Below are 99,780 nucleotides of genomic sequence, written 5' to 3' on the forward strand. Positions count from 1 at the left end.
GACGGCGCCGGTGTCGGGGGTGGGGTTGGTGGTGGGGGTGAGGGTGGGGGTGTGGCGGGTTTGTCCGCGGAGGGCGCTGTGGGGGTGGTGGGTGGTGAGGGCGTGGTGGGGGGTGGTGTGGGGGTCGGTGTCGGTGATGGTGCAGTGGAGTTCGGGGTGTTCGGCGTTGATGGTGCGGACGAGTCCCCAGAGGGCGGTGTGGGCGGGGTCGGGGTGGTCGTGGGGGGTGAGGGGGTGGGCGTGTCGGGTGATGACGTGGAGGTGGGCCCGGGTGCCGGTGGTGGTGAGGTGGTGGACGAGGGCGAGGAGTTCGGTGGTGAGGTGGTGGGTGTGTTCGGCGGTGGTGCGGGTGGTGTGGTCGGTGGGGTCGGGGAGGTAGAGGTGGTGGTCGGCGTCGGTGGGGTCGGTGACGGTGGTGGCGTGGGGGCCGAGGTCGACGTCGGTGGTGGTGCCGGTGACGTGCCAGTGTCCGGTGGGGGCGGGCGGGTTGTCCTCGGTGGTCTCCTCCCACCGGACACCCACCAGCCAGTCGTCGTCCGCCGGCAGCGGCCGCGCACCGGGCGCGGTCTCCTCGGTGAACCAGTGGCGTTCCCGCTGGAAGGGGTAGGTCGGCAGGGCGACCCGGCGCGGCCGCGGCCGGCCGTCGACGGCGGCCCAGTCGACCGGAACCCCGCGCACGTGCAGCGCGGCCGCACTGCCGAGCAGCTCGGTCAGGTCGCGGTCCGGGCGCAGGCTGGGCAGCAGGACGGCGTCGTCGGCGTCCGGCAGGCAGGCGCGGACGAGCCCCAGGAGCACCGGCTTGGGCCCGATCTCCACGAAGGCGCGGGCGCCGCCGGCGTGGGCGGCCCGGATCCCGTCGGCGAACCGCACCGGGGCGAGCGCGTGCCGGGCCCAGTACTCCGGGTCGCACAGCCGGTCCGCGCCGACCGCCTCACCGGTGACGTTGGAGATCACCCGGATCCGCGGCGCCGAGTACCTGACGGTCCTGGCGAGCGCCGTCAGCGGCGCGGTGACCGGCTCCATCAGGGGGGAGTGGAAGGCGTGCGAGACCCGCAGCGCGCGCCCGGTGACGCCCTGGCGGGCGAGTTCGGCGACGACCTGCTCGACCTGCCCGGCGTCGCCCGCGACCACCACCTCCTCGGGCCCGTTGACGGCGGCGACCGAGACCAGCGGGTGGCCGGCGACGGCGGCCTCGACCACCTCGGGGCGGCCGCGCAGCGACACCATCACCCCGCCGGCCGGCAGCTCCTGCATCAGCCGGCCGCGCTCGGCGACCAGGCGCAGCGCGTCCGACAGCGAGAACACCCCGGCGACGCAGGCGGCCACGTACTCGCCGACGCTGTGGCCGAGCACCACCTGCGGCTCGACGCCCCAGGAGCGCCAGAGCCGGGCCAGCGCGTACTCCACGGCGAACAGCGCCGGCTGGGTGTACCCGGTGCGGTCGAGCTCGTCGCCGGCCGGCTGTGCACCGTCCGGGTACAGCAGCCCGGTCAGTGACCGGCCGAGCAGCGGGTCGAGGACCGCGGCGCACTCGTCCACGGCCTGCCGGAAGGCCGGCTGCGACTCGTACAGCTCCCGTCCCATGCCCGGGTACTGGGAGCCCTGGCCGGTGAAGAGGAAGGCCACCTCCGGGACGCTGCGACGCCCCTGGACGTGCCCGTCGAAGCTGCCCGGGCCGCCCTCGGTGAGCCGCTGCACCAGCTCGCCCGCGGTGGCGGCGACGACGGCCCGGCGGTGGTCCAGGTGGCTGCGGCCGGAGTTGGCGGTGGCGCAGACGTCGGCGAGGTCGGCGCCGCCCGCGCCGTCGGCCAGGAAGGCGGCCATCCGGGTGGTCGCCTCGTCCAGCGCGGCCGCGGTCGCACCGGAGACGGTCAGCACGTGCAGCGGGCGGGCCGGCGCCCCGGCGGCCGGTTCCTCCTGCGGCGCGGACTCCAGCACCAGGTGGCAGTTGGTGCCGCTGAAGCCGAAGGAGCTGACCCCGGCGACCCGGCGCTCCTCGGTCCACGGCTCCAGCGCGGTCGGGACGCGCAGCGGCAGGGCGTCCCAGTCGATGAGCGGGTTGGGCGTGTCGAAGTGCAGGGTCGGGGGGATTGCGGCCTCGCGCACGGCGAGGACCGCCTTGATGACGCCCGCGATGCCGGCCGCCGACTCCAGGTGCCCGAAGTTGGACTTCACCGAGCCGACCGCCAGCGGGCGGGGCCGGCCGTCGAACACCGCGCCCAGCGCGGCGGCCTCGATCGGGTCCCCGAGGGCGGTGCCGGTGCCGTGCGCCTCGACGTACCCGACCTGGTGCGGCTCGACCCGCGAGTCCTCCAGGGCCCGGCGGACGACGTCCTGCTGGGAGGGGCCGTGCGGCACGGTCAGGCCGCTGCGGTGGCCGTCCTGGTTGGTGGCGCCGCCGCGGACGACGGCGAGCACGCGGTCCCCGTCGCGGCGGGCGTCGGAGAGCCGCTTCAGCACGACCATGCCGCAGCCCTCGGCCCGCACGTACCCGTTGGCCGCGGCGTCGAAGGGCTTGCAGCGCCCGTCGGGGGACATCATCCGGCCCTTGGACAGGCTGATCGTCTCGTGCGGGGTGACGATCTGGTTCACGCCGCCGGCCAGCGCCATGTCGCAGGCGCCGCTGCGCAGGTTCATCACGGCCAGGTGGACCGAGACCAGCGAGGAGGAGCAGGCGGTGTCCACCGAGAGCGCGGGCCCGGTGAGGCCGAGGAAGTAGGAGAGCCGGCCGCTGGCGGTGCTGGTGGTGCTGCCGGAGCTGAAGTACCCGTCGAGGTGCTCGGCGCCGTGCGAGACCATCGCCTCGCGGTAGTCCACGTTGCTGATGCCGACGAAGACGCCGGTGCGCGCGGGCAGGCTCCGCACCGGCATGCCGGCGTCCTCGAAGGCCGCCCAGGAGACCTCCAGCAGCAGCCGCTGCTGGGGGTCGATGCTGGCCGCCTCGCGGGCGGAGACGCCGAACAGCGCGGCGTCGAACTCGGCGACGCCGTCCAGGAACCCGCCGTACCGGGTGGACATCTTGCCGGGGGCGTCCGGGTCCGGGTCGTAGTAGGCGTCGACGTCCCACCGGTCGGCGGGCACCTCGACGACGGCGTCGCGGCCCTCGGTCAGCAGCCGCCAGTACGCGTCGGGTCCGTCGGCGCCGGGGAAGCGGCAGCCCATGCCGACGACGGCGATCGGCTCCGGGTCGGCGGCCCGGCCGCGGGCCTGCTCGACCTCGGCCTCCAGTGCCTCGATCCGGGCCAGCGCCCCCTTCAGGAGGGCCTCGTAGGCGTCGTTCGTCTCACGCATGGTCGAAGTTCCCGATCCCCAGCTTCTTGGCCAGCAGTAGAGCCGCCTCGTCCGCCCCGGAGCGGCTCTGCGGGCCGTCCTGGCGGGTCGCGTCGGCCGGCTGGTCGCCGGCGCCGTCGCCCGAGTCGTCGGTGATGCCGACCACGTCCCAGAGGTGGTCGGTGAGGGTGTCGAACGTGGGGTAGTCGAAGACCACGGTCTGTCCGAGGCGGCAGCCGAGCGCCGTCTGGAGCCGGTTGCGCAGCTCGATGGAGCCCAGCGAGTCCAGGCCGAGCGAGAAGAAGCCCACGTCGGGCTCCAGCCCGCGGTCCGAGCCGAGGCTGCGCACCACCTGGTCCCAGACCTGGTCGGCCAGCAGCTTGCGGCGCTGGTGCGGTTCGGCCGCTGCCAGCCGCTCCCGGAAGGACTGCGCCGGGGCGGCCGCCGGGCCGGCCGGTCCGCGGGTGCGGAACCGGGACAGCAGCGGCACCGCTCCGACCTGGTGCTCCAGGAAGCGGGGCCAGTCGATCGGCAGCACCGCGACGGCACCGCCGTCGGCGTTCGTGCGGAGCAGCGCGCCGAGCGCCTCGACGCCCTGGGCCTTGGGGATGACGCCCTCGCCCATCCGCTCCAGCTTGCCGTCGAGACCCAGCCGGGCGCTCATCCCGGCCTCGGCCCAGGAGCCCCACTGCACCGCGAGGGCGGGCAGGCCGAGGCCGCGGCGGTACGAGGCCAGCCCGTCCAGGTAGGCGTTGGCGGAGGCGTAGTTGGCCTGTCCCGGGGAGCCGAGCGCGGAGGACACCGAGGAGAACAGGACGAAGAAGTCCAGCGGCAGCCCCTCGGTCAGCCGGTGCAGCAGCCAGGCGCCGCGGGCCTTCGCGGCGAACACCCGCTCGAAGCGCTCGGCGGACTGCTGGCCGAGGACCCCGTCGTCCAGCACGCCGGCCAGGTGCAGCACCCCGCGCAGCGGCGGCAGGCCGGGGGTGTCGGCGAGCTCGCGCAGGCACCCGGCCAGGGCGGTCCCGTCGGCGACGTCGACGGCGACGGTCACCACCCGGGTGCCCGCGGCGCGCAGTTCGGCCAGCACCTCCTCGGCGGCCGGGCCCGGCGCGCCGCGCCCGGCGAGCACCAGGTGGCGGGCGCCCTGCTCGTGCAGCAGGCGGGCGGTCTCCAGTCCGAGCCCGCCGAGGCCGCCGGTGACCAGGTAGCTGCCGTCCGCGCGGACGGCCGGCCCGTCGGTCCCGACCGTCGCCCGGGTGAGCCGGGCCAGGTGCCGGACCCCGCCGCGGTAGGCGATCTGGTTCTCGTCCGAGCCGGCGAGCGCGTGCAGTTCGGCGGCGAGTTCGGCGGCCTGACCGGCGGCGGGCCGGGTCGGGTCCAGGTCGATCTGGGTGTGCCGCAGGTCCGGCTGCTCCAGGACGACGACCCGGCCGAAGCCCCACAGGGCGGCCTGCGCCGGCTCGGTCGCCTCGCGGTCGGCGAGGGCCTGGGCGCCCCGGGTCACCACGGCGAGCCGCGGTGCCCGCTCGCCGCGCGCGGTCAGGGCCTGGACCAGGTGCAGCAGGCGCACCCCGTGGTCGAGCGCGGCCTCGGACGAGCCTCCGTCGGACGGTCCGCCGTCGGACGGGCCGTCGGCGGCGGCCTCGACCGGCCAGGCCGCGACGACGAGGTCGCGGTCGCCCGCCTCGTCCAGCAGCCGGGTGAAGCCGTCGGGGCCGTCCGCGCCCGCCGGGTCCGCGGTGCGGCAGTCGACGCCGCGGGCACGGGCGGCGTCCGCCAGGGCCCGGCCGGCCGGGCCGTCGGCGAGGACGAGCCAGCGCTCCCGGCCGGGGGCGGCCGCCGGGTCGAGCGGCTCGGGCGTCCAGGACAGCCGGTAGAGCCAGTCGCGCCAGGCGGCGTCCGGGCGGCCGACCATGGTCTGCCGGTCGGCGCGCTTGAGCAGCACGCCCTCCATGGTGAGCAGGAGCAGGCCGTCGGCGTCGTAGAGGTCGACGTCGCCGTGCAGGGTCTCGGGGTCGTCGCTGTCGGCGGGACGCAGGCGCGCGTGGCACCAGGCGTGGGTGCCGACCCGCTCGTGGAACCGCATCCGCTCCACGCCGACCGGCACGTAGGTGCGCCGCCCGTACTTCTCCGGGTACGTCACCGTCAGGGCCAGGAAGCAGGCCTCCAGCAGCACCGGGTGGATCCGGTGCTGCGGGGCCTCGTGCCGCAGCGCCTCGGGCAGGGCGATCCGGGACAGGCAGCGGGTGTCCTCGCGCCACAGCCTCTCGGTGGCCCAGAACAGCGGGCCCAGGTCGATCTCGCGTTCGCGCTCGCCCTGGTAGATCTCCTCGACGGGGATCTCGGTGGTGAAGCGGGCGCGCAGCCCGGCCAGCGGCTCGGCCGCCCGGTCGGCGGGCTCCTGGCGGGCGGCCGGGGCGAGGCGCCCCGAGATGTGCTGCGTCCAGGGGCCCCGGCCCTGGTCGGCGAGGCGGGAGAAGATCCCGAGCCCGTGCTCGTCCTGGCCCTCCGGCTTCAGCACGATCTGGACGTCGCGGTCGGCCCGTTCGTCGGGGAAGGTCATGGCGCGGTGGATGAAGAAGTCGCGCAGTTCGACGGCCTCGCTGCCGAAGGCCTCCTGACCGGCGGCGAAGGCGGTCGCCATGTAGGCCACGCCGGGCATCACGATGGTCTGGAAGACCCGGTGGTTCTCCAGCCACGACAGGTGGCGCGCGCCCACGACGGCTCCGAAGCGGATGTCGTCGGTGTCGGCCAGGTCCAGGCGGGTGCCGATGAGCGGCAGGCCCTCCGGGGCGGCGGGCCGCCGGGCCGGGCCGGCCGGGGCGTCGATCCAGTGCCGCTGCCGCTGCCAGGGGTAGCCGGGCAGCGGGACCCTGCGGTGCGTCCCGGGCCGGTACAGCCGCGCCGGCTCGACCGGGACGCCGGCCTGCCACAGCGCGCCGACCGCCTCCAGCAGCTGGCTCCGCTCGCGGTCGGCCCGCAGGCTCGCCACCACCAGCGGCTCGGCGTGCGCGAGCTGCTCCCCGACGAACTGCAGCAGGGTGGGCCGGGGCGAGACCTCGACGAAGACGTCGGCGCCGAGGCGCTCCATCGCCGCCACCCCGTCGGAGAACCGGACCGGGCGCATGACGTGGTCGACCCAGTACTCGGCCCGCGCCATCTCCGCGCCGATGACCTCGCCGGTGACGTTGGAGACGACCGGGGTGTGCGGGGCGCGGTACTCGACGGCCCCGGCGACCTCGGCGAACCGGGCCAGCACGGGCTCCATCAGCGGCGAGTGGAAGGCGTGCGAGACCGTCAGCTCGCGGTGGCGCACGCCGCGTTCGACGAGCTGCGCGACGATCGCCGCGACGGCCTCCCCCGCGCCGGACACCACGGTCGAGCGGGCCCCGTTCACGGCCGCGATCGAGACCTCGGCCGGGTACGGGGCGATCAGCTCGGCGACGTCCCGCTCGGGTGCGGCCACCGAGACCATCCGGCCGCCCGCGGGCAGCTCCTGCATCAGCCGGCCGCGCTCGGCGACCAGCGTCAGGGCGTCCTCCAGCGAGAAGACCCCGGCCCGGCAGGCCGCGACGTACTCGCCGAGGCTGTGGCCGATCATCACGTCCGGCCGCACACCCCAGGCCTCCCACAGCTCGGCCAGGGCGAACTCGACCGCGAACAGGGCGGGCTGGGCGTACTCGGTGAGGTCGACGAGCGGCTCCGCGCCCTCGGCGGGGAAGAGCACGTCGAGGAGCGGGCGGGCCAGCCTGCCGTCCAGGAGGGCCGCACAGCGGTCGAGGGCGGCCCGGAAGACGGGCTCGGTCCCGTACAGCTCCCGGCTCATGCCCGGGTACTGCGAGCCCTGGCCGCTGAAGACGAAGGCGGTGCGCCCGGTGCGGCGCGGGGCCGCGGGCCCGGCGGGGTGGGCCGCGAGTGCGGCGGCGGCCTCCTCCGCCGTGCGGGCCACCACGGCCAGGCGGTGCTCGAAGGCCCGGCGGCCGACGGCGGCGGTGAAGCAGGCGTCGGGGAAGGGCAGTTCGGGGTGGTCGGTGAGCCAGCGGGTGTAGCGCCCGGCCAGCTCGTGCAGGGCCCCGGGGGTGCGCGCGCTGAGGGTGAGCAGCTGCGGCCGCTCCTCCCCGGCGTTCTCGGCGGCCCCGGTCCCGGGGGCCTCCTCCAGGACGACGTGGCAGTTGGTGCCGCCCATGCCGAAGGAGCTGACCCCGGCGCGGCGCGGTGCGGCGCCCGGCGCCCAGTCGGTGGTGGCGGTGTTGACGAAGAACGGCCCGGCGGCGAAGTCGATGCGCGGGTTCGGCTCGGTGAAGTGCAGGCTGGGCGGCAGGGTGCGGTGCCGCAGGGCCAGCGCCGTCTTGATCAGCCCGGCGATGCCGGCGGCCTCGTCCAGGTGGCCGATGTTGGTCTTCACCGATCCGATGGCGCAGGAGCCGGCCGGCGCGGGCTCCGCGGCGGCGTCCCGGAAGGCCTCGGTGAGCGCGGCGATCTCGATCGGGTCGCCCATCGCGGTGCCGGTGCCGTGGGCCTCGACGTAACCGACGGTCGAGGCGTCGACGCCCGCGGCGTCCAGCGCCTCCCGGACCACGTCGGCCTGCCGCTCGACGCTCGGCGCGGTGAAGCCCACCTTGTCCGAGCCGTCGTTGTTGATCGCGGAGCCCTTGACGACGGCGATGACGTGGTCGCCGTCGGCGAGCGCCTCGTCGAGCCGCTTGAGCAGCACCACGCCGCAGCCGTTGCCGAACAGCGTGCCCTCCGCCTCGGCGTCGAAGGCCCGGCAGTGCCCGTCGCGGGAGCGGATCATGCCCTCCTCGTGGAGGTAGCCGCCCTTCTGCGGCACCACGATCGACACGCCGCCGGCCAGCGCCATGGCGCTCTCGCCGGCCTGCAGGCTGCGGCAGGCGAGGTGCAGGGCGACCAGCGAGGTCGAGCACGCGGTCTGCACGTTGACGCTGGGGCCGCGCAGGTCGAGCTTGTACGAGACCCTGGTGGGCAGGTAGTTGCGGTCGTTGCCGAGCTTCAGCTGGAACTGCAGCATGTCCGCCTCGATCAGCGGGCCGCTGTCGGGGATGCCGAAGTGCGGGTTGAGGTTGTTGACCAGGTAGGTGGACATGCCGGAGCCGGCGAAGACGCCGACCGGGCCGTGCGCGTCGCCCGGCACGTAGCCGGCGTGCTCGAACGCCTCCCAGGCGCACTCCAGGAACACCCGCTGCTGCGGGTCGATGGTGGCGGCGTCCTTGGCGGTGATGTCGAAGAAGCCCGCGTCGAAGCCCTCGATGTCCGGCAGCACGGCGCCGGCCCGCACGTAGTCGGGGTGGTCGCGCAGGCGCGGGTCCACCTGGTCGAGCTCCTCGGGCGAGAGCGGGGTGACGGACTCCACGCCGTCCCGCAGGTTCCGCCAGAAGGCCTCCAGGTCGTCGGCGCCGGGGAAGCGGCCGGCCATGCCGATGACCGCGATGTCGGCGCCGAACGCGGGGGCGCGGCGGGCGGGGGCGGCGGGCGCCCCGCCGTCGGGCCCGGTGCCGGCCCCGTCGAGGTGCGCGGCGAGCGCGCGGACGGTGGGGTGGCGGAACAGGTCGACGACGGAGAAGGGGCGGCCCAGTTCGGTGATCCGGCGCTGGACGGCCACCAGGTGCAGCGAGGTGCCGCCGATGTCGAAGAAGTTGTCCTGGACCCCGATCGAGTCGAGCTGCAGGACCTCCTGCAGCACCTCGACCAGGAAGCGCTCGGTGTCGGTGCCGGCGCGGACCGCGGCGGCGTCCGAGAGCCGCTCGAGGACGGCGGGCGGGGTGAGCCGGCGGCGGTCGGTCTTGCCGCTGGAGGTCAGCGGCAGCGCGTCGAGCAGGTCGTAGGCCTCGGGCACCATGTGGCGGGGGAGCCGGTCGCCGAGGTGGGCGTGCAGCCGCCGCGCCGCGCCGTCGCGGGCGGCTCCGGGCCGCAGCACCACGTGGGCGACCAGCCGCTTCCGGTCCTGTTCCCCGTGTGCGAGCACGACGGCCTCGCGCACGTCGGGGTGGGCGGTGAGGGCCGCCTCGATCTCGCCGGGCTCGATCCGCACGCCGCGGATCTTGACCTGGTCGTCCATCCGCCCGAGGTGCTCGACGGTGCCGTCGGCCGCGGCGCGGGCGAGGTCGCCGGTGCGGTAGAGGCGGCCGGGGCCGAAGGGGTTGGCGACGAAGCGCTCGGCACTGAGGTCGGGGCGTCCGAGGTAGCCGTCGGCGACGCCGGCGCCCGCGATGCAGAGTTCGCCCTCGGTGCCGGCCGGCACCTGCTGCAGCCGGGCGTCGAGCACGTACACCTGGACGTTGTCGATCGGCAGGCCGATCGGCACCGTCCGGGGCCAGTCGGCCGGGTCGCCGTCGAGGGTGCAGGTGGTGGCGTCCTGGAACTCGGTGGCCCCGTAGTGGTTGTGCAGGCGCGCGCCGGTGCGGCGGAACAGGTCGAGGGTGGCCGGGGTGAGCTGGAGCAGCTCGCCGGTGGTGACCACCTCGGTGAGCGCCGCGGGGGCCGCCCGGCCGGTGACGGCCTCGGCGAGCTGCCCGAGCGAGGTGACCGGGACGAAGAGCCGCTCGACGCGCTGTTCGGTGAGGAAGTCGGCGAGCGCGAAGGAGTTGCGCCGTACCTCGTCGTCGGCGAGCACCAGGGTGCCGCCGAAGCAGAGGGTCGAGAAGATCTCGTGGAAGGAGAAGTCGAAGCTCACCGTGCAGACCTGCGCGGTGCGCGCGCGGCAGCTGCCGGGGCGGGTGCGGTCGTGCCACAGCAGCATGTTGACGAGGGACCGGTGGGCCATGGCGACGCCCTTGGGGCGGCCGGTCGACCCGGAGGTGTAGATCACGTAGGCGGGGGCGTCCGGATCGGCGGTCTCGCCGGTCTCGCCGGTTTCGCCGTCGGGACGGGTCGCGCCGTCCCCGGCGGCCGCGGCCCACCGCTCGTCCAGGACGAGGACCCGGGCGGGGACGTCCGGGAGCGGGCGGGAGCCGTCCGTCACGATGACGCCGACACCGGCCTGTTCGGCGATGTGGCGCACCCGCTCGTCGGGGTCCGCGGTGTCCAGGGGGAGGTAGGCGGTGCCGGCCTTGAGGACGCCCAGCATCGCCGCGAACAGCTCGGGGGTCCGCTCCATGCACAGGGCGACCGGGACGCCGGGACGGGCCCCGGCGGCGCGCAGCCGGTCGGCGACGTCCTCGGCGAGCCGGTCGAGCTGACCGTAGGTCAACTCCCTGTCGCCCCGCACGATCGCGATCCCGTCCGGGGCCGCCTCGACCGCCTGCCGGAAGAGTCCGTGGACCGTGACGGAGGGGACGTCGACGGCGGTGCCGTACCACGCGCTCGACTCCGGGGCGCCGCCCTGACCCTGCGTACCGACCGCGCTATTCATGGTGCAGTTCCCCCAGAGTCTGACTTGCGAGCATGCGGAAGCGGCTGGATTACCCGTAAGGCCCGTGACGGCCGGTCCCCCCGGCGGCCCGGGCGAATGAACCCGTGATCTACCTGTCCCCGTTGAACCAGCGATCTACCTGTCCCCGTTGATCAGTGTTGATCGGTCGTCAGATCGTCGACCGTTGCGCCAATGTGATCTGCCGTCGGGCCCCAGGGTAAGCAGCTGGGTGACCCGGTGCGCAAGAGTGGCTGACGAACTTTCGACCCCCGGAGTTCCCCGCTTCCCGGACGAGATCCTCAGTCGAACCTTCTGGGCAGTCCAGCGTTAACCCTTGTTATCTTGATCACATGGTGGGATGCTGCTCAGCAGGTAGGCTGCGGGTCGGTCAGCTCGGTCCGGCGTTGAGAGATCATCGTTCCCGCATGTCACCGGCTTCCTCGGTGCTTCGTGGCCGAAGGCGTCGGTTGCCGCGCCTTTGCCGACTCGTGATCCGGGGGCGGAGCATCTGTTTGTTCTATTGATCGGCGTGAGTGGTATTCCGTCCGCCCTTTTCATGAACACCAATTAGGGGACCGGTGTCCTTATTTCGAGGACCGTCGGGGTTACCGGCCAGTACGGGGAGACAGGGGAAATAGCCATGGGGAACGTTCGCACCGTCGGGGTCATCGGTGCCGGGGTCATGGGGCGGGGTGTCACCACGGCGTTGCGGCAGGCCGGATTCCGGGTCGTCCTGGTCGACCGCGACGAGGAGATCCTGGAGCGCACCCGGGCCCGGCTGCGCGATGACGTCCGGCTGTACGCGATGCTCGCTCCGGGATCGGCCATCACCGCCGACGAGCTCTTTGCCGAGACCGTGTTCACGACAAATCTCGAGGACCTCGCGGACGTCGACCTGGTCGTCGAGAACGCCACCGAGCTCTGGACGGTCAAGCGCCCGATCTATGAGCGGCTCGGCGGGATCTGCCGGCCGGACGTCATCATCGCTGTGAACACGTCAGCCATCTCGATTACCCGGCTCGGCGCTCTAACCGGTCGGCCCGAGAACGTGATCGGCATGCACTTCATGAACCCGGTGCCGTTGAAGCCTACGGTCGAGGTCATTCGCGCCCACCACACCTCGGAATCGACGGTGGACGCGGCCCGCGAGTTCCTCACCGCCCTGGGTAAGAAGAGCATCGTGGTGAACGACTCCCCCGGGTTCGTCACCAACCGCGTCATGATGCTGACCGTCAACGAGGCGGCCTTCCTGGTGCACGAGGGCGTCGCGTCCGCGGCCGACACCGACCGGCTGTTCGTGGAGTGCTTCGGCCACACGATGGGCCCGCTGGAGACCGCCGACCTCATCGGCCTGGACACCGTGCTGCTCTCGATCGAGGTGCTGTACGACGAGTTCAAGGACAGCAAGTACCGCCCGTGCCCCCTGCTGACCAAGCTGGTGGACGCCGGCCTGCACGGCCGCAAGAGCGGGCAGGGATTCTTCAACTACGAGTCCGCCAAGCGCGGCTGAAAAGGGAGGGCGACAGACATGGCCGACAACAGGGCCGTCATTCGCGAGTTCATTCTGGAAAGCATCACCGAGTCCACCGTCGGGGACGACGAGGACATCTTCGAGCGCGGTCTGGTGCGCTCGATGTTCGTGATGCAGCTGGTGCTCTTCGTGGAACAGGAGTTCGGCATCTCCGTCACCGGTGACGATCTCCAGTTCGACAACTTCCGCACGGTCGAGCGGATCGACGAACTGGTCACCCGCAAACTGGCCGCTGCCTGACGGAATCGGAGGGCGAGAGGGTTTTCGGATGCCGACTGTACATGTCCGACTTTCTCAGCGGGTGCCGGAAACCCTGGCCCCCGAACTGATGAAGCGACTTTTCTTCGCGGCCAGCTCGATCGAAGAGTTCCAGCTATTCACGGAGGACGGCTCCGTGGTCGGCGTCGAATTGACGCTGAATTCCGCGGATTCCGCCGGAGTGGCCGAGAAGATCGACCGCGTGGTGGCCGAGCAGGTGCTGACCCAGCGTCCGCTGGCGCCCCGTTCGGTCTGGGAGTCCCCGGTGGTCCGGAGCGAGTTCACGGACGCCTTCCCCGAACTCCTGGCCCAGGACACCGTGGTGGTGTCCGGTGAGGGCCAAGTCGGATTCGCGGAGCCGCTGATATCGCTGTTCGGCTACCTCGACCGGAGGCTGCGCGCCATCGCGCTGAGCCTCGAGGGGGCCCGCGAGTACCAGTACCCGACCCTGCTGCCGACCAGCGTCCTGGACCGGTTCGGGTACTTCGGCTCGTTCCCGCAGTTCCCGATGTTCGTGACGCGGCTGCACAACGACATCGACGTCTACGCGGACTTCGTGGAGCGGTACCGGGAGGAGCAGCGGGTCCCGGACGACCTCTTCGCGCACTGCTCCAACACCGACTACTGCCTGCCGCCGACGATGTGCTACCACAGCTTCCACCAGTACCAGGGGCGGGAGTTGGCGGGGGACTCGGTGATCACGGCACGCGGCAAGTCGTTCCGCTACGAGTCCCGGTACCACACCAGCCTCGAGCGGCTGTGGGACTTCACCATCCGCGAGATCGTCTTCATGGGCACCCCGGAGTTCGCCGCCGAGTGCCGCAACTCCGTGATGCGCCAGACCTTCGCGCTGATGGAGGAGCTGGAGCTGGCCGGCGGGTGCGAGGTGGCCAACGACCACTTCTTCGCCAACGCGGACACCGCGGGCAAGATCCTCTCCCAGCGGATGATGGAGCTCAAGTTCGAGCTCCTGCTGCCGGTCGCGGCCGACCGGTCGATCGCCGTGGGCTCCTTCAACCTGCACGGGCACTTCTTCGGCGAGTCCTTCGACATCAAGGGCCCGGACGGCGGCCCGATCGCGAGCGGCTGCGTCGGGTTCGGCCTGGAACGGCTGGTCCACGCCTTCTTGAGTCAGCACGGCAGTGATCCCGCACGATGGCCGACCGCGGTCGCACAGGAGATTGGGTAGACGCATGCAGTACGCACTGACCGCGGAGCAGCGGGAGGACCAGTCCGCGTTCGCGGCCTTCGCCGACGAGCACCTCCTCCCCCGGGCGAACCAGTGGGACCGGGAGCAGCGCCTCTCCGACGAGATCGTCGAACTGCTCGGCAAGGAGCGCCTGCTGGTGCCCACGCTGCCCGTCGAGGCGGGCGGCCGGGCGATGGATGTGATGACCTACGGCCTGCTGAGCGAGGAGCTGGGGCGGGGCTGCGGCAACATCCGCAACCTGGTCGCCGTCCAGGGCATGGTCGCGCACGCCATCCTCAAGTGGGGCAGCAAGGAGCAGGCGGACCGCTGGGTGCCGCGCATCGGCACCGGCGAGACCGTCGGCGCGTTCGGGCTCACCGAGCCCGAGGCCGGCAGCGACGCCCGCAGCGGTACGACGAGCGCGGAGCGGGTCGGCGAGGACTTCGTCCTCAACGGCCGGAAGAAGTGGATCAGTTTCGGCCAGCGGGCCGGGATCTTCCTGGTCTTCGCCAAGCTGGACGGCGAGTCGGCCGCCTTCGTGGTCGAGCGCGGCACGCCGGGCTTCAGCACGACGCCGATCACGGACATGCTGGGCCTGCGCGCCTCCGAGCTCGCCGAGCTGACCTTCGAGAACTGCGTGGTGCCCAAGGCCAACCTGATCAGCCACGGTCGGCTCACCTTCGACCTGCTGGCCACCGGGTCCCTCGACTACGGCCGCTACAGCACCGCCTACGGCGCGGTCGGGCTCGCCCAGGGCTGCCTGACCGCGAGCCTGGACTACGCGCGGGAGCGGACCCAGTTCGGCGTCCCGCTCAAGGAGCACCAGCTGGTGCGCGGCATCCTCACCGACATGATCTCCGGTGTGGAGGCGGCCCGGCTGCTCTGCCGGCAGGCCGGCGCGCTGCGGGCCACGGCCCACCGCGACGCGATCCGCCAGACGCTGATCGCCAAGTACGTGGCCTCGCAGACCGGCTTCCGGGTCGCCAACGACGCGGTGCAGCTGCACGGCGCCAACGGCGTCGGCCCGGACTTCCCGGTCCAGCGCCACCTGCGCGACGCCAAGATCCAGGAGATCATCGAGGGCACCAGCCAGATCCAGCAGGTGCAGATCGCCGATCTGACCCTCTAGCCCGCGGCGCCACGGGCCCGGCCGGGGACACCGGCCGGGCCCGACGCGTGCCGCGACCGGGGTCCGGTGGCCCGCCTCAGGACCGCTCGGCCGGCAGGTCGGCGCGGACCTCGAAGCCGCCGTCCTGGGTCGGGCCGGCGGTGAGCGTGCCGCCGAGCAGCTGGGCGCGCTCGCGCAGGCCGACCAGGCCGTGGCCGCCGCCGGGCAGCACCTCGGCCGGCCGCCCGGGCGGCGCGTCGTTGCGCACCTCGACCCGCAGCCGGCGCCCCTTCGCCCGGACCTTCACGTGCACCCCCGCCTCGGGGGCGTACTTGGTGATGTTGGTGAGCGCCTCCTGGACGGTGCGGTAGGCGGCGCGCTCGACCGCCTCCGGCCACGGGCGGTCGCCGGGGCTCAGCTCGGTGTCGGCGGCCAGCCCGCTCTCCTCGATCAGCCGGGGCAGGTCGGCCAGCCGGGGCTGCGGGGCGAGCGGGGCGTCCGCGCGCTGGCCCGGGGTGCTGCGCAGCACCCCGACCATCTGGCGCAGCTCGTCCAGGGTGCGGACGGCCAGCTCGCGGATGGTGCGGGCGGAGGCGACGGCGGCCGGGTCGGCGGTGCTGACCTGGAGGGCGCCGGCCTGGATGCTGATCAGGCTGACCTGGTGCGACACCACGTCGTGCATCTCCCGGGCGAGCCGGCCGCGTTCGCTGATCAGCACCCGCTCGGCCAGCAGCCGGCTCTCCCGCTCCTGCCCGCGGGTGAGCTCGTCGAGGCGGGCGGCCAGCTCCCGGCGGGTCCGGGAGAGCAGACCGGTGGCGGCCGGGCCGGCGGCCAGCATCACCGACTGGATGGCGTAGAGCGCGGTGTCCCGGCTGAGCTCGACGATCTGCTCGGACAGCGGCCAGTGGAAGTACTCGACCAGCGCGAACAGGGTCGCGCAGGGGATGACGACGCGGGGGCGCGGGCGCTCGGCGGCCACCGTGTAGACGGCGGTGATCGGGGCGAGCCAGATGTCGTCGAGGTAGCTGCCGGGCATGGTGAGCAGCAGCACCGTCACCGGGAAGCGGCGGCGCCAGAGCAGCGCGACGGCGGCCACCACGGACAGCGTGACCTGCCACCAGGGGGCGTCCCGGGCGACCAGGGCGGCGTCGAGCAGGGAGTAGAGGGCGGGCAGCAGCAGCATCAGCCAGGGCGCGGTGCACCAGGCCGGGAGCCGGCGGGACGGCAGCTGTTCGGCGGTCGTCATGCCCCGTCGCCGGGCTTCGGGCGGACCAGCCCGGCGCGGTGGGCGAGCACGGCCGCCTGGACGCGGTTGGCGGCGCCGAGCTTGCCGAGGATGGCGCTGATGTGGTCCTTGACGGTGCCGGTGCCGAGGAACAGGCGGTCGGCGATCTCGGCGTTGGACAGGCCCTCGCCGAGCAGGGCCAGCACGTCGAGCTCCCGGCCGGTGAGGGTGCGGGTGAGCGCGCTGGCCTCGGCGTCGGGGCCGCCGCCGTCCACGTAGCCGCCGATCACGGTGCGGGTGACGGTCGGGGAGAGGATGTTGCCGCCGGCCGCGAGCACCCGGACGGCGTGCACCAGCTGTTCGGGGGCGGTGTCCTTGAGCAGGAAGCCGACGGCGCCGGCCCGCAGCGCCGTGCCGATGTACTCGTCGGTGTCGAAGGTGGTCAGCATGGCCACGGCCGGCGGGTCCGGCAGGGCGCGCAGGCGGCGCAGCACGGAGATGCCGTCGAGGTCGGGCATCCGGATGTCGAGCAGCACCACGTGCGGGCGCAGCCGTTGGACGTGTTCCTCGGCCTGCCCGCCGGAACAGTCGCCGACCACCTCCAGGTCGGGGGCGGAGCCGACGATGAGGCCGAGGCCGGAGCGGACCAGGATCTCGTCGTCCACGATCAGCACGCGGGTGGTGGAGATGGTGCCTCCTCGGTTCGGGCGGCCGGGTGGGGGCGGTCCGCGTGGGTCGTATCGAGGGTAGGGGCAGAGGGGGCGGCGTGCCGAACTCATGGCGGGTCTGCACCCCCGCCGTTCGGCGGGGGTCGGAATCCGCTACCCGGTTCACGCGATTCTCAGGTGGAGTGGGGAACCATTGAGTTGGCTGCCCTTTTGCCGACCCGCTCCCCACCAGGGGCGATCGGCCGAGGCGAGGGCCGCCGGTCAGTCCGTCGGGCCCGTGCGGGCGCCCGGCGCCGGGCCGTGTGCGGATGCGCCCCACCATCTGATCGTTTGGAATTGAGCTGTGTCGTCCACTGTGAAGTCGGAGCCGTCCGCCACGTCCACCGGGCCCCGGCCCGTCGGCGTGCTCGACCGCTGGCGCCCCCGGGCCGCCGCGGCCTCCGTCTGGTACCTGCGGCTGATCGCGCTGCTGAACATCGCGACCGTGCTGCTGGTGCCCTTCCGCGACCAGGTCAGCGAGCACAACGAGGGTGAGTACTTCACCCCGTACCTGATGACCTCCGGCCTGGCCAGCGCCGTCCTGTCGGTCTTCCTGGCGATCGCGATGCGCCGGCGCAAGCGGGCCGCCTGGATCTTCAACATCGCGCTGTCGAGCGTGTTCGCCCTGCTCTACCTGGCCGCCATGGTGCTGCCCGACGAGCGCTTCAACCGGCACCCGCTGAACTACGTCTCCACCGTGCTGACCTGCCTGTTCGTGCTGGCGCTGCTGGTCGGGCGGAAGGAGTTCACGTCCAAGGGGGACCGCTCCAACCCGAAGACGGCGGCGGCCACCTTCGTCGGCGGGCTGCTGTTCGGCGGCACGGTGGGCGCGCTGCTGGTCTGGATGACCAACGGGCTGAGCGGTGCGGGCTTCTGGGACCTCTTCCGGTACTCGGTCGGCCGCATGATCACGATCACCCCGTCCGAGCACCTGCGGTCGGTGATCTCCGCGCCCACCTGGGTGAACGCGGCGATCAATGCGATGGGCGGGGCGCTCTTCCTGCTCGTCCTCTACGTGGCGTTCCGCAGCCCGCGCGGCAAGGAGCTGCTGACCCCCGAGGACGAGGCCAGGCTGCGGGGGCTGCTCGACAAGCAGGGCGAGCGGGACTCCCTCGGCTACTTCGCGCTGCGCCGCGACAAGGCGGTGATCTTCTCCCCCAGCGGCAAGGCGGCGGTGACCTACCGGGTCGTCGGCGGCGTCTCGCTGGCCTCGGGCGACCCGATCGGCGACCCGGAGGCCTGGCCCGGCGCGATCGACGCCTGGCTGGCCGAGGCCCGCGAGCACGCCTGGGCGCCGGCCGTGATGGGCGCCTCCGAGGAGGCCGGGGTGATCTACGCCCGGCACGGGCTGGACGCGCTGGAGCTGGGCGACGAGGCGATCGTCGAGCTGGACGAGTTCTCGCTGGACGGCCGGGCGATGCGGGTCGTCCGCCAGGCGTACAACCGGGTCAAGCGGGCCGGCTACACGGTGCGGATCCGGCGGCACGAGGACATCCCCGAGTGCGAGATGGCCGAGCTGGTGGCCAAGGCCGACCAGTGGCGCGACGGGGCGACCGAGCGGGGCTTCTCGATGGCCCTCGGCCGGCTCGGGGACCCGGGCGACGGCCGCTGCGTGATGCTCGAGTGCCACGACGGCGACGACGAGCTCAAGGCCCTGCTGAGCTTCGTGCCGTGGGGCCCGGACGGCCTCTCGCTGGACCTGATGCGCCGCGCCCGGGACACCGAGAACGGCCTGATGGAGTTCATGGTGATCGAACTGCTGCAGCGGGCCGAGGAGGTCGGGCTGAAGCGGGTCTCGCTGAACTTCGCGATGTTCCGTTCCGTTTTCGAGCGCGGTTCGCGGCTCGGCGCCGGCCCGGTGCTGCGGCTGTGGCGTTCCGTCCTCGGTTTCTTCTCGCGCTGGTGGCAGATCGAGTCGCTGTACCGCGCGAACGCGAAGTACCGGCCGATCTGGGAGCCCCGCTACCTGCTCTTCGGGAAGAGCAGCGAGATTCCGCGGATCGGCCTGGCGAGCGCGCGGGCCGAGGGCTTCATCGTCGCGCCGAGCCTGCCCGCCCTGTTCCGCCGCCGGCACGCCGGGTCCGCCGTGGTGGCGCCCCGGGAGCCCGTCGCGGCCCGGGACGGGAAGGGGTAGCCCTCCGCCGGGGGGCGGAGGGGGGCCGGTCGGCCGAGTGCCGGGGCGGCCGTATGGGGGTGCGCTCAGGGATCTCCCTCCCCCCTGAGGATGACCGGGATCCCCATCCATGCCGATGTGGATTTGTTAACCGGCTTCTAATGTTGGAGTAGCTGAGAAGTTCGGGGATTCGGGAGTAACGGTTGTGATTCACAGGACCCACGCGGGGGGCGTGCGAAAGGGGCCGCTGGCAGTCGCCGGTTCGGCCGCTGTCGCCGAGTGGGGAACGTTGTACGTGACGGTCCGGGACACGGTGGCGCGCAAGAAGCTCGCGGCCGTACCGATGGCCACGGCGGCGACGTTTCTGATCCTGCTGTTCAGCATCACCCAGCACCTGCCGGGGGGCGAGCGCTTCGTCAACCACATCGGGGTGGTCAAGGCGGCGCTGCCGCTGGAGGTCTCGCTGCTGCGGACCCCGCTCTCGTTGTACGTGCCGGCCCTGGACCTGCCGGTCTGGGGCGCGCTGGCCCAGGTGTTCGTGGTCTTCGGCCTCGCCGAGATCGTGCTGGGCCGGCGGATGACCCTGGTGGTCGCCTACACCTGCACCGTGGCGGGCACGCTGTTCGCCCGGGTCGGCGTGGCGATCGGCCCGGACCACCTGTTCGGCTTCCCGAAGTGGGTCGCCTACGTGCGGGACACCGGGCCGTCGGCCGCGGTGGTGGCGCTGGCGATCGTCATCGCGTTCCGTTGCCGGGCCTGGTTCACCGCCGGCCTGGTCGTGGCGCTGATGGTCGGCGAGGCCGTCGTGCTGCCGAACCTGGCCGGTCTGGAGCACGTGGTGGCGGTGATCGGCGCGCTGCTGATCGCCGTCTCGGTCGAGGTGTTCGGGGACTTCTGGCCGCGGGTGCTGGCCGGGGTCGGAGCCGCCACCTCGGTGGCCGCGGCCGCCTCGCGGGAGGTCGCGGTGGAGGCCCGGCGCCGCCGGTCGGCGGGTGCGGTCATCCCCTGAGGCGCCCGGAGCCGGGGTGCGCGCCGGGCCGCGGGCCGGGCGCGCACCGGCGCGTCAGGCGTGCGGGAGCGGGAGCTCGAACCAGACGACCTTCCCCACCGCCTTGCGGGCGGTGCCCCAGCGCTCGGCCAGCTTGGTCACCAGGGTGAGGCCCCGGCCGGTCTCGCCGAGCTGCTCGGCGGGCTCCAGCGACGGCAGGTTGTGGTTGTCGTCGCTGACCTCGACCAGCAGTTTGTCCACCCGGATCAGCTGGAGCTGGACGCGGTCCCGGGCCACCCGGACGGCGTTCGTGACCAGCTCGCTGACCAGCAGCTCGGTGGTGTCGCTGAGCGCCTCCAGGTGCCAGCCGGCCAGCTGCTCGCGGACCAGTGAACGGGCCCGGCGGACCTCGCGGTGGTCCACCGTGAGGTCCCAGGTGGCCACCTCGGACGGGGCGACCCCGTCGAAGCGGGCCACCAGCAGGGCGACGTCGTCCTTCCGGTCGTCCGAGTGCAGCCGCTTGAGCACCACGTCGCAGGCCTGTTCCGGGCTCTGCCGCGGGTCGATCAGGTTCCCGCAGAGCGCGGCCAGGCCCGCCCCTATGTCACCGCCGCGGACCTCGACCAGGCCGTCGGTGCACAGCACCAGCATCGAACCGTCCGAGACGTCGATCGTCTTGGCGACGAACGGGACGCCGCCGACGCCGATCGGTGCGCCGGCCGGGATCTCCAGCAGTTCGCCGGAGCCGTCGGGGTGCACCAGCACCGGGGGGACGTGGCCGGCGCTGGCCAGCTCGCAGGTGCGGTTGATCGGGTCGTAGACCGCGTACAGGCAGGTGGCGAGGTGGTCGTCGCCGAGCTTGTGGGCCAGGTTGTCCAGGTGGCGCAGCAGCTGGCCGGGCGGCAGGTCGAGGGCGGCGAGGGTCTGCATGGCGGTGCGGAAGCGACCCATCGCGGCCGCCGAGTGCAGGCCGTGCCCCATCACGTCGCCGACCACCAGGGCGACCCGGCTGCCGGGCAGCTGGATCGCGTCGAACCAGTCGCCGCCGACCTCGGCCTTCGGGTCGCCCGGCAGGTAGCGGTGGGCGATCTGTACGCCCGGGATCTGCGGCGGGCGGGTCGGGATCATCGAACGCTGCAGGGTGGTCGCCACCCTGGCCTCGGCGCGGTGCAGCCGGGCGTTGTCCAGGGAGAGCGCGGCGCGGACGGCCAGTTCCTTGAGGGTGGCGGCGTCGCTCTCGTCGAAGGGCGCGCGGTCCGGCAGCCGGAGCAGCTTGAGGATGCCCAGCACGGTGCCCCGGGCGGACAGCGGCACCACCAGCATCGAGCGGCCGGTGACCACCGGGGCGAGCCGGACGCCGCCGAGCGCGATCGCGTAGTCGACGGCGACGTCCTCGCTGACCACCGGGACCAGCACCGGCTGGTTGAGCTGCAGGGCCATCCCGGGCGGGGTCCGGCGGGGCATGCTGACCAGCGAGCCCTCGGCGAGCACGTGGTCCCAGGCGCCGCCGGTCTCGTTGTAGACGAGGGCGACCCTCCGGAGCATGGTGTCGTCGTCCGGCCGGGCGACCGGTAGCTCGGAGTCGGAGATCAGCCCGTCCACCAGGTCCACGCAGGCGAAGTCGGCGACCCGGGGGACCAGCACCTGGCAGAGCTCGTGCGCGGTGAAGCCGAGGTCCAGGGTGGTGCCGACCTTGCCGCCGACCTCGTTCAGCAGGGCCAGCTGCTCGCCGGCCTGCCCGTTGGTCAGGAACGGGCCCAGCCGCCCGGGCTGCGCGGCCTCGGCGGCCGTGGGGGCCGCGGGGGCCGGGACGACGGGGGGCGGCCGGTGGCCGTTGCCGGCCGGCTCGGGGCCGGACGCCCCGGGGGAGGACGGTGCGCGGGTGGACGGCTCGGCGGCGGCCTGGTCGATGGGGACTCCTCCTCCGGCGGGCGGCGGGGCGGTCGGCGGTGCGGCGGCGACGGATTCGGCGGTGACGGGTTCGGCGGCCTCGCGCTGGGCCGGCAGCGGCCCGGGCGGGCGGCCCCGGACGGTGCGGGCCGCGGGCGCGGCGGGGTCGGGCGGCGGGGTCGGGCCGAGCCGGGCGGCGCGCTGCTGGGCGGTCGGGTAGCGCCGACCGAGCCCGGCGGCCGCGTGCGCGGCGGCGGCCTGGGCGTCGGCGGGCAGGACCGGCAGCACGGTGGACGCGTCCAGCCGCAGGGCGGGCAGCCCGGCCCGGTCCAGGGCGTCGAGCAGCAGGGCCCGGCGGTCGGCCGAGCCGGCCGGCAGCAGCGGGACGAGCCGGTCGGCCGGGAGCAGGCCGGCGCTCAGCCGCCCCGGTGCGGTCAGGGTGGCGCCCAGCCGGTGGAAGCCGCCCCGGGCGGACGGGGTGGCGGCGAACGGGAGCAGCCGCTCGCCGAGCACGAGCCGCGGGCCGGCGGTGCGCAGCGGCCGGGCGTCGGCGGCGAGGGCCAGCAGGCCGCCGAACGGCTCGGGCAGCGGGTAGGCCCACCAGAGCACGTCGCGCAGGTGCTCCTCGCGGTCGGTGACCGGCATCTGTCCGGCCCAGGGGCGGCCCTCGGAGGTCAGCGCGGCCAGGGTGTCCAGGGCGTCGCAGCGGCGCCGGACGACGGAGCCGGAGGCGCCGAGCGGTTCGACGGCGGGCAGCAGCCCGCTGGCGGCGCGGTCGTGGGCGACGTCGGCGCGGTGTCCGAACAGTTCCTCGGCGGCCCGGCTCCACTGGGCGATCCGTCCGGTCCGGTCGACCAGGACGAGGGCGAGCCGGACCAGGGCGGCCACGCCGGTCGGGTGGTCACCCGGCACGGTGTCGGCGCCCGCCGGGCGCGGTGTGGAGTTGGACTCGGCCACCATGGATTCGGTCTGCTCCCGCCTGGCCGCCACGCCTGGAGGCGGCCGTCTCTCCGGAGGAAGGCACGCTGTGTGGATACCAGCGAAGCACGGACCGGGCCGGGCTCGATAGCGAAACGGGGAGATTCCTCAGGATCGGTTGCGTGTCGTGCGGCGCGCGCCGGTCCGCGCTCCTCGTTCACCCGGACTGGGCTTTCGCGCACAACGGTAGGGTGGCAGGCCGGGCCGCCCCGCGGGGCGGTTCCGCGGGACGCAGCAGGCCGGACGAGACAGAGGCGAGAAGTGAGCGCGCAGAGCCCCGTCCGCTGGACGGATCCGGAGCAGCAGGAGCTGGAGGAGCGGGTCGCCGCCGCGGAACTCGCCTGGCTGAGCATGGACGTCGACGTGCAGACGCTCCGGGTCGAGATCGACAACTTCGCCCTGATCCACCATCAGCTGCTCGGTCCGCTGTACGCGCGGCTGGACGAGCTGGAGGCGCTGGTCGCCGAGGCGGTCGCCGCCCGGACCGGGAACCCCGAGGACCTGCGCCGGGCCGCCGAGGCCCGCCGACAGGTCGAGGAGCTGCCCGACCTGGACGCGCTGTTCGACTCCGTGCGGGAGCAGGAGGCGGCCGCGCCGCCGCCCGCCGCGCCCGCCCGGGTGCGCCCCGGGCGGGACGCCCAGCGCGTCTACCGGGAGCTGGTCCGCCGCGCCCACCCCGACCTGAGCACCGACCCGGCCGAGCAGGAGCGGCGCGCCGCGTTCCTGGCCCGGGTCAACGAGGCCTACGCCCTCGGCGACGGCGCCGCGCTGGAGGGCCTGGCCGCCGAGTGGTCGACCGCGCCCGAGGCCGCGCCCGCCGTCGACGCGCCCGACCGGCTGGAGTGGCTGCGCCGTCGGCTCGAGTGGCTGACCGCCAAGATCACCGAGACCGCCGTCGAGCAGGTCCGGCTGGAGCGCACCCCGATGGGGCAGCTGCTCGCGCTCGCCCCGCAGGACCCGGACGGGCTGCTGGAGCAGCTCGCCGAGGAACTGCTCGCCAAGGCCGCCGCCCAGCAGGCCGAACTGGAGCGGCTGCTCGGCGGCCCGCAGTCCGCGCACGGCGGTCACCGCCCGCCGGTGGGCGACAATGGCACCGACCCGACCGCCGACCCCCGGCCTCCTTCGGCCGGAACGCACCCCCACCAGGAGAGCCCCACGATGTTCGCGCAGATCCCCTCCGCCGCCGCTGCCGCCGTGCCCGCCGACGCCGCCCTGCTGGACGTGCGCGAGCAGGACGAGTGGGACGCCGGGCACGTGGACGGCGCGCTGCACATCCCGCTCGGCGAGGTGATCGCCCGGCTCGGCGAGCTGCCGGACGGCAAGCTCTACGTCCTCTGCCGGGTCGGCGGCCGCTCCGCGCAGGTCGTCCAGTACCTGGTGCAGCAGGGCCGGGACGCGGTGAACGTGGACGGCGGCATGTACGCCTGGGAGGGTGCCGGCCGCCCGATGGTGAGCAGCACCGGCCAGGACGCCTACGTGCTCTGAGGTCTCCTGCATCCCCGCCCGGTAGGGCAGGATGGGCGCGCGACCGCGCCGGGACGGGACCGGGCCGGCGCGCCCACCGGATCGGGGAGGCCGTGACGGAGACGACGACGGGGCCGGCACCGGCCCCCGGGCGGGTCTGGTCGGCGCCCGCGCAACTGGTGCTCGGCCTGGCCGGGGCGGTGCTGGTGGTCGCGACCGGGCTCTTCCTCGCCGCGGTGTTCCTGCACGTCGCGCCGCCCAACGCGCTCTCCCGGCAGTACCGGGCGGAGGTCGACGGCCTGGTGTACCCGGAGTTCGAGCAGAACTGGAAGCTGTTCGCGCCCAACCCGCTGCAGCAGAACGTCAGCCTGGACGCCCGGGTGCGCACCGTCGGGGACGGCGGCGCCACCACCACCCGGGACTGGACCGGGCTGACGGCGCAGGACCTCGCCGCGGTGCGCGGCAACCCCGCGCCCAGCCACGTCGACCAGAACCTGCTGCGCCGGGCCTGGGACTTCTACGAGGGTTCGCACAGCCCGCAGGACGACTCCCTGACCAACGCCCGCGGCAAGCTCGCCGAGCAGTACCTCAAGCGGATCGCCCTGCAGCGGATCGGCCGGGAGGTGGCCGGTGAGCGGATCCTGGAGATCGAGTTCCGGGTGACCGCGACGACCGTCCCGCCGCCGTCCTGGAGCGGCGAGGCCGCGCCGGCGGCGCCGAAGGCGCGGGAGCTGCCGTGGTGGCCGGTGGGCGACGAGGACTACCGGGGGCTCGGGTGAACGAGACGTCGTCGCGGCCACCGGCCGGTGCCCCCGCGCAGGCCCCCGTCGACTCCCCCGTCGACGCCGGGGCGGTCGGGCTGCCGCAGCAGGCCGGGCCGCCGCCCGCGGCCGGGCCCGTCGCGCCGGGGGTCGTCGCGCCCGGGACCGTCGCACCCGGGCCCGTCGCGCCCGGTGGCACCGTATCCGCCGCCCGGGCGGCCCTGGGCACGGCGGCCGCGCGGGCCGTCGCAGCGTTCACCGGGCAGCTGTTCGGCCGGCACCAGGCCGCGGTGGTGCGGATCGGCTTCGGGCTGGTCTGGCTCGCCTACCTGCTGCGCGAGTGGCCCAACCGGCGGGTGCTGTACGGCGACCGCTCCCCCTGGTCGATGGAGCTGGCCGAGCGGCTGCTCGCCGACAACGGGGCGTTCACCGTGCTGCCCTGGTTCGGGGGGCGGTTCTGGTTCGAGCTGGTCTACCACCTGGCGGTGCTGGCCGCGCTGGCCGTGGTCCTCGGCTGGCGGACCAGGGCGAGCGGCGTGCTGTTCCTGGTCACCGTGCTGTCCCTGCAGAACCGCGACGTCTTCCTGGGCGACGGCGGCGACAACGTCGTCCACCTGATGGCGGTCTACCTGGTCTTCACCCGCTGCGCCGAGGTGTGGTCGTTCGATGCCCGCCGGGCCGCCCGCCGGGCGCTCCCCCCGGGCCGGTCCGGGGCCGACCGCGGCGGGGTGCTGCTCTGGGGGCTGCTCGGCGCCGTCCTGGCGCTCTGCCAGCTCGGCGACTTCTCCGGCGAGAGCCTCACCTGGACGGCCCGGACCTTCCCGTACGTCGGCTGGGCGCCGCTGTTCTGGGGCCTGTGGGCGGTCGCCGGGCTCTGGTGGGCGCTGGGACGGCTGCGCCCGGACGGCGAGGCGCGGGCGGTGCTGGACGCGCTGGCCACCATGGTGCACAACTGCGCCATGCTGGTGATCGCCGCCGAGGTGGTGCTGATCTACGCGACGGCCGGCTGGTACAAGGTGCAGGGCTCGCGCTGGCAGGACGGCACCGCGCTGTACTACCCGCTGCACCTGGACTACTTCGCGCCCTGGCCGTGGCTGTCCGCCCTGGTCGGCTCGGCGCTGGTACCGGTCTTCCTGATCTCCTACGGCACGGTGGTCGTGCAGGTCGCGTTCCCCTTCACCCTGCTCAACCGGCGGGTGAAGAACGTGCTGCTGGCCGTGATGATGGCCGAGCACCTGGGGATCGCGGTGCTGCTCGGGCTGCCGGTCTTCTCCCTCGCGATGATCGCGGCGGACGCGGTCTTCCTGCCGACCGGGGCGCTGCTCTGGCTGGCGGCCCGGGTGCAGCGGATCCGGCGGGGCCGGGGGCCCGTCACTTAGGCTGACCGACATGTCCTGGTTCGCCGCCCTTCGTGACACCGCGCGGACCGGACTGACCCTCGACCGGGCGCTCACCGACCCCAAACGGGCCGTCCGCGGCGCCGTCGCCGTCGCCCTGGTGCTCCTCCCGACCCTGGCGCTCGCCGGCCCGACCCCCGCCACCTCCGCCGCGATGGGCGCGTTCATCGCCGGTACGGCCACCTTCCAGCGCAGCTTCCGGCCCCGGGCCAGCCTCGCCGTCGCGGCCGGCCTCGCGCTGGGCACCAGCACCTTCCTCGGCTACCTGGCGGCCGGGGTCGCCGGCCTCTTCCCGGTGCTGCTGGCGGTCTGGGCCTTCGGCGCCGGACTGGCCTGGGCGATCGGGCCCACCGCCGGCGTGGTCGCCGCCAACACCGTCTCGGTGATGCTGGTCGTCGTCCAGCTGCCGGTCAGCGCGCTCGCCGCGCTCGGCCACGGACTTCTCTGCGCCCTCGGCGGTGTCGTCCAGGCCGCCGTGATCACCCTCTGGCCGATCGGCAGCTGGACCGCCCAGCGGGACGCCCTCGCCGACACCTACGCGGAACTCGCCGACTACGCCCGCAGGTTGCGCCAGGACCCGACCGCGCACGTCGACCCGGCGCCGTTCATGACCGCCCGGCACGCCGCCGCGCTCACGCCCTGGCAGGACCGCCACCGGCCGCCCGAACTGCGCGGCCTGCGCGGCCTCGCCGAGCGCATCCGGCCCACCCTGGCCGCACTCGCCGACCCCAGGGTCGGTGCTCCCGCGGAGGGCCCGGAGCGCGACCGGGCCCGCGAGGTGCTGGCCGCCTCGGCCGAGGTGATGGACGCCCTGGCCCGGGCCGTCCGCAGCGGCGAGGCGGTCCGGCTGCCCCGCTCGGCGCCCTCGCTCACGCTGGCCACCCCCGAGGAGGGCGTCCGGCTCCGGGGCGCGGCCCGGCGGTCCGCCCGGCGGCTGGGCGGGCTGCTGCGCAAGGCCGCCGACGCCCTCGACCGGGGCGACGAGGAGACCATCAGCACCCCGGTGGTCGGGGCCGGCGGAGCGCTGCACAAGCCGCCGATGTTCCGGATGCTGCCGGTGGCCCTGCGCATGGTGCAGCGCCAGTTCCAGCCGCGCTCCGCGGTCTTCCAGCACGCCGTCCGGCTCGCCGGCGTGGTCACCGTCGCCTACCTGCTGGCCCGGCTGGCCGGCTTCCACCACGGGTACTGGGCACCGATGACGGCGGCCATGGTGATGCGGCCGGACTTCGCACAGACCTACAGCCGGGGCGTCGCCCGGCTGGCCGGCACCGTCGTCGGCGTGGCCGTCTCCACCCTGGTGGTGCAGCTCGCCCACCCCGGCGAGTGGGTCCTGGCGGTGCTCGCCGTGCTCTGCATCGGCGGGGCGTACCTCACCCTGCGGACCGGGTACGCGCTGATGACCGTCGGCATCTCCTCCTACGTGGTGTTCCTGCTCGGCCTGCAGGCCGGGGACCCGTTCACCACGGCCGTCGAGCGGGTCGGGCTCACCCTGCTCGGCGGCTCGGTGGCGCTGGTCGCGTACGCGCTCTTCCCCACCTGGCAGACCGCCCGGCTGGGGGAGCGGCTGGCCGAGTGGCTGGCCGCCGCCGGGCGGTACGCGGGCGCCGTCGTCGCCTGCTACGAGGACCCGGCGGCGCCGCGCGGACGGGCGGTGCGCTCGGCGCTGCTGGACTCCCGGGAGGCCCGCTCCGAACTGCTCCAGGCGATGGAGCGGGCCGACGCCGAACCGGGCCGGCACGCCTCCGGGCTGCCCGGGCTGAACCGGCGCCAGCTGGACCGGGCCCGGGCCGCGGTCGGGCACCTGGGGCGGGTCGCCGTCCTGCTGGAGGCCCATCTCCCGGCCGCCGACGCCGATCCCGTCCCGGGCACCGCGGAGTACGCGGAGGAGCTGCGGTTGGCCACCGCGCTCGCGGGGGCCGCGCTGCTGACCGGGCGGCCGGTGGAGTTCGACGCCGTGCGGGAGGCCCAGACGCGGCTGGAGGAGCGGCTGGTGCAGGCGCCGGCCGGGGTGCAGCGGGACGTCGTGCGGGCCGGGACGCGACTGCTCGGGCAGGCGCTGAAGGACCTGGAGCGGGCGCTGCGCGGGCGGGAGGACGTCCGGGGGCCGGAGGAGGCACGGTACCGGGAGGCGGTGCCGGCGCCGGAGGGCCCGCGGTAGGCCCCGGCGGGCCGGGGTCCACCGGGGTGACAGAGTGAACGCCATGGACGAGGACGAGCTGGTGCGGGCGTGGCGGGCGGCGGAGCGGGAGCCGGGGGCGCTGCTGCTGGACGGGTTCCACGCGCTGAAGCACGCACTGCGCTTCGGCGGGGACGTCCGGCGGGTGCTGACCGCCGACCGGGCGGCGCTGCTGGAGCTGGCCGCGGAGCTGGCGGCGGACGTGCTGCCCGCGCTGGACGGCCTGGCCGAGGAGCTGCCGGAGCCGCGGCTGCGGGCGCTGGCGCCCCGGCTGCACCCGACCGGGGTGATCGCGCTGGCGGTGCGGCCGTCCGTCGCCGCGAACCTGGCGGTGCTGGCCGAGCGCCCCCGGCGGGCCCCGGTGGTGCTGCTGGAGAACCCGCGCAACCTGGGCAACGTCGGGGCGGTGATCCGGCTGGCGGCCGGGTTCGGCGCCACCGGCGTGGTCACCACCGGCGACCTGGACCCGTGGCACCCGACGGTGCTGCGCGGCAGCGCCGGCCTGCACTTCGCCACCGCCGTGGAGCGGCTGGCCCTGCCGGAGCTGCCCGCCGGGCCGTTGTACGTGCTGGACCCGGAGGGCGCGGACATCCGCACGCTGCCCTTCCCGGACGACGCGTTGCTCGCCTTCGGCACCGAGCGGCACGGCGTCTCGGCGGAGCTCAGGGCGCGGGCGGACCAGCTGGTCGCGGTGCCGATGCAGCCGGGGGTGTCCAGCTTCAACCTGGCGACCAGCGTGGCGATGGGTCTCTTCCACTGGATGTCCGGGCGGCGCTGAGGCGTCGCGCCGCGGGCCGCCGGGCGGTCAGGAGAACAGCCGGCGCCAGGTCTCCGGGCCCGGGTAGCCGTCGGCGTCCGGGCCGGTCCGGCCCTGGGCCTGTTGGAGGGCCTGGAACGGCCTTGCGGTCGGAAGACCTTGTCCGGGGCGGGCGGTGGTGGCGCGTCAGGCCGCGGCGGCGGGCGGGAGGGCCGGGGAGTACTCCGGTCCGGTCCAGGTCAGCGGGGTGGCGTCGGCCAGCTCGCGGACGCCGGTGACGGTCAGTTCGACCATCCGCTCGGCGCCCGGGGCGCCCTGCCGGGCCCCGTCGGACCAGTCGGTCCGGGCCTCCCCGGTGACCAGCAGCGCCCCGCCGGTCTCCCAGTCGGGCAGCAGCAGGCCGGCGCGTGGGTCCAGCTCCAGGTTGCCGAGGGTCAGGAACATGCTGTTGCCCGGGTACTCGGGCCAGCGCAGCCGGTCCGGCGCCACCGCCTGCAGGAAGCCGGGGAAGCCGCCCCGGTGGGAGGCGTCCACGCTGCCGTCCGGGCCGGTGGTGGCGACGAAGAAGGTGTCGGCGGTGGCCGCGGTCAGCTGCTGGGCGGTGGACAGCACCGGCCCGGCGGCGACCGCGCGCGGCGGGCCGGCGGCGGGCCGGTCCAGCGGGGTGCGGCGCTGGATGTACTTGGGGCAGTTGGCGACCACCTGCTCGGCGGTGATCGTCAGGCCGCCCCGGCCGTCCGGTGCGGAGCGGCCGTTGAGCCGCATCCGGCGGCGGCCGGCCGGGTCCAGGGCGATGGTGCCGACCCGGGCGGGCCGGGTCAGCGCCGCGGCCAGCGGGTCGTCCCCGGCGGGGTGGGCGGCCACCGCCAGGGTCCGCTCGTCGGGGGCCTGCAGGAAGCCGGCGGGGCCGGCCAGCTGGGTGGCCCAGATCCGGCCGTCCCGGTCGGCGGCGCCGAGGACGAGCATCCGGCGTTCGGCGAGGAAGCGGGCGGCCACCGCCGGGACGGTGTCCCGGATCGACCGGCCGGCGTGGTCCGCCCGGTCGCTCCGGCCGGCCCGGGCCTGGGCGGCCCGTTCGCCGGGGTGGTAGGGCGTCGCGGTGGGGGGCGTCATGGCCGGCTCCAGTCGGGGGTGCTCGTTAGAAGAAACCGCAGGTCGGTGCGGAGGGGGTGGGGGCGGTGGCCCCGGTCTCGTCCACCCCGGTGCGGGTGTAGATCTCCAGCCGGATGCCGTCGGGGTCGGTGAAGAAGATGCCGCCGGAGGCCGAGCCCTCGTTGTGCGGGACGACGCCGTCGTGGGCGAAGGAGGCGCCGAGCCCCCGCAGCAGTTCCTCGGCGGCGCGGACCTCCTGGAGGCTCTCGACCTCGAAGGAGAGGTGGTGCAGGCCGGGCGCGGAGGTGGCGAAGGTGCCCTCGCTCTGCTGCCAGAGCGTCACCACGAGGCGGCCGTCGCGGCCGAGCAGGGCGAAGCGGCGCTCGGGGTCGGTGCCCTCGCGGGTGACCTCCAGGCCGAACACGGCGCGGTAGAAGTCGATCGAGCGGGCCAGGTCGGTGACGTTCAGCCCGATGTGGCCGGTGGTCAGGGTGCGGAGCGCGGTGGTGGCGGACATGCCTGGTCACTCCCGTGGTGTGGGGCCGTCGGCGAGGCTGCTGCCTAACCGGTACTCACGAATGTAGGGGTTAGGTGATGGGGCGTCAACCGGTACCGGTCCACGAAGGGGTTAGGTGTCGGCGTGGGCGCGCGGCCGGACCGGGCACGCGAAGAGCCCGCCGGACGCGGTCCGGCGGGCTCAACGGGGGTCGGTCAACGGGGGTCGGTCAAGGGGTGGTGCCCACGGGACGGCCGGCGGCTACTGCCACTCCCAGCGGATGCCGATGTGTCCCGGCTGCTGGTCCGGGGCCAGCACGTGGGCGCTCGCGGAGGCGCCGATCCAGAGCTGCTCGCGGCGGTGGTCGACGTCGGCGCCCGGCTCGCGGTCGTAGCGCTCGCAGTGCGCGGGGACGGCCGCCGGGTCGAAGTGCACCTGGAGCACGTACTCGCGCACCGTCGTCGCGAAGCGGCGGCTGTACTCCAGGGTCGGGCCGCCGGGCGGGATCTCCACCTCGTACTCGAAGACCGTGCTGTCGCCGAGGGCCAGCGGGCGGTCCAGCATCAGCTCGCCGACGGTCAGGCCGGCCTCCGGGCGTCGGCGGACCCGGCCGAGCCGGCCGTGCCGCACCGAGGTGATCTCGGGGCAGCCGGTGGCCTCCTCGTCGGCCTTGTGCACCACCAGGCAGCGGCCGACGCCGCTGACGGTGGCCCGCACCACCTGGCGCATCCGCAGCAGGTTGCCGCGCCGCTCGGCGTCCACGTAGTACGAGTCGTGGATGCTCAGCCGCTCCAGCTCACCGGCCGGCGGCGCGTCCAGCTCGGTGAAGATGTCCGCGATCTCCTGCTCGCCGGGCCAGACGTCCTCCAGCCCGAGGTGCAGGGTGTTGGCGGTGGCGGCCCAGCGGCCGCGGGGGCGCGGCGGGCCGAGCAGCGAGGTCAGCGCGCTGTGCGGCAGCCCGAGCAGCTCCTCCAGCAGGTGGACGGCGCGCAGCGAGCTGGCCCGCTCGGGCTGGCTGCGCCCGCGGCGCCAGTAACTCAGGGTCGTGACACTGACCCTGACACCGCGTTGGGCGAGTGCGGCCCGGATCCGGTCCAGGCTGAGGCCGCTGGCCTCGATGGCCAGGTGCAGGGTGTCCGCGAAGCCGCCCGCGGGGGCGGGCCGTCCTGCGGAGGGGGTGTTCGGCGCCGGTGCGGGCGCGGGTGGGCCGGGGCGCTCCGGGCGCGGTCCGACCAGTCGGAGCCGCGCGGAGTCCTGAGGCTGCTGTGCGGCCATGCGGTGACACTCCCCACCAGGTGAGTTCGGTGGGACCTGGCCGACGCCGGGGCGCGCCGCCAGCGGCTTCACCGAGCTTTGGGGAACCCTATGCACGGTCGAGAGGCTACGTCATCAGTCGTGCGTATGACAGTGGTCACGGCAGGTGAACCGAAGGGTTAGCGATCTTGAAACACTTCGGAAACACCCGCCGTGGATCCGGCCGGACGACGGACACCGCCGGGGCGGGCCGTACGGCGCCGCCCCGGCGGGGGTCTGGTGGTGCTGGCGGTCGGGGATCAGCCGACGTTCAGCGCCACGTCGTCGATCACGAAGCTGGTCTGCAGCGAGGAGTCCTCGGTGCCGGTGAACTTGATCGTGACGGTCTGGCCCGCGAACGAGGTCAGGTCCAGGGTGCGCTGCACGTAGCCGGCCGCGGCGTCCACGTTGGAGTAGGTCTTCAGCGTGGTGCTGTTGGCCTGGACGGTCAGCTTGTCGTACGCGGTGGAGCCGGTCTCGGCGGTGTCGACGTGCAGCCAGAAGGTCAGGCTCGCGGACTTGCAGCCGGCCGGGATCGAGACGGTCTGCGACACGGTGTCGCTGTGGGCGGAGCCGTAGCCGTCCATCCAGGCCTTCCAGCTGCCCGCGTGCGCCGCCTGCGAGGAGCTGTTGTCGACCACGCCGCTGGAGGCCGTCCACGGGGACGCCGTGCCGGTCTCGAAGCCGCCGTTGCCGATCAGCTGGGCGGCGGTGCAGCCGCCGCTGGGCGGCGGGGTGGTGCCGCCGAGCAGGGCGGTGGTCAGGCCGTCGGCGATCGGGGAGCCCCAGCCGGTGACCTGGTCGTAGCCGGCCTTGGCCGGGAAGTCCTGGTTGGAGCCGCTGGTCACGTCGTGGAACGCGGAGGCGGAGCCGCTGCCGTTCGCGACCGCGTACAGGCGGGGGCTGGCCTCGCCGAGGACCGGCTGGCCGGCCGCCTTGGCCTTCTGGTTGAACTGGGCCGCGTAGCCGGACCAGAGCGGCGCGGCCGCGCTGGTGCCGCCGTAGACCTGCCAGCCGCCGGCCGTGTAGATCGCGAAGCCGCTCGCCGGGTCGGCGTTGGAGGAGACGTCCGGGACGGTGCGCATGGTGCCGTTGATCCCGGTGCCGGTCTGCCAGGCGGGCTTGGCGAACACGGTGGAGACGCCGCCGCCGGCGGTGCTCCAGGCGCTCTCGGAGGAGTAGGCGGTGCCGGACACCTTGAGGTTGGTGCCGCCGACGCCGGTCTGGTGCGGGCTGGACGCCGGGAAGTCGACCGCCTTGACCGTCGAGCCGCTGGTGGAGCGGGTGCAGTCGCGCGAGCCGTCGTCGCCGGAGGCGGAGAAGATCGAGATGCCCTGGGCGGCGGCCTGCTTGAAGGCGTTGTCGACCGCGGTCATCGAGGCGGCGGTGGTGTCGGGCTCGCAGGAGCCCCAGGAGATCGAGATGACCGAGGCCCGGTTGTCGGCCACGATCTTGTTGGCCATGTCGATCTCGCCCTGGTCGCTGTTGGGCGCCTCGTAGACCAGCTGGGTCGCCTTGGGTGCGGCGCCGCGGACGATCTCGCTGTCCAGCTCGACCTCGCCCTGGCCCTCGCCCGGCTTGGAGTCGTAGTTGGCGCCGTCCACCGAGACGGTGGAGACCGCCGGGCCGGTCAGGCCGTACTGCGAGTCGTAGGTGGTCAGGTTGCCCTTGGAGTAGCCGTCGAACTCCCAGAGCGCGACGGTCACGCCGGTGCCGTCGGCGCCGGTCTTGTTCAGGTTGTAGGCGCCGTCGTACTGGGACGGGCCGAAGCCGCTCGGGGTCGCGGTGGCGGCCTTCGGGGCGATCGCGTTCGGCTTGGCCAGGCGGTTCTTGCGCACCGCGTGGTTGTCCAGGCCCTCGACGCCCTGGACCACGGAGGCCAGGTCGGCGGGCACGGAGGCGGCGGCGTCGTTGGCGAAGAAGGCCCGCTGCAGCTGCGGGTCGACGTAGGCGCTCTCGTGGGTGCCGAAGGCCTGCGAGACCTGGGCGGTGGTGCCGCGGGCGCTGACCACCTGGCGGTTGGCGCTCACGTCGGTGACCGTCAGGCCCTGGGCGGCCAGGTAGGACTTGACCTGGTCGACGGCGGCCTGGGTCGGGCCGAACCGGGCGGTGAACTGCTCGGGCGTCAGGTACTTGCCGAACTCCGGGGCGCCCGGCGTGGTGACCGCGGTGAGGAAGCGGTCCAGGGCGTCGGTGTCACGCAGCTTCAGGCTGACGGCCACCGAGATCTGCTGCTCGGCCGGGACGTCGCCCTTCTTCTCCGAGTGGGCCACCGCGGGGTTGACGGTGTCGGGGAGCGCGACGCGGGGGGCGGGCGCGGCCTGCGCGGTGGAGACGCCGAGGGAGACGGCGGTCAGCGGCAGCACGGCTATCGCCGCGGCGAGGGCAAGGGAGCGGGGGCGCAACGGATCCTCCTCTGGCCGGCTGTGGGGGCCGGCTGGGGGCCATGGCGTTCCGGGGTCGAGAACGCTGGCTAGAACATGACAGAACAACTGCGCGAGTTGGCTCATGGTCAAGCAATTCGTTGCTAAAAAACAGTCAAGTGTGGAGGGCTGGAAATGCCGCGCCCGCATACAGTGAATGGCCCGAATTCCCGGCCCGGTCCATACCAGTTCGGGGCGGAACGGGCGGACGTAGAATCGGGGCGATCCGAGGGAGGACGATGACCGACGTGACGACGGACCCCCGGGACCCCCGGCCGCTGACCGGTGAGCCGCTGGCACTCGACCTGCTGAACACCCGGTGGGCCGGCACCCCCGTCAACGACCTGCTCGCCGAGCCGGACGGGCAGCGGATCTGGCTCTCCTCCGCCGGCCTCACCGACCGCTGCCAGGACACCGACGCCGCCCTCGCGGCCCTGCGCGAGGCCCGCGGGGCGATCTCCGCGGTCGTCCAGGACGTCCTCACCGGAGGCGAGTTGGGCGCGGAGGCGACGGAGCGGCTGAACGCCGTGCTGCGGCACGGGCGGCTGCACCGGGAGCTCGGCCCGCAGGGGCCGGCCGCCCGCGTCGAGGTGGACGGGGCCGAGTGGCTGGCGGCCTGGCTGGCCGCGGACGACCTCCTCGACCTGCTCGGCCGGGGTGCGCACCGCATCAAGCGGTGCGCACACGAGGCCTGCATCCTGCATTTCCTCGACACGTCGCAGAACGGGCGCCGGCGCTGGTGCCGGATGGCGGTCTGCGGCAATCGCGCCAAGGCCGCGCGGCACTACGGGAAGGGCCGGGGTTAACCGACGACCGAACGAGCGGTCGGGGCTCCGGCGGCCCGGTGGGCGGGTGCGGGCGGTCGGCCGCGCACCCGCCGGCGGCGGGTCGGGCGGCGGTGGGTCAGACGGCGCCGAGCCACTCGGTGAGGGCCGCGCGCAGCTCGCCCTGGCCGGGGTCGACGGCGGCCCAGGCGGCGTAGCCGTCCGGCCGGATCAGCAGGACGGTGTCGCGCAGCTTCCCGTGCGGGTCGGCCGGTGCGGCGGTGACCATCCGGTCCGCCCAGGGCTCGGCGGCGGCCAGCTCGTCATTGCTGACCAGCACGAACCGCCCGGTGCGCAGCGCCTCGTAGAGCCGCTCCGGGGCGGCCGGAGCGCCCTCGACGGGCTTGCTCAGCGCGGTGAGCCGAAGGTCCGGGACGCGCTTGCCGACCTGCGGGTGGGCGTCCTTCGGGGCCGGGTAGGAGATGTCGAGGCCGGAGACCATCCGGGCGCCGCGCTGGGTGACCACGTCGAGGTGGCCGCCGAGCGCGGTGAGCGCCCCGCGCAGGGCGCGGGTGGGGGCGGACTCGGCGAGCGCGATCCGGATCAGCGCCCCGGAGGTGCGCAACACCGTCCGGCCGACGGGGTGCCGCTCGGTCTGGTAGGTGTCCAGCAGGGCGTCGGTGGCGCGGCCCCGGAGCACCGCGGCGAGCTTCCAGGAGAGGTTGGCGGCGTCCTGGAGGCCGGTGTTCATGCCCTGGCCGCCGGCCGGGGAGTGGCAGTGCGCGGCGTCGCCGGCCAGGAAGACCCGGCCCGAGCGGTAGTTGGGGGCCTGGCGCTCGTCGCTGTGGAAGGTGGAGCTCCAGCGGACGTCGTGCAGGCCGTAGTCCTCGCCGAGGGCGGCGCGGGCGACGTCGGCGATCCGCTCGGGCGAGGGGGTGTCGCCGTCCGGCTGGCGCTCCTCGCGGTCCCAGGCGATGACGCGGTACCAGCCGTCGCCGAAGGGGGCGAGGAAGGCGAACCCGGCCTCGTTGGCGCCGGCGGTGACGGCGTCGGCGGGTTCGCGCTCCAGCCGGACGTCGGCGAGCATCACCGAGTCGACCACGGACTCGCCCGGGAAGGGGATGCCGAGCAGGTCGCGGACGGTGGAGCGGACGCCGTCGGTGCCGACCGCGTACCCGGCGGTGAAGGCCCGTCCGTCGGCGGTCTCCAGGGTGACGGACTCGGCGTCCTGGCGCAGCGCGGTGACCTCGGCGCCCCGCAGGACGGTCGCGCCGGCCTGCACGGCGCGCTCGTGGAGCAGCCGTTCGACGTTGTACTGCGGGGTGATCAGGACGAACGGGAACCGGGTGGGCAGCGAGCCGAGGTCGATGCCGAAGCGGTTGAACATCCGCAGCGAGGTGACCGGCCGGCCGGTGGCGATCAGGTCGTCGGCGAGGCCGCGGGCGTCCAGGAGCTCGGTGGTGCGGGCGTGCACGGCGAACGCCCGGGTCAGGTTGGACTCGGCGCCGCGCTTCTCCAGGACGGTGACGCCGACCCCGGCGGCGGCGAGGTCCCCCGCCAGCAGCAGTCCGGTCGGTCCGGCACCGACGATCAGGACGTCGGTGGCGGTCGTCGGCTTCGCGGTCATGTGTCAGCTCCCGGTGTTCGGAGGTCGGTTGGACGCCGTGTCCGGCGTTCTCCCAGCCTCCATCATCCCGGGCGCGCCGGGGACTGTGAACCGCCGGGCCCCGGCGGCGGTGCCGCCGGGGCCCGGGTGGGTGGTCCGCAGGGCTCAGCCGTGCCGGCGGACCTCCACCGTGCGGAACCGGTTGGCGACGAACGCGCCGTCGCAGTAGGCCGCGTTGGCGGCCGGGTTGGCGCCGGTGCCGTGCAGGTCGGAGAAGGCGGCCGTCTGGTTGGGGTAGACCCCGCCGGTCAGGTTGAGCGACAGCGAGACGCCCGCGTCGAGCGCGGCCTCGACCAGCAGGCCCTCCACCTCGGGCGAGGTGGTGTAGCCGGTGGCGGTCATGGCGCCCTTCTCGCGGACGGTGGTGCGCAGCAGCTCGACGGCGGCCGGGGTGGACTCGACGGCGACGGCGAAGGAGACCGGGCCGAAGCACTCGGTGCGGAAGACCGCGCGGTCGTCCGGCTTGTCGGCGTCCAGCTTGACCAGCGCGGGGGTGCGGACGGTCGCGCCGGGGAACTCGGCGGAGGTGACCGCGCGCGGGGCGAGCGCGAGCTCGCCGTACTCGCCGCCGGCCGCGGCGGCCGAGCGCTGCAGCACGCCCGGGTTGACCACGGCGCCGAGGACGGCGGCGGCGCGGGCGTCGTCCGAGAGCAGGCCCTCGATCGCGGCGGCGAGGTCGGCGACGACCTCGTCGTAGGACTTGTCGCCCTGGTCGGTGCTGATGCCGGTGCGCGGGATCAGCAGGTTCTGCGGGGTGGTGCACATCTGGCCGCTGTAGAGCGAGAGCGCGAAGGCCAGGTTGCCCAGCATGCCCTTGTAGTCGTCGGTGGAGTCGATGACCACCGCGTTGACGCCGGCCTTCTCGGTGTAGACCTCGGCCTGCCGGGCGTGCTCCTCCAGCCAGTCGCCGAAGGCGGTGGAGCCGGTGTAGTCGATCAGCCGGATCTCGGGGCGGACGGCGAGGGTCTGGGCGACGGTGCCGCCCTCGTGCTCGACGGCCAGGCAGACCGTGTTGGGGTCGTAGCCGGCCTCGGCGAGCACCTCGCGGGCGACCCGGACGGTCAGCGCGAGCGGCAGGACGGCCCGCGGGTGCGGCTTGACCAGCACCGGGTTGCCGGTGGCCAGCGAGGCGAACAGGCCGGGGTAGCCGTTCCAGGTGGGGAAGGTGTTGCAGCCGATCAGCAGCGCGAGGCCGCGCGGCACGACGGTGAACTCCTTGGTCATCACCAGCGGGTCGCGCTTGCCCTGCGGCTTGGTCCAGCCGGCCCGGCGGGGCAGCCGGGTCTGCTCGGCGTACGCGTAGGCGACGGCCTCCAGGCCGCGGTCCTGGGCGTGCGGGCCGCCGGCCTGGAAGGCCATGCCGTAGGCCTGGCCGGTGGTGTGCATGACGGCCTGGGCGAACTCGTGGGAGCGGGCGTTGATCCGGTGCAGGATCTCCAGGCAGACGGCGGCGCGCTCCAGCGGGGTGGCGGCGGCCCAGCCGGGGCGGGCGGCGGTGAGCGCGGCGATCAGCGCGTCCGGCTCGGCGTGCGGGTAGCCGACGCCCAGCTCCAGGCCGTACGGGGAGGCCTCGCCATCGACCAGGTCGCCGTCGGCGGGGTGGCCGTCGAGGGCGAACGGCCGGCCGAGCAGGCCGTCGAAGGCGGCCTTGCCGTCCGCCGGGCCGCTCTCGCCGTACGCCTTGGGGAACTCGGGGTAGGGCGACCAGTAGTCGCGCTTGGCGGCGGCGTCGAGGGCGGCGTCCAGGGTGGCCTGGTGGCGCTCGACCAGTTCGCCGACGAGGGGGTGGGTGACCGCTGCGGACATCTGTGCGCTCCTCAGAGGGGAGGACGGGACACGTCACAGAGTAACCGAACGATCGGTCGGCTCAAGAGGGTGCAGCGGTCGCGAATCCGGGAAGCGCGCGGGGGCGCGTCCGTCGCGGACGCGCCCCCGGGGGCCTGGAGAGGTGGTCGGTCTACGGAACGCCCAGCTCGAAGATGACGTACCCGGCGAACCAGCCCGAGGCGATCGCCCCGGTGCCCAGCACCGCCGCCAGCACCGGCCAGCTGAGCTTGCGCATCGCCACCGCCAGCGCGATGAACAGCGGGAACGCCGGCAGCAGGTAGCGCGAGACGTTGCCGAAGATGCCCAGGCTGCCGAGCACCGAGACGATCGTGGCCAGCGTGTAGGCGGTCAGCACCAGCGGCGGGCGCAGCCGGAACAGCAGCACCACCAGGGCCGGCAGGGTCAGCACGATCAGGGTCGCGAAGAGGTCCGGCACCGGGAACGCGAACGGGTAGTCGTTGCGCCCCAGCAGCACGCCCCGCATCGCCGCCCAGGTGCCCTGGCCCCAGTCGAAGTAGTGCAGCCAGGCGTCGTGCTGCAGCCGGAAGTAGCCGCCCCACTCGCCCATCCGCCAGCCCACCCAGGCGACGTAGCCGAGCAGGCCGACCGGGGCCAGCACCATCGCGGCCAGCGGGCGCAGCACGCCGCTGTCGCGCCGGTACAGCTCGACCAGCGCCGCCAGCCCGACCGCCCCGATCAGCGCCGCGGCCGTCGGCCGGTTCAGCCCGGCGACCAGGGTGATCAAGCCGGCCGCGACCCACTGCCTGCTCATCACGCAGTAGCAGGCCCAGGCGGCCAGCGCGACGAACAGCGAGTCCGAGTAGATCGCCCACTCGGCGCCCGAGCCCGGGGCGATCGCCCAGATCCCGGCCGCGATCACGCCCGCCTTCGGGCCGGCCATCCGGTCCACCACCGCGTAGATCCCGGCGGCGGCGAACAGCGAGGCCACCACCGACACCAGCATCCCGGCGCCGTACAGGCCGAGGCCGGTGACGTCCGAGGTCATCCGCATCAGGCCCGGGTAGAGCGGGAAGAACGCGGCGGAGTTCTGCTCGACGGTGAAGCCCACCGGGCCGTTCGGGACCGGGATCAGCGCGGGGTGGTAGCCGAACTCGGCCACCTGCTGGTACCACCAGCCGTCCCAGCTGGCCAGGACGTCCCACGGATTGGCACCGCCGCCGAACCGGGGGTGCTTCTTGATGTAGTCGCCGGAGAAGGAGAGCAGCTTCATGAAGACCGTGAAGCCGATCAGCTTCAGCACCGCGTAGCACCACACCGCCGGGCCGAACCGGACCACCAGGGCCCGGGCGTGCTCCCGCCAACCGCCGGGAACGCCCTCCGGCTCGTCGCTGCGCTGCTCGGGCGCGTCGGAGGCGACGGCCGGTATTGCGTTCATCGGACTGGACCCCACCTGCTGGACGTGGACGATCGTCCGCAGAGTCTAGGCCCTGCCCCTGAGAGCTGGTGTGGACCAGAGCCCGTGTGGAGCAGAGCCCGTGCGCACCGCGGCCGGTGCGCACCGGGCCGACCCGATCGCGTACGGCGCCGGGGGGCCGGGGATACTCGGGGGATGGCCGATCACACCACGCGCACCGCCTACACCGTCGAGTCACTGCTCGCGGTGACCGTCGACGTCTTCAACGAGCGCGGTTACGACGGCACCTCGATGGAGGACCTCTCCCGGGCCGCCGGGATCTCCAAGTCGTCCATCTACCACCACGTCCGCGGCAAGGAGGAGCTGCTGCGGCTGGCCGTCGGGCGGGCGCTGGACGGGCTGTTCGCGATCCTGTCCGAGCCGGCGGCGGTCGAGGGCCCCGCGGTGGAGCGGCTGGAGCACGTGGTGCGGCGTACCGCCGAGGTGCTGCTGGCGGAGCTGCCGTACGTGACCCTGCTGCTGCGGGTGCGCGGCAACACGGCCACCGAGCTGTGGGCGCTGGAGCGGCGCCGGGACTTCGACCACCAGGTCGCCGAGCTGCTGCGGGCGGCCGTCGCGGACGGCTCGCTGCGCGCGGACGTCGAGCCCCGGCTGGCCACCCGGCTGCTGTTCGGGATGATCAACTCGATCGTGGAGTGGTACCGGCCGGGCCTGCGCGGCGCCGACGGCGTCGCGGACGCGGTCGTCCACCTGGCCTTCGACGGCCTGCGCGCCCGCTAGCGCCGCACCCGGCGCCGCTCAGAGCGGGGGGACCTGGTCGGTCTCCTCGAAGATCAGCATGGTCCGGGTGCCGAGCACCTGCGGGATGGACTGGATGCGGTTGAGCACGAGCTCCCGCAGGGCGTGGTTGTCGGCGGTGTGCACCAGCAGCAGGACGTCGAAGTCCCCGCCGACCAGGGCGATGTGGGCGACCCCGGGGAGCTCCAGGAGCTGCTCCCGGACCGTCCGCCAGGAGTTCTGCACGATCTTCAGGGTGATGTACGCGGACGCGCCCTGACCTGCCCGTTCGTGGTCGACCCGAGCGGTGAAGCCGCGGATGACGCCGTCCTCGACCATCCTGGAGATCCGGGCGTACGCGTTGGCCCGGGACACGTGCACCCGCTCGGCCACCGAGCGGATGGAGGCGCGACCGTCCTGCTGCAGCAGCCGCAGGATCGACCGGTCGACCCGGTCGAGTCTGGACATCTGTTCAGCCGACATGACCCCCCACCCTCACCGATTGGACGCACTGCCACCAGTCGACCGCCGAACGGGCCGAATGTCCACCACCTTGTCACGCTTCTGGTCAAGATGAACAGACGACCGAACAATCGGTAGGGAGCCCCCGCCACCCCAGGAGGTGCCCCGAGATGACCGTTCTCGACCACAGACACCACACGGCGGTGCCCGGTTGGGAGCCCGGGGCCACCGCCCCGCGCTCCGATCCGGCCCCCCTGCTCCCGGACGCCTCCCCCGTCCGGGTGCTCGGCACCCCCGAGCTGGAGAAGTACGACCCGGCGCTGCTGCGCGAGCTCTACCGCCGCCTGGTGGTCGGCCGCCGCTACAACCAGCAGGCCACCACCCTGACCAAGCAGGGCCGGCTCGCCGTGTACCCGGCGTCCACCGGCCAGGAGGCCTGCCAGGTCGCCGCCGCGCTGGTGCTCGGCGAGCGCGACTGGCTGTTCCCCAGCTACCGGGACACCCTCGCGGTGGTCTCCCGGGGCGTCGACCCGCTGGAGGCGCTCACCCTGCTGCGCGGCAACGCCCACACCGGCTACGACCCGCGCGCCAGCCGCACCGCCCCGCTCTGCACCCCGCTGGCCACCCAGGCCCCGCACGCGGTGGGGCTGGCGCACGCCGCCCGGCTGGGCGGCGACCCGGTGGTGGCGCTCGCCATGCTCGGCGACGGCGGCACCAGCGAGGGCGACTTCCACGAGGCGCTGAACTTCGCCGCGGTGCTCCGGGCCCCGGTGGTCTTCCTGGTGCAGAACAACGGCTACGCGATCTCCGTGCCGCTCAGCGCGCAGTCCGCCGCGCCGACCCTGGCCCACAAGGCCGTCGGCTACGGGATGCCGGGCCGGCTGGTGGACGGCAACGACGCGCCCGCCGTGCACGGCGTCCTCGCCGAGGCGGTCGAGCGGGCCCGCACGGGCGGCGGTCCGACCCTGGTCGAGGCGCTGACCTACCGGGTCGAGGCGCACACCAACGCCGACGACGCCACCCGCTACCGCACCGAGCCCGAGGTTGAGGCCTGGCGCGAGCACGACCCGGTGCTGCTGATGGAGCGCGCGCTGCGCGGGCTCGGCGTGCTGGACGACGCGCTGGTGCAGGCCGCGGCGGACGAGGCGGAGGCGCTGGCGGCCCGGATGCGGGCCGAGTTCCACGCCGATCCCGAGCTGGACCCGATGTCGCTCTTCGCCCACGTCTTCGCCGAGCCGACCCCGCAGCTGCGGGAGCAGGCCGCCCAGTTGTCCGCCGAGCTGGCCGCCGAGGCCGAGGTGCAGCACTGATGCCCCCGACCTCCCACCCGTCGCCCGCCGCCCCGGCCCGGGCCGCCGCGGCCCGCCCCGCCGGTGCGCGCACCGCCACCATGGCGCAGGCGCTCAACGCCGCGCTGCGCGACGCCCTGCGCGAGGACCCGACGGTCCACGTGCTCGGCGAGGACGTCGGCGCGCTCGGCGGCGTCTTCCGGATCACCGACGGGCTGACCGCCGAGTTCGGCCCCGACCGCTGCCTGGACACCCCGCTGGCCGAGGCCGGCATCCTCGGCACGGCGATCGGCATGGCGATGTACGGGCTGCGCCCGGTGGTCGAGATGCAGTTCGACGCCTTCGCCTACCCGGCGCTGGAGCAGCTGTTCTCGCACGTCGCCAAGATGCGCAACCGCACCGGGGGCCGGCTCCCGCTGCCGATCACCGTCCGGATCCCGTACGGCGGCGGCATCGGCGGCGTCGAGCACCACAGCGACGCCTCCGAGGCGTACTACACCAGCACGCCCGGCCTGCACGTGGTCACGCCGGCCACGGTGGCCGACGCGTACGGGCTGCTGCGCGCCTCGATCGCCTCGGACGACCCGGTGGTCTTCCTGGAGCCCAAGCGGCTCTACTGGGGCAAGGACGGGTTCGATCCGGCGGTGCCGGTGGAGCCGGTCGGCCGGGCGGTCCTGCGCCGCCCCGGCACCTCCGCCGTGCTGATCACCTACGGCCCGTCGCTGCCGGTCTGCCTGGAGGCGGCCGAGACGGCGAAGGCCGAGGGCTGGGACCTCGCGGTGCTGGACCTGCGCACGCTGGTGCCGTTCGACGACGAGACGGTCTGCAAGGTGGTGCGCTCGCTCGGCCGGGCCGTGGTGGTGCACGAGGCGAGCGGCTTCGGCGGTACGGGTGCGGAGATCGCCGCCCGGGTCACCGAGCGCTGCTTCCACCACCTGGCGGCGCCCGTGCTGCGCGTGACGGGCTTCGACATCCCGTACCCGCCGCCGATGCTGGAGCACCACCACCTGCCCGGGGTGGACCGGATCCTGGACGCGGTCGCCCGGCTGCAGTGGGAGGACCGAGGATGATGCCCGTCGTGCGCGAGTTCAAGCTGCCCGACCTCGGTGAGGGTCTCACCGGGGCGGAGGTGGTGCGCTGGATGGTCGAGGTCGGCGAGGTGATCGCGGTCGACCAGCCGGTGGTGGAGGTGGAGACGGCCAAGGCCGTGGTGGAGGTGCCCTGCCCGTACGGCGGCGTGGTCACCGCCCGGTACGGCGAGCCCGGCGAGGAGATCGCCGTGGGCGCGCCGCTGGTGACGGTGGCGGTGGCTCCGTCGGACGGCCCGGTGCTGCCGGGGGAGCCGGCCGAGCAGGTGGAGCGGCCGCTGGTCGGGTACGGCGTGGCGGAGACCGGCAAGGGCGGTCGGCGGCGCCGGGTGGGGGTGCCGGCCGTGGGCGCCGCCGCCCCGGTCGCCGTGGCGACCGCCCCCGCCGTGCCGGCCCCCGCCCCCGTACTGCGGTCCGGCCCGGCCGCGCCCGCGGTGGTGCCGGTGATCTCGCCGCTGGTGCGGCGGCTGGCCCGGGAGCAGGGGGTCGACCTGGCCGGGCTGACCGGCAGCGGCCCGGACGGGCTGATCATGCGGGCGGACGTCGACCGGGCGGTCGCGGCGAAGGTGGCGGCCCCGGCCGCGCCCGCGCCGGACGGGCGGGAGGAGGTCGTCCCGCTGCGCGGCCTGCGCAAGGCGGTGGCCGAGAAGCTCAGCCGCAGCCGTCGGGAGATCCCCGATGCGACCTGCTGGGTGGACGCGGACGCCACCGAACTGATGGCGCTGCGGCGGCAGTTGAATGCCACGCCGGGCCCGAAGGTGAGCGTGCTGGCGTTGCTGGCCCGGATCTGCACCGTCGCGCTGGGCCGCTTCCCGGAGCTCAACTCCAGCGTGACGGAGGACGGTTCGGCGATCGTGCGGCACTCCGCGGTGCACCTGGGCTTCGCCGCCCAGGGCGAGCGGGGCCTGGTGGTGCCGGTGGTGCGCGACGCCCACGCCCGGACGACCGAACAGCTCGGCGAGGAGCTCGGGCGGTTGACGGCTTCGGCCCGGGACGGCTCGCTCTCCCTGGCCGAGCTGACCGGTGGCACCTTCACCCTGAACAACTACGGGGTGTTCGGGGTGGACGGCTCCACCCCGATCCTCAACCACCCCGAGGCGGCGATGCTCGGGGTCGGCCGGATCATCGCCAAGCCCTGGGTGCACGAGGGGGAGTTGGCGGTGCGCGAGGTCGTGCAGCTGTCGTTCACCTTCGACCACCGGGTCTGCGACGGCGGCACCGCGGGGGGCTTCCTGCGGTTCGTCGCGGACTGCGTGGAGCGGCCGGGGACGCTGCTGCGGCAGCTCTGAGGTCGTCTCCAGGGGCGGGGCGGCTCTGTCGGGGAGCCGTTCCGGCAGGTCGGGACGCCCCGGGCGCGGACTCCGTGCCCGGGGCGTCCGGCCGTAGGTCGGGTGAGAGTAGCGCGTCCCCGGCCCGGGTGTCCGGGCTTCGCGCGATTTGTCGGATGAGCACTTCGGGCGTGCCACGCTGCCTAGGCGTCAACAGGGACAAGCCAGGTGGTGGCACAGGCCGGCCGGAGGCGAAACGATTCTCTTGGGTACTCGAAATGTTGCGGTGAAGTCCCGCAGAACACTTCTGGTCCGCACCGGGCACGGCGCGGGGGGAGCCGCCTCCGTCCCGGGCCTGCCGGAGCTCCCGCCCGACGCGACGGTGGCGCGGACGCCCGGGGACGTCCTCGGGCCGGCACAGGGGGCCGCGCCCGCGCAGGCGTACGGGCCGGCGCCGGCGGCTCGGTACGAACGGCCGCCGATGCCGCTCGACCCGCCCGACCTCCCGCCCCCGGCCGCGCCGGAGGCGCCGACGGCCGTCCTGCCGGTGCTGACGGCGCCGTCCGATCCCGGTCCGCCGACGGCCGTCCTGCCGCCGGTGGCCGCCGAGCCGGTGCGGCCGGCCGTGCCCGAACCGCCGGCCCGGCCGCCGGTCGTCCCCGCGCCGAGCTATCCGGCGGCGGTCGCCGCGCCGCCCGCCGCCGCCGCGTTCCAGCCGCTGTTCACCGATGCCCCCGGCCTCAACTGGGCCGGCCCGGGCGACAGCTGGAGCCAGGCCTGGGCCGTCCAGACGCTCGCCGAGGGCCGGCCGGCCGCCCTGCCCGACCCGGCGCACAACCACTCGGCCGCCGAACTCCCGCCCACCGCACGGGACGTCGAACTGATCCGGGCCAGCCTGGCGGTGGTCGAGCCGCTCGCCGACCGGGCCACCGCGCACTTCTACGCGCTGATCTTCCTGCACCACCCCGAGGTCCGGGCGCTCTTCCCGGCCGCCATGGACGTCCAGCGCGACCGCCTGTTCCGGGCGCTGCTGGCCGCCGCCCGCAGCGCCGACGACCCGGAGGGCCTGCGCGTCTACCTGAGCGGGCTCGGCCGCGGCCACCGCCGGTACGGCACCCTGACCGGGCACTACGGGCCGGTGGGCGAGTGCCTGGTGCAGGCGCTGGCCCGGTACGCGGGCGGTCGCTGGGACGCCGAGACCGAGCTGGCCTGGCGCCGGGTCTACCGGCTGGTGTCGTCGATCATGATCGAGGCCGCCGAGGAGGCCGCCCGCACCTCGCCGCCGTGGTGGCAGGGCGAGGTGGTCCGGCACGAACGCCGCACCCGGGACGTCGCGGTGATCACCGTCCGCCCCGACCAGGCCTACCCGTACCGGGCCGGGCAGTACACCAGCCTGGAGACGCCCTGGTGGCCCCGGGTGTGGCGGCACTTCTCGTTCGCCTCCGCCCCCCGCCCGGACGGCCTGCTGACCTTCCACGTCAAGGCCGTCCAGGCGGGCTGGGTGAGCAACGCCCTGGTGCACCGGGCGGCGCCCGGCGACGTCCTGCGGCTCGGCCCGGCGGCCGGCTCGATGACCGTCGACCACGGCGCCGGGGCGGACCTGCTCTGCCTGGGCGGCGGCACCGGCATCGCGCCGATCCGCGCCCTGGTCGAGGAGGTCGCCGAGCGCGGCACGCCGGTGCGCAGCATGGACGTCTTCTACGGCGCCCGACGCGCGGCGGACCTCTACGAGCTGGACGGGTTGGAGGAGCTGGCCCGCCGGCACCCGTGGCTCACGGTGCGGCCGGTGCTCTCCGGCAGCGGGCCGTCCGGTGGCGCGATGACCGGCGAACTGCCCGAGGTGGTCGGCCGGTTCGGGCCGTGGACCGGTCGGCAGGCCTTCCTCAGCGGGCCGCCCGCGATGGTCCGGCGGGGCGTCGGGGTGCTGCTGCGGTCGGGCGTCGCGGCCGAGTGGATCCGGCACGACCTGGTCGGCGACCTCGCGGCGGGTTGAACGGACGGGAGCACGGACCGCCGAACGGGCCGGACGCCCGGCGGACCGGGAGCCCTAGCCCAGATCGGGTGCCAGCAGCGCGCGGACGCCCTCGATGTTGGCCGCCAGGTACGCCCGGAGCCGTGGCGGGACGACGTTGACGGAGGTCACGCCCTCGCGGGTGAACGGCAGCCGCACCACCTGGTACTCGCCGTTGGGCTCGTCCACCTCGGGCCCGTGCCGCCGGTCGAGGTCCATCGAGGCGAGCCGGCAGACGAAGAAGTGCTGCACCTTGACCCCGTGCGGGTGGAGCAGCGTGCCGTCGTCGTGGTGGGTGTGGCTGATGGTGTCGACGAAGGCGGGCACCACGTCGGTGATCTTGCCGCCGAGCTCCTCGTCCACCTCGCGGTGCAGCGCCTCGACCACCGTGCGGTCACCGCGTTCGACGCCGCCGCCGGGGGTGATCCAGTACGGGTGCGGCGAGCCCGGCCGGACCCGCCGGATCAGCACGATCGAGGCCGGGCCGTACGGGTCGGCCGGGTCGAGCTCCAGCAGGATCGCCCGCGCGGTGCGTTTGACCACCGGGCGGGGCGGCGGGATTCGGTTGGCGGGGCCCATGGCGACCTCCGGGGCGGGAGCGTTGTGCGGGAGTCTCCCGCGGGGCGGTCCGGGCGAAACCCGTCCGAACCGGTCGGTCCGCCCGAATGCCGCACGATCCGCCCGGTCGCCGTGCTCCCCGGCCCGGCGTCCCGGCGACACGTCAGCGAACCGCACGGCCGGCGGCCGGCGGACCGGCCGCACCCCACCGGCCGGGCAGAAGGAGAGGTACCGGCGCCATGCAGCAGAGCACCGTCCAGGCCCACCTCGAGATGAGCCTCGTCGTCTCGCGCGAGCTCTCCCTCCGCGTCCTGGCGGACCTGGAGTACCGGGCCGCCGACCCGTACGCCGTCCGCCTGACCTTCCACCTGTCCGGCGACGACCCGGTCACCTGGGTGTTCGCGCGCGGGCTGCTGCTGCACGGCCTCGGCCGCCCGTGCGGCGAGGGGGACGTCCGCGTCCACCCCGCCGACGGTGACCCGGACGAGCTCCGCATCGTGCTGCGCTCGCCGGAGGGCGCCGCCGTGCTGCGGGCCGCCGTGGCGCCGGTGCTCGCCTTCCTGGCGGGCACCGAACGGCTGGTGCCGACCGGCCGGGAGACGGCCGGGCGGGAGCTCGACGCCCAGCTCGCGGCCATCCTCGGCGGACGCGAGAACGCGGGCTGAGCGGCCCGCCGGGCCGGCACCGGGAACGAGAGGGGCCCGCGCCCGGGCCGTCACCCGGGTGCGGGCCCCTCGGGGGCCGGTGGAGGGGCTCAGTCGTCGTCCAGGGCCAGGTGCAGGCCCCAGGAGACCAGGCTGATGATCAGCGCACCGAGCAGCGCGGGAACGAAGCCGGTGACGTTGAAGTCCAGTTCCAGCTTCCCCGACGCCCAGGAGGTCAGCCAGAGCATCAGGGCGTTGATCACGAAGGTGATCAGGCCCAGCGTGAGGATGAACAGCGGGAACGAGAACAGCTTGACCAGCGGCTTGATGAGGAAGTTGACCAGGCCGAAGACCAGGGCGACGGCGAGCACCGTCAGCGTCTTGTGCTGCCAGTCGGCCTTGCCGTCGGCGAGTTGGATACCGGTGACGATCCAGGCGGCGACCCAGATGGCCACCGCGTTGATCAGTGTCTTGATGACGAAACCCTTCATGGCGCCCAAGAGTGGCAGGCCCCGAGGCCCGGGGGGAAGCTCCCCCGGCGTGCCTCCCCGCTCCCGGTGCCCCGCCCGGCGCCTCCCCGCGGACGGTCGGCGCCGCCTCCGGTGGTGTTGAATGCGAGCGACCCCACCACGGACGGACGAGGGAGGACGGCGGCGTGAAGCTGTTCCGGTTGGACGAGCTGGACGCCGAACGCGCGGCCAACGACGGTGCCTACCTGCGGTTCCTGCGCGAACCGCGGATGTCCGCGGGGCTCTACGCGCTCGCCCCCGGAGCGACCGACCCGCAGACCGCGCACGACCAGGACGAGATCTACCAGGTGATCAGCGGCCGCGCCGAACTGAGCGTCGGCGCCGAGACCGCCACCGTCGCGCGCGGCACCGTCGTCTACGTCCCGGCCGGCACCCCGCACCGCTTCCACCACGTCACCGAGGAACTCCGGGTGCTGGTGGTGTTCTCGCCGCCGGAGGCCTGAGCCGGCCGGCCGCCGCTCCGGGCCCGCCCCGGCCACCGGCTCCGGCGACCGGCCCCGGCGGTGATCCACGGGGCACGCCTTAGGGTCGGGGCATGAGCATGAGCCTGACGGAAGAACTCTGGGCGGCCATCGAGCCGGTGTACGCCGAGATCCTCGCCCACCCCTTCATCGGCGGCCTCACCGACGGCACCCTGCCGCGCGCCGCCTTCCGCCACTTCGTCGTCCAGGACTCGCACTACCTGCGCGACTACGCCCGGGCGCTCGCGGTCTGCGCCGCCAAGGCGCCCGGCGAGGCGGACGTGCGGGCCTTCGCCGACGACGCGGTCGGCGCGCTGGCCGCGGAGCAGGGCATGCACGCCGAGTTCATGACGGCCTTCGGCGACAGCGCCGAACAGGCCGCCGCCGAGCCGGTGCTGCCCACCACCCGGGCCTACACCAGCTACCTGCTGGCCACCGTCTACGGCGGCTCCTTCGCCGAGGCGGTCGGCGCGGTGCTGCCCTGCTACTGGATCTACGCCCGGGTCGGGGAGGCGCTGCTCGCCCAGGGCTCGCCCGATCCGCTGTACGCCAAGTGGATCGCCACGTACGGCGACGAGGCCTTCCAGTCCGTGGTGCGCCGGGTGCTGGCGCTCACCGACCGGCTCGGCGAGGAGGTGTCCCCGGCCGAACGGCGCCGCGTGGTCGAGCACTTCGTCACCACCTCGCGGTACGAGTGGATGTTCTGGGACGCGGCCTGGCGCGGGGAGCGCTGGCCGGTCTGACGGCCGGCCGGACCGCGGCCCGGGCCTTCCGGGGCCGCTCCCGGGGGGCTCCTCCGGGGGCCTGTCCGGGAGTCCTCCCCGGGCCCTGACCAGGGTTTCCCCGGTCTCCGGGTCGGGGTGATCTCCGGGTTCTCTCCGGGCTGCGGGCCCTCGTTCCGGCACCCCGGCCCCCGTACGATCGAAGTACCGAAAGCAAGCGGGAGACGGCACCGGACAGGCAGCCGACCCCACGGGGAGAGAAGGAACGGACATGGCTGAGCTCTGGAAGTCGCTGCCCTCCTGGGTGCGCAACATCGTCATCCCGGTGCTGGTCCTGGTGCTGCTCTGGAACGTCGTGGGATTCGTCTTCGGCGTCGTGGGCGCCCTGCTGGCGATCGTGATCAAGGTGCTGGTGGTGGTCGGCATCGCCGCCGCCGTGGTGGTCCTGGTCAAGAAGGCCGCCAAGGGCTGAGACCGGCACCCCCGAGGCCCGGTACCCCGCGCGGGGTACCGGGCCTCCGGCGTTCCCGGCCGCCGCGCGCCCGGGGGCCCGGTCCGCCGGTCCCGCCCCGCCGTCCGTGGACCCCCTCTGGACCTGCGGCGATCGGCTCGCTACGGTGTTGGGCGTCATGTGCAGGCAACACCGCCTGTGGACGCGGGAGCTCGGAGCACCGGGCTGAGAGGACGCTGACCGGACCGTCGACGGACGGACCGACGGCTGCGTCGACCGCAGGAACCTGGACCGGGTAATGCCGGCGTAGGGAGTATGAGGTCAGATGACCACGTTCGACGCACAGCCGAAGTCTGCCCGCAGCACCGACGCCGACGGCTCCGCCGTCACCAGCGCGGGCACCGGCTACCCCACCCCGGCCTGGCGCAAGGCCTACCGCGAGGGGTCCCGGCCCGATCTGCGGGTCCCGTACCGCGAGGTGCAGCTCACCAACGGCCGGACCGTCCCGCTGTACGACACCTCCGGCCCGTACACCGACGCCGCCTACGAGCCCGACGTGCGGCGCGGCCTGCCCGCCCTGCGCGACTCCTGGATCCGCCAGCGCGGCGACGTCGAGGAGTACGACGGCCGGGAGGCGCGCCCCGAGGACGACGGCATCAAGCACACCTCGCCGCGCGGCGGGAACCTGCGCAACCTCGACGCCGTCTTCCCCGGCCGCCCGCGCCGTCCGCTGCGCGGCCGCGGAGGTGCCGCCGTCACCCAACTCGCCTATGCCAAGCGGGGGGTGATCACCCCGGAGATGGAGTTCGTGGCACTGCGCGAGGGGCTGGCGCCCGAGTACGTGCGCGACGAGGTGGCCCGCGGCCGGGCCGTCATCCCGGTGAACGTGAACCACCCCGAGGTGGAGCCGGCGATCATCGGCACCAACTTCCTGGTGAAGATCAACGCCAACATCGGCAACTCCGCCGTCACCTCCTCGATCGAGGAGGAGGTGGAGAAGATGACCTGGGCCACCCGCTGGGGCGCCGACACCGTCATGGACCTCTCCACCGGCCGCAACATCCACACCACCCGCGAGTGGATCCTGCGCAACTCCCCCGTGCCGATCGGCACGGTGCCGCTCTACCAGGCCCTGGAGAAGGTCGACGGCAGGGCCGAGGAGCTCAGCTGGGAGGTGTACCGGGACACCGTCATCGAGCAGTGCGAGCAGGGCGTCGACTACATGACCGTCCACGCCGGCGTGCTGCTGCGGTACGTCCCGCTGACCGCCCGCCGCAAGACCGGCATCGTCTCGCGCGGCGGCTCGATCATGGCCGCCTGGTGCCTGGCGCACCACCAGGAGAACTTCCTCTACACGAACTTCGAGGAGCTCTGCGACATCCTGGCGGCCTACGACGTCACCTTCTCGCTGGGCGACGGCCTGCGCCCGGGCTCCATCGCCGACGCCAACGACGAGGCGCAGTTCGCCGAGCTGCAGACCCTCGGCGAGCTCGGCCGGATCGCCCGCGAGCGCGACGTCCAGGTGATGATCGAGGGCCCCGGCCACGTCCCGATGAACAAGATCCGGGAGAACATGGATCTCCAGAAGGAGATCTGCGACGAGGCGCCGTTCTACACGCTCGGCCCGCTCACCACCGACGTCGCCCCCGGCTACGACCACATCACCTCGGGCATCGGCGCCGCGATGATCGCCTGGTGGGGCACCGCGATGCTCTGCTACGTCACGCCCAAGGAGCACCTGGGCCTGCCCAACCGCGACGACGTCAAGACCGGCGTGATCACCTACAAGATCGCCGCCCACGCCGCCGACCTCGCCAAGGGCCACCCCGGTGCCCAGGCCTGGGACGACGCGCTCTCGGACGCCCGCTTCGAGTTCCGCTGGGAGGACCAGTTCAACCTGGCCCTCGACCCGGAGACGGCCCGCGAGTTCCACGACGAGACCCTTCCCGCCGAGCCGGCCAAGACCGCGCACTTCTGCTCCATGTGCGGCCCGAAGTTCTGCTCGATGAAGATCTCCCAGAAGATCCGCGACGAGCACGGCGACGGCTCCACCGCCGTCGCCAGCGGGTTCGACGCCGAGGCGCTGGCCGGCATGCAGGCCAAGTCCGAGGAGTTCGCGGCCCAGGGCAACCGGGTCTACCTCCCGCTGGCGGACTGACTGACGGTGGGTGTCGGGGCGCTGCGCCGGGGTCCCTGAAGGGGCCGTCCGGTGCCGCGCCCGCGAACGTCCGGGCCTGCAGGGGGAATCCCGTGGATCGCCCGAGTGTGCGTCAGAGCCCGAGGATCTCGCGGATGAGCCCGAGTTTGCGCTCCGGGGAGAGGTTCTGGGGGCGGCCGGCGAGCAGGTCGTTCAGGACCGTGGGGACGTCGGAGCCGTCGGGGGCCTGGACGGCGTCGATGACCTGACAGCGGAGGCCGCCGTCCCGGACGAACACCCACACCTCGTGGTCCTTCCGCGGCTCGCCGTTCTCCGTCGGGGAGAGCCGCCAGGCCGGGAACCAGCCGAGCCCCTCTTCGGCGAGGCGGTCGGCGAGTTCTTCCAGGACGTACTTGCCGAGTCTTCGGTAGCCGACTTCCGCGCGCAGTTCACCGAGGGTGACCCTGAGCAGGCCGCCTGCGGCGCGGCAGCGCTCGGCCACCGTGCCGGCGCCCCCGGCGGCCGCAGTGGGGGGAGCCTCTTCCTGCAGATTCGTTAGGTCGTTCATGATCGGGCCAACGATTGGGATCACGGGGCGATACGTGATTCACCGGCCTGGGCGCGGCCAAGAGGAAAAAACGGTACTGCTATGGCGCTGGCGGCGCCCTGGACAGCCGACGGCGTCCAGTGGGGGCAGCTCATCATTTAGTACGTAGACGAACGGAGCTGTGGAATGGGGGTCATTCCCCGATCGGCTCTGGTGCGTCACTCCGTTGCATCTTTATGACTCTCTTCTTTCCATGTTGTTGTTGCACGGTGTAGTGAGTCGGTGACTATTCATCACCTGCCGTGGTCGGCCCTCGCCCTCGAAAGCCCTCCGACATGAGCGCGTGGACGTGAGGCCCGGCCGGAAGCACCAGCGGCGCTCCGCATGCCCTCTTCGGGTGACGGGGTTCAACGGCGACAAGAAAGGTGCTGTCCTATGGCAGTCGATGCCATGTTGTCCGCTCCACCGGGACGAGGGCGCAGACGCGCTCGACTCGCGGGGGCGTCCGTCCTGCTGTCCGGACTGACGTTGCTCGCGACGGCCGGCCTGTTCCCCAACCCCGCGCACGCCGCAACGGCACCAGTGGGGCTGGGGACTGACACCAGCTACGCGGTCCTGGCGGGCTCGACCGTCACCAACACCGGCCCCAGTGACATCTACGGCGATCTCGGTCTCTTCCCGGGCACCAGCGTCACGGGCTTCCCGCCCGGAGCCGTGCACGGGGTCCAGCACGTCAACGACGCCCAGGCGGCGCAGGCCCAGTCCGACCTCGTCATCGCCTACAACGACGCCGCCGGCCGGGCCCCCACGGCCATCCTGACCTCGCCCGGCGACATCGGTGGGCTGACGCTGACACCCGGGGTCTACAAGGCGAGTTCGTCGCTGAACCTCACCGGTACCGTCACCCTCGACGCGATGGGCGACCCGAACGCCGTCTTCATCTTCCAGATCGGCTCCACCCTCATCACGGCTCCGTCGAGCGTCGTCAGCCTGGTCAACGGAGCACAGCCCTGCAACGTGTTCTGGCAGATCGGCAGCTCCGCCACCATCGACGTCGACTCCTTCTTCAAGGGCAACATCCTGGCCCTCACGTCCATCAGCGTGAACCACGCCTCGGTGATCGAAGGCCGCGCCCTGGCACGCAACGGCGCCGTCACTCTGGACGACAACACCATCACGAGAGCGGCCTGCGCCGTCGGCCCGCCCGGACCGAGTGGTCCGCCCGGACCGAGCGGGCCGCCCGGACCGAGCGGGCCCGCCGGTCCTCCCGGTTCCCCGGGGTCACCCGGTCCCAACGGTGCTCCGGGTGTGGCGGGTTCCCCGGGTGCTCCGGGTGCTCCCGGCCCCAACGGCGCCCCCGGCGCCAACGGTTCGCCCGGCGCCCCGGGTGCTCCCGGCCCCAACGGGGCCCCTGGTTCGCCCGGCGCCCCCGGCGCCCCCGGCCCCAATGGTGCTCCGGGTGTGGCGGGTTCCCCGGGTGCTCCGGGTGCTCCCGGCCCCAACGGCGCCCCGGGCGCCCCTGGTGCCCCTGGTGCCCCCGGATCCCCCGGCGCACCCGGGCCCAATGGTGCTCCCGGCGCACCCGGGCCCAATGGTGCTCCCGGAGCCCCCGGTGCCAACGGTTCGCCGGGTGCCAATGGCTCGCCGGGTGCCAACGGTTTGCCGGGTGCCAATGGCTCGCCGGGTGCCAACGGTTCGCCGGGTGCCAATGGCTCGCCGGGTGCCAATGGCTCGCCGGGTGCCAACGGTTCGCCGGGTGCCAACGGTTCGCCGGGTGCCAATGGCTCGCCGGGTGCCAATGGTTCGCCCGGCCCGGCTGGCCCGGCTGGCCCGGCTGGCCCGGCAGGCCCTTCCGGTCCGGCAGGCCCGGCCGGTCCGCCCCAGTCTCCGGGCGGGCACGGTGGTCACGAACAGGGGGATCACGGGCACGGCCAAGGCGGTCACGACAACGTTCCGACCGGCCACGGCAACGGCAACGGCGGTCACGAGCAGGGTGATCAGGGGCACGGCCAAGGCGGTCACGGCAACGTTCCGGCCGACCACGGCAACGGCAACGGCGGTCATGAGCAGGGTGTGCCGGTCGTGCGTCCGCACGAGTCGGGACAAGCGCTCGCTGCCACCGGCTCCGGCAAGTCGATCGTCATGGCGGTCGGCTCGGCGGCCGCCGTCCTCCTGGGAGGTTCGATCCTCATCCTCGTCAAGCGCAGCGGACGAGCCGCAGCTCGGCGTCGGCACTAGCCCTCGCAGGGACGGTCGTCGAGCGTTCGGAGCGGGTCCACTTCCCACCGACGGACTGTGCATCGAATGACGGGCGCTGCTCCCCGAGGCCCACGGCCTTCGGGGGAGCAGCGCCCCGTCGCGTTCCGGTCCCAGCCGGTCCGTCGCACCGCCCCGGGCGGTCCGCCACCTCCCGGGGTGTTCTGTCGGGGCGGTCCCGTCGGGGCGCGCGGCCGCCGGTGGGCTCGCTCCGACGGGCGGGGGAACGCCTCGACCGGTTGCCCGGCCCGCGCGTGCGCGTCGGCGACGGCGTACGCGGTGCCCCGGCCGGGTCGGGGGACAGCGGCCGACCGGTGCCCGGTCGGGCCCGGGGGCGTCCTCGGGCCGGTGCGCGTCCCCGGCTCAGGGGACGTCGTCGGGGCTGGTGAAGGAGGGCGAGCTGTAGCCGGGCCCGGTGAAGTCGGGGGTGGTGAAAGCGGGGCGCGGGCCGGGGACGCCCGGGTCGCCGCTGCCGTCGGGGCCGGGGCTGGTGAACGAGGGGGAGCTGTAGCCGGGCCCGGTGAAGTCGGGGCTGCTGAACTCGGGCCGGACGCCGGGCCCGCCCGCGGCGGGGGCGGCGGGCACGGCCGGCAGGCCGGCGTGCAGGTAGGGCAGCAGGCCGCGGTCGCGCAGCGCGGTGCGCCACTCCCGGCGGGCGTCGGCGAGTTCGGCGGCGAGTTCCGGGTCGGTGCCGGCCGGGGCCGCTCCGGCGCCGTCCCGCACGGCGGTGAGGACCAGCCCGATGATGCCGACGGCCATCGCGGCGACGCCGGCGGCGAGGGCGATCCAGCCCGCGGTGAGCAGGGAGCGGGCGAGCACGAGCTCCGGGTCGGCGGCGCGGAGCAGGTAGCCGATCAGCAGCAGGACGAGGGCGGCGGCCCAGGCGAGGATCGGGGTGAGCACGGTGAGGACGGGGAAGAGCCCGGCGCCGCCGTCGGCGGAGCGCAGCTGGGTGAGCAGTCCGGGGGCGGTGGGCTCGGTGCCCTCGGGGACGGGCGGGGTGGCGCGCAGGTCGTCGCGCAGCCGGGTGTAGTGCGCGTACTCGGTGCCGGCGGCCGCGGCGATGGTGTCGGCGTCGCGCAGGGCACGGACGCGGAGCTGGTCGGTGGTGAGCGCGCCGGGGGCGCGCAGGGCGGTGAGGACGGTGCGGTCGCGCAGGGCTTCGGCGAGGAGGCGCTCGTATTCCGGGCGGTCCTCGGCGAGCAGTGGCGGGGGGTTGTTCATGGGGACCCCGTTCGTGCGGACCCCGTTCGCTCCGCCCCGGGGGCCGCGGGGGCCGTCCGGGACGCCGGAACGGGCGCGGAGGCGGGCCGCCGGACGGGCGGCCGGGTGTGGTGTGCCTCATGGTAGGGGCGGGCGCGGCCGTGCTGACAGTCGGTTTCCGGAATTTCGCGCCCCGGGCCGCGCGCACGCGGCGGCCCGGGCGCCGGGAACAGGTGTTCCCGGCGGGGCCCGGAAGCCTCCCGGCGGAGTGGTCAGTTGACGGGCAGTCGGGCGACGAGCAGGCGCCCTTCCATGGTGACGCCGCCGTCCATGGCCACCGCGAGGTCGTCCGCGTAGACGTAGGGTCCGGGGATGTGCGGGGGCTGGCCGTCGTCGGCGTGCACGGCGCCGGTGAGGTACGGGATGGGGCTGTGGCCGTGCACGATGCGGGTGCCGCCGTAGGTGTCGAGCAGCTCGTGGACGGCGGTCGGCCCGGCGTCGCCGCGGAAGGCGAAGCGCTTGGTGAAGCGGCGGAAGCAGTCCCACCACTCGTCGACGCCCTCGTCCGCGAGCAGGCTGTGGACGGCGTCGTTGACGTCGGGGATGGACTCGCCGTACTCCAGGTACGCGGTGGTGTCGGAGTGCAGCAGCAGGTGGCCGTCCTCCAGCGCGATGGCGGGGAGCCGGGAGAGCCAGCTGATGTGGTGCGCCTCGAGGCGTTCGAGGTCGTGCTGCTGGCCGCCGTTGAGGCGCCAGGCGGCGAGGAAGGAGGCCGTGCCGGCGGTGGACTGGACGGGTTCGTCGCCGTACCTGGCGGCGCCGAGGAAGAGCAGTTCGTGATTGCCCATCAGGGCGCGGCAGTAGCCGCCGGCGGCGGCGGCCTCGGCGGCGAGCTGCATGACGAGGTCGATGACGCCGATGCCGTCGGGGCCGCGGTCGGTGAAGTCGCCGAGGAACCAGATCCGGGAGCGGCCGGCGGACCAGTGGCCGTCGGCGTCGATGATGCCCTGGTGGCGCAGCTCGGCGCGGAGTTCCTCCAGGTAGCCGTGCACGTCGCCGACGACGTAGAGCGGGCCGGGGGGCTCGCCGGGGCCGGGGGCCGGGTACGGGTAGCTGGGGGCGGAGGGGTCGGGCAGCGGCGGGCCGAGCTCGATGGTCGGCGGGTCGTCGCGGCCGGGCAGCTGGAGGGCCGGGGAGGGCTGGTCGGGCAGGGTCGGCTCGTAGCCGGGGTGGTCCTGGTGGGCGAAGGCCTGGGCGTGTTCCTGGCCGTGCTCCTGGGCGTGCACGGTGTGGCCGTGGCCCTGTCCGTCGTCGGGCCAGTGCTGTTCCAGGTAGCGGGCGCCGCCGTAGCCGCTGTAGGTCTCCGCGTCGTACGGCGTGCCCGGGTAGCCGGTGGCCGGCTCCGGTTCGTAGTAGGTGCCGTACGGCAGCACGTCGAGGTCCGGCTGGTGGCGGGGGCCTGAGTCGGGGTGTTCAGGCCCGGGGAAGCGGTCCTCGGGTGTCATCCGCCCATCATAGGAAGACCACTCTCCCGGCGTCGTCACCTGGTGGGTATCCAATCCTCCGGAGCGTCAGCCGGGCCGCCCGCATGGTCCGTTTTGTCCCGGCTCGTTATGGTCTAGACCTCGCCCGGGGGCCGGGGCGGGCTGACCGTGGTGCGCGGGCTCCGGCGCTGGGAGGACGCGCGGACGATCAGCTCGGTCGGCATCAGGGTGCCCGGGGGCGGGCCCGTCCCGGCGGTGCGGAACCGCGGCGGGAAGAGCCGGGCGATGTCGACGCCGGTGCCGGAGTCGACACCCTCGATCGCGTCGATGAGCAGGTTGACGACGGTGGTGCCGATCCGGCGGGGCTTGAGCGAGAGCGTGGTGATGGGCGGCTCGGTGGCGGCGTAGACGTCGCTCTCGCTGCAGCAGACCAGCAGCAGGTCGTCCGGGACGCGCAGGCCGTAGCGGCGGGCGGCGGCGAGCAGGTCGGTGCCGTTGGGGTCGAACAGTCCGTAGACGGCGTCGGGCCGGTCGGGGCGGGCGAGCAGCCGGTCGGCGGCGACGGCGCCCGCGGCCGGGTCGTGCGCGGGGTACGCCTCGTAGACCGGCTCCTGGCCGACCTTGGCGCACCAGCCGAGGTAGGCCTCGGTGGAGAGCCGGGTGTAGGTGTCGGTGCTGGTGCCGGTGAGCAGGCCGATGCGGCGGGCGCCGGCCTCGGAGAGGTGGTCGAGGATGCCGAGGACGGCGGCCTCGTGGTCGTTGTCGACCCAGGCGGTGACCGGGCAGTTGCCGGGCTTGCCGTCGCTGACGACCGGGACGCCGGACCGGTACAGCTCGCTGACCAGCGGGTCCTGGTCGGGCGGGTCGATCACCACGGTGCCGTCGAGGGCGATGTTCCCCCAGACGTCGTGCCGGGAGGAGGCGGGCAGCACCACCAGCGCGTAGCCGCGGCCGAGCGCCGCGCTGGTGGCGGCCCGGGCCATCTCGGCGAAGTACGCGAACTCGGTGAAGGTGAAGGGTTCCTCGCCGTAGGTCGTGACGGTCAGGCCGATCAGGCCGGACCGCCCGGTGCGCAGGGTGCGGGCGGCCGCCGAGGGGCGGTAGCCGAGGCGCTCGGCGACCTCGCGCACCCGGCTGCGGGTCTCGTCGGGCAGGCGGCCCTTGCCGTTCAGCGCGTCGGAGACGGTGGTGATCGACACTCCGGCGGCTGCTGCCACATCCCGGATGCCGGCCCGCTCCAGACGCCGCGAGGTGGTGGGACGCCGACCGCTCTGGTTGGCTGCTGCTGTCATGGCGGACCGATCGTATGGCTCCTGACAAGGGTCTGTGACCGGCGCATCGGGAGCCCTTGGAGATACGTTTCTCCTCGAGTGAGCCGGGGTGCGCTCCTTCGATACCCGTACGAAACCAGCCGTCTTACCTCTGACATGTGCCAAAGGAACCCGGCAGAATGGCTGATCTGCGCCCATCGGCCGACCGGGCATCTCACCCCTACGGGTGAGCGCGGTCGGTATCGTTCAAGGCACCCGACCGGGGTGGTCCGGGCGCGTTCCGAGATCCCGGGGCACGGTGGCGATCCCACCGGTGACGGGCGAGCGCACCGGAGAGAGAAGAAGGAGTACGACCGTGAGCAGTGGTACGTCAGCGCAGGGCCCGCGGCTGCGGCCGACCCTCGACGGCATCCCCACCTACAAGCCCGGCAAGCCGGCCGGCGCCGACGCCTACAAGCTGTCCTCGAACGAGAACCCGTACCCGCCGCTGCCCGGCGTGCTGGAGGCGGCGGTCGCGGCGGCCGGCTCGTTCAACCGCTACCCCGACATGGCCGTCACCGGGCTGACCGAGGTGCTCGCCGAGCGCTTCGGCGTGCCCGCCGAGCACATCGCCACCGGCACCGGCTCGGTCGGTGTCGCCCAGTCGCTGATCCTCGCCACGGCCGGCCCCGGCGACGAGGTCATGTTCGCCTGGCGCTCCTTCGAGGCGTACCCGATCATCACCCAGGTGGCCGGCGCCACCCCCGTCCCGGTGCCCATCACCGAGTCCGGTGACCACGACCTGGACGCGATGCTCGCCGCGATCACCCCGAACACCCGGCTGATCTTCGTCTGCAACCCCAACAACCCCACCGGCAACGTGATCCACCGCGCCGAGCTGGAGCGCTTCCTGGACGCCGTCCCGTCCGACGTCCTGGTGGTCGTCGACGAGGCGTACATCGAGTTCATCCGCGACCCCGAGGTGCCCAACGGCATCGACCTCTACCGGGACCGCCCGAACGTCTGCGTGCTGCGCACCTTCTCCAAGGCCTACGGCCTCGCCGGCATGCGGGTCGGCTTCGCGATCGCGCACGAGCCGGTGGCGAACGCGCTGCGCAAGACCGCCGTCCCGTTCGGCGTCAACCAGCTCGCCCAGGACGCGGCGGTCGCCTCGGTGCGCGCCGAGGCCGCGCTGATGGAGCGGGTGGACACCCTGGTCGAGGAGCGCACCCGGGTGGTCGCCGGGCTGCGCGCCCAGGGCTGGGACATCCCGGACTCGCAGGCCAACTTCGTCTGGCTGGGGCTCGGCGAGCGCTCTCAGGAGTTCGCCGTCGCGTGCGCCGAGGCGGGCGTGATCGTCCGGCCGTTCCCGGAGGGCGTGCGGGTCTCCATCGGCGAGACCGAGGGCAACTCGATCTTCCTCTCGGTGGCGGAGGCGTTCCGCAAGGCGCTCTGAACCGACGCCGTCACCGGCCCGCGGCGCCGTCACCGGCCCGCGGCGCCTTCACCGGCCCCCGGGGCCGGCAGCGACCCGCAGGGGCGCACCGCACGCGGTGCGCCCTTGCGGCGTTCCCGCGGACCGCCGGCCCCGCCTCGCGCCACCGGGCCCCGGGAGCAGGCGGCGACGCTGCCGGATGGCTGGGGATCACTGGGAGCCCGCTGGGAGTTCGGCCAACGACTGCCCACGCCGCGGCCAAGCGGCCCGCGTGATCCGGTCCTTGCGCCCGGAATGCCCGGATCCGGCCCACCAGTTTCCTCCCAGCCGGCGCCCAGGACTCCGCAAGAGCGCCCAGGAAAGCTGTCCGCCATGAAGGTGCTCCCGCGACGGCGAGGTGCCGTCCTCGTCAATTCCGCGCTCGGCGTGGCTCTGCTGGGCGGTGCCGCCCTGGTGTACGCCACCCTGAACGGCAACAGCAGCGCCGCCGCCGCCAAGGCCCCGGCCCGGACGGCCACCGTGTCCAAGGGAACGGTCCTGGCCACCGTGTCCGGAACCGGCACCCTGGTCTCGCCGACCGACGCGGCCCAGGACTTCGCCACCGGCGGCCGGCTCACCGCGGTCAAGGTCGCGATCGGGGACGCCGTGAAGAAGGGCCAGGTGCTCGCCACCGTCGACACCACGGCCGCCAAACAGCAGGTGGACGCCGCCCAGGCGGCCCTCACCACCGCCAACGCCAACCTCACCAAGGCCCAGGCCGGCGTCACCACCACGACCACCGTGCCGGTGACACCCACCGCCGCGACCACCACGGCCCCGGCCGCCCCGGCCGCCCCGGCCGGCGGCGGATCCGGAGGTTCCGGCGGCTCCGGCGAACGCGGGTCCGGATCCAACACCGTGCCCGCCCCGCAGACCACCACCGTCACCACCACCAAGGTCGACGACGCGGCCGTCGCCCAGGCGCAGCAGCAGGTCGCCACCGCGCAGACCAACCTCTCCAACGCCCAGGCCGCGCTGGCCGGCACCACCCTGACCGCCTCGGTGGACGGCACCGTCGCCGCCGTCTCGGCGAAGGTCGGCGACACCGTCGGCACCGGCGGCTCCAGCGGGTCCACCGCCGGCAGCTCCGGCTCGACGGCCAAGTCGAGCGGCAGCACCGCCTCGGGCGGCACGCCGAGCGGGTTCATCGTGCTGACCAACCCGACCGGGATGCAGGTCACCGCCAACTTCTCCGAGCTGGACTCGCTCAAGCTCAAGAAGGGCGAGGCGGCCACCGTCGCGCTGAACGCGCAGTCCGACACCAAGCTCAACGCGACCGTCCTGTCCGTCAGCTCGCTGCCCAGCAGCGGCTCCGGCAGCGCCGGCTCGTCGGCCGTCCAGTACGCCGCCACCCTGCAGATCACCGGCGACACCAGCACGCTGCGCACCGGCCTCAGCGCCACCGTCCAGGTGATCACCGGCGAGGCGGACAACGCGCTGTCGCTGCCCACCGCCGCGCTCTCCGGCACCGGCACCAGCCGCACCGCGACCGTGGTCCACCAGGACGCCTCCACCGAGCGGGTCTCCGTCGGCGTCGGCGTCGAGGGCGACACCACCGTCCAGGTCGTCTCCGGCCTGAAGGAGGGCGACCGGGTCGAGCTGCCCACCACCAGCGGCGGCAACGGCTTCCCGAACGCCTCCTTCCCGGGCGCCGGCGGCCAGGGCGGCCGCGGCGGCGCCGGTGCCGGTGTGGCGGGCGTCGGCGGCGGTGGCGGTACCGGCGGCGGCGGAGCCGGCCGGGGCGGCAGGGGCTGAGCATGCGTCACGTCATCGACAAGCGCGTCCCGGCGGCGCCGCCACCGGTCATCCAGCTGCGCAGCATCACCAAGGCGTACGGGCACGGCGACGCCGTCGTGCACGCCCTGCACGGCCCGGAGGACCCGGAGACCGGCGGCCCGCTCGGTGTCAGCCTCGACATCCACCAGGGCGACTACGTCGCCGTGATGGGCAGCTCCGGCTCCGGCAAGTCCACCATGATGAACATCCTCGGCTGCCTGGACGTCCCGACCGGCGGCCGGTACCTGCTGGACGGCATCGACGTCGGCCACCTCGACGAGGGCCAGCTCGCGCTGGTCCGCAACCGCAAGATCGGCTTCGTCTTCCAGTCCTTCAACCTGATCCCGCGCACCACCGCGCTCGCCCAGGTGGAGCTGCCGCTCGCCTACGCCGGCGTCCGGGCCGCCGAGCGGCGCCGCAGGGCGCTGGCCGCGCTCTCCCTGGTCGGCCTCGCCGAGCGCGCCGGGCACAAGCCCAACCAGCTCTCCGGCGGTCAGCAGCAGCGCGTGGCGGTCGCCCGGGCGCTGGTCACCGCGCCCGCGATGCTGCTCGCCGACGAACCCACCGGGAACCTGGACAGCCGCTCCACCGAGGAGGTCCTCGGCCTCGTCGACGCGCTGAACACCACCGGCCGCACCGTCGTCCTGATCACCCACGAGGACGAGGTCGCCCGGCACGCCAAGCGGGTGCTCCGGCTGGTCGACGGCCGGATCGTCAGCGACGTCCGGCAGGCCCCGGTGGACGGGCCGCCGCCGATGCTGCACGGAGTGGGGGTGCCGGCGTGATCCTCTGGCAGATGCTCCGCTTCGCCGTCGGCGGCCTGGGCGCCAACAAGGTGCGCTCGGCGCTCACCATGCTCGGGGTGCTGATCGGTGTCGCCTCCGTGATCCTGCTGCTGGCCGTCGGCAACGGCTCGTCGGTGGCGGTCAAGGAGTCGATCACCTCGCTCGGCACCAACTCGCTCACCGTCAGCTCCGGTTCGGCGGTCGGCGGGGCGCGCGGCGCCGCCGCCTCCGCGGTCAAGAAGCTCACCGTCGACGACGCCAAGGCGCTGGCCACCGACGCCGACGCCGCCGCCTCGATCAAGTCGGTCGCCCCCGTGGTGACCACCAGCGGCACCGCGCTGTACGGGGACATCTCGTACAGCCCCGGCTCGATCGTCGGCACCTACCCGGCGTACTTCGAGACCGCCAACCAGAAGGTCGCGCACGGCGAGTACTTCACGGACGACGACGTGCTCGGCTCGCGCAAGGTCGCGGTGCTCGGCGCCACCACCGCCAAGCAGCTGTTCGCGGGCGAGGACCCGGTCGGCAAGCGCATCGTCCTCGGCGGCACCCCGTTCACCGTGGTCGGCGTGCTGGCGGCCAAGGGCGGGACGGGCTTCACCGACCCGGACGACGTGGTCGTCGCCCCGCTGCCGACCGTGCAGAACGCCTTCACCGGCTTCGGCCCGGTCAGCCAGATCCTGGTGCAGGCCGCGTCCGCGGACAGCACCACCGCGGCCCAGTCCGAGATCACCCGGGTGCTGCTCGGCACCCACGCGATCACCGACCCGACCAAGGCCGACTTCCGGATCACCAGCCAGGCCTCACTGCTCACGGCCCGGGAGAGCACCACCAAGACCTTCACCGTGCTGCTCGGCGCGGTGGCGGCGATCTCGCTGCTCGTCGGCGGGATCGGGATCACCAACATCATGCTGGTGACGGTCACCGAGCGGACCAGGGAGATCGGCATCCGCAAGGCGCTCGGCGCCCCGCGGGCCGTCATCCTCGGACAGTTCCTGACCGAGTCCACCCTGTTGTCGGTGCTCGGCGCCGGCCTCGGAGTGGCCGCCGGCATCGCCGGCTCGCACTTCAGCATCGTCGGCATCAAGCCGGTGGTGATCCCCGAGTCCGTGCTCGGCGCGTTCGGCATCGCCGTCGCCATCGGGCTGTTCTTCGGCAGCTACCCCGCCAACCGGGCCGCGTCACTGCGGCCGATCGACGCCCTCCGGCACGAGTAGGGACCCCATGAGCAACGAGATCGCCACGGTGACCAGCAGCCCGGCCGAGCAGGTCGCCCTGCTCGCCACCCCGCCGGACGCCCGCGACGTCACCGCCGAGCTGGCCGCGCCGCCGCGCCGCAAGCTGCCCTGGCTGAGCCTGCTGCTGGCCGGCGGCGTGATCGCCAGCGGCGCCTTCGCGGGCGGGGTCTGGTACCAGCAGAACAACGGGACGACGAAGGGCTCGTCGCCGCGCGCCGCGGCGGCGGCCGGTGCGGCGGCCGGCGCCGCCGGGCAGCAGCGCGGGGCCGGTGCCGCGGGCGGCGGATACGGCCAGAACGGCCAGAACGCCGGCGGGCAGAACGGCGGCCGGCGGAGCGGCCAGGGCGGAGCCGCCGGCGGCCAGGGGCAGGGCCAGGGCGGGCAGGCGGGCTTCACCCGCGGCACGGTCAAGGCCGTCGACGGCACCACCGTCTACCTCACCGACGCCAACGGCAACACCGTCAAGATCACCACCGGCGACGCGACGAAGGTCCAGCTCAACAAGGAGGGCAAGGTCGCCGACCTGCTCCCCGGCCAGAGCGTGACCGTCGTCGGCACCCCCGACGCCAACGGTGGCTACACGGCCAGTCAGCTCGTCGAGGGCGCGGCCGGCGCCGCCGGAGGAGCCGGCGGCGGGTTCGGCGGCTTCGGCGGAGGCGGCGCGGGAGGGGGCAACCGGAACCCGTCCGGCGGCTGACCCGGCAGGCCGGACGACCGCGAGGCCCTCGCCCTTCCGGGGCGGGGGCCTCGACGCGTCCTCAGAGCAGCCCGTCCCGGTCGTCGTCCGGCCGCGGCAGCCGCAGCGTGGCGAGGACGCCGAGTGCCACGGTGGCGATCGCGAGCAGGAGGAGGACGGCGAGGACGGCGCCGACGAGGAGGTCCACCCCTCGGAGGTGGTTCACGCGGCGCGGTCCAGCTCGTACCAGACGCTCTTGCCGCGCTTCTGCGGGTCCACGCCCCAGCGGTGCGTCAGGCCCTCGACGAGCTGGAGGCCCCGGCCGGTCTCGGCGAGACCGGCCGGGGTCCTGGGCTGGGGGAGCGCGTCGCTCTCGTCGGAGACGACGACCCTGAGGGTGCCGCCGAGCAGCGAGAAGAGGACGACCGGAGCGGTGGTGGCCCCGTGCCGCCAGGCGTTCACGATCAGCTCGGCGAGGGCGAGTTCGGCGGCGAGGACGGTCTCGGAGTCCCAGCCCGATCGGGCGAGGGCGTCCCGCAGGGCCTGCCGGGCGAGGGTGAGGGAGGGGGAGTTACGGGTGCACACGGGAACCTCCGGGAGAGGTGAGGAGAGGAGAGGAGAGGGGAGGGGATGCGGTGGGGATGTCGCCGTGAGCCAGGCCAGGACGTCGGCTGGTTGCTCTTCGGTGCGCGGGCAGCACGCGCCTACTGCCAGGTGGATAGGCATCTCTGACGATCCGTCGGATCGCTCTGAAAACGACGATAGCGCACTCGCTCTTAAAATTAATCGGGATGCGGGAAGGTTCCTCCTCCCGTGGGATGCATGACCTCCCGCACCCGGATGGCTCCGCAGGCAGGCCGCGCGGCAGACTGGCCTCCGTATCCGCAGAGAGGACGCCATGGCACTTCGAACGCCAACCCTTCGTCAGCGCCGACTCGGTGCCGAACTGCGGAGGATGCGCGAGCAAGCAGGCCTCGGAGGCAGCCACCTGGCCCGTCTTCTCGGCGTCACCCCTGCCCTGGTGACCCAGATGGAGAACGGCAAGTCCGCCGTCGGTGCGGAGCGGCTGCGAGAGATCGCGGTCGCCTGCGCCTGCACCAATGAGCCATTGATCGCCGCGCTCATCGAGATGGCCTCAGAGCGGGGTGTCGGCTGGTGGGAGCAGTACAGCGACAGCCTCAGCGGGGACCTGCTCGATGTCGCCGCGATCGAAGCCCACGCCCGGAGGATCTTCACCTACTCGATCACCTTCGTGCCCGGGCTGCTCCAGACCCCGGCCTATGCCGCGTCGGTGTTCGCTCGTGCCATCCCTCCGCTCCCGAGCGCTGAGGTCGATCTCAGGACGGCCTTTCGTCTGCGCAGGCAGGAGGCCGCTCGCTCAGGAGAGGCGCCTTACACGGCGTACATCCACGAGGCGGCTCTCCGGATGCAGTTCAGCGGCCCGACGGTGCTCGCCGAGCAGCTCGGCGCCCTCATCGAAGACTCCGAGGGCCCGGGAATCTCGGTTCGAGTGGTGCCGTTCAGGATCGAATCGCTGCCCGGCCCCAGCGAGAACTTCGTCTACACCGAGGGAGCGGTGCCCGAGCTGGGCACGGTGCAGATCGACATCAGCTTCGGCTGCCCGCTCTTCGATGATCCGTCCGACCTCGCGAGCTACCGCGAGATCCTCGACCGGATGGCATCCGTGGCCCTCTCGGAAGAGGACTCGCGTGACTTCATCCGATCCATCAAGAAGGAGATAGAGGGCAATCATGGCTAGCCCGGCATGGCAGAAGTCCACTTACTCCGGTTCGAGCAACGCCTGCGTCGAGGTGTGCTCCGTCGACGATCTGATCGCACTCCGCGAGTCCGACGACGGCGGCGTCGTCATCCACACCACCCGGGCCCGCTTCGCCGCCCTCCTCCGGGCTGCGAAGGCCGGCGAGTACGACCGCCGCCCCTGACCTCCGGTAGCCGCGCGGGAAGTCGACCCCGCCGACTTCCCGCGCGGCGGATCGTCGACCTGCGGATCGCGGGTGGCACAGGTCACACCGGAGGGATGTCACGGACGGCCGGGCTGTCCTGTCCAAGTGGTCGACAGCGCACGACGACACCAGGGAGCACATCGTGGAAGCCCGACTGAACCCCTTCGCCAGCCCGCTGCTGGGCAAGGTCTACAAGCACCTCATCGCCGCGAACGCCGTGCTCGCGGAGTCGACCCTGCCGCTCGCCACCCAGGAGCTGGTGAAGCTGCGCGCCAGCCAGATCAACGGCTGCGGATTCTGCGTCGACATGCACTTCAAGGACGCCGTGCACGCGGGCGAGGAGGCGACCCGGCTGAACCTGGTCGCGGCCTGGCGCGAGGCGACCGTCTTCACCGAGGCCGAGCGCGCGGCGCTGGAGATCGCCGAACAGGGCACCCGCCTCGCGGACGGCACCGCCGGGGTCACCGACGAGGCGTGGGCGAACGCCGCCGAGCACTACGACGAGGAGCAGCTGGCGGCCCTGGTCGGCGTCCTCGCGGTGATCAACGCCTTCAACCGCGGCAACGTGGCCCTGCGGATGCCGGCCGGCAGCTACCGGCCCGGCCAGTTCGCCTGAGCACGCCCGGCCGGACGGGCCGGACCGGGACCGGGGGTTCCGGGAACGCCGTGGGAGGCGTTTCCGGAGCCCCCGTCCCGTGCGCACACCATCAAAGCTGCCCTTGAGGGGTTTCCCGTCCAAAAACCGACCGATAAGGTGTTAATCCAACATTCATCGATGCCGCATAGCCTCCTCGGGCTAGCCTCATGCTGAACGCCATCGTCCGACCGGGAGGCGAAACCCCCGTGCAAGGCACTGTCACCACACCAGGCGGCTCCGCGGTGGCCGGCGGCCCGGGCGAGGCCTTCCTGCTCGTCGTCGACGACGAACCCAACATCCGCGAGCTGCTCGCCGCCTCGCTGCGGTTCTCCGGGTTCCGGGTCGCCTCCGCCGCCAGCGGCACGGAGGCCCTCGACCTGATCGCCGTCGAACGCCCCGACCTCGTCGTCCTCGACGTGATGCTCCCCGACCTCGACGGCTTCACCGTCGTCGAGAAGCTGCGCGAGCGCACCAGCCGCGGCCAGATAGCCGGCCCGGTCCACGGCCACCCCGGCGACCACCTCCCGGTGCTCTTCCTCACCGCCAAGGACGGCGTCGGCGACAAGGTCCAGGGCCTCGCCGCGGGCGCCGACGACTACGTGACGAAGCCGTTCAGCCTGGAGGAGCTGATCGCCCGGATCCGCGCCATCCTGCGGCGCTCCGGCGGACCGGCCGAGGACGGCCGGCTGATCGTCGCCGACCTCAGCCTCGACCCGGTCGCCCACGAGGTCACCCGCGGCGGCACGCCCGTCGCGCTCTCGCCGACCGAGTTCAAGCTGCTGCACTACCTGATGGCCAACGTCGGCCGGGTCGTCTCCAAGGCGCAGATCCTCGACCACGTGTGGGCCTACGACTTCGGCGGCGACCTCTCGATCGTCGAGTCCTACATCTCCTACCTGCGCCGCAAGCTCGACTCCGGCCCGGCGCACGGCCCCAAGCTGATCCACACCGTGCGCGGCATCGGCTACGCGCTGCGTCGCCCCCCGCAGGGCTGAGCGGACCGACCGGTGTTCGCCCGCTTCTCCTCCCGGCTGTCCCTGCGCGCCCGGCTGCTCGTGCTCGCGCTCGGGCTGGTCACCACCGGTCTCGCGGTCAGCGACACCGTCGTGCTCGGCACCGTCCGGATGCAGCTGGTCGAACAACTCGACCAGCAGCTTCAGCGGTTCGGACAGCCGCTGTCGCACCGGACCCCGGCCCGGCCCGGCACCGGGGATCCCGCCCGGCCCGCCTCCGGCCGGCGCAGCATGCTGCCCAGCCAGTACCTCGTCCAGTTCCTCTCCTCGGACGGCAAGGTGCAGGCCGTGATGCGCCAGCCCGTCTCCGACAGCGACCCGGCACCCCAGCTCGCCGGGCTCGACCCCACCCGGACCGCGCCGGACGCCCCCTTCGACCTGCCCGACCAGCGCGGCCACCGCAGCTGGCGGGTGCTCGTCCTGCCGCTCCAGGGCCCGCGCAGCAGCACCGGCCCCAGCGCGTACGCCTCGCCCGCGGTCACCCCCACCTACGTGATGGTCGCCGTCTCGCGCGAGGACATCGACGCCACCATCGGCAAGCTGCGCACCTCCTTCCTGGCGATCGGCGGCGCCGTCCTGGTGCTGATCGCCGCGCTCGGCCTGTTCGCCGTCCGGGCCGGGCTGCGGCCGCTGCGGCGGATCGAGGCGGGGGCCGAGCGGATCGCCGCCGGGGAGCTCTCCCACCGGATGCCGGAGCTCTCGCCCGGCACCGAGGTCGGGCGGCTGTCCATCGCGCTCAACGGCATGCTCACCCAGATCGAGGCCGCCTTCGCCGCCCGCGCCGAGTCCGAGGCCCGGATGCGGCGGTTCGTCGCCGACGCCTCGCACGAACTGCGCACCCCGCTGGCCGGCATCCGGGGCTTCACCGAGCTGTACCGGATGGGCGCGCTGCCCACCGAGTCGGACGTCCGGCGGACGATGTCCAGGATCGAGAGCGAGGCCGTCCGGATGGGCGCGCTGGTCGAGGACCTGCTGGTGCTCGCCCGGGTCGACGAGGAACGGCCGCTCGACCTCGCCCCGATGGACCTGCGCACCCTCGCCGCGGACGCCCTGCACGACCTCACCGCCCTCGACCCGACCCGCCCGGTCGCGCTCACCGGCCCGTCCGGCGCGGGCTCCCCCGGTGCGGCGCCCGTCCTCGGGGACGAGGCCCGGCTCCGCCAGGTGGTCACCAACCTGGTCGGTAACGCCGTCAAGCACACCCCGCCCGGCACCCCGGTCCGGATCGGCGTCGGCGGAGCGGGCGGCGTCTGCCTGCTGGAGGTCGCCGACGCCGGGCCGGGGCTCACCGAGGAGCAGGCGCAGCAGGTCTTCGACCGCTTCTACCGCGTCGACGCCTCGCGCAGCAGGCACGACGGCGGCGGCGCCGGCCTCGGCCTCGCCATCGCCACCGCGCTCACCCGCGCGCACGGCGGCACCCTCAGCCTGGACACGACCCCGGGCGCGGGCGCCACCTTCCGGGTCGAATTGCCGACCATCCGGGACCGGGTCTCCTGAGCGCCTCCTGAGGCCTTTCCGTCCGGCCCGGCGGAATTGTCGACTCGTCAATTCCCCTGTCGAGCAAGCAGTCGGAACGCCCTTTTCATTGCCGGAAATCGGCATGGAGGGCGGAGATTCCGTGTGCCTATGATCAGCGGCGCCGGGTTGTCGATCATCGCCCGGGCCACGGATTCCGCCCCCTCGCCGACCCGAAAGGGGTCCTCGTGACCATCCGCCGCACACTGGTCTCGGCCGCGCTCGTCGCCGCCGTGATCTCGCCCGCAGCCGTGCTGTCCGCGGCGCCCGCCTTCGCCGCGCCGGCCGCCGCGGCGCAGACCCGCGCCGACGCCGGCTCGATCGCCGAACTGGAGCAGGCCGCCGCCGACGCGGCCGCGGCCCACCGGGCCGCCGTCGCCGCCGAGGCCGACGCGCAGGCCAAGGCCCAGGCCTTCCTGGCGAACCCGCAGCCCTACCTGGGCACGTTCCAGCAGGCCAAGGAGACCGCGAAGACGGCCGCCGCGGCCAAGGAGGCCACCGACAAGGCGGTCCACGAGGCCATGACCGCCTACGGGGCGTCGACCGAGGAGGAGCGGCCCGCGGCCAGGGAGCGCCTGCTGAAGGCGATGGACGCCGCCAACGCCGCCATCCGCGCGGACACCGAGGCCAAGGCCGCGGTGACCGCTGCCGGCACGGCCCTGGACGACGCCAAGGTCGAGGCGTTCCGGAAGATCGGTACCGCGCAGGCGGCCACCAAGGCCGCGGCCGCCGCCGAGGCCGCCGCGGACAAGGCGCTCGCCGACGCGCGTGCGGCTGCCGAGAAGCCGGCGGAGAAGCCGGTCGAGAAGCCGGTGGACCAGCCCGTGGAGAAGCCCGTCGAGCAGCCGGCCCAGCAGCCCGCCGCCGTCACTCCGGCCTCGGACACCGTCGCTGCGGCGGCGACCACCGGCGGCGGCACCACCGCGACGACCGCCTCGACCGCCGCGAACACGTCGACCGCCACGAACACCTCGACCACCTCGAACCGGTCGACCACCGCCTCGACCACCTCGACCACCGTGCCCACGGCGTCGACCGCCACCACCGGGACGACCGCCACCGGCTCGACCGCCGAGCTGGCGGAGACGGGTGCCACCCCGGCCACCCCGTACCTGGCCCTGGGCTCCGGCCTCACCCTCGGACTCGGCGCCGCCGCCCTGTACGTCTCCCGCCGCCGGCCGGCCCGCTCCTCCTGATCCACCCGGTCCGCGCCCGCTCGGGAGGAGGACGCGGACCGACGGCACCCCGAACCGCAGGGCAGGCCCTCCCGCCTGCCCTGCGGTTCCGCGTCTGCGGCCCCGAAACGCCCCGATCGGGTGAACCCCCGCCGTTCACCCGCCCGGCCCCTCGGTCGTGTGCGACCGTGCAGCCGTTGCTTGTGCGGGCCCGTACGAGCTGATGGGACCGGACGGGAGAGAGAGGTGTCCCCATGAGCGTGCTCGTTGCCGAGAGGACCGTCGTGAACCTGGACCGGCAGCTGTGGCAGGTATGGAACTCCATGGATCTGCCCGACGGCTTCCGTGCGGAGATCATCGAGGGGACGATCACGGTGTCACCCACCGGCAGCAGCCGCGTTTTCGACGTCGACAACCGGGTCCTGGAGGACCTGTTCGTCCACCTGCGCGGCGGTGACTGGAGGCCCGGGAACGACTGCAACGTCATCGACGGGCTCAAGGTGCTCATTCCCGACGTGTTCGTCGCCCGGCGGGACATCGAGGAGATCGACCACCCGGAGGGCAAGGGTCTCCTAGCCTCCGGTGTCGCCCTCGTCGTCGAGACGGTCTCTCCGGGCGCCGAGAACCGCCGGCGCGACCACGTCCTCAAGCGCCACGCCTATGCCGCCGCCGGCATCCCGGTGTACGTGATCGTCGACGACTACGACGACGGCGGTGCGGTGACCGTCCTCACCGGGCCCGATCCCGAGCGGCGGGCCTACGCCTCCTCCACCCGGGTCCCGTACGGGCAGGAGGCCGTGGTCCCGGAGGGGCCGGCCAAGGGCTTCGTGATCGGTCCGGAGATCACGGGGGAGCGTCGTGGCTGAGCGCGGGGCGTCCTTCCGGCGGGACCTCTCCGAATGGCGGATCGCCCTGGTGGCCTGGCGGCTGCTGGTGCTGCAGGCGGCGCATCCGGTGGTGGGGGCCGGGATGGCCGAGCACTCCACGTACCAGGCGCACCCCTGGCGGCGGGTGGAGCACACCCTGGGCAGCGGGCGGCGGCTGTTCTACCAGGACGCCGATGCGCTGCGGCGGGAGGTCGCGCGGCTGGACCGGGCGCACAAGCGGATCCGCGGGACGGCGCCGGACGGGCGCCCGTACGACGCCGGGGACGCGGCGACCAGGGCGTGGGTGCTGCTGACGCTCTTCGAGTGCGTGGTCGCCATGCGCCGCCTCGGCGGGGACCCGTACGACGCCGGGCAACTGGAGCTGGTGTACGCGGAGTTCACCGACGCGGTGGCGGCCTTCGGCCTCCCGGAGGGCGAGCTGCCGGGGACGGCCGCGGAGCTGCCCGGCTACTTCGCCCGGGTGGCCCGCGAGCTGGAGTTCAACGAGGCGACCCGCTACCTCCTGAACGACATCCTGCGCGGGGCGCCGCGGCCGCGCCGGCTCCGGTTCCTCGGGGACGCCGGGTGGCGCGCGGTGCGCGGGGTGGTGGCCCGGGCGGTCACCGCACTGACGGTGGCCGACCTGCCGCCGGTGGTGCGGGAGCGGTTCGGGCTGGTCCGGACCCGCCGGGCGGCGCTGCTCTCCTGGCTGCTGCACCGGGGCGCCGGCGCCGTCGTCCCGCTGCTGCCGGACGGGCTGCGCTTCCGCTCCCCGGACGAGCAGCGGGTGCCGCCGCGGTGGCGCCCGCCCCGGCAGGACGCCCGCGGGCCGCGGCTGGACCGGTTCTTCCGCGAGGTGCTGGACCAGACCGGGGACGGTTTCATCACCGTGCACGACCTGCGGGCGATGGCGCACAACGTCTGCTGGCAGCTGGAGTTGGACGACGAGGGTGAGGCCCGGGTGTACCGGGCCTTCGACGGCTGGTGGGAGCAGCTGCGCTCGGCGATGGACGCGAACGGCGACGGCAGGGTCAGCCGGGAGGAGTTCGTGGCGGCCACCGTCGCGGGCTGCGACCGGGACCCGGCCTACCTGGAGCAGGGGCTGCTGCCCGCGCTGCGGGCGGTGTTCGCCGCCGCGGACACCGACGGCAGCGGCTTCCTGGAGGCGGACGAGTACCGGGTGGTGTTCGGCGGTCCGCGCGTCCATCCGGCCGAGCTGTCGCACGGCTTCCGTCAGCTGGACGCGGACGGGGACGGCCGGATCACCCGGGAGGAGTTCCTGCACGGCTTCACCGAGTTCTTCACGGCCCGCGCCGACTCCACCCCGGGCACCCAACTCCTGGGCCGCCCTTAGGGCGTGTCGAGCGGACCCCGGTCCGGGAGGGCGTCCTCCCGGAGCGCCGCCGCGGTGTCGGCGGCCAGGGCGCCGGCCGCCGTGACGGTGGCGGCCAGCGCCGCCGGGTCGGCGCCGGGGGCGGCGAGCAGGGCCGCGGCGCGGTCGCGGAACCAGGGCGGGGTGGCGGCGAGGGCGCCCTTCTCGTTCAGGCACCAGCGCCGGTCGTGCGCGTGCAGCGCCCGGACCAGGACGCCGACGGCGCGGGAGAGGCAGAGCGAGACGTGCAGGACGTCCCCGCGGGCCGCGCCCTTCCCGGCGGATCGGGTCCGCTGACCGCTGACCGCTGACCGCCGCGTCCGGTCCGGTGCGGGCACCGCGCTGTCAAGCGCCGGATCGGCCAAGACCGCGCCGGCATCTGCCCGGGCGTTCGTTGTCGCCGCCGCGGGCGTGTCCGCAGACTGTGCGCACCGCCACGCTCCACCACGCACGGTATCGCCGGTCCGAACCCCACCCCGCCTGCGATTCATCCGTAAGCATGATGGATACTGCTCCTTGTGAACGTGTTCACGTTCACAAGCGGGCAAGCTTGCGTGGCCGGATACCGGTCTGCAGCTATAGATGAAGTTTGTCCGAAACGCGCCCCGCGGGGCAGGTTGGAGAGAGGGCGACGTGGAACTGGCAATCGCTCACGAGACCATCGCGCGATGGCAATTCGGCATCACCACCGTCTACCACTTCCTCTTCGTCCCGCTCACCATCAGCCTGGCCGCCATCGTGGCCGGTCTGGAGACGGCCTGGGTGCGGACGGACAAGGAGAAGTACTTCCACGCCACGAAGTTCTGGGGGAAGCTCTTCCTGATCAACATCGCGATGGGCGTGGTCACCGGCATCGTGCAGGAGTTCCAGTTCGGCATGAACTGGTCCGACTACTCCAGGTTCGTGGGAGACGTCTTCGGCGCCCCGCTCGCGATGGAGGCGCTGATCGCCTTCTTCTTCGAGTCCACCTTCATCGGCCTGTGGATCTTCGGCTGGGACAAGCTGCCGAAGAAGCTGCACTGCGCCTGCATCTGGATGGTCGCGCTGGGCACCGTGCTCTCCGCCTACTTCATCCTCGCGGCCAACTCTTGGATGCAGCACCCCGTCGGCTACACGATCGACCCGGCCACCGGCAAGGCGCAGCTCACCGACATCACCAAGGTCCTGTTCCAGAACACCACCCTGACCGTGGTGGCGCACACCCTGACCGCCGCCTTCCTCACCGGGGCCGCCTTCGTGGTCGGCATCGCCTCCTTCCACCTCTGGCGGGCCAAGCGCCGGCCCGAGGGCGCCGACCCGAAGAGGACCGCCGTGATGCGCACCTCGCTGCGGCTCGGCCTGGTGCTCGCCGTGGTCTTCGGCGCCGGCACCGCGCTCAGCGGCGACTCGCTCGCCAAGGTGATGTTCGAGCAGCAGCCGATGAAGATGGCCGCCGCCGAGGCGCTCTGGGACACCCAGTCGCCGGCGCCGTTCTCGATCTTCGCGGTCGGCGACGTGAGCAAGGGCCACAACTCGGTCGAGCTGGAGGTCCCCGGGATACTGTCCTTCCTCGCCCACAGCGACTTCAACTCCTCCGTCCCCGGCATCAACGACACCGCGGCCGCCGAGGCCGCCAGGTACGGGGGCGACCCCAAGGACTACATCCCGAGCATCTTCGTCACCTACTGGGGCTTCCGCCTCATGATCGGCTTCGGGATGACCTCCTTCGTGGCCGGCGTGATCGGGCTCTGGACCACCCGCCGCAGGCTGTTCCTGCGGCCGGAGTTCCGCACCGGCGACACCGAGGTCCCGCGGCTGATGCTCACCCCCGGGCGGGAGCTGGGGCCGTTCCTCACCAAGTGGAGCTGGCGGATCGGCATCCTGACCATGGGGTTCCCGCTGATCGCCAACAGCTTCGGCTGGATCTTCACCGAGATGGGCCGTCAGCCCTGGGCCGTCTTCGGCCTGATGACCACAGCGAACGCGGTCTCCCCCAACGTCGGGGTCGGCACCCAGATCGGCGCCCTCACCACCTTCACCGTGCTCTACGCGATCCTCGCCGTCGTCGAGGTCCGGCTGCTGGTCAAGTACGCCAAGGCCGGGCCGGTGGTGACCGAGCAGCCGCCCGCGAAGGACCCGTCGCTGCGCGGCCCGTCCGCGGACGACGAGGCCGACAAGCCTCTCGCCTTCGCCTACTGAGGACCACAGGGGATCTGACATGCAACTCCACGACGTCTGGTTCGTACTGATCGCGGTCCTGTGGATCGGCTACTTCTTCCTGGAGGGCTTCGACTTCGGGATCGGCATCCTCACCAAGCCGCTCGCCCGCGACACCGCCGAACGGCGGGTGCTGATCAACACCATCGGCCCGGTCTGGGACGGCAACGAGGTCTGGCTGCTGACCGCCGGCGGGGCCACCTTCGCGGCGTTCCCGGACTGGTACGCGACGCTGTTCAGCGGCTTCTACGTCCCGCTGCTGGTCATCCTGGTCTGCCTGATCGTGCGCGGCGTGGCCTTCGAGTACCGGGCCAAGCGCGAGGGCGCCCGCTGGCAGCGGAACTGGGAGGAGGCGATCTTCTGGACGTCGCTGATCCCGGCCTTCCTGTGGGGCGTGGCCTTCGCCAACATCGTGCGCGGCGTCGACATCGACGCGCAGAAGAACTACGTCGGCACCTTCTGGGACCTGCTCAACCCGTACGCGATCCTCGGCGGCCTGGTCACGCTCAGCCTGTTCACCTTCCACGGTGCGGTGTTCGCGGCGCTGAAGACCGTCGGCGGGATCCGCGAGCGGGCCAGGGCGGCCGCGCTGCGGACCGGCCTGGCCGCCGCGGTGCTGGCGCTGGTCTTCCTGGTCTGGACGCAGGGCGACAGCGGCAACGGCCGCAGCCTGGTGGCCCTGGTGGCGGCCGTGCTGGCGCTGGTCGGCGCCCTGGTGGCCACCCGGCTGGGCCGCGAGGGCTGGGCGTTCGTCCTCTCCGGGGCGACCATCGTGGCCGCCGTCGGGATGCTCTTCCTGGCGCTCTTCCCGAACGTCATGCCGTCGACCCTGAACGACGGGTGGAGCCTGACCGTGGGCAACGCGGCCTCCTCGCCGTACACGCTGAAGCTGATGACCGTGGTGGCCGCGGTGTTCACCCCGCTCGTGCTGCTCTACCAGGGCTGGACGTACTGGGTGTTCCGCAAGCGCATCGGCGTCCAGCACATCCCCGGGCACGCCCCGGCCGCCGCGCCCGAACAGGTGTGACGCCGTGAAGCCGGTCGACCCCCGACTGCTCGCCCAGGCCCGCACCACCCGGGCCTTCCTCGCCGGATCGGTCCTGCTCGGCGCGGCGGGCGCGGCCCTGGTGGTCGCGCAGGCCGGTCTGATCGCCGAGATCGTCGTCCGCGGCTTCCAGCGCGGCGCGACCACCGGCGAGCTGACCGCGCCGCTGCTGCTGCTCGTGCTGACGGCCGTCGGGCGCGGGCTGGTCGGCTGGCTCACCGAGCTCACCGCGCACCGGTCCGTCGCCCGGGTGAAGTCCACCCTGCGGCGCCGGCTGCTCGACCACGCCACCGCGCTCGGCCCGGCCTACCTGGCGGGCCGGCGCACCGGCGAGCTCACCACCCTCGCCACCCGCGGCGTCGACGCGCTGGACGACTACTTCTCCCGCTACCTGCCGCAACTGGCGCTCGCCGTGGTCGTCCCGGTGATCGTGCTGCTGCGGATCGTCGGCGCCGACCCGGCCTCGGCCGCGATCATCGCCGCGACGCTGCCGCTGATCCCGCTGTTCATGGTGCTGATCGGGATGGCCACTCAGGCCCGGATGGACCGGCAGTGGGACACCCTGGCCCGGCTCTCGCACCACTTCCTCGACGTGGTGGCCGGGCTGCCCACCCTCAAGGTGTTCAACCGGGCCCGCGCCCAGGCCGCCACCATCGCCCGGATCACCGCCGACTACCGCCGGGCCACCCTGCGCACCCTGCGGATCGCCTTCGTCTCCTCCTTCGCGCTGGAGCTGCTCGCCACCCTCTCGGTCGCCCTGGTCGCGGTCACCGTCGGCTTCCGGCTGGTCGACGGCACGCTCGACCTGGAGACCGGGCTGATGATCCTGGTCCTCGCCCCCGAGGTCTACTTCCCGATCCGCCAGGTCGGCGCGCTCTACCACTCCAGCGTCGAGGGGCTGACGGCCGCCGACGAGATCTTCCGGGTGCTGGAGACCCCGCCGCCCGCGGCCGGCACGCGGCCCGCGCCCGACCTCACCGGTGCCGTCATCACCGCCCGCGGCCTGGTCGTCCGCCACCCCGGCCGGACCGAGCCCGCGCTGGACGGCGCCGCCCTCACCCTGCGCCCGGGCACCACCACCGCCCTCACCGGGCCGAGCGGGGCCGGCAAGTCCACCCTGGTCGCCGTCCTGCTCGGCCTCACCGCGCCGGACGCCGGCACCGTGCGGATCACCGCCGCCGACGGGCGCGACCACGACCTCGCCGAGCTGGACCCGGACGGCTGGCGGCGGCAGATCGCCTGGGTGCCGCAGCACCCGCACCTGTTCGCCGGCACCGTCGCCGAGAACCTCAGGCTCCACCGCCCGGACGCCGACGACGAGCAGCTCTGGCAGGCCCTGCGGGCCGCGCACGCGCTCGACTTCGTCACCCGCCTGGACGCGCCCCTCGGCGAGGACGGCGCCGGGCTCTCCGCCGGACAGCGGCAGCGGCTCGCGCTCGCCCGGGTGCTGCTCGCCGACGACCGCCCCCTGGTCCTCCTGGACGAGCCCACCGCCAACCTGGACGGCGCCTCCGAGGCCGCCGTCGTGGACGCCGTGCGGGGGCTCGCCGAGGACCGGCGCCGCACCGTGCTGGTGGTCGCGCACCGGCCGGCCCTGCTGGCCGTCGCGGACGAGCGGGTCCGGCTGGCGGGCCCCGTCGCCGGGCCGCCCGCCGCCGGGGAACCCGCCCCGGCGCCCGCCCCGCTCGCGCACAGCGGTCGGCCGACCGACGCCCCGGCCCCGGACGAGGAGCCCGCGGCCCCGGCGGCCGCCACCCCCCGGCTGGCGCTCGCCGTCCTGCTCGGCGCGCTCGCCCTCGGCTGCGCCGTGGCCCTGATGGCCACCTCCGGCTACCTGATCTCCCGGGCCTCCCAGATGCCGCCGGTGCTCTACCTGATGATGGCCGTCACCTCCGTACGGGCCTTCGGGATCGGCCGCAGCGTCTTCCGCTACGCCGAGCGGCTCGTCTCGCACGACGCCGTGCTGCGCACCCTCGGCACCCTGCGGGCCGCCGTCTACCGGCGGCTGACCGTGCTCGCCCCGGCCGGGCTGCCCGCCTTCCGGCGCGGCGACCTGCTCTCCCGGCTGGTCGCCGACGTCGACGCCGTCCAGGACCACTACCTGCGGTGGCGGCTGCCGGCCGCGGTGGCCGGCACGGTCTCGCTGGCCGCGGTGGTGGCGATGGGCGCGTTCCTGCCCGCCGCCGGGGCGGTGCTCGGGCTCGGCCTGCTGCTCGCGGGCGTGCTGGTGCCGGCCCTCGCCGCCCGCTGGTCGGCCGGCGCCGAACGGCGGCAGGCCCCGGCCCGCGGCCGGCTCGCCACCGCCGTCGTCGACGCCCTCACGGGCACCGCCGAACTCACCGTCGCCGGCGCGCTGCCCGGCCGGCTCGCCGCCGTCCGGGCCGCCGACGCCGCGCTCACCCGGCTGGCCGCCCGCTCCGCCGCCACCACGGCGCTCGGCACCGGGCTGATCGCACTGCTCACCGGGCTGACGGTGGCCGCCGCGGCCGCGGTCGGCGTCCAGGGGGTGCGCGCGGGCGCGCTGGCGCCGGTCTGCCTGGCCGTCGTGGTGCTCACCCCGCTGGCCGCCTTCGAGGCGGTCACCGGGATGCCGCAGGCCGTCCAGGCCCGTCAGCGCAGCCGGGCCGCGCGGGCCCGGCTCGACGAGGTGCTGCAGGCCGAGGCCGCGGTGGCCGAGCCGGCCGAGCCCGTCGCGCTGCCGGAGCACCCGCTGCCGGTCGCGGTGCGCGGGCTGACCGTCCGGCACCCCGGGCAGGCGGCGGACGCGCTCGCCGGGGTGGACCTCGACCTGTCCCCCGGGCGCCGGATCGCCGTGGTCGGCCCCTCCGGCTCCGGCAAGACCAGCCTGGCCCAGGCGCTGCTGCGGTTCCTGGAGCCGGGTGAGGGCGCCGTCACCTTCGCCGCCGGCCGCCCGGAGGCGGTGGACGGCCGCGCGCTCGCCGGTGAGGACGTCCGCCGGGTGATCGGGCTCTGCGCGCAGGACGCCCACGTCTTCGACAGCTCGCTGCGGGAGAACCTGCGTCTCGCCCGCCCGGGCGCCGGCGAGGACGAGCTGCGCGCCGCGCTCGCCGCCGCCCGCCTGCTGGACTGGACGGAGCGCCTGCCGCAGGGCCTGGACACCATGGTCGGCGAGCACGGCGCCCGGCTCTCCGGCGGCCAGCGGCAGCGGCTGGCCCTGGCCCGGGCCCTGCTGGCGGACTTCCCGGTGCTCGTCCTGGACGAGCCCGCCGAGCACCTCGACCTGCCCACCGCCGACGCGCTCACCGCCGACCTGCTGGCCGCCACCGCGGGGCGCAGCACCGTGCTGATCACCCACCGGCTGGCCGGGCTGGACGACACCACGGTGGACGAGGTGCTGGTGCTGGACGGCGGCCGGGTCGCCGAGCGGGGCCGCTGGTCGGAGCTGCTCGCGGACCGGGACGGGCGGCTGCACGCGATGTGGCGGCGGGAGCGGGAGGCGGACGGGCTGCTGGAGCCGGTGGGGTCCTGACCGCCCTCGTGCCGTCCTTCGGCTGAAAACCGTACAAACTAGGCTCTTCTTCATGGACCCCACGCCAGACCTCCCCGCGGCCGCCCCCGAGCCGACCCCCCACCGGGTGCCCGAGATCGCCTCGCTCGGCCTGGACACGCTGGTCACCGAGGTCGCGGAACGCCTCCAGTCGGCCGCCGCGGTGACCGACCGGATGCAGCGGCTGCTGGAGGCGGTGGTCTCGATCGGGGCGGGGCTCGACCTGCACGCCACCCTGCACCGGATCGCCACCGGCGCCGCCGAGCTCGTCGACGCCCGCTACGCGGCGCTCGGCGTGATCGCCCCCGGCGGCACCGGCCTGGCCGACTTCATCCACGTCGGCGTCGACGACGCCACCGCCGCCGCCATCGGCGAACTCCCGGCCGGCCGCGGCATCCTCGGCGCGCTCATCGACCGCCCCGAACCGCTGCGCCTCACCGACCTCGGCGCCGACCCGCGCTCCTCCGGCTTCCCGCCGCACCACCCGGAGATGAAGACCTTCCTCGGCGAGCCGATCCGGATCCGCGACGAGGTGTTCGGCAACCTCTACCTCACCGAGAAGCTGGGCGGCGGCGCCTTCACCCCCGAGGACGAGCAGGTGGTCCACGCCCTCGCCGCCGCGGCCGGCGTGGCGATCGAGAACTCGCGGCTGTACGAGGAGGGCCGGCGGCGGGAGCGGTGGATCGCCGGCGCCGCCGCCGTCACCACCGCGCTGCTCTCCACCGACCAGGCCGAGACCGCGCTGACCGTCGCCGCCGAACAGGTGCGGGAGCTGGCGGACGCCGCGCTCGGCATGATCCTGCTGCCGACCGGCCCGGTGGAGGGCGGCGACGGCCGGCCGGGCGACGGTCAGATGCGGGTCGCCCACGCCTCCGGCGAGGCCGCCGAGTTCGTCCGCGGCGAGCTGCTGCCCGAGGGCGGCCTCGCGGCCCGGCTGCTCGCCGGGGAGAGCGTCTACCTGGACGACATGTCCAGTGATCCGACGGTGGTGATCCGGGTCGCCCGCGGGTTCGGCCCGTCCATGGCCGTCCCGATGGTCGCCGCGGGCCGGGTGCTCGGCGGGCTCTGCGTCTGGCGTCCGCGCGGTGCGCTGCCGTTCACCGACGCCGAGAAGCAGCTCGCCGAGACCTTCGCCTCGCAGGCCGCGCTGGCCCTGCGGCTCGCGGAGGGCCAGCGCGACCAGCAGCGCCTGGCCGTCTTCCAGGACCGCGACCGGATCGCCCGGGACCTGCACGACCTGGTGATCCAACGGCTGTTCGCGACCGGGATGATGCTGGAGAGCGCGGCCCGCAGGTCCGTCGTCCCGGAGGTGAAGGTCGGCATCGGCAACGCGGTGGACGAGCTGGACGCCACCATCCAGGAGGTCCGCACCACCATCTACGCGCTCCAGCACGACAACCACGGGGACGCCCCGGACACCCTGCGCACCCGGGTGATCCGGGAGGCCAGCCAGGCCGCGGCGGCGCTCGGGTTCAAGCCCTCGGTGAGCTTCGTCGGGCCGGTGGAGAGCCTGGTGGGCGAGCGGACCGGCCGTCAACTCCTGGCTGCGCTCCGGGAGATGCTCTCCAACACGGCCCGGCACGCGCGGGCCTCCCGGGTCGGGGTGGAGATCGACGCGACCGTGCACCTGGGCGACACCGGCCGGCCGGTCAGCGGCGATCCGGAGTCGCTGGAGCGGGCCGGCCGGCCGGGGGTGCTGCTCACCGTGACCGACGACGGCGTCGGCATCCCGGAGGGCGGCCGGCGCAGCGGCCTGCGCAACCTGACCCGGCGGGCCGAGGCGCTCGGCGGGGACGCCTGGCACGAGGCCGGGCCGCACGGGAGGGGCACCAGGGTCCGCTGGACGGCCCGGTTGTGACCGGTTCCGCACCCTGGAGCGGTCGGTTCCGGTTCCGCTTGCGGGTCGCCCCGGGGGTGCTCCGGGGCCCCTCCCGGCCCGGGCGCACCACCCTCACCCCGCCGGCGGGTGAAAGTTAAACGAGGGAGAACTTCCCGACCAACAGCGCAAGTTGTGAACGTTTTGGGCTTTCCGTGGGTCTGTGTGCACACATAGCTTTGCTCCCGTCTCGGAGGGGAAACCGGACGGGGGGAGCAGTGGACGCGTCGGGCCGCGGTCACACCGCAGCAGGGGCACATCGAGGCGGGTTCAGGGCCGAGCGAGCCCCGGACGGTCGGTACCGCTGGCAGTTGAAGGCGCCGAACGGGCGGGTGGTGGCGATCACCCCGGCCGCGTTCGACACGCCCGGCGAGGCCGAACGCGGCTTCGACGGGCTGCGGGCGGGCGCCGCCGAGCTCACCGCGCGGATCACCCACGTCCGGGACGGCATCGGCTGGATCTGGGTCATCCCCGGTTCGCGCACCCTCCCGGAGGTGCGCTCCAGCCGCGCGTACGAGCGGTACGCGACCTGTCAGAACGCCTTCCGGCGCTTCGTCGTGCTGCTCGCCAAACAACCCGCGCGCGAGCTACCGCCCCGCGAACTCCCTTCGAAGACGGTGCCGTTGAGACGCCCCGATGGCCGCTGAGCGGCGCGGTCCGCGGCTGCTGATCGTCCCCGCACCCGACCGCTGCCTCGGCTGGGCGCTGCGCGCCGCCAACGGCCGGCCGCTCGGCGTCGGCGTGCGCACCTACCGCAGCGAGGAGGAACTCGCCGAGGCGGTACGGGAACTTCTCATCGAACGGGCCGCACTGCGGTGCTCGGTCGTCCAGTCCGAGGGCCGCCAGTGGGCGTGGTCCGCCCACCTGCCGGTGCGCAGCACCCGGCGGGCCGCCGTCGAACCCGCTCCGGTCGCCCGCAGCGCGCGCGGGTACCTCCGGCGCGACCAGTGCCAGGCCGGCGTGGAGGGCTTCCTGGCCGGACTCCAGTGGCTCGGGCAGGAGTCGCGGCGCGCCGGGCGGGACGCCCGCTGGCCGCTGTAGGCCGTGCCCGGCCGGTCCGCACGTGCAGTCCGGGTAAAGCGCAGGTATCCGGCAACACCCCGAGCCGCCACCTGGAGAAGAACGTCACCGGCCGCCGGGGCGCCCGCCGCCGGTCCACCGCGAGCCTCCTGACCAGTGGCTAAACCTCGTCGAAGCGATGAGTCGACATTCCCGACCCGCCCTCGACCACCCTTCCGGCGGAACCTGCCCGCCGGACAGGATCGGCACTGCCGGAGCGGCCGCCGCGGACGCGGCCACCGGCCCCGCACTCCCACCGGAGTCCGGGTCACGCGATGGACGTCTCTCCCACCGGAGGAAGAGAAACATGCGTAAGACCGCTGCCAAGCTGCTCACCGTCGCCGCCCTCGCGACCTCCCTGGCCACCGTCGCCAGCGGCACCGCCCTGGCCGACCCGGCCTCGCTGCCGGCCGCGCAGGACATCGTCGGCGTCGGCTCGGACACCACCCAGGCGCTGCTGAACCAGTTCTCCACCGACTACAACGCGACGGTGGCCGGCACCACCGCGCCGCGGCTCTACAGCTGGGACGCCACCGGCACCTCGCCGATCACCACCAAGACGGGCGCCACCTCCATCGCCCGCCCGAACGGCTCCGGCGCCGGCATCACCGCGCTGAACATCAACACCAGCGCCACGGTCGACTTCGCCCGCTCCTCGCGCGGCCCGGCGGCCACCGACCCGACCACCGACGACTTCATCGCCTACGCGAAGGACGCGGTCTCCTGGGCGGCCCTGGGCACCGGCGGCCACGCGCCGGCCAACCTGACGACGGCCAACCTGAAGGACATCTACACCTGCGCCGTCACCAAGTGGAACCAGATCGACCCGTCGCTCTCCTCCGCCACCATCAAGCCCCAGCTGCCGCAGGCCAGCTCCGGCACCCGCTCCTTCTTCCTGCAGGCCATCGGCGGCGGCACCGCCGTCACCCCGGGCGCCTGCGTCACCACCGGTGTCCAGGAGAACCAGGGCTCCGACCCGGTCCTCAACGACGCCGACATCCTGGTGCCCTACTCCGTCGCCCACTACATCGGCCAGGTGTACTTCGGCAAGGGCAGCGGCTCCGACGTCCAGGGCCCGCTGACCATCCGCAGCGTGAACGGCATCGCCCCGGTCGACACCGTGAACAAGGTCATCAGCTCCAGCTACGCCGCCACCGCGTACGGCCGCGTGGTCTACAACGTCGTGCGCCACGCCGAGTGGATCGCCACCGACACCCACGGCACCGCCCTGCGCGCGATCTTCGGCCCGACCGGCTGGATCTGCAAGAGCGGCTCCGCGGACATCAAGAGCTACGGCTTCCTGCCGCTGCCGTCCTTCGCCTGCGGTAGCGCCACCCACTCCTGAGCCGTCCCGCTCCACCCGGCGGCCACGGGCCCCGCGCCCGTGGCCGCCGGCCGCACCGACAGCCACACCACCTCTCCCAAGGAGCTCCGCATGGCAAGATCGCGCGCACGCCTGGCCGCAGCCGGCGCCGCCGTCGTCCTCACCGTGACCGGCCTGAGCGGTGCGGCCGCCGCCGACGCGGCCACGCCGTCCACCGGCAGCGCGGTGATCACCAACGACGCCACCTTCCTGGCCCAGGCCGCCCTCAAGGGCATCCTGGTCGTCCCGCTGCAGCCGGCGGCGCCGGCCTACGACAGCACCACCGGCCTCACCACCACCTTCCCGGTGACCGGCGGCGCCGCGAACATCCCGCAGTTCTACGGGGACGTGAACCTCGGTGGCGGCCTGCTCTTCGTCAACCTCGCCAACGGCAAGAGCGTGACGTTCAAGCAGCTGGACTTCCACGTCGACACCTGGCAGATCAACGCCGTCCCGGTCGGCGGCACCACGCCCGTCGCGCTGCTGGACCCGGCGGGCGACAACGTGATCGGCCGGACCGGCACCACCCAGAACCTCTCGGCCTCCAGCCTCCAGGTGGACGCGGCCGGTGCGCAGTACCTCGACGCCAAGCTCGGGACGAGCTTCTTCACCGAGGGCCAGTCGGTCGGCTCGCTCGCGCTGACCTTCACCCAGGGAAGCTGACCGGCAGTTTCGGGGCGGCTTCGCCGCAGGTCGACGGGTCCGCGCCTCGGCGCGGGCCCGTCCGCATTCGGAGTTCCCAACTCCGGTGCGGAGTCGTCGCGTTGTGGTCTCGTACACCCGGTCGACCCGATCCGGCCATGTCCGGCTGGCCGAATGGTACGCACCGGAGCCATCGATCACAGCGCGACCGACCCTCGTGCCGCCGCGGCGGCCGCAACCCCCGGAGGTGCCCGCCATGAGAATCCGCGAACCCGACCCCGGACACCGGGGGAGGTGGAGCCGGCGCCTGTCGGCGCTGACCCTCGTCTGGGCGGTCGTGGCGGCGATCGCGGTGGTCCCGCTCGGCCTGGGCACCGCCCCGCAGGCGCACGCGGCGGGCTCCACCACGGTCACGGGGCCCAAGGTGTGGCAGCCGGCCAGCGGCAGCTACGGCCCCGAGGGCAGCGTGACGGTCTCGCAGACCGGCAACCTGACCAACCAGGTGGTGCAGGTCTCCTGGAGCGGCTTCACCCCCACGGTCGGCCGGCCCGGCGGCGAGCCCGTGACGGTCGTCCAGCCCTACTCGGACAAGGCGATGTACCCCGTCCGGATCTACCAGTGCCGCGGCGAGGACCCGGCGATCACCGACTGCTACGGCAGCACCCTGTACGGCGGTGACCGGGACAAGGGCTTCGAGCAGAAGTTCCCGGCCGCGGGCAACGCCCCCGACTTCCCGTCCAACGCGGTGATCGCCCCGACCGGCCCGGACGGCTCCGGCGCCGCCTCGATCGAGATCCTCACCGGCCAGCAGGCCCCCACGCTGGGCTGCGACGCGCAGCACAAGTGCTCGATCGTCGTCGAGCCCAACTACGGCGGCGACCCGCTCGACCTCCACCAGGAGCAGAACGGCGTCCCGAACTGCGACAACCACGCGATCGACGACGACGGCTTCTTCTTCTACGCGGCGACCGACAGCGTCATGCAGGGCGTGGAGAACTGGGTCACCGGGAACAACGCCAACGAGCAGTGCGCCTGGCGCAACCACGTGGTGGTCCCGCTGGACTTCGCCCCGGCGCCCGCCGACTGCAAGGTCCAGCAGGCGTCCTTCAGCACCGCCGGCCTGGAGATGGCCAACCGGACCATGCAGCAGTGGCGGACCGGGCTCTGCCTGGGCAGCTCCCCGATGTCGCTGCAGTACATCATCGCCACCGGCGAGCCGCAGGCCCGCGCCGACTTCCTGGCCGGCACCGGCACCGACCTCGCCCTGGTCGCCCGGCCCGACCGCTCGCCGGCGCCCCGGCCGTACGTCTACGCCCCGCTGGCCAGCACCGGCATCTCCGTGGTGTACGTGGTCGACGACCCGACCACCGGCCGCCAGATCCGGGACATGAAGCTGAACGCCCGGCTGCTCGCCAAGATGCTCACCCAGTCGTACGCCGCGCTGGGCCCGGTGATCCCCTCCGTGGAGGGCAACCCCAACTGCCTCTTCGCCGACCCGGAGTTCCGCGCGCTCAACCCCGAGAACGCCAACCTGCACTGGCCGAACTGCAGTTCGCCGGAGGAGCTGACCCCGACCGTGGTCGGCGGCACCACCGACCTCACCTACCAGCTGACCTCCTGGATCGCCGCCGACCCGGACGCCGCCCAGTTCCTGCAGGGCGCGCCCGACCAGTGGGGCATGCACGTCGACACCTTCTACCTGCGGCCCGCGTTCACCGGCTACCCCGTCGAGGCGCTCCAGCGGCAGGACAACTCCGGCGTCCCCGGCGGCAAGGACGCCGCGGGCATCTGGAAGCAGCTGGAGTGGAACCCGACCCTCGGCGGTCTGGTCGACGTCTCCCGGACCATCCTGCAGAACCGGATGACGGCGCTCTCCTCCAACATCCTCAACGGCAACTACCAGAAGCGCCCGGCGCAACCCCAGGGCAGCCGACGGCTGTTCGCCATCATGGACGCCGGCCAGGCCCAGGCCTACAGCCTGCCGGAGGCCGCGCTGAGGAACCCGGCCGGCGGCTTCGTCCAGCCCGACCGGTCCGGCTTCGCCGCCGCCGTGGCGGACATGCCGGTCGACGCCCTCACCGGGACCCAGACCCTCCCCTACGGGCAGGCCGGCAGCGACTACGCGCGGGACCAGCGGGCCTACCCGCTGACCGCCGTGCAGTACGCGATGGTCCCCACCGCGGGCCTGTCCGCCGAGAAGAGCGCCGCCGTGGCCACCTTCCTCGGCAAGGTCACCGACCCGGGCTGGGGCCAGCTCTACGGCGTCGAGCCCGGCCGGCTCGCACCGGGCTTCCTCGGACTGACGCAGGCCCAGCTCGCCCAGGCCCAGGACGCGGTGAAGCACGTCTCGGCCCAGGACGGCAGCTACCCCGGCAACCAGACGCCGCCCGCGCCCACCACCGAGCCGAAGCCCCCGACCACCGCGCCCGACGGCGGCGGGACCGCCACCGGCGCCGGCTCGACGGGCGGCAGCACCGCGGGCGGCACCGCGGCGACCGGCGGCACCGGCCAGTCCGGCGACGGCGGCGCCACCGGTGCCACGGGGAGCGGCGGAGCGACCGGCACCGGGGACGCCACCGGCGGCAGCGGCTCCACCTCCGGCTTCACCACCGGCTCGACGATCGGTTCCACGACCGGCTCCACGGGCACCGGCAGCAGCCTCGGTTCCGGCGGCACCGGGAGCGCCGCGACGGCCGGCGGCGCGGCCACCTCCGCCCCGGTGGCGGCCAAGGCCACCCCGGGCGCCACCCCCGCGGCCACCGGCGGCCCGCTGGCCGCCGCCCCGGTCGCGGCCGGCGCCCCCGCGCCCGACCGGCCCGGCACCGCCCGGCTGCTGCTGCCCGTCGCCCTGATCGCCGGCCTGGTGCTGCTGGTCGGCGGACCGGCCGCGCTGTTCCTCGGCGGCACCCCGGCGGGGGCCAAGGCCCTGGCCGGTGTGCGGGCCCAGTGGGCGCGACTGCGCCGCAGGGGCTGAGACCGCGGCGCGCGGTGCTCGGCGGGGCCGCCGTCCCGGCCCCGCCGAGCCCGCGGCCCGCCGCGCACGCCGTTCGTCGGATCCGCCGCTTCCGAGCGTGCCGTTCCCCGAGCGCGTTCCCCGAGCGCGTTCCCCGAGCACGCCGTTCCCGAGCACCCCGTTCCCGAGCACGGAGAGCAGACCATGACAGCCGCCGCCGAGCCCGCGGCACCGCACGACGGAGCACCGTCGCGCCGCGACGGCCGCCCCGACCCCGACGTCCCGCGCGCCATCACCTCCCCCGCGACCCCCGGCGACCGGGTCTTCCGCGGGGTGCTGCGGCTGGCCGGCCTCTCGGTCTTCGCGATCATGGGGCTGATCGCCTTCTTCCTGGTGCTGCGCGGCACCGACGCCCTGCGGGTCGTCGGCTGGTCCTTCCTGACCGAGCAGAAGTGGCAGACCGCCGCCCACAACTTCGGCATCGCCGCCGTCCTGCCCAACGGCCTGCTGATCGCGGTGATCGCGCTGGTCATCGCCGTCCCGGTGGCGCTCGGCACGGCCGTCTTCATCGCCGAGTACGCGCCGGTGCGGCTGCGGGCCGCGCTGATCTCGCTGGTCGACCTGATGGCGGCGATCCCCAGCATCGTCTACGGCCTGTGGGGCCTGTTCTTCCTGCAGCCGAGGATCATCGGGTTCGTCCGCTGGCTGGCCAACCACCTCGGCGACACCGTCCCCTTCCTCAAGGTGCGCACCGGTGACATCGGGACCTCGTACACCTCGTCCACCTTCATCGCCGGCGTGGTGGTCGCCCTGATGATCATCCCGATCATCACCTCGCTCAGCCGGGAGGTCTTCTCGCAGGCGCCGCAGGGCGAGCGGGAGGGCGCCTACGCGCTGGGCTCCACCCGCTGGGGGATGGTCCGCACCGTGGTGCTGCCGTTCGGCCGCGGCGGGGTGATCGGCGCGGTGATGCTGGGCTTCGGCCGGGCGATGGGCGAGACGATCGCCGTCGCGCTGATCATCTCGCCGAACTTCAAGGCCATCACCCACGTGCTGGAGAACGGCGCCAACTCGATCTCCGCGCTGATCGCGCTGCGGTTCGGTGAGTCGGACCGGCTCTCCCTCTCCGCGCTGATGGCGGCCGGGCTGGTGCTGTTCGCGCTCACCCTGCTGGTGAACGTGGCGGCCGGCTTCGTGATCAACCGGTCCCGCTCCGGCTCGGCGACGGCGGACTGACCATGACGAACCGTCACCAGGACCGCCGCCCGAGCCGCCACCCGAGCCGCCACCCGAGCCGTCGACCGGGCCACCGCCGGGACCGTCACCAGGACCGCCACCCGCACCGGCGGGCAGCCCGCGCGACCCACCGCGAGACCCACCGTGAAGGGACCACCCGATGACCACGCTCGACCTGCCGCCGGTCGCGGCGCCCGGGCCCGCCGGCGACCCGGCGCCCGCGGCGCCCGCCCCGCCCCGGCCCGAGAAGCGGGTCCGGCTCGGCGGCGTCACCCGCGACGACGTCCTCACCGTGGCCGGCGCGCTGACCGGCTCGCTCGGCCTGGTCTGGATGCTGTACGAGCGGATCCTGCCGTTCAGCGGCGCCTTCGGCTTCCTGGTCTGCTGGTACCTGCTCTTCCTGCTCGGCTACTACGGCCTCGGCCGGCTGCAGTGGAACCGGATGATGGTCCGGGACCGCCTGGTCGGCGTGGTCGCCTGGAGCTCCGGCGCGCTCGTGGTCGCCCTGATCGTCGACCAGATCGGCTACGTGGCGAGCCGCGGCTACGAGGCCGCCCAGCACCTCAACTTCTTCACCGAGTCGATGGAGCACACCGGGCCGCTCAACCCGATCACCTCGGGCGGCGCCCTCAACGCCGTCGTCGGATCGCTCGAACAGCTGGGCCTGGCGACGCTGTTCGCCGTTCCGCTGGGGATCGCCGCGGCGGTCTTCATGTCCGAGGTCGGCGGCCGGATGGCCCGCCCGGTGCGCACCCTGGTCGAGGCGATGACCGCACTGCCGTCCATCGTGGCCGGACTCTTCATCCTCGGCGTCGTCATCATCACCTTCGGCTTCGAGAAGAGCGGCTTCGCGGCCTCGCTGGCGCTCACCGTGATGATGATGCCGATCGTCACCCGGGCCGCCGAGGTGGTCATCCGGCTGGTGCCGGGCACCCTGCGCGAGGCCTCGTACGCGCTGGGCGGCAGCCAGTGGCGGACGGTGTGGAACGTGGTGCTGCCGACCGCCCGGCCCGGCCTGGTGACGGCCGTGGTGCTCGGCATGGCGCGCGGCGTCGGCGAGACCTCGCCGGTCCTGCTCACCTCCGGCTTCACCTCGCAGTTCAACGGCAACCCGTTCGAGGAGCACCAGGTCTCGCTGCCGCTGTACATCTGGAACTACGTCAAGCAGCCCTACGACGGCATGATCGCGCGCGGCTTCGCCGCCGGACTGACCCTGATGGGCGTCGTGCTGATCCTCTTCGTCACCGCACGGGTGCTCGGCGGCCGCCGGCCCGGGCAGCTGACCCGCGCCCAGAAGCGCCGGATCGCCCGCGAGGCCCGCCGCCTGGAGGCGGCCGCCGCGCACGCCGTCGCCACCCCGTACGGGCTCCGGCCGAGGAGGCGCTGATGTCCGGCCGGACCGGCGACCTGCCGGCGACCCACCGGACCGGCGACCTGCCGGCGACCCACCGGACCGGCGCCCTGCCGGAGACCCACCGGACCGGCGCCCTGCCGGAGACCCACCGGGCCGGCCCAGCGCCGGCGACCCGATCCGCCGGCCCGGTGCCGGCGACCCGACCGACCACCCTCCGTACCAGAGGAGTTCCCATGTTCCGGGAGGCCGCAAGGCGCTCCGTGGCCCGGCTGCTCGCGGGGCTGCTGTCCCTGCTGCTCGCCGCGGCCTCCCTGCTGACCGGGCTGAGCACCCCGGCCTACGCGGCGGTCGCGCTGAGCGCCGACGGCTCCAGCTGGGCCGGTCCGGCGATCGACCAGTGGCGCCAGGACGTCGCCTCGCAGGGCATCCAGATCAACTTCAACCCGGTCGGCTCGGCGGCCGGCCGCAACCAGTGGTCGATCGGCCAGGACGACTTCACCGCCTCCGACGTGCCGTTCCGCTCCGCGCCGGACACCGGCCTCGGCCAGTCCGGCCACAGCTCCGGCTCCGGCGAGCCGGAGAACCCCACCTACGGCTTCTCCTACGTGCCGATCACCGCGGGCGGCACCACCTTCATGTACAACCTGGTCGTCGGCGGCAAGCAGGTCCGCGACCTGCGGCTCTCCCCGCAGAGCGTGGTGGACATCTTCACCGGGAAGATCACCAACTGGAACGACCCGAGGATCACCGCCGACTACGGGAAGGCCCTGCCCAGCCTGCAGATCACCCCGGTGATCCGCTCCGACGGCTCCGGCGCCACCGCGCAGTTCACCCGGTGGATGGAGCACACCCACAAGGCCCAGTGGGACGACTACTGCACGTCGGTCAACGGCGTCACCTGCGGCGACTACACCGAGTTCTTCCCGTCCTCCGGCCGGATGGTCGCGCAGAACGGCTCCGACGTGGTGGCCGGCTACATCAAGGCCTCCTCCAACGTCGGCACCATCGGCTACGACGAGTACGCCTTCGCCAAGCGCAGCAACTGGCCGGTCGTGAAGGTGCTCAACCAGGCCGGGTACTACTCCCTGCCGACGGCCTCCAACGTGGCCGTGGCGCTCACCGCCGCCAGGATCCGCGGCGTCGACGACGGCACCGCGCCGAACGACCCGAACTACCTGCAGCAGAACCTCGACGGCGTCTACACCATGGACGACCCGCGCGCCTACCCGATCTCCAGCTACAGCTACCTGATCGTGCCGCGGGCCGGGGCGGCCCTCCCCCCGCCGCCGCGGTTCACCAACGACAAGGGCGGCGCGCTCAGCCGCTTCCTCGACTACGTGCTCTGCGAGGGCCAGGGCGAGGCCGACGGCCTCGGCTACTCGCCGATCCCGCGCGGACTGGTCCGCGGCGGACTGCTGCAGACCAAGAGCATCCCGGGCAACGCCAGCAAGGTCGACCCGAACACCCTCGCCAACTGCCCCAACCCGACCTTCAACGCGGCCGGTGAACTGACCGTCCTCAAGAACGCCCCGCAGCCCAGCCCCTGCGACAAGCAGGGCACCCCGCTGGACTGCACCGTGCAGAACGGCCAGCCGGTCAAGACAGGTTCGGGCTCCGGTGGCTCGACCGGCGGCGCCGGCAGCACGGGCGGCTCGGCGGCGGCGGGCGGGGCCGGCGGCACCGGCGGCTCGGGTGGCGGGAGCGGTGCGCGCACCGGCGCCGGCACGGCCGCGGGCGGCACCGGCGGCAGCGGCGGCACCGGTGGGGGGTCCGGCGGGGCCGGCACCGGTGGTGCGGGCGGTACCGGCGGGACGGGCGGCACCGCCGGGTCCGGCGGGGCGGGTGCCGCCGGTGGCGGCGACGCGGCCGCCGCCGGCGACCCGAACGCGGCCGGCGGAGCGGCCCCGGGCGAGGACCCGACCACCGAGGACGTGATCGACCCGCAGACCGGCCAGGTGGTGGCCCGCGCCCGGGCCGGCGGCGAGGTCGCGGCGAACGTGGTCGAGGTCGCCGGCAAACCCGAGGACTGGACGCTGAGCACCCTCACCGCCGTCGAACTGCTCGCCGTCGTGCTCGTCCCGCCGCTGCTCGGCCGGCGCCTGCTGCGCCGGCGCAAGTCCTCGGACGGCACCTCGTGACCGCCCCCGTGCTGGAGAAGCCGGCCGCCGCCCCCGCGCGGCCGGCCGGGCCCGCCGGCGCACCGCCCGCGGGCCCGGCACCCCGGCCCGCCGTCACCCCCGCCCGCCGCCGCTTCCTCCAGGGCGCCTGGGCGGCCAGCCTGCTGGCCGCGCTCGTCCTCGGCTTCGTCGGCTACCTGTTCACGCTCTCGCACCTGCAGGAGCGGCACTACCAGTCCACCGCCCACAAGACCTTCCGCGACCAGCTCGCCCGGGCCGTCGCACCCACCGGGACGGCCGCCGACGGCGCCCCGGTGGCCCTGCTGGACATCCCGGCGATCGGGCTGCACCAGGCCGTCGTGGTCGAGGGCACCACCGGCCGGGACCTCATGCGCGGGCCCGGCCACCGCCGCGACACCGCGCTGCCCGGCCAGGGCGGCGTGGCCGTCGTGTTCGGCCGCGGCGCCACCTTCGGCGCGCCGTTCGCCAGGCTCTCCGAGCTGCGGGTCGGCGACCGGATCGAGGCCACCACCGGGCAGGGGAAGTTCAGCTACACCGTCAACGTGTACGGCGACGGCGACCACCCGATCAGCGACCCGGTCCGCAACCGGCTCGTCCTGGTCACCGGGGACTCCGACTGGATCCCCGGTTCCACCGTGATGATCGGCGCCCGGCTGGACGGCGACCCGGAGCAGAACCCCGGCGGACGGCCGGAGACCGTCGCCTACGACAAGGCGCTGGCCGCCGACAAGGGCGCGCTGGCCGCGCTGCAGCTGTGGTCGCTCGGCCTGCTGGGGGCGGTGGTCGGCGCGCTCCTGCTGGCCCGCCACTGGCGGCGCTCGGCCGCCTACCTGAGCGCCGCGCCGGTGGTCGCCGCCCTGCTCTGGGCGGTCTACGAGAACGCCGCCGCCCTGCTGCCCAACCTCTACTGACGCGCGCCCGGAGGCCCGTACCGATGACGGATGCACCGATGACCGACCTGCCGATCACCGACCTCCCGGCGGCCGGCCCGACGACCGGCGCCCGGGCCGTGGACCCGGTCGCCGACACCCTCACCCTCCCGCCGACGCCACCCGGCGCGCACCCCGGCGGGCCGCTGGCCGGGCTGGAGACCCGCGAGGTCTCCGCCTGGTTCGGCACCCACAAGGTGCTGGAGCGGGTCTCGCTCGCCATGCCGGCCGGCGAGGTCACCGCGCTGATCGGCCCGTCCGGCTGCGGCAAGTCCACCTACCTGCGGATCCTCAACCGGATGCACGAGATGGTCCGCGGCGCCGCCCTCTCCGGCGAGGTGCTGCTGGAGGGGGACGACGTCTACCGCCCCGGGCGGCGCCCCGCCGAGGTGCGGCGCCGGATCGGCATGGTCTTCCAGCGCCCCAACCCGTTCCCGGCGATGTCCATCCAGGACAACGTGGCCAGCGGGCTGAAGCTCGCCGGGATCAAGGTGTCCAAGGAGGAACGCCGCGACCTCGTGGAGACCAGCCTGCGCCGGGCCGGGCTCTGGGAGGAGGTCTCCGGCCGGCTGCACACCCCGGGCGGCGCGCTCTCCGGCGGGCAGCAGCAACGCCTGTGCATCGCGAGGTCGTTGGCGGTCTCGCCGGACATCCTGCTGATGGACGAGCCGTGCTCGGCGCTCGACCCCACCTCCACCCGGCGGGTCGAGGAGACCATCGCCGAACTGCGCGGGCGGCTCACCATCGTGATCGTCACCCACAACATGCAGCAGGCCCAGCGGGTCTCGCAGACCTGCGCGTTCTTCCTGGCCACCCACGACACCCCGGGGCGGATCGTCGAGGCCGGGCCGACCGCACAGGTCTTCGGCGACCCGCGCGACCAGCGGACCTCGGACTACGTCAACGGCCGCTTCGGGTAGGGCCGGCCGCCGGGATCGGCGGGACCGGAGCCGGCCGCCGGGATCCGCCGGCCGGGCCCGGCCGTCAGCTCCGGGGGAGGGCGAGGAGCTCCTCGAGCACCGCCGCGACGCCGTCCTGCTCGTTGCTCACGGTGTGCCGCGCCACCGCCGCCAGCACCTGCGGGTGCGCGTTGGCGACGGCGTAGGCGGTGCCCGCCCAGTCCAGCATCTCCAGGTCGTTCGGCATGTCGCCGAAGGCCACCACCTCGCTCCGGTCGATCCCGTGCCCGGCGCACCAGTGGGCCAGCGTGCTGGCCTTGGTGACGCCGGGCGCGCTGATCTCCAGCAGCGGGATCGGCGCCGAGCGGGTGATCTCGGCCAGGTGCCCGGCCGCCTCCCGGGCCTCCGAGAGCAGCTTGTCCGGGTCGAGGTCCGGGTGCTTGGCCAGCAGCTTGAACAGGCCCCGGACCGCCCCACCGGCCCCCAGTAGCTCCTCCGCCGGGCCGATCGGATGCTCCTCGTCCTCGCCCCACATCGGCACCTCGTACCCGGGCTCGCGGGCGAACCCGGCCGGGTACTCGAAGGCGAACGAGGTGCCGGGCAGCTTGGCCCGCAGCACCTCCACCACCTCCAGCGCCGTCGCGGCCGGGAGCGGGAACGACTCCAGCAGCTCGCCGCGCCGGACGTCCACCACCGCGCCCCCGTTCGAGCAGATCGCCAGCCCGTGGCCGCCGATGTGCGCGCTCACCTGCTGCATCCAGCGCGGCGGCCGCCCGGTCACGAACACCACCTGCACCCCGGCCGCCTCCGCCGCCGCCAGGGCCGCTGCGGTGCGTTCGCTGACGGTGCCGCCGGCGCACAGCAGGGTGCCGTCCAGGTCGGTGGCGATGAGGCGGGGAGCGGTGCGGGGTTCGGTCACCGGTCCATCTTCGCCCATGGGTACGGCGCCGGTCACCGCCGAGGTTGCGGTCGCCCGGCGGGGCCCGCGGGCCGTCTCCCGGACTCCTCCCGGCCGCCCGCCGTCCGCGTCACGGCCGGGTGCCGTCCGCCCGCGGGCCCGCTTTCGGTCCCCGAGGCGCCGTTTCCGGCCTATTCCCCGGCGGCCGGCGTGTCCTGCCCGGGGCGGCGGGCAGGACTGTGGACGGTGTCCCCGTCGGCAGGAAGAGCCATGCCCACTCGCCAGCTCGGACAGCAGCACCCCGTGACCGCCCCGCCCGCCGCCGCCCGCCCCGGCCGCCCGCCGGACGTACGGGACGACTCCCCGCCCGACCCGCCGTCCGGCTCCCCGTCCGGTTCCCCGTCCGACGTCGCACCCGACTTCGCGCCCGAGGCCTCGCGCGAGCCGGTCCTGCTCGGCGACGTCCTCTTCCACGCCCTCGCCGAGATCGCCCGCCGCGCCCCCGAGTCCCGGTTCCCGGCCCAGCGCACCCGCCCGCACCCGTAGCCGGGCGTCCGGCCGCCCCGGCGATCCGGCCGCCGACTACGTGAGCTGGGCGAGGCCCTCGGTGGCGATCCGCTCGAACACCGCGAGGTCGTTCTCGAAGATCGAGTCCGGCACCGGCCAGTGGACCACCAGCTCGGTGATCCCCAGCTCGCGGTACGTCCCGGCCCAGTCGACGAAGGCGTCCAGCGAGGCCAGCGGCTTCTCCGCCGTCGAGCCCTGCAGCAGCACCTTCTCCAGCGCGGCCACGTCCCGGCCCTTCGCCTCGCAGGCCGCCGTCAGCTTCGCGATCTGCTGCGCGATCACCGCGGGCGCCTGCTCCACCGGCACGTCCGCGGGCCCCTTCGGGTCCCCGTACGTCACCCACCCCTGCCCGTGCTCGGCCGCCAGCCGCAGCCCGCGCGGCCCGGTCGCGGCGACGTAGAACGGCACCCGCGGCGACTGCACGCACCCGGGGACGTTCCGCGCCTCGACCGCCGAGTAGTACGTGCCCCCGCGGGTCGTCGCGTCGGTGCGCAGCAGCTCGTCCAGCAGCGGCAGGAACTCGCCGAACCGGTCCGCCCGCTCCTTCGGCGACCACGCCTCCTGCCCCATCGCCGTCGCGTCGAAGCCCGTCCCGCCGGCCCCGATCCCCAGCGTCACCCGCCCGCCGGACACGTCGTCCAGCGTGATCAGCTCCTTGGCCAGGGTCACCGGGTGCCGGAAGTTCGGCGAGGTCACCAGGGTCCCGAGGCGGATCCGCTCGGTCGCGCACGCCGCCGCCGTCAGGGTCGGGACGGAGCCGAACCAGGGCTCGTCGCGGAACGACCGCCAGGACAGGTGGTCGTAGGTGTACGCGGCGTGGAACCCGAGGTCCTCGGCCCGCCGCCAGATCTTCTGCCCCTCGCTCCACCGGTGGATGGGGAGGATCACGGTGCTCAGTCGCATGCTGTGACGATACGCGCGCAAGTCGGCGGGGCTTCGGACCGCTCGCAACCCAGCGGTGAACAGGTCCGCTAGCGTGACGCCATGGGCACGTTCAGCAGGCGAGAACTGGCTGCGCTGGTCGATGAAGCGACGGTCGACACCTACGACGAGCACGAGGAGGTGTCGGCGCTGTTCGCCGCCGTCGAGGAGAACCTGACGATGCCGTTCAGCACGTCGGTGTTGGGCGTCGAGGTGACCGTGCGCGGCGTCGACCTCTCACGGGACGGAAGGATCGTCGCCTTGTGCACCCGCGGTGAGTTCAGGCAGACGATCGGGCTGCTGGACCTTCCGTTGCCGGATCCGGCTCCGGACGGAGCGGAGTGGGTCGAGGCGTACCGCTACTACTGGGCGCACTGAGCGTCGGAACCTTCACGATCGAGAGGGCCCCGCATGGGTGTCGTGGTACGGACCGAGGACGAGGCGTCGTTGCGGGGCCTGATCGAGCGATGCTCCGAGCTGAAGGACGAACTCGTCGCCTTCGCTCAGAGCTCGCGCTTCGACCGGTGGCTGACCCCGCTGCTGCTGGAGGTCGCCGGCCCGGAGCGGCAGTTGGAGGAGGGCGATGCGGTCCGGATCACCGACAACTTCATCCTGCAGTACCGCCTGCCGGACGGGGTGTGGCTGATCTCCGGGGCGATATCGTCGTACCCGAGGTCCAGTTCCACCGAGATTGCCCGCGCCGCACTCCAACTGGCCACCAGCCAACCCGAACTGGGCTTCCGCAACCCCCAGAAGATCGAGCAGGGATGGGAGTCGATGCGCCAGGACCGGGCCGCGTTCATCCAGTTCTGCGCCAGCGACGAACTGGTCCTTCCCCCTGTCGAAGCCGAGGACCGGCTCAACGCCTACTACCGGCACCGGCAGGCTGTCGCCGAGCAGCCTCTCCGGGCCCGGGGCAGTTGGCTGCCCAGCCTTGATTTCCCGGCCTTCGAGCTGCCCCGAGAACTTGCAGGCTCGGAGACACTCGGCGTCATCTACGACGAGGTCGACGGTCTCAAGTTCTACGCCGACTACGGGACGCTCCGGGACCGCTTCGCCGACCCGGCCCTCGCGGGCCGAAGGCCGCACCAGGACATACTGCGCATGTACCTGCGCGAGGAGTCGATCGCGCCCCTGCCGATCCGCCGCCTGGCCGCCGGCTACCCGGAAACGGTCGACGCAGTGTTCCGGAAAGTGCTGCGGAAGCCCGGGTTCACCTGGACCGAGCAGGGCGAGGAGCTACTCCGCCGATACAAGCCCTGGTACTACGAGCAGGAGCCCCGTCCGGCCGTCTCCGTGATCGGCGAGCGCCTCAACGAACTCGCCGCCGACACCGGACGGCGGAAGTTCACCAGGGCGCGGCGTGTACCGCGTCGACCCGTCCATCCGTAGTCGCGAACGCGGGCTTTCGGCGATCAGTAGCGACCCATGTGCGGCATGGCCTTCTCGGCCAGCTCGATGATCGCCTGAGCTTTGGGAAGGTCTCCCCTGACCTCGTCGGGGGAGACCGGCGGAGCTTCACCGGATCGGTATTCGCTCTCGTTCCGGCGGACACGCATGCGGCTGAACGGTCGCAGGATGCTTCCGAGCGGAGGGTCCAGCTGTGCCTTCACCGCCTCGTAGACCGCGACGTGGCCACCCCTGCTTGTGGCGCGAAGTCCCTGGTTTGCCAGGACCGCCGCAAGCGCCTTGCGCGCAGCGTCGTAGGCAAGACTGTATGCACCGACCGGGTCGACATCGAGGAGCAGCCTTGCGGAGGCCAAGTGCTTTCGGGCCTGGACGAGTTCCGCATCCGCATGCTCCGCCGAGGCCGGCACCTTCTCGACCTCCCCGCGATGGATCAGGTCGTCAACGACGGTTCGGCCCTGCTCCCAGCGACTCATTCGCCGTTCTCCTCACGTAGCTGCAGGCGGACCAGCGGTCGCTCGCGGACCGAGGTCAAGAAAGGTTCGTCGCTCGGTGATGCCCATGCCTCCGGAGTGACACGGTGGACGTTGACCTCCCGGCGCAGCTCCCGGGAGGCATGTTCAGCGACATCGAACAGCTCGTCCGGATCGGGGCGTCCTACGACCAGGACGTCGACGTCTGCTGGGATCGGCCCGGGCACGCCGCTGTGGCGGGCTGCCCAGGAACCGTAGATGTACGCCTCGTCGATGCCATCGAGGTCGGACATGAGCGCACTCAGCCGAGGCATCGGCCCGTATGTCACCAGCAGCAGGTCACACAGCGGCCTGTAGAGAACGGTGTCAGTCCTGGCCGTAATGACTCGGGTTCGCCCGACCCGCTCCTCCGAGAGGATCTCCGCGCCGACCAGCCGGTCCGCTTCTCGGAGTACAGCAGTGTGTGAGGCCTTTACACCGTCGAGGGCCTGCCCGGCTTCCGGCTGGAGGCGCACTGGACCTGGCAGCACGCCGTCCGCTACTACCTGCGCCGCGGGCTCTGGGTGGTCG

Annotated in this window: 78 protein-coding genes, 2 pseudogenes and 1 riboswitch; of the genes and pseudogenes, 53 read left to right on the forward strand and 27 right to left on the reverse strand. The window is 73.9% G+C overall.

Annotation, left to right across the window (positions count from 1 at the left end):
• A partial coding sequence (gene gdnF, locus AB0N04_RS25430) for a guadinomine polyketide synthase module 2 GdnF (RefSeq protein WP_360212047.1) occupies positions 1 to 3,291 on the reverse strand: 3,291 nt, incomplete at its 3' end.
• Positions 3,284 to 10,639 (reverse strand): type I polyketide synthase, encoded by a 7,356-nt coding sequence (locus AB0N04_RS25435; RefSeq protein WP_360212045.1) that lies wholly within the window; start codon positions 10,637 to 10,639, stop codon positions 3,284 to 3,286. The genes AB0N04_RS25435 and gdnF, both read right to left, overlap by 8 nt.
• A gap of 640 nt (positions 10,640 to 11,279) precedes the next feature.
• Here AB0N04_RS25435 and AB0N04_RS25440 point away from each other — a divergent pair.
• From AB0N04_RS25440 to AB0N04_RS25455, 4 genes are all read left to right on the forward strand, one after another.
• Positions 11,280 to 12,149 (forward strand): 3-hydroxyacyl-CoA dehydrogenase NAD-binding domain-containing protein, encoded by an 870-nt coding sequence (locus AB0N04_RS25440; protein WP_360212043.1) that lies wholly within the window; start codon positions 11,280 to 11,282, stop codon positions 12,147 to 12,149.
• Positions 12,150 to 12,167: 18 nt separating this feature from the next.
• A complete protein-coding gene (locus AB0N04_RS25445; protein WP_360212041.1) occupies positions 12,168 to 12,410 on the forward strand; it encodes an acyl carrier protein in 243 nt (80 codons plus the stop codon).
• A gap of 88 nt (positions 12,411 to 12,498) precedes the next feature.
• Positions 12,499 to 13,617 (forward strand): hypothetical protein, encoded by a 1,119-nt coding sequence (locus tag AB0N04_RS25450; protein WP_360212039.1) that lies wholly within the window; start codon positions 12,499 to 12,501, stop codon positions 13,615 to 13,617.
• Positions 13,618 to 13,621: 4 nt separating this feature from the next.
• Entirely contained in the window at positions 13,622 to 14,746 is a 1,125-nt protein-coding gene (locus AB0N04_RS25455) for an acyl-CoA dehydrogenase family protein (RefSeq protein ID WP_360212037.1), read from the forward strand.
• Between the two features lie 76 nt (positions 14,747 to 14,822).
• Here AB0N04_RS25455 and AB0N04_RS25460 read toward each other — a convergent pair whose 3' ends face one another.
• Positions 14,823 to 15,971: a histidine kinase gene (locus AB0N04_RS25460; protein ID WP_360212035.1), complete on the reverse strand. Its 1,149-nt coding sequence runs from the start codon at positions 15,969 to 15,971 to the stop codon at positions 14,823 to 14,825.
• Positions 15,968 to 16,618 (reverse strand): response regulator transcription factor, encoded by a 651-nt coding sequence (locus tag AB0N04_RS25465; protein WP_360212055.1) that lies wholly within the window; start codon positions 16,616 to 16,618, stop codon positions 15,968 to 15,970. Before AB0N04_RS25465 ends, AB0N04_RS25460 begins: the two co-directional genes overlap by 4 nt.
• 403 nt (positions 16,619 to 17,021) lie before the next feature.
• On the opposite strand from AB0N04_RS25465, the gene AB0N04_RS25470 reads away from it, so the two are divergent.
• Together AB0N04_RS25470 and AB0N04_RS25475 are read left to right on the forward strand one after the other, a co-directional pair.
• Complete coding sequence (locus tag AB0N04_RS25470; protein WP_360212053.1) at positions 17,022 to 18,791, forward strand: phosphatidylglycerol lysyltransferase domain-containing protein; 1,770 nt, start codon at positions 17,022 to 17,024, stop codon at positions 18,789 to 18,791.
• A 274-nt stretch (positions 18,792 to 19,065) separates the two neighbouring features.
• Complete coding sequence (locus AB0N04_RS25475; protein WP_360212033.1) at positions 19,066 to 19,779, forward strand: hypothetical protein; 714 nt, start codon at positions 19,066 to 19,068, stop codon at positions 19,777 to 19,779.
• Positions 19,780 to 19,833: 54 nt separating this feature from the next.
• Here the strand turns inward: AB0N04_RS25475 and AB0N04_RS25480 are convergent, their stop codons facing one another.
• The gene (locus tag AB0N04_RS25480; protein ID WP_360212031.1) at positions 19,834 to 22,638 is read right to left on the reverse strand and encodes a SpoIIE family protein phosphatase; all 2,805 of its coding nucleotides are present in this window, start codon (positions 22,636 to 22,638) and stop codon (positions 19,834 to 19,836) included.
• A gap of 249 nt (positions 22,639 to 22,887) precedes the next feature.
• Between AB0N04_RS25480 and AB0N04_RS25485 the strand changes: the two genes are divergently transcribed.
• The 5 genes from AB0N04_RS25485 to AB0N04_RS25505 all read left to right on the forward strand — a co-directional run bounded on the left by AB0N04_RS25485 (position 22,888) and on the right by AB0N04_RS25505 (position 29,202).
• The gene (locus AB0N04_RS25485; RefSeq protein ID WP_360212029.1) at positions 22,888 to 24,111 is read left to right on the forward strand and encodes a rhodanese-like domain-containing protein; all 1,224 of its coding nucleotides are present in this window, start codon (positions 22,888 to 22,890) and stop codon (positions 24,109 to 24,111) included.
• 92 nt (positions 24,112 to 24,203) lie between these two features.
• On the forward strand, positions 24,204 to 24,869 hold the full coding sequence (locus AB0N04_RS25490; RefSeq protein WP_360212027.1) for a DUF5819 family protein: 666 nt from the start codon (positions 24,204 to 24,206) through the stop codon (positions 24,867 to 24,869).
• Entirely contained in the window at positions 24,866 to 26,230 is a 1,365-nt protein-coding gene (locus tag AB0N04_RS25495; RefSeq protein ID WP_360212025.1) for an HTTM domain-containing protein, read from the forward strand. The genes AB0N04_RS25490 and AB0N04_RS25495 overlap by 4 nt, the downstream gene beginning before the upstream one ends.
• A 10-nt stretch (positions 26,231 to 26,240) precedes the next feature.
• Positions 26,241 to 28,406 carry an FUSC family protein gene (locus tag AB0N04_RS25500; RefSeq protein WP_363365333.1) on the forward strand — a complete coding sequence of 722 codons (2,166 nt, stop codon included), beginning with the start codon at positions 26,241 to 26,243 and terminating at the stop codon, positions 28,404 to 28,406.
• 43 nt (positions 28,407 to 28,449) lie between these two features.
• Positions 28,450 to 29,202 carry an RNA methyltransferase gene (locus AB0N04_RS25505; RefSeq protein WP_360212021.1) on the forward strand — a complete coding sequence of 251 codons (753 nt, stop codon included), beginning with the start codon at positions 28,450 to 28,452 and terminating at the stop codon, positions 29,200 to 29,202.
• Positions 29,203 to 29,229: 27 nt separating this feature from the next.
• On the opposite strand, the pseudogene AB0N04_RS25510 reads toward AB0N04_RS25505, so the two are convergent.
• The 5 genes and pseudogenes from AB0N04_RS25510 to AB0N04_RS25530 all read right to left on the reverse strand — a co-directional run.
• A pseudogene (locus AB0N04_RS25510) lies at positions 29,230 to 29,335 on the reverse strand (peptidoglycan-binding protein); the annotation flags it as partial.
• A 32-nt stretch (positions 29,336 to 29,367) separates the two neighbouring features.
• Positions 29,368 to 30,294: a pyridoxamine 5'-phosphate oxidase family protein gene (locus AB0N04_RS25515; RefSeq protein WP_360212019.1), complete on the reverse strand. Its 927-nt coding sequence runs from the start codon at positions 30,292 to 30,294 to the stop codon at positions 29,368 to 29,370.
• A gap of 25 nt (positions 30,295 to 30,319) precedes the next feature.
• Positions 30,320 to 30,790 (reverse strand): VOC family protein, encoded by a 471-nt coding sequence (locus AB0N04_RS25520; protein ID WP_360212017.1) that lies wholly within the window; start codon positions 30,788 to 30,790, stop codon positions 30,320 to 30,322.
• A 240-nt stretch (positions 30,791 to 31,030) separates the two neighbouring features.
• Positions 31,031 to 32,044 carry an XRE family transcriptional regulator gene (locus AB0N04_RS25525; protein WP_360212015.1) on the reverse strand — a complete coding sequence of 338 codons (1,014 nt, stop codon included), beginning with the start codon at positions 32,042 to 32,044 and terminating at the stop codon, positions 31,031 to 31,033.
• Between the two features lie 278 nt (positions 32,045 to 32,322).
• Positions 32,323 to 34,467, reverse strand: a complete 2,145-nt coding sequence (locus AB0N04_RS25530; protein WP_360212013.1) for a protease pro-enzyme activation domain-containing protein — start codon at positions 34,465 to 34,467, stop codon at positions 32,323 to 32,325.
• A gap of 257 nt (positions 34,468 to 34,724) precedes the next feature.
• Here AB0N04_RS25530 and AB0N04_RS25535 point away from each other — a divergent pair, with 257 nt between their 5' ends.
• Positions 34,725 to 35,291, forward strand: a complete 567-nt coding sequence (locus AB0N04_RS25535) for a CGNR zinc finger domain-containing protein (protein ID WP_360212011.1) — start codon at positions 34,725 to 34,727, stop codon at positions 35,289 to 35,291.
• A gap of 97 nt (positions 35,292 to 35,388) precedes the next feature.
• Here AB0N04_RS25535 and AB0N04_RS25540 read toward each other — a convergent pair whose 3' ends face one another.
• The 3 genes from AB0N04_RS25540 to AB0N04_RS25550 all read right to left on the reverse strand — a co-directional run bounded on the left by AB0N04_RS25540 (position 35,389) and on the right by AB0N04_RS25550 (position 40,138).
• Complete coding sequence (locus tag AB0N04_RS25540; RefSeq protein WP_360212009.1) at positions 35,389 to 36,876, reverse strand: FAD-dependent monooxygenase; 1,488 nt, start codon at positions 36,874 to 36,876, stop codon at positions 35,389 to 35,391.
• A gap of 144 nt (positions 36,877 to 37,020) precedes the next feature.
• On the reverse strand, positions 37,021 to 38,721 hold the full coding sequence (paaN, locus tag AB0N04_RS25545) for a phenylacetic acid degradation protein PaaN (RefSeq protein ID WP_360212007.1): 1,701 nt from the start codon (positions 38,719 to 38,721) through the stop codon (positions 37,021 to 37,023).
• Positions 38,722 to 38,872: 151 nt separating this feature from the next.
• Positions 38,873 to 40,138, reverse strand: coding sequence for a hypothetical protein (locus AB0N04_RS25550; RefSeq protein WP_360212005.1), 1,266 nt, complete (start codon positions 40,136 to 40,138; stop codon positions 38,873 to 38,875).
• Positions 40,139 to 40,312: 174 nt separating this feature from the next.
• Between AB0N04_RS25550 and AB0N04_RS25555 the strand changes: the two genes are divergently transcribed.
• Positions 40,313 to 40,897, forward strand: a complete 585-nt coding sequence (locus tag AB0N04_RS25555) for a TetR/AcrR family transcriptional regulator (protein ID WP_360212003.1) — start codon at positions 40,313 to 40,315, stop codon at positions 40,895 to 40,897.
• 18 nt (positions 40,898 to 40,915) lie between these two features.
• Here AB0N04_RS25555 and AB0N04_RS25560 read toward each other — a convergent pair whose 3' ends face one another.
• Positions 40,916 to 41,377, reverse strand: coding sequence for an Lrp/AsnC family transcriptional regulator (locus AB0N04_RS25560; protein WP_360212001.1), 462 nt, complete (start codon positions 41,375 to 41,377; stop codon positions 40,916 to 40,918).
• A 149-nt stretch (positions 41,378 to 41,526) separates the two neighbouring features.
• On the opposite strand from AB0N04_RS25560, the gene pdhA reads away from it, so the two are divergent.
• From pdhA to AB0N04_RS25580, 4 genes are all read left to right on the forward strand, one after another.
• Positions 41,527 to 42,666 carry a pyruvate dehydrogenase (acetyl-transferring) E1 component subunit alpha gene (gene pdhA, locus AB0N04_RS25565; protein ID WP_360211999.1) on the forward strand — a complete coding sequence of 380 codons (1,140 nt, stop codon included), beginning with the start codon at positions 41,527 to 41,529 and terminating at the stop codon, positions 42,664 to 42,666.
• An 80-nt stretch (positions 42,667 to 42,746) separates the two neighbouring features.
• Positions 42,747 to 43,715, forward strand: a complete 969-nt coding sequence (locus tag AB0N04_RS25570) for an alpha-ketoacid dehydrogenase subunit beta (RefSeq protein ID WP_360212051.1) — start codon at positions 42,747 to 42,749, stop codon at positions 43,713 to 43,715.
• Entirely contained in the window at positions 43,715 to 45,022 is a 1,308-nt protein-coding gene (locus AB0N04_RS25575) for a dihydrolipoamide acetyltransferase family protein (protein ID WP_360212049.1), read from the forward strand. Before AB0N04_RS25570 ends, AB0N04_RS25575 begins: the two co-directional genes overlap by 1 nt.
• A 265-nt stretch (positions 45,023 to 45,287) precedes the next feature.
• Complete coding sequence (locus AB0N04_RS25580; RefSeq protein ID WP_363365338.1) at positions 45,288 to 46,994, forward strand: globin domain-containing protein; 1,707 nt, start codon at positions 45,288 to 45,290, stop codon at positions 46,992 to 46,994.
• A 54-nt stretch (positions 46,995 to 47,048) separates the two neighbouring features.
• Here the strand turns inward: AB0N04_RS25580 and AB0N04_RS25585 are convergent, their stop codons facing one another.
• Positions 47,049 to 47,591 carry an NUDIX domain-containing protein gene (locus tag AB0N04_RS25585; protein ID WP_360211995.1) on the reverse strand — a complete coding sequence of 181 codons (543 nt, stop codon included), beginning with the start codon at positions 47,589 to 47,591 and terminating at the stop codon, positions 47,049 to 47,051.
• Between the two features lie 218 nt (positions 47,592 to 47,809).
• On the opposite strand from AB0N04_RS25585, the gene AB0N04_RS25590 reads away from it, so the two are divergent.
• Positions 47,810 to 48,235 carry an SsgA family sporulation/cell division regulator gene (locus AB0N04_RS25590; protein WP_360211993.1) on the forward strand — a complete coding sequence of 142 codons (426 nt, stop codon included), beginning with the start codon at positions 47,810 to 47,812 and terminating at the stop codon, positions 48,233 to 48,235.
• An 89-nt stretch (positions 48,236 to 48,324) separates the two neighbouring features.
• Here AB0N04_RS25590 and AB0N04_RS25595 read toward each other — a convergent pair whose 3' ends face one another.
• Positions 48,325 to 48,705 (reverse strand): phage holin family protein, encoded by a 381-nt coding sequence (locus AB0N04_RS25595; protein WP_360211992.1) that lies wholly within the window; start codon positions 48,703 to 48,705, stop codon positions 48,325 to 48,327.
• A gap of 164 nt (positions 48,706 to 48,869) precedes the next feature.
• Between AB0N04_RS25595 and AB0N04_RS25600 the strand changes: the two genes are divergently transcribed.
• The 4 genes from AB0N04_RS25600 (at position 48,870) to thiC (ending at position 52,536) form a co-directional block, all read left to right on the forward strand.
• Positions 48,870 to 49,187, forward strand: coding sequence for a cupin domain-containing protein (locus tag AB0N04_RS25600; RefSeq protein WP_360211990.1), 318 nt, complete (start codon positions 48,870 to 48,872; stop codon positions 49,185 to 49,187).
• Positions 49,188 to 49,279: 92 nt separating this feature from the next.
• Positions 49,280 to 49,948 (forward strand): thiaminase II, encoded by a 669-nt coding sequence (gene tenA, locus AB0N04_RS25605; protein ID WP_360211988.1) that lies wholly within the window; start codon positions 49,280 to 49,282, stop codon positions 49,946 to 49,948.
• Positions 49,949 to 50,198: 250 nt separating this feature from the next.
• A complete protein-coding gene (locus AB0N04_RS25610; RefSeq protein WP_360211986.1) occupies positions 50,199 to 50,399 on the forward strand; it encodes a DUF5326 family protein in 201 nt (66 codons plus the stop codon).
• A gap of 173 nt (positions 50,400 to 50,572) precedes the next feature.
• Positions 50,573 to 50,708: riboswitch (TPP riboswitch) on the forward strand.
• Positions 50,704 to 52,536 (forward strand): phosphomethylpyrimidine synthase ThiC, encoded by a 1,833-nt coding sequence (thiC, locus tag AB0N04_RS25615; RefSeq protein ID WP_360211984.1) that lies wholly within the window; start codon positions 50,704 to 50,706, stop codon positions 52,534 to 52,536. (Overlaps the previous riboswitch by 5 nt.)
• A gap of 112 nt (positions 52,537 to 52,648) precedes the next feature.
• Here thiC and AB0N04_RS25620 read toward each other — a convergent pair whose 3' ends face one another.
• Entirely contained in the window at positions 52,649 to 53,083 is a 435-nt protein-coding gene (locus AB0N04_RS25620) for a hypothetical protein (RefSeq protein ID WP_360211982.1), read from the reverse strand.
• 414 nt (positions 53,084 to 53,497) lie between these two features.
• Here AB0N04_RS25620 and AB0N04_RS25625 point away from each other — a divergent pair, with 414 nt between their 5' ends.
• A complete protein-coding gene (locus AB0N04_RS25625; protein WP_363365342.1) occupies positions 53,498 to 55,300 on the forward strand; it encodes an ice-binding family protein in 1,803 nt (600 codons plus the stop codon).
• A 381-nt stretch (positions 55,301 to 55,681) separates the two neighbouring features.
• Here AB0N04_RS25625 and AB0N04_RS25630 read toward each other — a convergent pair whose 3' ends face one another.
• From AB0N04_RS25630 to AB0N04_RS25640, 3 genes are all read right to left on the reverse strand, one after another.
• Positions 55,682 to 56,542 (reverse strand): hypothetical protein, encoded by an 861-nt coding sequence (locus AB0N04_RS25630; RefSeq protein ID WP_360211976.1) that lies wholly within the window; start codon positions 56,540 to 56,542, stop codon positions 55,682 to 55,684.
• Positions 56,543 to 56,793: 251 nt separating this feature from the next.
• On the reverse strand, positions 56,794 to 58,026 hold the full coding sequence (locus AB0N04_RS25635; RefSeq protein ID WP_360211974.1) for a metallophosphoesterase: 1,233 nt from the start codon (positions 58,024 to 58,026) through the stop codon (positions 56,794 to 56,796).
• A gap of 113 nt (positions 58,027 to 58,139) precedes the next feature.
• Positions 58,140 to 59,297 carry a LacI family DNA-binding transcriptional regulator gene (locus AB0N04_RS25640; protein WP_078859964.1) on the reverse strand — a complete coding sequence of 386 codons (1,158 nt, stop codon included), beginning with the start codon at positions 59,295 to 59,297 and terminating at the stop codon, positions 58,140 to 58,142.
• Between the two features lie 334 nt (positions 59,298 to 59,631).
• On the opposite strand from AB0N04_RS25640, the gene hisC reads away from it, so the two are divergent.
• The 5 genes from hisC to AB0N04_RS25665 all read left to right on the forward strand — a co-directional run bounded on the left by hisC (position 59,632) and on the right by AB0N04_RS25665 (position 65,225).
• Positions 59,632 to 60,711: a histidinol-phosphate transaminase gene (gene hisC, locus AB0N04_RS25645; RefSeq protein WP_360211972.1), complete on the forward strand. Its 1,080-nt coding sequence runs from the start codon at positions 59,632 to 59,634 to the stop codon at positions 60,709 to 60,711.
• A gap of 351 nt (positions 60,712 to 61,062) precedes the next feature.
• The gene (locus AB0N04_RS25650; RefSeq protein ID WP_360211970.1) at positions 61,063 to 62,484 is read left to right on the forward strand and encodes a biotin/lipoyl-binding protein; all 1,422 of its coding nucleotides are present in this window, start codon (positions 61,063 to 61,065) and stop codon (positions 62,482 to 62,484) included.
• Between the two features lie 2 nt (positions 62,485 to 62,486).
• Positions 62,487 to 63,290, forward strand: a complete 804-nt coding sequence (locus AB0N04_RS25655; protein ID WP_360211968.1) for an ABC transporter ATP-binding protein — start codon at positions 62,487 to 62,489, stop codon at positions 63,288 to 63,290.
• Entirely contained in the window at positions 63,287 to 64,507 is a 1,221-nt protein-coding gene (locus AB0N04_RS25660) for an ABC transporter permease (RefSeq protein WP_360211966.1), read from the forward strand. The genes AB0N04_RS25655 and AB0N04_RS25660 overlap by 4 nt, the downstream gene beginning before the upstream one ends.
• Positions 64,508 to 64,514: 7 nt before the next feature.
• Complete coding sequence (locus tag AB0N04_RS25665) at positions 64,515 to 65,225, forward strand: hypothetical protein (RefSeq protein WP_360211964.1); 711 nt, start codon at positions 64,515 to 64,517, stop codon at positions 65,223 to 65,225.
• A 61-nt stretch (positions 65,226 to 65,286) separates the two neighbouring features.
• On the opposite strand, the gene AB0N04_RS25670 is transcribed toward AB0N04_RS25665, so the two are convergent.
• A complete protein-coding gene (locus AB0N04_RS25670) occupies positions 65,287 to 65,430 on the reverse strand; it encodes a hypothetical protein (protein WP_360211962.1) in 144 nt (47 codons plus the stop codon).
• Positions 65,427 to 65,789 carry an ATP-binding protein gene (locus AB0N04_RS25675; protein WP_360211960.1) on the reverse strand — a complete coding sequence of 121 codons (363 nt, stop codon included), beginning with the start codon at positions 65,787 to 65,789 and terminating at the stop codon, positions 65,427 to 65,429. The genes AB0N04_RS25670 and AB0N04_RS25675 overlap by 4 nt, the downstream gene beginning before the upstream one ends.
• Before the next feature lie 313 nt (positions 65,790 to 66,102).
• Between AB0N04_RS25675 and AB0N04_RS25680 the strand changes: the two genes are divergently transcribed.
• The 8 genes from AB0N04_RS25680 (at position 66,103) to AB0N04_RS25715 (ending at position 73,728) form a co-directional block, all read left to right on the forward strand.
• Positions 66,103 to 66,963, forward strand: coding sequence for a helix-turn-helix transcriptional regulator (locus AB0N04_RS25680; RefSeq protein WP_360211958.1), 861 nt, complete (start codon positions 66,103 to 66,105; stop codon positions 66,961 to 66,963).
• Positions 66,956 to 67,147, forward strand: coding sequence for a DUF397 domain-containing protein (locus AB0N04_RS25685; RefSeq protein ID WP_360211956.1), 192 nt, complete (start codon positions 66,956 to 66,958; stop codon positions 67,145 to 67,147). The genes AB0N04_RS25680 and AB0N04_RS25685 overlap by 8 nt, the downstream gene beginning before the upstream one ends.
• A 163-nt stretch (positions 67,148 to 67,310) precedes the next feature.
• Complete coding sequence (locus tag AB0N04_RS25690) at positions 67,311 to 67,784, forward strand: carboxymuconolactone decarboxylase family protein (protein ID WP_360211954.1); 474 nt, start codon at positions 67,311 to 67,313, stop codon at positions 67,782 to 67,784.
• Positions 67,785 to 68,011: 227 nt separating this feature from the next.
• Positions 68,012 to 68,800 carry a response regulator transcription factor gene (locus AB0N04_RS25695; protein ID WP_360211952.1) on the forward strand — a complete coding sequence of 263 codons (789 nt, stop codon included), beginning with the start codon at positions 68,012 to 68,014 and terminating at the stop codon, positions 68,798 to 68,800.
• A gap of 12 nt (positions 68,801 to 68,812) precedes the next feature.
• A complete protein-coding gene (locus AB0N04_RS25700) occupies positions 68,813 to 70,315 on the forward strand; it encodes a HAMP domain-containing sensor histidine kinase (protein WP_360211950.1) in 1,503 nt (500 codons plus the stop codon).
• Between the two features lie 206 nt (positions 70,316 to 70,521).
• Positions 70,522 to 71,529, forward strand: a complete 1,008-nt coding sequence (locus tag AB0N04_RS25705; protein ID WP_360211948.1) for an LAETG motif-containing sortase-dependent surface protein — start codon at positions 70,522 to 70,524, stop codon at positions 71,527 to 71,529.
• Between the two features lie 233 nt (positions 71,530 to 71,762).
• On the forward strand, positions 71,763 to 72,374 hold the full coding sequence (locus tag AB0N04_RS25710; RefSeq protein ID WP_360211946.1) for a Uma2 family endonuclease: 612 nt from the start codon (positions 71,763 to 71,765) through the stop codon (positions 72,372 to 72,374).
• Entirely contained in the window at positions 72,367 to 73,728 is a 1,362-nt protein-coding gene (locus tag AB0N04_RS25715) for an EF-hand domain-containing protein (protein ID WP_360211944.1), read from the forward strand. Before AB0N04_RS25710 ends, AB0N04_RS25715 begins: the two co-directional genes overlap by 8 nt.
• On the opposite strand, the pseudogene AB0N04_RS25720 reads toward AB0N04_RS25715, so the two are convergent.
• A pseudogene (locus AB0N04_RS25720) lies at positions 73,725 to 74,006 on the reverse strand (DNA polymerase subunit beta); the annotation flags it as partial. The gene AB0N04_RS25715 and the pseudogene AB0N04_RS25720 sit on opposite strands and share 4 nt — an antisense overlap.
• A gap of 373 nt (positions 74,007 to 74,379) precedes the next feature.
• Between AB0N04_RS25720 and AB0N04_RS25725 the strand changes: the two are divergent.
• The 14 genes from AB0N04_RS25725 to AB0N04_RS25790 all read left to right on the forward strand — a co-directional run bounded on the left by AB0N04_RS25725 (position 74,380) and on the right by AB0N04_RS25790 (position 94,965).
• Positions 74,380 to 75,924, forward strand: a complete 1,545-nt coding sequence (locus tag AB0N04_RS25725) for a cytochrome ubiquinol oxidase subunit I (RefSeq protein WP_360211942.1) — start codon at positions 74,380 to 74,382, stop codon at positions 75,922 to 75,924.
• Between the two features lie 19 nt (positions 75,925 to 75,943).
• Positions 75,944 to 76,969 (forward strand): cytochrome d ubiquinol oxidase subunit II, encoded by a 1,026-nt coding sequence (gene cydB / locus AB0N04_RS25730; RefSeq protein WP_360211940.1) that lies wholly within the window; start codon positions 75,944 to 75,946, stop codon positions 76,967 to 76,969.
• Between the two features lie 4 nt (positions 76,970 to 76,973).
• Positions 76,974 to 80,477 carry a thiol reductant ABC exporter subunit CydD gene (gene cydD, locus AB0N04_RS25735; protein WP_360211938.1) on the forward strand — a complete coding sequence of 1,168 codons (3,504 nt, stop codon included), beginning with the start codon at positions 76,974 to 76,976 and terminating at the stop codon, positions 80,475 to 80,477.
• Between the two features lie 52 nt (positions 80,478 to 80,529).
• Complete coding sequence (locus tag AB0N04_RS25740; protein WP_360211936.1) at positions 80,530 to 82,353, forward strand: GAF domain-containing protein; 1,824 nt, start codon at positions 80,530 to 80,532, stop codon at positions 82,351 to 82,353.
• Between the two features lie 329 nt (positions 82,354 to 82,682).
• Positions 82,683 to 83,018 carry a hypothetical protein gene (locus AB0N04_RS25745; RefSeq protein ID WP_360211934.1) on the forward strand — a complete coding sequence of 112 codons (336 nt, stop codon included), beginning with the start codon at positions 82,683 to 82,685 and terminating at the stop codon, positions 83,016 to 83,018.
• Positions 83,008 to 83,412, forward strand: coding sequence for a hypothetical protein (locus tag AB0N04_RS25750; RefSeq protein WP_360211932.1), 405 nt, complete (start codon positions 83,008 to 83,010; stop codon positions 83,410 to 83,412). Before AB0N04_RS25745 ends, AB0N04_RS25750 begins: the two co-directional genes overlap by 11 nt.
• A 325-nt stretch (positions 83,413 to 83,737) precedes the next feature.
• Complete coding sequence (locus AB0N04_RS25755) at positions 83,738 to 84,775, forward strand: substrate-binding domain-containing protein (RefSeq protein WP_360211930.1); 1,038 nt, start codon at positions 83,738 to 83,740, stop codon at positions 84,773 to 84,775.
• A 90-nt stretch (positions 84,776 to 84,865) separates the two neighbouring features.
• Complete coding sequence (locus AB0N04_RS25760; RefSeq protein WP_360211928.1) at positions 84,866 to 85,456, forward strand: hypothetical protein; 591 nt, start codon at positions 84,866 to 84,868, stop codon at positions 85,454 to 85,456.
• A gap of 235 nt (positions 85,457 to 85,691) precedes the next feature.
• A complete protein-coding gene (locus AB0N04_RS25765) occupies positions 85,692 to 88,409 on the forward strand; it encodes a hypothetical protein (RefSeq protein WP_360211926.1) in 2,718 nt (905 codons plus the stop codon).
• 183 nt (positions 88,410 to 88,592) lie between these two features.
• Complete coding sequence (gene pstC, locus AB0N04_RS25770; protein ID WP_360211924.1) at positions 88,593 to 89,624, forward strand: phosphate ABC transporter permease subunit PstC; 1,032 nt, start codon at positions 88,593 to 88,595, stop codon at positions 89,622 to 89,624.
• Between the two features lie 160 nt (positions 89,625 to 89,784).
• A complete protein-coding gene (pstA, locus tag AB0N04_RS25775; RefSeq protein WP_360211922.1) occupies positions 89,785 to 91,011 on the forward strand; it encodes a phosphate ABC transporter permease PstA in 1,227 nt (408 codons plus the stop codon).
• Positions 91,012 to 91,211: 200 nt separating this feature from the next.
• On the forward strand, positions 91,212 to 93,116 hold the full coding sequence (locus AB0N04_RS25780; protein ID WP_360211920.1) for a phosphate ABC transporter substrate-binding protein PstS: 1,905 nt from the start codon (positions 91,212 to 91,214) through the stop codon (positions 93,114 to 93,116).
• On the forward strand, positions 93,113 to 94,027 hold the full coding sequence (locus tag AB0N04_RS25785) for a class E sortase (RefSeq protein WP_360211918.1): 915 nt from the start codon (positions 93,113 to 93,115) through the stop codon (positions 94,025 to 94,027). The genes AB0N04_RS25780 and AB0N04_RS25785 overlap by 4 nt, the downstream gene beginning before the upstream one ends.
• A 23-nt stretch (positions 94,028 to 94,050) precedes the next feature.
• The gene (locus AB0N04_RS25790) at positions 94,051 to 94,965 is read left to right on the forward strand and encodes a phosphate ABC transporter ATP-binding protein (protein ID WP_363365354.1); all 915 of its coding nucleotides are present in this window, start codon (positions 94,051 to 94,053) and stop codon (positions 94,963 to 94,965) included.
• Positions 94,966 to 95,029: 64 nt separating this feature from the next.
• Here the strand turns inward: AB0N04_RS25790 and AB0N04_RS25795 are convergent, their stop codons facing one another.
• Entirely contained in the window at positions 95,030 to 95,881 is an 852-nt protein-coding gene (locus AB0N04_RS25795) for an HAD family hydrolase (protein WP_360211914.1), read from the reverse strand.
• A 231-nt stretch (positions 95,882 to 96,112) separates the two neighbouring features.
• Here AB0N04_RS25795 and AB0N04_RS25800 point away from each other — a divergent pair, with 231 nt between their 5' ends.
• Positions 96,113 to 96,388 (forward strand): hypothetical protein, encoded by a 276-nt coding sequence (locus AB0N04_RS25800; RefSeq protein ID WP_360211912.1) that lies wholly within the window; start codon positions 96,113 to 96,115, stop codon positions 96,386 to 96,388.
• A gap of 36 nt (positions 96,389 to 96,424) precedes the next feature.
• Here the strand turns inward: AB0N04_RS25800 and AB0N04_RS25805 are convergent, their stop codons facing one another.
• Positions 96,425 to 97,312: an LLM class flavin-dependent oxidoreductase gene (locus AB0N04_RS25805; RefSeq protein WP_360211910.1), complete on the reverse strand. Its 888-nt coding sequence runs from the start codon at positions 97,310 to 97,312 to the stop codon at positions 96,425 to 96,427.
• Between the two features lie 81 nt (positions 97,313 to 97,393).
• Between AB0N04_RS25805 and AB0N04_RS25810 the strand changes: the two genes are divergently transcribed.
• Entirely contained in the window at positions 97,394 to 97,708 is a 315-nt protein-coding gene (locus AB0N04_RS25810) for a hypothetical protein (RefSeq protein ID WP_360211908.1), read from the forward strand.
• A 33-nt stretch (positions 97,709 to 97,741) separates the two neighbouring features.
• The gene (locus tag AB0N04_RS25815) at positions 97,742 to 98,722 is read left to right on the forward strand and encodes a hypothetical protein (RefSeq protein WP_360211906.1); all 981 of its coding nucleotides are present in this window, start codon (positions 97,742 to 97,744) and stop codon (positions 98,720 to 98,722) included.
• Between the two features lie 23 nt (positions 98,723 to 98,745).
• Here the strand turns inward: AB0N04_RS25815 and AB0N04_RS25820 are convergent, their stop codons facing one another.
• Both AB0N04_RS25820 and AB0N04_RS25825 read right to left on the reverse strand, forming a co-directional pair.
• Entirely contained in the window at positions 98,746 to 99,213 is a 468-nt protein-coding gene (locus tag AB0N04_RS25820; protein ID WP_360211904.1) for a HEPN domain-containing protein, read from the reverse strand.
• The coding region (locus AB0N04_RS25825; protein ID WP_363365358.1) for a nucleotidyltransferase domain-containing protein at positions 99,210 to 99,780 on the reverse strand (571 nt) is incomplete at its 5' end. The genes AB0N04_RS25820 and AB0N04_RS25825, both read right to left, overlap by 4 nt.

This window comes from Kitasatospora sp. NPDC051702 (assembly GCF_040681575.1).
Classification (GTDB): domain Bacteria; phylum Actinomycetota; class Actinomycetes; order Streptomycetales; family Streptomycetaceae; genus Kitasatospora.

What these genes read in the sequence shown, in the direction of transcription:
- AB0N04_RS25435 (WP_360212045.1), bottom strand. Translation starts at nt 10,639, where the DNA reads ATGAATAGCGCGGTCGGTACGCAGGGTCAGGGCGGCGCCCCGGAGTCG.
- AB0N04_RS25440 (WP_360212043.1), top strand. Translation starts at nt 11,280, where the DNA reads ATGGGGAACGTTCGCACCGTCGGGGTCATCGGTGCCGGGGTCATGGGG.
- AB0N04_RS25445 (WP_360212041.1), top strand. Translation starts at nt 12,168, where the DNA reads ATGGCCGACAACAGGGCCGTCATTCGCGAGTTCATTCTGGAAAGCATC.
- AB0N04_RS25450 (WP_360212039.1), top strand. Translation starts at nt 12,499, where the DNA reads ATGAAGCGACTTTTCTTCGCGGCCAGCTCGATCGAAGAGTTCCAGCTA.
- AB0N04_RS25455 (WP_360212037.1), top strand. Translation starts at nt 13,622, where the DNA reads ATGCAGTACGCACTGACCGCGGAGCAGCGGGAGGACCAGTCCGCGTTC.
- AB0N04_RS25460 (WP_360212035.1), bottom strand. Translation starts at nt 15,971, where the DNA reads ATGACGACCGCCGAACAGCTGCCGTCCCGCCGGCTCCCGGCCTGGTGC.
- AB0N04_RS25500 (WP_363365333.1), top strand. Translation starts at nt 26,241, where the DNA reads ATGTCCTGGTTCGCCGCCCTTCGTGACACCGCGCGGACCGGACTGACC.
- AB0N04_RS25505 (WP_360212021.1), top strand. Translation starts at nt 28,450, where the DNA reads ATGGACGAGGACGAGCTGGTGCGGGCGTGGCGGGCGGCGGAGCGGGAG.
- AB0N04_RS25515 (WP_360212019.1), bottom strand. Translation starts at nt 30,294, where the DNA reads ATGACGCCCCCCACCGCGACGCCCTACCACCCCGGCGAACGGGCCGCC.
- AB0N04_RS25520 (WP_360212017.1), bottom strand. Translation starts at nt 30,790, where the DNA reads ATGTCCGCCACCACCGCGCTCCGCACCCTGACCACCGGCCACATCGGG.
- AB0N04_RS25525 (WP_360212015.1), bottom strand. Translation starts at nt 32,044, where the DNA reads ATGGCCGCACAGCAGCCTCAGGACTCCGCGCGGCTCCGACTGGTCGGA.
- AB0N04_RS25535 (WP_360212011.1), top strand. Translation starts at nt 34,725, where the DNA reads ATGACCGACGTGACGACGGACCCCCGGGACCCCCGGCCGCTGACCGGT.
- AB0N04_RS25540 (WP_360212009.1), bottom strand. Translation starts at nt 36,876, where the DNA reads ATGACCGCGAAGCCGACGACCGCCACCGACGTCCTGATCGTCGGTGCC.
- paaN (WP_360212007.1), bottom strand. Translation starts at nt 38,721, where the DNA reads ATGTCCGCAGCGGTCACCCACCCCCTCGTCGGCGAACTGGTCGAGCGC.
- AB0N04_RS25550 (WP_360212005.1), bottom strand. Translation starts at nt 40,138, where the DNA reads ATGAACGCAATACCGGCCGTCGCCTCCGACGCGCCCGAGCAGCGCAGC.
- AB0N04_RS25555 (WP_360212003.1), top strand. Translation starts at nt 40,313, where the DNA reads ATGGCCGATCACACCACGCGCACCGCCTACACCGTCGAGTCACTGCTC.
- AB0N04_RS25560 (WP_360212001.1), bottom strand. Translation starts at nt 41,377, where the DNA reads ATGTCGGCTGAACAGATGTCCAGACTCGACCGGGTCGACCGGTCGATC.
- pdhA (WP_360211999.1), top strand. Translation starts at nt 41,527, where the DNA reads ATGACCGTTCTCGACCACAGACACCACACGGCGGTGCCCGGTTGGGAG.
- AB0N04_RS25570 (WP_360212051.1), top strand. Translation starts at nt 42,747, where the DNA reads ATGGCGCAGGCGCTCAACGCCGCGCTGCGCGACGCCCTGCGCGAGGAC.
- AB0N04_RS25575 (WP_360212049.1), top strand. Translation starts at nt 43,715, where the DNA reads ATGCCCGTCGTGCGCGAGTTCAAGCTGCCCGACCTCGGTGAGGGTCTC.
- AB0N04_RS25585 (WP_360211995.1), bottom strand. Translation starts at nt 47,591, where the DNA reads ATGGGCCCCGCCAACCGAATCCCGCCGCCCCGCCCGGTGGTCAAACGC.
- AB0N04_RS25590 (WP_360211993.1), top strand. Translation starts at nt 47,810, where the DNA reads ATGCAGCAGAGCACCGTCCAGGCCCACCTCGAGATGAGCCTCGTCGTC.
- AB0N04_RS25595 (WP_360211992.1), bottom strand. Translation starts at nt 48,705, where the DNA reads ATGAAGGGTTTCGTCATCAAGACACTGATCAACGCGGTGGCCATCTGG.
- tenA (WP_360211988.1), top strand. Translation starts at nt 49,280, where the DNA reads ATGAGCATGAGCCTGACGGAAGAACTCTGGGCGGCCATCGAGCCGGTG.
- AB0N04_RS25610 (WP_360211986.1), top strand. Translation starts at nt 50,199, where the DNA reads ATGGCTGAGCTCTGGAAGTCGCTGCCCTCCTGGGTGCGCAACATCGTC.
- thiC (WP_360211984.1), top strand. Translation starts at nt 50,704, where the DNA reads ATGACCACGTTCGACGCACAGCCGAAGTCTGCCCGCAGCACCGACGCC.
- AB0N04_RS25620 (WP_360211982.1), bottom strand. Translation starts at nt 53,083, where the DNA reads ATGAACGACCTAACGAATCTGCAGGAAGAGGCTCCCCCCACTGCGGCC.
- AB0N04_RS25625 (WP_363365342.1), top strand. Translation starts at nt 53,498, where the DNA reads ATGGCAGTCGATGCCATGTTGTCCGCTCCACCGGGACGAGGGCGCAGA.
- AB0N04_RS25630 (WP_360211976.1), bottom strand. Translation starts at nt 56,542, where the DNA reads ATGAACAACCCCCCGCCACTGCTCGCCGAGGACCGCCCGGAATACGAG.
- AB0N04_RS25635 (WP_360211974.1), bottom strand. Translation starts at nt 58,026, where the DNA reads ATGACACCCGAGGACCGCTTCCCCGGGCCTGAACACCCCGACTCAGGC.
- AB0N04_RS25640 (WP_078859964.1), bottom strand. Translation starts at nt 59,297, where the DNA reads ATGACAGCAGCAGCCAACCAGAGCGGTCGGCGTCCCACCACCTCGCGG.
- AB0N04_RS25650 (WP_360211970.1), top strand. Translation starts at nt 61,063, where the DNA reads ATGAAGGTGCTCCCGCGACGGCGAGGTGCCGTCCTCGTCAATTCCGCG.
- AB0N04_RS25655 (WP_360211968.1), top strand. Translation starts at nt 62,487, where the DNA reads ATGCGTCACGTCATCGACAAGCGCGTCCCGGCGGCGCCGCCACCGGTC.
- AB0N04_RS25665 (WP_360211964.1), top strand. Translation starts at nt 64,515, where the DNA reads ATGAGCAACGAGATCGCCACGGTGACCAGCAGCCCGGCCGAGCAGGTC.
- AB0N04_RS25680 (WP_360211958.1), top strand. Translation starts at nt 66,103, where the DNA reads ATGGCACTTCGAACGCCAACCCTTCGTCAGCGCCGACTCGGTGCCGAA.
- AB0N04_RS25685 (WP_360211956.1), top strand. Translation starts at nt 66,956, where the DNA reads ATGGCTAGCCCGGCATGGCAGAAGTCCACTTACTCCGGTTCGAGCAAC.
- AB0N04_RS25710 (WP_360211946.1), top strand. Translation starts at nt 71,763, where the DNA reads ATGAGCGTGCTCGTTGCCGAGAGGACCGTCGTGAACCTGGACCGGCAG.
- cydB (WP_360211940.1), top strand. Translation starts at nt 75,944, where the DNA reads ATGCAACTCCACGACGTCTGGTTCGTACTGATCGCGGTCCTGTGGATC.
- AB0N04_RS25740 (WP_360211936.1), top strand. Translation starts at nt 80,530, where the DNA reads ATGGACCCCACGCCAGACCTCCCCGCGGCCGCCCCCGAGCCGACCCCC.
- AB0N04_RS25750 (WP_360211932.1), top strand. Translation starts at nt 83,008, where the DNA reads ATGGCCGCTGAGCGGCGCGGTCCGCGGCTGCTGATCGTCCCCGCACCC.
- AB0N04_RS25755 (WP_360211930.1), top strand. Translation starts at nt 83,738, where the DNA reads ATGCGTAAGACCGCTGCCAAGCTGCTCACCGTCGCCGCCCTCGCGACC.
- AB0N04_RS25760 (WP_360211928.1), top strand. Translation starts at nt 84,866, where the DNA reads ATGGCAAGATCGCGCGCACGCCTGGCCGCAGCCGGCGCCGCCGTCGTC.
- AB0N04_RS25765 (WP_360211926.1), top strand. Translation starts at nt 85,692, where the DNA reads ATGAGAATCCGCGAACCCGACCCCGGACACCGGGGGAGGTGGAGCCGG.
- pstC (WP_360211924.1), top strand. Translation starts at nt 88,593, where the DNA reads ATGACAGCCGCCGCCGAGCCCGCGGCACCGCACGACGGAGCACCGTCG.
- pstA (WP_360211922.1), top strand. Translation starts at nt 89,785, where the DNA reads ATGACCACGCTCGACCTGCCGCCGGTCGCGGCGCCCGGGCCCGCCGGC.
- AB0N04_RS25780 (WP_360211920.1), top strand. Translation starts at nt 91,212, where the DNA reads ATGTTCCGGGAGGCCGCAAGGCGCTCCGTGGCCCGGCTGCTCGCGGGG.
- AB0N04_RS25790 (WP_363365354.1), top strand. Translation starts at nt 94,051, where the DNA reads ATGACGGATGCACCGATGACCGACCTGCCGATCACCGACCTCCCGGCG.
- AB0N04_RS25795 (WP_360211914.1), bottom strand. Translation starts at nt 95,881, where the DNA reads ATGGGCGAAGATGGACCGGTGACCGAACCCCGCACCGCTCCCCGCCTC.
- AB0N04_RS25800 (WP_360211912.1), top strand. Translation starts at nt 96,113, where the DNA reads ATGCCCACTCGCCAGCTCGGACAGCAGCACCCCGTGACCGCCCCGCCC.
- AB0N04_RS25805 (WP_360211910.1), bottom strand. Translation starts at nt 97,312, where the DNA reads ATGCGACTGAGCACCGTGATCCTCCCCATCCACCGGTGGAGCGAGGGG.
- AB0N04_RS25810 (WP_360211908.1), top strand. Translation starts at nt 97,394, where the DNA reads ATGGGCACGTTCAGCAGGCGAGAACTGGCTGCGCTGGTCGATGAAGCG.
- AB0N04_RS25815 (WP_360211906.1), top strand. Translation starts at nt 97,742, where the DNA reads ATGGGTGTCGTGGTACGGACCGAGGACGAGGCGTCGTTGCGGGGCCTG.
- AB0N04_RS25820 (WP_360211904.1), bottom strand. Translation starts at nt 99,213, where the DNA reads ATGAGTCGCTGGGAGCAGGGCCGAACCGTCGTTGACGACCTGATCCAT.